Consider the following 115,343-nt stretch of genomic DNA (forward strand, 5'->3'; position numbering starts at 1 on the left):
AAACCCGCCATAATCGCCGTATCGGGCGGCAGCGTTTCGCCTGCCTCTGCGGACAACAGCTCCGCGATCTGATAACGGTTCTTATGGATGGCAGGAATGATGATATGAGATGGCGTTTCATCCGCAAGCTGAATAATATACTCACCGAGATCCGTTTCGACGGCCTCCACCCCGATCGAGTCGAGCGCCTTGTTCAGATGCAGTTCCTCGGACACCATCGATTTTGATTTTACGACGGACTTGGCCGCCTTATGCTCCGCAATCTGCAAGGAGATCGTGACCGCTTCTTCCGCCGTCTCCGCAAAATGTACATGGGCTCCGTTCGCCCTGGCCTGTTCAGCAAACTCATTCAAATAGTAATCCAAGTGCGCAATGGTATGGAGCCGAATTTGGCGTCCCCGTTCCCTCCACGCATCCCAGTTGCCATGTTCCTCCGACGCAAGCTTTTTGCCAAGCCGCAGCCGTTCTGTCGTAAACTTCACCGCATTGCGCAGAAAATCATTATTTAGGGCGTAGCCTGCACGCTCCTTAACTGTCTGTGCTTTCGATTCAGCTGTGCTCATGTACACTCACCCCCTCATACAGAAGCTCGGCCAAATGTTTGACCTGAACCTTCTCGCCCCGGTGACGCAGATTGCCGGCAATATTCATCAGGCAGGCCATATCGAGACCGACAAGCACGGACGCCTCGGTCTCCAGCACATGATCGCTTTTCTCTGTCACCATGGCCCCCGAAATGTCCGCCATTTTCACGGCAAACGTTCCACCGAACCCGCAGCAATCCTCGGCAAAAGGCAAGGGAACAAGCTCCAGCCCCTTGACGTGGCTGAGAAGTTTCATCGGCTGCTCCTTAACGCCGAGCAGACGGCTTCCGTGACAGGAAGGATGATAGGTTACCTTTTGCGGATAAACGGCGCCTACATCGGTCACGCCCAGCACGTCAACAAGGAATTGCGTAAACTCATAGCATTTGGATTGAAGCGCTTTCGCTTTATCCAGGTATATGGGATCGTCCTTGAACAAATCCGGATAATGATGAATCATATACGTGCAGGAGCCGGAAGGGGACACAACAAAGTCGCTATCGTCAAATGCGTCCAGAATCGTCTTGGCACTTATGCGCGCATCATCCCAATAACCACTGTTGTAGGCCGGTTGGCCGCAGCAAGTCTGAATTTCCGGGAATTCCAGCTGCACGCCGTACCTTGCCAGCAATCTTGCCATCGATTCAGCTACCCGCGGGAACAAGGCATCGCTGAGACAAGTGACAAATAATGAAATCTTCAACCTCTTCACCCCGCTAATCATCAGGATATGGACCGAAGAATCGGCCTCTAGCAAGAACCCCCCGGAACGGGGGGATTCCATGTGATATGTTATAACAACTTGCTCTATACAGATTCGATCTTGATGCCCAATGCTCGATAAGGTGCCGCTTCTTCTTCCTTCAAGCTGTGATCGGTGATGATCAGATTCACTTGGGAGAGATCGGCAACCTGCGCAAAAGCCTGCGTGCCGAATTTGCTGGCATCGGCGAGCAGAATGGTCTCATCCGTCATTCCGATCATTTTATGCTTGATTCTCGCTTGAAGCTCATTGGATTCGCTAAGGCCCCGCTCGATGTGCACACCCTTGCATGACAGAAAGGCTTTATCCACGTAGTATGCATCCAGCGAGCGTTCTGCGAGCGGACCGACAAAGGACAGGGAGCGATGAGCCAGAATGCCGCCTGTGGAGATCACCTGAACCCTCTCCTTGGTGCTCAGCTCAGCAGCCACCTTTATCGAATTCGTCAGCACGGTAATCGGAATATCCGGTATGATTTTCGCCATGTACCAAGCCGTAGAGCTTGCATCCAGCAGGATGCGATCATTCGGATGGATTCGCTTGACCGCTTCCTCCGCGATTCGCTGCTTCTCCAGCGCATGCATGATTTCCCGCTCAGCATACGGTATTTCCGGCTGCGACCGCTGAATTTCCGGTTGATCCTTCACGCTAACCGCTCCGCCATGGGAACGGCGCAGGCGCCCTGCCTGTTCCAGCCTGTCAAGATCGCGGCGAATCGTTTCTTCCGTTACACCGCAGAGCTGACTCAGCTCGGAGACCCGGATGCTCCCTCTTTCGTTGACCAACTGTACTATTTTCTCATATCGTTCTGCAACCAGCATCATACCGCCCATCCTTACTGTTCATATATTCTATCGCTTCCCTGTCCGCTGACCGAACACTCCGTAAGCTTCCTCCCACAAGGGAGTTTCCTTCGGCTCATAAGTCTTGACCGGGAAGGACTCTCTAATGACTGCGCGTGCTTCCCATATATCGGATAGCTCGCCTTGCGCGATCCACTGCACGGCCATATTGCCGATAGCACTGCCCTCTGCGGGACCTGCCCAAACGGGCCTCCCTATCGCATTCGCAGTCCACTGACATAATGTTTCATTATGAATGCCACCACCTACCATATGCAAGCCCTGAAATTTTTGCCCGGATAATTTCTCGGTCAACTCCAGCACGTAACGGTATTGCATGGCCAGACTCTCCATAATGCAGCGCACAAGAGCACCTACTCCCTGCGGAATGCTCTGGTTCGTGCGGGCCGCATATTCCACTACCCGCTTCGGCATATCACCTGCAGGGAGGAATACAGGATCATCGGGATCAATGAAACAAGCAAATGCTGGCGCCGCATCCGCCATATTAACCAATTCGGGGTAGGAGTACGTTAACCCTTCCCGTCCCCAGGTCCGCTGGCATTCCTGCAGAATCCAAAGTCCCATGATGTTCTTGAGCAGCCGGTACGTACCGTACGCTCCTCCCTCATTCGTGAAGTTCAGCTCTCTGGCCCGTTCATGTATGACAGGCTGGTCGACTTCGGTTCCCATCAGCGACCAGGTACCGCAGCTTAAGTAAGCGAATGATCGTTCCAATGCCGGAACCGCGACCACGGCGGAAGCCGTATCATGCTCTGCAACCGTATAGAGCGGAATGGATGGAATCCCCAGCTCCTCTGTTACGGATGACCTCAAAGCTCCAACAAGCGTACCGGGTTGAACAACAGGATGAAATAACTTAGGAGGGATATTTAATGATTTCAAGAGATGATCATCCCAGCTGGCCGAAAGCGGGTTAAACAGCTGCGTTGTGGTAGCATTCGTAAATTCATTCGCCAGTTCGCCGGTCAAGAAGTATCGCAGCAAATCGGGAATCATAAGAAAACGCTCGGCCTCTTGAAGCAGGTAGGGCTTCTGCCGTTGCAATGAAGCCAGCTGATAGATTGTGTTAAACGAGAGGAACTGAATCCCCGTCCGATCAAAGATCTCGGCAGGCGGCACATCCCGGAAGACCTGTTCCATCACGCCATCCGTACGTGTGTCCCGATAATGATACGGATTCAGGAGCAGTTCCCCGCTCCGATCCAGGAGTCCATAATCCACCGCCCAGGTATCAATGCCGATGCTCGACGGCAAGTTATGCTGTCCCTTCAACCGGAGCAAGCCCTGCTTCATCTCGTGGTAGATCCGTAATATATCCCATTGGAAACGGTCGCCGATTCGAACTGGATCGTTCGGGAACCGGTGGATTTCCGTTACGTCGATGGTTCGGCCATTCCATTGACCCAGCATAGCCCTGCCACTGCTTGCGCCCAAATCAAATGCAAGAATGCTCAACGCTCCCCAGCCTCCTTGTCAGATCAAAATCAACGATTCGGGCACCAACCCGAGGGTACTTCGTCTTCTCATCCTTACGAACGCTTCAGCAATACATCCTGCTCATACTGTTTCACTTCGGACAGCCACTCTTCTCTGACAGGTACACCCATGCGTTCGCAGTAATAATCCCACACCGCTCCAAACGGATAGGACTTAAACTCTTCCGATATCGCCAGGCGGGTCGTGTAATCGCCTTCGAGTTCAGCCTGCTTCAGCCTATCGATGGGTTCCAGCTTGGCACGCAGCAGTGCCTTAATCGTATTGCGTGTGCCAATAACCCACGCAGCGATGCGGTTAATGCTGGCATCAAAAAAGTCCAGTCCGATATGCGTTACATCCAGCAGATTATTGCGAACCAGCTCGCGTCCAATCTCGATCAGTTCATCATCCATGATGACGACATGGTCGCTGTCCCAGCGCATTGGCCGGCTGACATGGAGAAGAAGTCCATCGGTGAAAAGAGCAAGCGACGACAGTTTGCCGGCAATGCTTTCGGTTGGGTGGAAGTGGCCCGCATCCAGGCAGATCAGCTTGTTGTTTCGAATGCCGTACCCCATATAAAACTCGTGGGAACCCACAACATAAGCCTCAGAGCCTAGTCCGAACAGTTTGCTCTCGACGGCATCAAGGTTCCATTGCGGATTCATTTCTTCAGCAAAAATCTCATCCAGCGCATCCTTCAGCCGCTGCCTCGGCGCCATTCGGTCTACCGGCATATCCTTGTATCCATCCGGAACCCAGATATTCGTTACACAGGTTTGACCCAACTGTTCCCCGAAGTAAGCCCCGATTCTTCGCGACGCCTTGCAATGCTCAATCCAAAAATGACGGATCGCCGGATCGGCATGACTCAGCGTAAACCCATCCTTCGATTTGTCGTGGGAGAAGCAGGTCGGATTAAAATCGAGGCCAATGCCTTGCTCCTTGGCCCAATCCACCCAAGACTGGAAGTGCCTCGGCTCGAGCTGATCCAAATCAACGGACTCGTCGGTATCCGCGTAGATTGCATGAAGGTTCACTTTGTGGGATCCCGGAATGAGCGACATCGCTTTTTCCAGATCGGCCCGCAGCTGATCCGGCGTACCTGCAGCCCCGGGATATTCCCCGGTCACGGAGATGCCCCCGGATAGCTCCTGATCGCGGAACAGAAATCCTCGGACGTCATCTCCTTGCCAGCAGTGGATGGAGATTTTGATGCGCTCAAGTTCCGTCAAGATTTCGTCCACGTTGATGCCATGCTGCCCATAGAGCTTTTTAGCTTCTTCAAAGTTCCTTGCAACATCCTGCCTCATCACATATCCTCCCGTATGATGGATAGCCGGGTCATATTAGACCCAGCGCCCCATCTTAATAAGAAATCTTGATTCCTTGCGGTAGATGTGTCATACCTTCATTCGATTAACGAGTAAATGCAGCAGGTACCCCGCCGTCAATCGTCAGCATGCAGCCGGTCGTCTTCGAAGATCTTGATGATGCAAAGTAAGCGATGCCTTCGGCAATATCCTGCGGATAGATGTTGACAAGAAGCGTTGTGCGCTTACGATAATGCTCTTCCAGCTGATCGGGTTCAATCCCGTAAGCTGCTGCCCGCTCGTTCCTCCAGTTCGAATTCCAGATCGCGGAACCTTGCAGAATGGCGTCCGGCAGAATGGTGTTGACTCGAATGCCGTATTCTCCGCCTTCAGCAGCAATGCAGCGCGCCAGATGAGCCTCCAGTGCTTTTACAGAGCTGTATGCGGTCACGTTCTTGCCGGCATAGACGGAATTCTTCGATCCGACAAACACCATGCTTCCGCCAACGCCCTGTGTCTTCATCAACGAGAAGGCTTCCCGCGCAACCAGGAAATAACCTGTGCCCAGCACGTTCATGTTCAGGTTCCATTCCTTCAACGATGTCTCGTCAAACGGGCTGGATGTTGCAAGGCCCGCATTGTTGACGATAATATCAACACCGCCATAAGTGATGGATGTTTCTCGATAGGCGCGCTTCACCGCCTCTTCGTCGGTTACATCCATCTTAACAGCAAATGCCCGATTCTCCCCGTGTTTTGCGTTGATCTCCTCGGCAACCTGCTGCGCCCCTTCCAGGTTCAAATCCGCCAAAACGACATGCGCGCCTTCTGCTACTAGCCTGCGGGCTGTGGCACTTCCGATACCGCCTGCTCCCCCGGTAATAAAAGCGATCTGGCGGGAAAACTCCGCCTCAGCCGGTGCAAGACTCAATTTATACAACTCAAGCGGCCAATACTCCACGTTGTAGGATTCATTTTCACTCAGGGATACAAAATTGCCCAGGGCCGTCGCACCGCGCATGACCGCAATCGCCCGATGATACAGGGCGCCGCTGACTTGCGACATCGCCCAGCTCTTGCCCGTGTTGATCATTCCGATGCCTGGAATAAGAATGACGCGCGGAGCCGCCTCGAACATGACGTCCCCTTCATGATGGTTGCGTTCAAAATAAGCTTTATACTGCTCTTTGTAAGCAGCAATCCCATCGATAAGCTTTGCCTTAAGACCTTCCACATCTTCGGCGTCAGGTGTCCAGTCGATGAAGAGAGGAACTACCTTGGTATGAACCAGATGATCAGGGCAAGCTGCGCCTACCTGGGACAGCTTCGGCGAATCGGCACCGCCGACAAAGTCCAGTACATCATCTTGATCGTCGAAGGAGAGGATCATTTTCTTCACGTCGCTGACGGCGCCGCGAACGGCAGGCATCACTTTAGCAGCGATGCTGCGACGCACTTCCGATGCAAGCGGTGTATGCTTCCGGCCGCCGAACAGCTTGTCGTTATCTACTCGAGCTTCGATGAAAGCTTCCGCTTCACTAATGATACGAATCGTTTGCGCGTAACAGGCTTCTGATGTATCGCCCCATGTGACAAGCCCATGCTTCTCCATCAGTACCAGCTCGGCCTTCGGATTAGCCAACACCCCTTCGGCAATCATCTTCGACAAGGTAAATCCGGGACGAACGTAAGGAACCCACACAAATCGGTCGCCAAAGATCTCCCGTGCTAATTCTTTGCCGTTATGGGCGCAGCATAAGCTGATAATGGCATCCGGGTGGGTATGGTCCACATGCTGAAACGGCAAGAACGCATGCAGCAGCGTTTCAATGGATGCGCGCGGGTGCTTCGCATCGACCATGCAATGCCCCAGATAAGCCACCATTTCCTCATCCGACATCGAATCCCTTTCGAATAACGGCCGAATATCCTCCATGCGCAAGCCTGTGAAATTGCCCGATTTCATGGTAGCCAGATCGGAACCGCTGCCTTTCACGTACATAACCTCAATGTCTTTGCCGCGAAAATCCTGAATCGTTGTTTTGCTGGATGTGTTGCCGCCGCCCCAGTTGCATACGCGCCGGTCGGAACCGATCAAATTCGAACGGTAGACGAGCTCATCCAATGTATGTTGTGCCTTCTGTGCCTTTGACTGTTCCCATAAGCTTTGAACCATGAAGCTTCCCCTCCGATTGACCCTATGAATTTGCTTTCATTTGTTTCCCATAATATCACGCCCGTTTATCTTTGAATAGTGTATTTTCAAAAATAAACAAAGATTTATATGCGTTTATTCAGAATTCCATCTTATAAATCTGTTGCAAACAAAAAAACAGCCCTGCCAGAGTTACCTCAAGACAAAAGCTGCTAAATTACAATCTATGATGGGTTTGAGCCTGCGGCTGCCATTTGATCCGCCTTCGCAATTCCTTCCATTAAGGCATCACGAAAGGCGATTTCATCCTCATTGACATAACCCATAAATACAATTTCCGAAATGTCCTTATGGTTGAAAAAGATATTGGAATCCGCGGTCAGATTAACACTTGCTTCATCCCCGGCTTTAGTCCAGCCCTGAAATCATTCCGGGGTACAGGGTTCTGTTACATCCCCAGCCCGTTAAAGTCACCCCCATTCTCCTGTAAATTATAAACAATTCATCATTACGGAGAGGGTGTCATTCATATGAATCAACTTGCACGTGAAACGACGAGCTGGGCGTTCAAGCTGTATAAGCAGGAGACTTGGCTTTTGCTGACAGGGCTGCTCGGGTTTTTGTTAGCTGGAATATGCGGGATATGGGTATTGCTGAATGGGGGGTCTGTCTCGCCGGATGGAGATATCTCCAAAGCGTTTTCCTTCAACGCCGCTCTGGGGATCTTCATCGTATCAACCGCAATCATTTTGCCGGTTTCCGGTATGAGGCCACGAAGCAAATCGTTCTACCGCTGGTGCTATATTCCGCTCGTTCTGTTCTCCTACTTCGCCGAAACCGTTCAAAATTTCCGCGGTGTCGATCCGCGATTCGTTCAGAACGGCTCGACCTTTGATTATGTCATCTCGACTATTTTCCCTGCCGTTGCGATGCTGCTTGTCGTGTTCTACCTGACCCTTGGCGCCCAATACTTCCGCAAGCGTGTAATGGAAGCCCATCCGGAACTCGGGCTCGGCATTCGTTATGCCATGATCGCGGTGCTGGTATCTTTTGCAGCCGGTATATGGATCTCCATCAATGCGGGACGTTTTACCGGGATCGGCGGCAATATCATCTGGCTGCACGGACTAGGGTTTCATGCGCTGCAAGCGATCCCTTTTGTGGCGTGGCTGTCCATGAGGAAATCCGTCAATCCTGCAGTTAAACCGATCCTCATCCATATTAGCGGTCTGGCATATTTGCTCGGATTAATCGCCATCGGATGGCAGACGGTTCTTGGATACTCCATCGCTGAATGGTCCTTGCTTCCAATTCTGGCGAGCAGCTGTTTTCTCGTCGCATTCACGCCAGTTATATGGCTGCTCAGTCAGACCAATGCAACCGCTGAACCTGTCCACCATGCCCAATCCACACGTAATGTATAAGACTTGCATAAGAAAAACGGCTATCGACGAACTTTCTCAGAAGACAGACCGCGTTTATAGGATGTTTTTCTTGCGATATCAGGAAGGCCCATGCTTCGAAGTTTATACTTTCTGATATCTAAAGAAAAACGACTATCGACGAACTTTCTCAGAAGACACACCGCGTTTATAAGATGTTTTTCTTGGAGATATCGGGAAGGTCCATGCTTCGAAGTTTATACTTTCTGATATCTAAAGAAAAACGGCTATCGACGAACTTTCTCAGAAGACAGACCGCGTTTATAGGATGTTTTTCTTGCGATATCAGGAAGGTCCATGCTTCGAAGATTATACTTTCTGATATCTAAAAAAAAGAGACAGTACTGGGATATTCCCACCTGTCTCTTCTATAAAAACACTGCGCCCGTGAACTAAATTCCTTGACGTTTAGATAAACAAGAACGGAATGAGGAACAACAGCGCTATGGCTTCCCAAGCAAACACATTGCCTCCCCAGCCGTAGCCACCGTAGCCACCGCCGTAGCCGTAAGGTCCAAATGCGGACGTTTGCGCACCGCTTTTAGCTGACTTCGAAGACTTTTTGCCCTTTTTACCTTTTGTGGACAATGTATATACGGATGGGTTCCCAAATTCGAGTTCAAGGCCTCGATCATGTACACCGCGAATAGTCCCCACGACTTCTGTTCCATCACGCATGACAGCGCAAACGGTTTTGCCGACGTAACCTCTGCATCCTTCTGCCGAAATTGGTATTGGTTGCACTTATTTTCCCCCTCCCCAGCGTTTGTGTATTATATTCCGCCTGGGGAGAAGACGGCAGAGATAGGTGTCCACATCTCCAAAAATCCGCCATTTAACCTCACTTAATCGCGCTAGCTTTTCGGTAGGCTCTAACCATTAAATCTTCGTCAACCGCGCCTTGAAACCGCTCAGATATCAGACCGTCCGGCGAGATGACGTAGGTGGTCGGATAGGCCACCACCTCGTACCGTCTGGTGCTTGCTCCGTTCGGGTCGTATAGGACAGGAAAGGTTAAACCGTTCTGCTCGACAAAAGACTGTACCTCACTCATGCTATTTTCCAGATGCGTCATATTTACAGCTAGTATTATCACGTTCTCATCCTGATGTTTATCGTAAAAATCCTGCATATAAGGCATTTCTACCTTGCAAGGCGGACACCAAGATGCCCAAAAGTTCAGAAGAACCGTTTGCCCACGATAATCGGACAGTTTGATCTCCTGCCCTTCCCGATTCATCAGCGTAAAATCCGGTGCGCGAAGCCCGGGCTTCAACCCTTCAGCAACGGCTTCCGGTTTGCCTTCTACATTCGGAGATACGATCGCTTCTCGTTCGCTGACCGAGGTGGAAGCGAAGTCATAGATTGCCCACACGAAAAGAGACCCGATGATGAGTTGCACCGCTCCATTTCTCCCTAATCCCAGGGTAAGAAAACGGGACAGAGGGGAATGGAATTGAAGCCAGCTAACCGTCAGCAATGCACAGAATAATAAAATAAAGAATAATGAAGAGTTTATACCGGCCCCGTCCGCCCACAACCACTGAAATACATACCCGGCCAATCCGCTCGCGAATGCCGACAACAGAGCGGACTTCAGCAGTAAACCTGAATCTTTTCTATTCTTGTTCCAGCGCAAAGCTATGTAAATCAGGGATAGAACGACCCCAAGCCATATCCCCTTCGTTCCGCCCGTCATGTAAATAAGCGAGGTCGGATGCTGCAAGGTGCGGATCGGATCGAACACCAGCATCCCGAATTTCCATGAAATAAAACCGATGATAAGTACAGATAAATAGGTGTCCAGGATCCATTCCCGCTCCGGCATCTGACGCAAACGAATTCGAAGCGCAGCGAAACCGGCCGCCGCGCAGATCAGAAAAATCACAATGTCGGCCCTAATCATAAAAGGACCAATCGGAATTATACTCAAATGCGAACCTCCTAAAGTCGGCAAAGCAATTGTAAGCATCGCAATTACCCACCGGGGTATATTCCCATCATAGTAGATTCCCTCACCAATGTAAACTTAAGCGGAGCGCTTTTTAGGAGAAGGGCCGAATCCGATCAATGGAACTCCACAACAAAGCCATTTCAGTATGTGTTTTTCCGCCGATGACAATCTCTTTTCGTTTCAGTTCCTGGCCGCCCATATATTTATAAAAATGCTCAGCCTTATTGCCTTCCAACACCCAGACCAATAATGAACGATATCCTCTAACTTGCAGAAATTCCTTCAGCCTCGCAAACAGCTGCTTCCCCCAGCCCTTCCCCTGAAGCTCTTCCAAAAGATAGATCGCGTAAAGTTCTCCTTCATGAGAAATCTTCTGCTCTCGCTCCGTGCCGTAAGACATGAACCCGTATACCTCGCCATCTTCATCTGCAATGACCAGAAGTTGTTCGTCCTCCGGCATATTGGCAAGCTTCCAGCGCCAGCCTTCTATCCGATCCGCTGCAGACAAATTTTCTAAGAAGCTATCATCCACGATTCCTTTATACGTCGTTTTCCAGCTATTCACGTGGACGTTAGCGATGCCTGCAACATCATGTTCATTTGCGTGTCTAATATGCATAAACTTCCTCTTCCTCCTGCTCATATCTTAATCTCTATGTATTCGCGGACACGATCTGCGATCCTCTTTTTTATGAACGCTTCATCCCTGATGACGCAATGCCCATTCCCGGCATACATATATCGAGATCGGTACTCCGAGCAGCTACCCATGGAAGGAGCGCATCTTGATGAATAAAGCATTGATACGGCTTGAAGATATCGGACCAGGTGGCTGGTATGAGACAGGGGAACAACAGGCGAAGCTGCTGGTCATCGCACAGTTCCTGCATCATCAACAGATCCCCTTTCACCTGGCCGTCATTCCGCGATATGTCGATCCGGTGCACCATGTGGATCGATCGATAGATGATCTGCATGATGAAGTTTCCCTTCGGTTTGCAAGGCTGCTACGAAGGATGGTAGCCCTTGGAGCCTCGCTAGGTATTCATGGATATACGCATCAGTACGGGGAATCGGTAAGCGGCGACGGATTCGAATTTGCTTATCCCGAATGTTGCGCCAATTGTCCTCCGGATGATCCGCCCGAGGCGCTCCATTCGCTCCGGCAGCTGCAGCAATCCTATGCTTATCAGCGGGTACAACGGGCTCATAAGATGTTTCAAGCGGCTGGTCTTACAGCGGTCTGGTATGAAACTCCCCACTATACCGCTTCATCTGTCCAGCGGCATATTATTGAGATTGGTAACGGCATCCTCTATGAATCTCCGCCTTCGAGCCCGGATGCAAGGAGAGCCGCACTCCAGCACACCCCGGACGATCCGATGACAAACGGAACGATCTACGTTCCCACTCCGCTTTATTATGTGGCAGGTGACAAGATCGAGGAAGAAGTCACTCGTATGGAACGGACATTACAGGATTTCACAGGCGATCGTGAACTGGCCTCGTTCTTCTACCACCCCTATCTCGAATTCCCCTATATCCGTTTCCTTGCTGACGGCACTGTACATTATGAAGAGCATTCGCCTCTTAGAAGAATCATTCAGTCCTTTAATAGGGAGCGTAAATCGTTTGTGACCATAACCTCAATCTTGCCTTTCATACCGGATTTCAGGGAAACCCGATGGCAGGACAGGATGACCATGAAACTCCCTAAGTTTCTGCACGCCACGAGAAAAGAGCAGCCGGATCGATGGATCGTCCGGAACGAGGCCAACAACTTATGGTACGACGCTACTTTTGGGGTCTTGTCCCCCATTAAAATCCATAATGGCATACAGTATATACGCCCGCTGTTGGCAGGCTGGCCGCTTTACCCCGGTGGGACTGCGATGGCAGGCGATTATGATGGAGATGGCAGCGTCGATGCGGCTGTATGGCATGCGGAGCTGGGGATTTGTGAGGTTGCCTTGGGTTCAGGCAGCCGTTTAGTACCATCGGGTCATTGGCTCTGTGAATTTGGAGCCGTGGACTGGAAAGCTCTTACGGGGGATTTGGACGGGGACGGCAGACATGATTTATTTCTATGGGACCCTGTCACAGGAAAAGCCGCCATTGCTTATAGCTCCGGGTGTCATTTTTATTCTCCCCTAATTCAGCATGAGGTTTCCGTAAAGGGTGAAGGCGTGATTCCCTCCATAGGAGATGTGAATGGCGATGGACTGGATGACCTGGTTGTGTGGAACTCCGACTCAGGCACATGCCAGGTCTGGTTAAGCAGCGGAAAACAGCTCGTGGACGCCGGAAATTGGTATTCTGACAAAGATTCCATCGGTTCGCCCATATCTGTGATGCTAGGTGACGTGGATGGGGATGGGCTGAAAGATTTGATTCTCGTTGAACATACCGCAGGGAACTGGCTCGTTCTCTATAGCTCGGGAACCTCCTTCTGGCGGCAGGAAGAACGGTTTGGGCCTTGGGTTGCCGGTGAATCAATGACACCTCTCATTGGCGATCTAACGGGCAATGGCCGTGTCAGTCTGCTGGCATGGTCTCCGAATCGGCTCGGCGGAACCTTGGACGCCGCCATCAATTCCAGGGACCGGACAATCGGATAAGGACATGATATACTTCTATACAACATAATCAGGTTTATTCAGAACTCGTGTAATATGCGGTCTGTCTTCTGAGAAAGTACGTCGATGGAAATGATTCTTATAAGTTCTCATCTCTATACTTATTTCTATGTTCGGAGGAGAAGTCATGTCATCCAAAAGCGAAAACCATACCAACAGCAATACAGCCAGTCCATCCCCCTCAGTCAAAATTGTGAAACCCAAGCTCCCCAAACAGCTTGAGCCTATGATTCTATCCGATGCCGGCGTTGACGATGAATCCTCGTTCATTCAATCCACTTGTCAGGACGAGACCCTGTCTTATATTTCAGCCGACAAGGTTCAATTCGATCAAATGATATTCCATAACGTTACGTTCCAGCACGTCACGCTCCACCATGCCGAACTAACGGATCTGGTATTTAACCATTGCGACTTGTCCAACGTAGATCTCAGTGAGGCCATTATGTACCGCGTACAATTCAATCATTGCAAAATTCTGGGGCTCGACTTGACGGCAGCCACCATCCGTAATGTCGTGTTCGATCATTGCACGGGCGACTACGCTACGTTCCGTTTTGCTAACATGAAGCAGGTATCATTCCAATCCACCTCCCTCGTAAAGTCGGACTTTTATCATTCCGAATTAAGTAAGGTGGAATTTGTGGATTGTCAGATCGACCAATCGCAGTTCTCAGGCACGAAGCTTGCAGGAATCGACTTAAGCCGAACCGATTTCCATAATATTGGCGTGACCCTGGAGGATCTTCAAGGATGCATCATTTCGCCGCATCAAGCTATCCCGTTAACCAAAATATTCGGTCTTGTCGTCAAAGAATGACCGTAAGTTATACGTGCTCTCAATAATCATCTTCGTTTATATGATGGACGTATCCGTGCATAGCATAAAGCGGCTTACACCGAGGTCCGCTTGGACCTTTCGGGTTAAGCCGCTTTTTTAGATCATTCTATTATTGATCAAGAGTATACTTCTGCAAATCAAGCGGCAGCGGTGCCGGGATGTCACAGGTGCTGACCATCTCATAGCGCTTGCCTTCATCGGAAGCATCATGGAATCCCCACATGGCTTCAAGCACATGGTAGGCAAGCTCGCCGCTCGCACGGTGAGCTCTCCCGCTGCGGATAGCATAGGCCATATCCGCTGGGCCGATCCCTCTTGTATTCTCGTTATACCCCGGAAGCAATGGTTCTTCCGTCCACTCGATTTCTCCGGTCAACCGATATTGAACCGAGCCGCCAAAGCCGTTGGGATCTGGGACGAGCATTGTACCCTTGGTGCCGTAGATTTCAATATTAGGAAGCGTGCTCCCTCCAAATACATCAAAACTCGTAATCAGTGTGCCAATCGCACCGTTATGAAACTCCATAAGTCCAGCCACGTGAGTAGGAATGTCCACCTGAATCTTCTGACCCTGTTTCTTCTCACTGGTAATCATCCGCTCCGTAAGGGCTGTTCCGGTCATGCCGCTAATACGGCGGATGGGTCCCAGCAGCTGAACCAGCGCTGTCAGGTAGTAAGGCCCCATGTCAAACATCGGACCACCGCCAGCGGCATAATAAAATTCCGGATCAGGATGCCAATGCTCGTGTCCGCGGCTCATCATAAATGCGGTCGCTGCAATCGGCTTGCCGATGCGTCCGTCTTCAATGAGTTTCAGTGCCGTTTGGATACCGGCTCCAAGGAATGTCTCAGGAGCGCATCCGACAAGCAGCCCTTTGGACGCAGCCATATCCAGCACCGCCTTACCCTCTTCTCGGGTCACGCCAAGCGGCTTTTCCACGTACACATGCTTGCCGGCTTGCAGTGCGTCCAGCATAATTTGCGCGTGAAGTGCAGGTATCGTCAGATTAATGACCAGCTCAATCTCCGGATCTGCAAGCAGTTCCTCGGTAGTGTATACATTCGGGATATTATACTTGGCAGCCTGTTCCTCGGCACGCGCACGATCGATATCCGCACAAGCCGTCAGCTCCAGGATATCGAACTTATGGCAGTTTTCCATATATATGCCGCTGATTTTTCCGCAGCCGATGATGCCAACCTTTACTTTCTTCATGATCCAAGTCTCCTTCTGCCTTATTGGCTGTCTCCCATGCCTGTGTAGCTTTGACCTTCCGTAAACACACTCATGTCCGAGCCCGAATACAACGCTTTGCCTTCAGCAGCCCAGAGCAATCCCCTGCGCATCATTTCCTTCACCTGCGGCATATCGACGATATCGGCATGATGGCCGAGGGAATTGTAATAGACCCGTCCATATCCCCAGCGCTTCGTCCACGCCACCGGCATGTCGACCGCTTTGTTAAGCAGGTGCGGTCCGGCCGCAACCGGAAAACGAGTGGTTGCCAGCACTTCAACGGCCGGATCCACATGCAGATAATACTGCTCGGAGGCCACCGTGAAATCCTGCATTCCTGCTACCAGCGGACTGGAGCTCGATTTAATCTCAACCCGGTATTTCACGCCGTCGTTGCCTGGATGCGCAACCCAGTTTCCTCCTGTCATGAACTGCCAATCCACATTGTTGCGGAACGAATCACACATACCGCCGTGGCAGCCCGCCAAACCGGTTCCCTTCTGTACGGCAAGCGATACGTTCTCCACCTGCTCCTTCGATATTTCGCCCATCGTCCATACCGGCACGATCAGATCCAAGGCTTGAAGCTTCTCTGCATCATTAAAAGCATCCAGCGTGCAGGATACTTCTACCTCATATTGCTCATCCCGAAGCAATTCCGCGAAAATGCCGGCAACCTGCTCGGGTTCATGTCCGTCCCAGCCGCCCCATACAATTAAAGCCTTTTTCATGATGATAGCACTCCTTTTTTTATGTGTCCGGCCAAGATTGGCCGAATGACTTGATTACATTTCCGACAGCTGCACCCAGCGGCGCTCTGCAATGGATTTATCCACGGCTTCCAGCACTGCTTGGCATTTCACGCCATCCTCGAAATTGGGCATAGGCTGCCTTCCCTCGGATATAGCGGTCGACAGCTCCAGAATTTCATGCGTAAAGGTGTGCTCGAAACCGATCGTATGTCCCGGAGGCCACCATGCTTCCATATAATCGTGAACGGGATCGGTTGCGAGTACGCGGCGGAAGCCCTGAACATCCTCAGCGTCGGATGTAAAGTAAACCTCCAGTTCATTCATCCGTTCAAAATCGAATTTAACACTGCCCAAGCTGCCGTTGATCTCGAAGGAGTTGGTGCTGCGGTGACCCGCAGCAAAGCGGGTCGCCTCAAAACTGCCCAGCGCCCCGTTCTCAAAGCGGGTCATGAACAGCGTAGCGTCATCTACCGTCACTTTCCCCATGGGACCGCCTGTGCTTCCTTTTGCGCTTAACCCGGTCATCTCGCTGGCAATAGGACGCTCCTTGATAAAGGTTTCGCTCATTCCAATCACTTCCTGCATATCGCCGACCAGATAATGGGCGAGATCGATCAGGTGAGCACCAAGATCCCCGTGCGATCCGGATCCAGCCACTTCCTTCTGCAACCTCCATACCAGCGGAAACTGCGGGTCCATGATCCAATCCTGCAAAAACCAGGCGCGAAAATGATAGATCTGACCCAATCTTCCACCTTCAATCAGCTTCTTGGCCAGTCTTACGGCTGGTGAAAATCTATAGTTAAATCCGACCATATGGGTGACTCCCGCTTCTTGCGCTGCCTGCAGCATCTCTCTGGCGTCCGCCAGGGTCAAAGCAAGCGGCTTCTCGCAAAATATATGCTTGCCCGCCTTGGCCGCGGCAATGGAAATCTCCTTATGGGCATCGCTTGGAGCATTGATATCGATCAGATCGATATCTTCCCGATGGACAAGCTCCTTCCAATCGGTAACGCTTTCACTCCAGCCCAGCTGAACCGCCGCTGCTTGAACGGCCGACACATTACGGCCGCAGATTGCTACCATTTCTGGCTTCAGCGCCTCTGGAAAAAACATCGGGAGGCTCCGGTACGCATTGCTGTGGGCTTTACCCATAAATTTATAACCAATCATGCCGATACGTAATTGTTTCATCCTTCATTCCTCCTTAAATAAGGGTTCATTGATTTCGATGAAGCGAAGATGCACGGATTACCAGGCGAGTTGGAAGTTGGCGATGGAGAACTGCGTTCGTTACGTTACCTGCTGGCAAATCGGAGGCTTCCAGCATCCGAAGCACATGCTCCGCTGCAAGGCATCCCAGCTCATAGAACGGAACTCTCACGCTGGTAAGCGGCGGGGTGCACAGCTCGGCGGCTTCCGAATCGTCATACCCGACAAAGGCAGGCATTCGCTCTTCCGAAATGCCTAACGCACGCAGGCCCTGCTGAAGTCCAATCGCCATGCGGTCATTGGCGGCAAATACGGCTTCAATCCGGTCCAACTTCCCGGCGATTAACTCGGCTGCGGCATAACCGCTTTTACGGCTGAAGTTGCCTTCGAACAGCAAGGATTCATCCAGCACGATTCCCGCTTCATTCAGTGCCCGGGCGTACCCCTTCAACCGGTCGCGACTGTTGGAATACTGAGGCGGCCCATTCAGAAAAGCAATCTTCCGGAATCCCTGCTGCGTCAAGTGATGAACCGCTTGATAGCTTCCATCCACATGATCGGCATCCATAACGTGAAACGCCTCACCGTCAAAGTATTGATTAATCAGGCAATAGGGTTGATCCGCTTCACTCAGCTGTTTGATGGCCGCACGTTCCCCTTCATCATCCCGGGCGCCCAGAATAATGCAGGCATCAACTTTCCGGGTTCGGAACAGGTTCAAGTAGTCCATCGAACCGCCGGGCTCGCGGAATAGCATCAACAGGTCATATTGACTCTCCAACGCCTTACTGCCAATACCGCTCAATATTTCGGAAAAATAGTAAGCGGAGAATATTCGAGCCTTCGGCAGATAGGGCATGACGACGCCCAGGTTACCGCTTCTTCGACGGGCAAAACTTCGGGCAAGCGCACTCGGGGTATACCCGAGCTGATCCGCCGCTTCCAGCACCCGCTGCTTGGTCTCCTCCTTGATTGGTCCGACCCCGTTCAGTACACGGGATACCGTTGCTTCCGAAACGCTGGCAAGCTGTGCAACTTCTTTACGACTAGCGATATTCATCAAGCCTCCTGCAATTTATGTACGCGCGTACATTTTCTCATGGAGCCTTTCTGTTGTCAACCGCCTTGATCTAATTTCATGTATAATAGGGCGCCAAGAAACGCTGCTGCGGTTCTCCATGATCCTGATGCCGATCAATCCTCGGCGGGACCATCATGCTTCTGCGATAATCTCAAACTACTTCTAGAATTAGAGCGTCCGCATCCCTTATCCTTTGTTGCGAACGTTCTTTTTCTGTCCTCCTGATATCCTCCGATTTCATGCAGCAAAATTGTTCTTGCACCATCATTTGAGATATGCAATAATCATCTCCAGACACTTATTAAACTCGTTTAAAAAGAGGGGGAGTGGTGATGACAACGCGCAAAGAAGCTTTACCCACACCGCAATCCATGAAATACGCCGTGCGGCGCGCGCTCCGATCTTCCCTGCTGGAGCTCGGCAGTGGAACCAAAGCGGAGCTAAGTGATCGGCTCGGCATCAGCTTTCCTACGGTGAGCAAAGTTCTGGAACAGATGGCGCAGGAAGGCGAGGTCACCCTGCTCGGACTGGATGAGTCCAGTGGCGGCAGGCGTGCAAACCGCTACGCTTTTAACCCGGACTATATGCTGGGTCTCGCCGTTTATTATGAGAAGGAGCAGAGCGTATATACCATTTTTAATTGGAACGGCGATCTGATCGAACGGAAAGCTGAAGACGGCATACTCCAGCTTGGACCGGAAGCGCTGGCTTCCCAGCTAGGAAGCTGGATCCACCGTTATCCTAAGGTCCGCTCGATTGCGGTCGGCATGCCGGCTGCGGTGAGAGATGGCGTCATTTTTCACGTCCCATTGTACGGGACATTTCAGGATTACGACCTTAAATCTTACCTGGAGAACCTGTTCTCCATTCCTGTCATCGTGGAGAATGACATGAATGCGGCCGTGCTTGGCTATCAGAATCTGAGCCGCTCGGAGGAGGCTTCCCTGGTATACGTGTATCTGGGACATAATGGTCCGGGGGCGGGACTGCTGATCAACGGAAACGTCGTTCGGGGCAGGTCGTTCTTCACGGGTGAGATCGGCTATGTACCGATGAGCAAGGACAACAATTTTCATGATGTATTGGACCGTAAAAGTTCCGTCATGAGCAGTCTCATCGAGCCGGATGAGGAGCAAATCGATGCGTTAAGCCGATTAAGCGCCGCCTTCACCGCGATTCTCAATCCGGATGCCATTCTGTGGTGTGAGCATAACCTTCTGCCCTCCACCCTGCTCTCCGTTAAAGACCGGGCTTCCGCCTACGTACCGGAGCGGCATCTGCCCGAAATGCTGCTTCGCGAATGGGAACATGACTATATAGCCGGCCTGCAACGGCTTGCTCTGGATATGATGATATCCGATACAAGTGCAATGTAAAATTCAACGATGACGATTGGGGAATAACCGTGAATACAGACCTTCAAACGAAAGCAAAACCTAAATTCAGCAAAGACTACACCCTTCATTTGGCAACCATCTTTCTCGGCTTTATCATTTTCGGAATATCGGAAAATATAAAGGGACCCGCCATTCCAAGAATTCAATTCGACTTCAACCTGGATGAAATGCAGATCGGTACCTTGCTATCGCTGAACGCGCTCGGGTACTTGATTGCCTGCTCTTTCACCGCGCTGTTAACCCGGAAGATCGGGATCAAGTGGGTCAGCATGGCTGCCTTCGGTTCGATGGCTCTCTCGGGTGTGTTCATCTTCCTGTCGCACAGCTACCCAATGTTTACCGCGTCCTACTTCTTCATGTACATTGGAAACGGTATGCTGGAGATCGGCCTCGCCATATTGGCTGCCCGGATCTTTGTGCGAAACACAGGCACGATGATGAACCTGTCCCATTTCTTCTACGGAATTAGCTCAACCGTGGCACCAATGATTGCATCCGGCCTCATGACCGTAAGCGTGTTTAATTACACGCTGGACTGGCGGGGTATGTATCTGGCCATGCTGATGTTATCCGTACTACCGATGATCCCGGCACTCATGAGTAAGTTTCCCGGGGACGATCTATCCGAAACGGAACGAACTCCGCTCAAGTTATTAGTTAAAGATCCTGCGCTGTGGCTGGTCGTCATGATTCTTTCCTTCGGTGTTGTATCGGAGATGGCCGTTGGCGGTTGGCTCGTAAACTTTCTTGAAAAATCGTACAAATGGGAACCTACGGCTGCAGCCGGGATGCTGTCCGCCTTCTTCCTCTGCTTCTCGGCAGCACGCCTGCTGCTTGGCCCGATAACGGATCGGATCGGCTTCACGCTGTCCATCATCATCCTGTCCGCGCTGACCGGAGTATGTACATTTGTCGCAATCTTTGGCGGGGAATCCTATGCCTTCCTGTTTGCGGCTGCCGGCATTGGAATTGCTCCCATTTATCCGACGGTCATGGCTCTAATTGCCAAAAGATATCCGAACGAGAGCGACACTGCGATTACGTTCATCGTCACGATGATGGGAATCGGCAGCGTTATCGGCAATTACGCAATCGGAGCGATCACGAACGGATTCAAGCAAATGTACGGCAGCGGAACAGAGCTCGGTTTGCTGCGCGGGCTGCAGGCCGGCTATGGCTTCATCGGATTGTGTGCCATCCTATGCTCACTCTTCGGCATCATTCTGTACCGTTATTTAAAAGTTCGTAAGCAATTGGTTTAATCCTATGAACACTAAAGGGAGCCCTCTCATGAGTACAAGAGGGCTCCCTTTTATTCATTAATATCGTTTGTCTACCCACACCCTAATTAGCCCAAGTCGGGTTGATCAACAAGATCGATGCTTGCTGTTTCAGCATGATGCAGCTCAAACACCAAGATCTCATTGCGCCCCTGCTTCAGCAGCGGTCCAGGCAGATAAAGTGCTGCTTGCGGTCCTTGTTCCCAGTAACGCCCCAGGTTAAATCCATTAACCCAGACGACCCCTTTTCCCCATCCGTCCAAGCGGATAAACGTATCGCCAATGTCATCCACCGAGAATTCACCCCGATAGAAGGTAGGGCGATCCCGCTGTTCAAGCGGACCCGCAAGCGGTTGAAACCGTGCCGCATTCGGATTCTCAAGCGGCAAAGGATAGATGCTCCAGTCATACAGGAACTGGTTGTTCATCCGGACTCCCTCAGTGATCCCTTTATAGTCCTTCAGCTTCGGGCCGTAATTGATACGCCCCATATTCTCGACAACGATCTCAAGCCGAGCCCCGGCTGCCGGAACATCGATCTGCAGGGCTTGGGGATTCCAGCGTTCAACCGTTCCCTGATACTTACCGTCCAGGAATACCTGTGCCCGGTCATGCACCTCTTGCAGATACAGCGATTCTCCTTGACGAGGTCCGGAGATATCCGTTGCGTAAACGATGAAGCCATAACTTTGACCCAGCAGTTCCATCGGAACAGGTGTCGTACGTTTCACCGGATCGGATAGAACTGACAGATGCTCCAGCAAGTCGGCATAATGCGTCATGCGAACCGAACCATAGCTCTTTTTCTTGACGGACTGAGGCAGACTTGGGAAATCCGAGAGCTCTTTCCCCTGATGCTTCGCAATCGCGCTGCGAATGGCCTCGTATTTAGCTGTTACATCCCCACACTCCGAAATAGGGGCATCATAATCGTAGCTAGTTATCGTGGGCTCATACTTCTCGTGAAAATTCGCCCCATTATAAAATCCGAAATTCGTTCCGCCATGAAACATGTAGAAGTTCACGGATGCATTCAAGTCCAGCATCTCCTTGAACACGGAGGCGGCATCTTCCGCGTCCCGGGTATGATGGGGTTTCAACCAATGATCAAACCATCCATTCCAGTATTCCATGCACATCAGAGGGTCTTCTGCGCGATATTCCCGCAGTTTGGTAAAAGCTTCCTCGGTTCTTGAACCAAAATTGACGGTGGCAAGCACGCCTGGAACGGTTCCCCCTTGCAGCATCCCGTCGGTGGGACCATCCGAAGTGAACAGCAATACATCTACGCCCCGCTTGATCAAGCCATCCTTCAGATACTCCAGATAAGCCGTATCATTTCCGTAGCTCCCGTACTCGTTCTCGATTTGCATGGCAATTACCGGACCTCCATTGGAGGTTAATAACGGAACCAGACGCGGAATCAGTTCATCATAATAACGGTCAACCTTCTCCAGATACACCGGGTCCATGCACCGCAGGTGGATATCCGGATACTGCAGCAGCCAGGACGGAAGCCCGCCAAATTCCCATTCTGCGCATATGTAAGGGCTTGGTCGAAGGATCACATGCAGCCCGAGACCACCGGCGATTTGGACGAATCTCTCCAAGTCGGCGATGCCATCAAACGTAAATTGTCCTTCCTTAGGTTCATGCAAATTCCACGGAATATAGCTTTCCACGGTGTTCAACCCACAGCTTTTCAGCTTCATCAGCCTGTCTTCCCAATATTCCGGTACGATCCGAAAATAATGTACGGCACCCGACAGAATCTGGATCGGCTCATCCCCGAGCACGAACTGTTGATTAACCGCTTTCAATTGAGCTTTCATATCCTGTTTCCTCCCTGCTCGTATCATTTCGCTTTCTATTATCATCATCTATCAAAAGCTCGTGCTGCTCAATCTCCAAATGGATCATCCTTTATACCTTTTGTGCCGAATATTCAGAATCGCAAGCTCCTATTATGATAATATATATGGCATAATCACTGGAATTTTCGATGCCAAAGGAGCCGACCCATATGGATATCGCTTTTCGCTTTCCTAATATGATTCACACCCTTCAAGTAACAGGATGCCTTTTTGATTCCCATCCACCCGGATGGAGTTATCCGAGGCATCATCATCATCTGTTCGAGCTGCTGTACTGTCTGGAAGGCGAGGTCCTGCAGGAAATTCATCGGGAGTCCTTTACGCTGCGGCAAGGGGAATGGCTTCTGATCAAATCCGGAGTGCCACATCAAACCTCCAATCTGGCGAGCGGGCCGTATGGATACTTCAACGTTCATTTTGATCTCGATGATCAGGAAATTCGGAGTTTATTGTCCGCCGCCCCTTACCGTCACATTCGCCAGCAGGAAAGCGAGCACAGCAATCTGAATGCATACGTTCAAGAGCTGGAGGGAATCGTTCGGCGCAGTCAGCCGGCAGCCCATTCGCTTCACCCGGAGAACCCGAGAGCTGAATACAATCTTACCTTTGAAGACAGGCTGCTGCTCCAGTCCTATACATTGCTCATCATCCACGATGTACTTTCACTTCTGAAGGTACAGGATGAAATCAAGCTGCCTTCGTCGACACAGGCTGCAGCAGGCTCGCATAAACCGTCTTCCTTGCATGCTGCCGATGCGGCGCATGCCATTGAAGAGAAATTATCATCAGGACTCACAGAGGAGATCTCTGTCGCAGCGGTATCCAAAGAGCTTAATTTAAGCCGCAGCCAATGCAGCAAGCTGTTTCGCCAGGTTTACGGAATATCGCCAAGGCAATATATCAGCCGTCAAAAGCTCACCCTAGCCAAGGAACTGCTGGTCACGACCCATCTGCCAATGACGGCGATCGCAGACAAACTCGGTTTTCGCTCAGCAAGCCATTTTTCAAGACAATTCCGCCGCTGGACTGGGCAGTCGCCAACCGAATACCGTCCCAGACACTAAATAGTAAAATTTGATTAATTTTAGTAAGTTACTTGACAATTAACAGCATTATTGAGTATGATACAATCTATAGTTTCAGCTATACAAAAGTTAGTTGATAACAATTAAAAACAAAAACAAGGAGCTGTTACCATTCATGCGTAGTTATTCTTCTACGGGTACATTTATTATTCGGGTTATCCTGGGGGTCATCTTTTTGGCTCACGGTTTGGATAAATTCCAGAGCGGCATCGGAAATATCGAGGGCTTTTTCGCAAGTTTGGGTATCCCCGCATTCATGGCAACCGTTGTGGCCATTATCGAAATTGTAGGTGGTATTGCACTGATTATCGGTTTGGGAACAAGGATTGCCTCCCTTGTTCTTGGCGTCGTGCTTGTCGTTGCTATTTTTCAGGCCAAGCTGGACATGGGCTTCCTAAATGGCTATGAATTGGATATAGCGCTGCTCGCAATGGCTGTCCACCTTGCCCTTAGCGGCAGCAGCCTGCTGTCAGTTGATTCATTGTTTAGCAAGAAGAACAAAGCCTAAAGCAAACGCAAAGGCTCGCCGTTAATCCGAGGCGCGACGACCTCATTTAAGAAAAACGTCTATCGACGTACTCTCAAAGAGGACAGACCGCGTTTAGCGGTAGTTTTTCTTGCGATATCAGGCAGCAGACCCTTCGAAGTTTCTATATCTTAAAAAAAGCCGTACCTGACGATCAGTCTCCCATGATCCTGATCCAGGTACGGCTCTTTTTATAACATGTTATGAAAAGTTGCTGCCGCCCGTTTCTGCCTCTAAAGCCGAATTCCTTTGCAATCTCAGGAGCGTAAACGACAACCCTGCGGATATCGCAATACAGATTGAACCTACAATGTACACCATGCGAATGCCGAGTGTATCCGCAATTAGACCAATTATGGCAATCGATAAACTCGTTACCGTGGATAGCAAGATATCACGCGAAGCGTAAATTTTCGGCAGCATCTCTTGATTTACACTGGATTGGAGCGCGGTTTGCTGAGCCACATCCCGCAGTTGGTAGGCCGGTCCCATTGCTATACACAGGATCAAAGCCACGATCGGGATACTGTTCAGGCCATACCACAGGGTAAGCAAACTGAACACCGCGGAACCTACGGCCATGCATGGAATCAGATTCTTCTGGATAAAGGAAGACAACAGCAGCATCAGTAACCCACCCACAATGGCGCCTACATAATAACTGGCGTTAATGAATCCCCACCAAGCTTCGCCTTGATGCAGCACTTCCTTGACATACACCAGCGTGATCGCTCCTACCCAGATGGTTCCGGCAATCCCTTCAATCATATCCATCATCGTGACGATTCTTAATGTAGGATTTCTCCACAGGTAGAACCAGCCTTCACGAATCACTTCCCAGCTTGGTTTCGCTCGTCCAGCTGCAGCCGGTTCCTTTGCCTTCATGGAGCGTGCTGCGATCCAAAGGGTAAAGACGGATACCCAGATGAGTACACAGCTCATGATTAAAGTCGGCATATGTCCAAACCGTACAACTAGAAAGCCCGTAAAGGTATATCCTGCAATCTGCAAGGACTGGCTGGTCACGGATAGTGAGCTGTTGGCCTTAACCAATCGGTCAGGTGCAACTAATCTCGGAACCATGGACTGGATGAGCGGGTTTCCCCATCCTTCGGTAAAAGCAATGAACAAGATAAACATACATAGTATGGAAACCTGAGATGATATGTATGGGAATGCAATGACCAATCCGGTTAACAACAGAGCTTTCATGACTTGAAGCCTCACCAGAAGCTTGGAGAAGCCGAATTTCTCCATGACAAGCGGAGCCGTAAGCCCGGCAACAAACCGTGCGACTGCATTAAACAGTGGGAACAACGCGGCAATAAAGGCCGAGCCGGATTCTTGATACATAAAGGTTGTCAGTACCATGATGTAGACAACGCCTGCCAGCGAAATGCTCGAATGCGCGGTCCAGTAGTATAAAAAGCCTCCTCTTTTCATGTTCACACCCTATCCTGATGATCTTTTTTCTAATAGTCATAACATAGGTTGAAAGTTTCTGTAAAGATAATGGAAGTTCTCCCATACTAATAAAAGCCTGCTCCCACGATCCATCCATGAGAGCAGGCCTGACTATGATTTGCTATGAAGCGCTACTGGCAACTGGCCAACGGTCTTGCCCCGGATAAGGGCATCGCTTGTCTTTCAGCTTTGCAGTGATCTGTACGATGCAGCCGCACAGCGTGCACGTCGTGTTCCCTTGCAGCTTTGGACAAGAGAAGCACGCACGCAGTCGGGCGTCATACTCACCATCCGACACGCACCGGTCAGACGCAAACATGGGAGATGATAGGACGCGTGTAATTTGTTCATCGTTAACCTGGTAATCGTCATGACAACCTTTACACCGATTATCCGCCATCACCTTCGTTTATCCTGCCGTGATCTCGAGAACGGTAACGGACATCGGTGCGAGCTTCGCACGCAGAACGTCGCGTTCCTGTTCAAATGCATGGAATGTTGTTGGCCTCAGGGTCTCCGGCGATTCAAAGGTGTTATGAGCGTCCAGCGAATCGGAGGCAAGCTGCTGGCCTACGATCTTAGACACCTCACCGTTTAATCCCCGAAGCTGAATCGTCACGTCACTTTGATCCGTGTGGCTCACATTACACAGGCTCACATGGATTTTGCCAGCTTGATCCTTCGAGGCCGTTACGGATACTTGCGGAATCTTCTCGCCGTCCATCTCGTAATCGACGCCGCTGTAATTGGTTGCCAAACGTTCTGCATCCTGATGCAATTTATACATATCAAACACATGATAGGTCGGAGTCAGGATCATCTTCTCGCCTTCGGTCAAAACGACGGACTGAAGGACATTGACAACCTGAGCGATGTTCGCCATGACCACCCGATCATTATGCTCGTGGAAGATATTCAGCGTTAACCCCGCCACCAAGGCATCACGGATCGTATTCTGCTGATACAGGAAGCCCGGGTTGGTGCCAGGCTCTACATCAAACCAGGTCCCCCACTCGTCTACAATGAGGCCGATCCGCTTGTTAGGATCATACTGGTCCATGATCGCCGAGTGTCTGGTAATCAATTCATCCATATGAAGCGCCTTCTTCATCGTGGTGAACCATTCCTGTTCGCTGAAACCGGTAGCAGGTCCTTTACCGGTCCAGAATTCGCCCGGAATCGTGTAATAGTGAAGACTGATGGCATCCATAAACGGGTGAGCTTCTCTCATCACGGTTTCCATCCAGCGGTAATCATCGACGTTCGGGCCGCAGGCAATCTTGTAAATCTTGTTATCGCCATAGTTGCGAACATAAGTCTGATAGCGTCTGTACAGGTCCGCATAATATTCTGGCCGCATATTGCCTCCGCAGCCCCAGTTTTCATTCCCAACGCCAAAATATTTCACGTTCCAAGGCTTCACGCGGCCATTCTCCTGACGCCACGCAGCCATCGGCGACACGCCATCGAAAGTCATGTATTCAACCCATTCCGACATCTCCTGCACGGTACCGCTGCCAACATTGCCGGATATGTAAGGTTCGCAACCCAGGAGCTCGCAAAGACGCAGGAATTCGTGCGTGCCAAAATGGTTGTTCTCTACAACGCCGCCCCAGTGCGTATTGACCATTTGCTTCCGATTCTCACGCGGACCGACGCCGTCCTTCCAGTGGTACTCGTCAGCAAAACAACCGCCGGGCCAGCGCAGCACCGGTATGTTAAGCTGTTTCAACGCCTCCAGCACATCATTGCGGATCCCCTCCGTATTCGGAATCGGTGAATCCTCACCCACCCATATGCCCTCATAAATGCAGCGGCCCAGATGCTCGGAGAAATGACCATAAACGTTGCGATTGATTTTACCTTTGGATACATCCGAATGAATGGTAATAACATGACTCATGACTTATTCCGCTCCTCGCTCTTTTTTGTAGATGTTTATATGAAATAGTTTAACATTCTTTAAAACAATGATATCGGCCAAACTGGATTCCGTCAACCCGCAATTTAAACGCTTTCACGAAATAGCCCTATTTTTCGCCAAAAAAAAGACCGGCTCAAAGTCGATCTTGCGATCGGGCTCTGAGCCAGTCACTGTTCAACGCGTCGCCCGAATTAAAAATTCCCGGGTCCGCTCTGCCTTCGGTTGGTTAAATATTTGATCCGGCGTGCCGGATTCGACGACCTGTCCGTTATCCATAAAGATAATTCGGTCTGCCACTTCTTTGGCAAAACTCATCTCATGCGTTACGATCACCATCGTCATATGCTCCTCGGCCAGCTGCTTGATGACCGCCAGCACCTCGCCTGTCAGCTCGGGATCCAGCGCCGATGTCGGTTCATCAAACAGCATGATGTCCGGATTCATCATCAGCGCTCTCGCAATGGCCACGCGCTGCTTCTGCCCGCCCGACAAATTTCCAGGATATACATCCGCTTTATCAGATAAACCGACCTTCTGCAGAAGCGCTGCGCTGTTTAACCTAACTTCTTCCTTCGATTGTTTCTTCACATGTTTAGGTGCCAGCCCCAGATTCTCCTGTACCGTGAGATGAGGAAACAGGTTGAAATGCTGGAATACCATACCCATTCGGGCTGTGATCGCTTTGATCTGGGGCGGGCTGACATACACGCCATCCTTTACGAGATATTGATCCTGCAGCTTGATCGATCCGCCATTGATCTCTTCCAGATGCACTAGGCTCCGGAGCATGGTGCTTTTACCCGAGCCGGAAGGTCCGATGACGGCAATCACTTCATTCTTCTGTATCTCAAAGCTGACGTCCTTCAGCACGTCCAGCTGGCCGAAGGATTTTTTTACATGGGTTACTTCGATAATTGCCATTACACGACAGTCCTTCTATTCATATTTAAATCGGCGTTCCAGAAACTTAAATAACATGGTTAACACTAGCGTCATCAGTAGATAAATAACACCCGCGATGAAAAACGGCATAATCGTGACATCGCGATTGACCGCCGTATAGGCGAAGTGCAGCAGCTCCGGAACCGCCACGGCATACAGCAGCGCCGTATCTTTCACCAGCGTAATGGATTCGTTGGATACCGCCGGTAGGGCTACGCGAAACATTTGGGGCAGAATCACTTTCGTGGTCGTTTGCCAGCGGTTTAGGCCCAGCACCTTGGACGCTTCATATTGACCCTTATCAATCGCCAAAAGGCCTCCCCGGAAGATTTCCGCAAAATAAGCAGCATAGTTTAGCACAAAAGCCAAGCTTGCGGCTACAAAACGGTCTAAAACGAGATACTCGCCGATTACGGGCAGCACCGGCAGCCCGAAGCAAAAGAACAGCAGCTGCAGCAGCAGCGGCGTACCCCGAAAAACATAAATATAGGCATTGGCCAACCAAGCCAGCGGCTTGATTGCGCTTCGAACCATTAACGTGAACACAAACCCGAGCGGGATGGAGACCAGGATGGCAATTAAAAACAACAGGATCGTTGTCTGTGCGCCCTCCAGCATAGGTTTGCCGATTTGAATGATGTAATCCATACTCATATACTCTTAACTCCTAATGGAAAAACTTCTTGAGATGCTTGAAGTTCTTCAAAGATATCGTAGACCCATAGCAAGGAACACAAAACCGGAGCCTTTGGTCAAAGTCCGGTTTCTTGGAATACCTATGGAAGGATGAATAACCATCCTTGTGGAACATCCTACTTCAACACTTTGTTTTCGCCAAACCATTTCTCGGAAATCTTGGCTGCCGTACCATCGGCATTCATATCGTCCAGTGCTTTTTGCAGACTTTGAAGCAGCTCCTCGTTGCCTTTCTTAACTCCAATGCCGTACTGCTCCGGTGCCAGGGATTCCTCGAGAATCTTGTACGTTCCCTCTTCCTTGGACATGAAGTATTTCATCACGACTTCGTCTATGATCACAGCCTCTACGCGTCCATTCTTCAGATCGCTCAGAGCCAGCATATTGTCAGGAAATTCGTTGATCTTCACCTGCGTGTGAATCTCGTGGGCACTTAACGCATCAGCAGCTGAGGATAGCGACTGCAAACCGACCTGTTTGCCTGCCAAATCGCTGATCGAAGTTATATCCGAATCTGCCAGCACGGCGACGACCTGGCTATTCTCCAGATAAGGCTTAGTGAACAACACCTTCTCCTTGCGCTCATCAGTAATGGTATAGCCGTTCCATATCAAATCAATACGGCCGCTGCTAAGCTCGGACTCCTTCGATTTCCAGTCGATGGGTTGAAACTTGATTTCCTTGCCCATCTTCTCGGCGGCTGCACGAGCATAATCGATATCAAAGCCGACAATTTCATTGCTCTCGTCACGAAAACCCATGGGCGCGAACTTGTCGTCAATCCCGACAACCAGCTCATTGCCATCGCTTGCTGAGCTTGAACAGCCGACTACGGTTAATAAAAGCATGAAGCCTGCTAATACGGATGCTATCTTTTTCACCAAAAAATCCCCCTCGTAGACATTAAACGCAGCCATATTCAGGATGTATAGGAATCCGTTTCATATGCAAACTGCTTTTTCACTTTAATACGTTATCAAGACTCCATGATACCATATTAGCAGAGAAGAGTCGATAGTTTCATAGAATGGCCAATTTTCCATTTGACAAGAAATTTATGTATTTTCATCCTATTTTAAGGTTACTTTAAGGATGATTTCAGTTTAGCGGGAAAGAATGATGGACTGTAAGACCAACATCAAGAAAGGCGGTAAACAACAATGACAACCCACTTGAAATCAGTGAAGCGGCTGGTGCTTGTCGCCATCGCTGTAGTCATGGGCCTCGCTTATCTTCCCGTCTCGGTCTCAGCGGAACCGATTGGACAGCAAACAGAATCACCGGCTGTTCCTTCGACCAAAGACGAACGCGGGCAACATAAACCCGGTCATATGTTCAAGGCAATCTCCCTATTTCTGAAGCTGGAACCGCAAGTTCTTCAGGATAAACTCAAAACCTCGACACTCGCGGAAATAGCCAAGGAACAAGGTGTATCTAGAGATGCCATGAAAGCCAAGATCGTTGAGCTGTTGAAGGATAAAATCGCCTCGCATCCGAAGCAGCTGGGTAAATCCATCGATTACTCCGCTGCCGCAGACAAGCTGCTTGACGCCAAAGGCGGATGGCATAAGCAGCGGATGCATCATCGTCATGGCCGATTAATCTCGGATAGCGCCGAGCTGGCCAAGCTTCTGAAGATGACGCCGGAAGCACTCAAGCAGTCGCTCCAATCCGGAAAATCATTGGCTCAGATCGCGAAGGAGAAAGGCGTGCCCGTCCAGTCCGTCATTGATCAACAAGTCCAAGCACTTACCAAGCGCTTGGATCAGAAGTTGACCGAAGGCAAACTGACGAAGGAAGAATACGAGGAGCGCAAATCCAAAATTGCTCCGTTCGTCAGCGATGTGGTGAATGGTAAACTCAAGCCGATGAAACACAGTCAGTAAAGTGCCCGCTTGCGCTTGACCCTGTTGTCATTGGACAGCACAAAAGCCGCTCCAGCGGTTAGGAATAACCAATGGAGCGGCTCTTTATTTTCATCCGTTTATTCTATTTATCATCCATTTAAGGCACGTATTGTTGGATCATCTTCACAACGACGCCATCTTCGACGGTGATATGAAATGGAAACCACTTCATATCTACGATATCATCCTTTTTGTAGATGTCCGTGAATTTGTCCAGACTTACCAACTGGTTCCAGGAAATCTGGGCATCCTCATACCGTCCGGTATGATCGTACAACTGAAGCAGCACTTCTGCATCTTCTGCCACAGGAAGTTCAATCTGTTCTTCCGTATCATTTACGATATAATAGCCGTCCAGAGCTTCCGTCATCTCAGGGTCCTGTTCCCGTTCGCGGAATACCTGATTCGCTTCCTCTCCCTCATACCATTCAATCGGATCTACTTGCAGATAGACCTTGCCGTCTCTAATCTCAAGCCCGTTGATGTAGACAGCTTCCTGATTCGAAGCTTTCGGAACCGGCTCATAATTGTTGCCTGAGGCTACGCCAACGGTTGTCATCATGATCAGTACAAGCAGCATCATTGCTCCCAATTTCCAAGCCGACTTCTTCATCTTCTCATCGCTCCCTCTTCATCCTTCTATTAAATAGATTCAGCTCGTGAACCCGACTTAGCGTACATTAAACATCATTAACCCAATTCCTGGATATTTGAAACGTATATGTATTTTATCATTCATATCTTTATTATACGGACCCATTTGGTAAAATGGATGTCAATTCGATGTAAATTCATTACAATATTTCAATCTTCGTAAGCGCTTAAAGACGGCGATATTGAATTATATTGTAATTATGGATGAATAGGGGAAAATCAACAATAAAAAACAAGCCCTCCCCACTGATTCCTCAGTCGATGGTCAGGCTTGTTGATACTCATCCAGATATTATTGATTGAATGCTTCGGTCAGAACAGGAACGATCTGCGATTTGCGTGAAACCACGCCTTTAAGCAGAGCCTTGTTCTCTGACAGAGACACATTGTATGCTTTCTCAACGGCTTTGGACTCTTTACCGAGTGCAAGAGCGATTGAATCGTTGTTCAGAATATCTGTCACGACGAAGACGAACAGATCAAGATTTTTGTCAGCGATAATCCCTTGAATCGCATCTTCGAGTTCGGCTTGACGGGACAATACATCATTGGTATCAACCGCGTTAACCTGTGCGATTTCCACTTTAGCTCCGCCCATTTGGAATTCCTTGGCATCCAGGGAGATCAATTGCGCGATGGTTTTGTCGCTCAGATCGGCGCCTGCCTTGAGCATCTCGAGCCCATAGCTGTCTGCATCCACGCCAGCGATCTCAGCCAGCTCGCGAGCTGCTGCGATATCTTCGTCCGTGCAGGTTGGGGATTTGAACAACAGGGAGTCCGAGATGATGGCGGACAGCATCAGGCCAGCAATTTCTTTACGAACGGCTACACCTTTTTCCTTGTAAATCTTGTTCAGAATGGTGGCTGTGCAGCCAACAGGCTCAGCACGGTAATATAACGGGTGACTTGTCTCAAAATTCGCGATACGGTGATGATCGATAACCTCAATTACGCGAACCTGATCAATGTCGCTTGCACTTTGCTGACGCTCGTTATGATCCACGAGAATAACGTCTTGGGCTTCATTCGCAACCGTCTCAACGAACCGCGGCGCTTCTACCTTAAAGTAATCGAGCGCATATTGCGTTTCACCGTTAACGTCACCAAGACGTACGGGCTCAGCGGAAAGGCCGAGCTGGTTCTTCAAATCAGCATAAGCAATAGCAGAGCAGATCGTGTCCGTATCCGGATTTTTGTGTCCAAAAATTAATGTTTTTGCCATATATAATGCCCCTCTCGCAACATAAATTTCATCGTTTATATCGATAAACAGATGATCACCTATCTGATTATATCGTTAAATTCTACTTATTCCAATTCCTTTACAGAGATTATTTTTAGGTCGTATTTATACCAATACAATTTCCGGTTCCGGAACGAATCCAAAATGGTTGTTAATCGACTCCGAGATCAGATTCATCAAGTACAGAATGTCGGTTGCCTTGGCATGCTTCTGGTTCAGAATCATGTTACCGTGATGCGGAGAAATGATCGCGCCGCCATATTCGGTTCCTTTCATATTCAGCTGATCCACGAGCGAGCCGACGGCTACCCCATAATCATAATTATTTTTGAATACGGAACCGCAGGACGGGTAATCGAAATGGCGTTTACTCGTCCGGTACTTGATGATGTCAAGCATTGACTGCGGCGTCTCGATTCCTCTTCCTGCCAATGCGTGCACCTCGCCCAGGAAGAATGAGAAGAAGGACGGCAAGGATGATGGATGGCTGCCGCGGGTCTTCCATTCTGTAAGCAGTTCGGACGTCATGCTGATCTGCTCCTCCGAGCTGACCGGAATATTGAGATCGGCGCCTACTATGATCCAAGGGTGCTGCTGGAAGATGGATTGCTTGTATGCAAATAAACAGTCCGCCACGGAAATGGACTGTACCTTTAAGCTCAAATCCATTGTATCGATATAATAAACCGTGTCCAGAATATCGCAGATTTGGCGCGCATTATATTTGGCGTTCATATAGATGCCGGCCCCTACGCAGCCTGGCAGCAAAAAAGTAAAGTCGAGCAAATCCGTCCCCCCCATTAAACCCATCAAGGACAGTAGCGACATGGGCGCGCCGGATGAAACGTACCATTTATCTCCTGACACCCGAAGATCCACCAGGTTTTTGAGCGATATAAACACCAGATCATGTTTCGGTTCATCCGGGAACAGGATATTGGAGCCCATCCCGAAGATGTACCATGGCATCCCGCGTTTCCTGCAGTCCTGCAGCAGATCCGCCAGGTCATTTGCCGTTTTAGGCATGGCCAGATAATTGGCTGAACCGCCGATCCCATACGTAGAAAAAGCAGACAGCTCCACATTGCGCTTGCACAATCGGTCGATAGCAGATGTATGTAAAGTCATCGTAGACATGTCACTCCCTATTCTTCACATTAGGCACAACATTCCTTACTAAATGTGGGGATGTTACATCATTATGATCCAACTACTTGGGTGGTGTCAAACTGGAGTGGAATCCTGGCTAAATAGCAAAAAATCCCTGGATTACAGCCATTAGACCGTAACCAAGGGATTCATTCATGATCTCTTTATGCGTCCCAGGATTTATTCAAGGAAATCCTTGAGACGTTTGCTGCGGCTCGGATGACGCAATTTACGAAGCGCCTTCGCCTCAATCTGCCTGATGCGTTCACGGGTAACGCCGAACACCTGCCCTACTTCCTCCAGAGTGCGGGTCCGACCATCCTCAAGTCCAAAGCGCAGCCGGAGCACATTCTCTTCACGCTCGGTGAGCGTATCCAGCACTTCCTCCAGCTGTTCCTTCAGCAGCTCAAACGCCGCGGCATCTGCCGGAGCCAATGCGTCCTGATCCTCAATGAAATCACCCAGGTTGGAGTCGCTCTCCTCGCCGACCGGCGTTTCCAGGGACACAGGTTCTTGGGATACCTTCTGGATCTCACGTACTTTTTCCGGCGTGATATCCATCTCTTTACCGATTTCTTCTGGTGTCGGTTCGCGCCCCAGCTCCTGAAGGAGCTGCCTGGAGACACGGACGAGCTTATTAATCGTCTCTACCATATGCACCGGAATCCGGATCGTTCTTGCTTGGTCAGCAATCGAGCGGGTTATCGCCTGGCGTATCCACCAGGTGGCATACGTACTAAACTTAAAGCCCTTGGAGTAATCGAACTTCTCCACCGCTTTGATCAGGCCCATATTGCCTTCTTGTATCAGATCAAGGAACTGCATTCCCCGACCAGCATAGCGTCTTGCTATACTTACAACGAGACGAAGATTCGCTTCGGCCAAACGGCGTTTCGCTTCTTCGTCTCCCTCCTCTATTCGTTTGGACAGTTCCACTTCTTCATCGGCTGTAAGGAGGGGAACCCGACCGATTTCTTTCAGGTACATGCGAACCGGATCGCTAATCTTGATGCCTGGTGGAAGTGAGAGATCGTCATGAACCGAAAAATCCTCTGTCGGAGAATTAGCCGCTTTCTCTGTATCCGTAACCTCTCGTTCCAATGCAAAATCCGCACTTTGACGGTTCTCCATTCTATGCCCCCCTGTTGACAATCCCATATTTTCATGCTAATCTAGCATTAGGTTATTATGACATTAAGCCAATAGTTATTTATCCTTCATTCTAGCATATTTTTTACACTATATCAACTTCTAATATATTCTAGTTCATTTCACCCGACCTCACCCTGAGATCGGGTTTTTTATGCTCCAAATCTGCCTTATGGAACTAGTCATTGCCTCTTCGAACAAGTACAAGTTCATCCTCTTACACTACATATGCTACGTTTATTTAAGCTGATCTAGTACAGCTTTCGTTTGCTGATTCAACGATTTCACATCGGGAGCCTTCGCGGGCTCATCGCTCAGCTGATATTTGTGCTTTAGTTCAAGCGTTGCCCTCACCCGGTCGTTCAGCATCTCCTCCGGGATTACGCCGCTATCAACAGCCTTGGTCAATGCTTGAATGACCGCTTCTTCTAATGCATATTCATGTCCGATCAGAATCATGTTGCTCCCTGCGACGACGGACTTCACGGAAGCCTCCCCTACGTCCGTGCTGCCGGAAATAGCCCCCATTGTCATATCATCCGTTATAACGACACCCTTAAACCCCATTTCTTCCCTTAACAAATCGTGAATGACGGGTTTCGAATAGGAAGATGGCGTATCCGGATCAATGCCCTTCATCAGCAGATGCGCAACCATGACCACATCGGCCCCTTCATCAATCGCTTGTTGAAAAGGTACCAGCTCCACTTCATGCAGACGCTTTAGATCATGGTCAACAACAGGCAGACCGAGATGGGAATCGACCGAAGTATCGCCATGCCCTGGAAAATGCTTCACTACAGGTACGACGCCATGCTCCTGTATCCCCTTCATGGAGGCAATCCCCTGCGTGCTTACGGTTTCTGCTGTATTGCCAAAGGATCGATCGCCGATGACCGGATTGTTCGGGTTGCTATTAATGTCCAGCACCGGGGCGAATACCATGTTGAGCCCGAGCCCCGCTACCTTCTGCGCGATAAGACCGCCAACACGCTTCGTCAGTGCAAGATCCCCGTTGCTTCCGATTTTGCCGCTTGACGGCAGCTTCACATATTCATCGGGAAAACGGGTAACCCGTCCACCCTCCTCATCAATACTCAGCCATAGCGGCACAGGATTCACAGCATTTGCCTTCTTCAGCTCATTCAATAGGTCTACTGACTGCTGTACGCTATCGATATTATCCTTAAAAAGGATAAATCCGCCTACATGGTAATCCTCCAGCAATCTGCGCGAAGTATCATCCAAGGTAGTCCCTTCAATTCCAACCAGCACCAGCTGGCCGATCTTCTCCTTGACGGTCATGCTATTCAGAAGTTCAGCTACCGCATCTTCAGGCTCGTTCTCGGGCAATTTCCCGTCCTCGCCTTCGTTGTCCGTGCTGCCTGATGAAGACGTTGACCCGTCTTCATTATCTGGAGAAGAAGTCTGCGGCTCCTGCACTTGCTCCGAAGGCGAAGCTCCTGGTCCGTTGTCCCCAGGGTTGCTTGGTTCGGCTTCGCCCCGACAACCTGCCACAGCCAATAGCAAGATGACAACCAGCATCGTTAAGCACATCCATTTTGTCCTACGCTTCAACTTGTCACCTTCCTTCAAATTCACACTATTATATTCGTCCTCTGTTCCACAGAGTCCTTCCATCATAACATGATTTCCTTACAGCCCAAACCAAGCCTAAGCTGCCCGCCTAAGAAAGAAAAAAGAGCCGCATCGACAACGGCCCTTCTTCGCCTATTTAAGCAGTCCAAGCTTACGGGCTTGCTCCTCGGTTAATATAAACTGCTCCGTGTCCCATACTTCATCCTCATCCGTTCTTCCGAACATCAGCATGATATCATCCCATATATTCTTTTGCATCGCCTCAGCTTGCGTGATAATCACTTTCATGTGAACGTCATTCCTTTCCTTGGAATCATCTCCTACTACATATACAACCATCACAGGTCGTATAGAATCGAAAAACAAACAAAAGCCTGCAGATAGTATCTGCAGGCAGGATCTGTACTATAACTAGGAATAAGCAGGATGATATTTAATCCACGACATCGCAATGGTGCCCTCGCCGGCATGGATGCCCGCAACGGGAATAAAGGTCATAATTTCGGTTTTCAACGCCGGATGGGCCCCGCTGATTTCCTTCTGGATTTCTTCGGCCTCTTCTACGTTGTTTGCGTGCATGATGCAGACCTTTTTAATTTTCTGTAAATCCAGTTTCATAAGTTCCAGCATTCTCTGCTTGGCCTTCTTGAACGTTCGGATCTTCTCTTCCACAATGACTTTGCCTTCATCAAAACGCAGCAGCAGATGAATGCGGAGCAGATTGCTGAGAAGAAGCTGGGTGCCGGATACCCGACCGCTGCTGTGAAGCCGGTGCAGGCTTGCCGGAATAAGGTAGAACGACATGTTTTGCACCATGGACTGGATTTTATCTTTTATCATCTGCACGGTATCCCCTTGGCTATGCCAGTGAATCCCGGACATGATCATTTCGCGTACCGGAAACGCTCCCGCTTGAGAATCGATGCCAACCACGGGTACCTCGGCAATCTCTGCTGCCTGCATAGATGAATTCAATGTTCCGCTGAGCTCGGATGAACAGTGAATGGCGATAATATCATCATACTTCACTTTCAGGGATTCATATAATTCGATGAATTCACCGATTGGAGGCTGTGAACTGCTGACTTTCGGTTCATCTTTCATTCTTTCATAAAAGGTCTCTGCCGAGATGTCAATTCCTTCTCTGTACGCCTCCTGTCCAAGTATCAACCTCAAAGGTACAATATAAATATGATTTTCCTTGGCGAATTCAGGATCGATTGTACTCGTGCTGTCGGTTACCCAAGCTATGGATCTCATTATCGTGTTCACGTCTCGCTTTCGTGTAGTAAGAAGTAGAAAAGGAAGCGATTTAAGCCTCTAAATTCATCATATCTTACCCTTACAGCGCATTGCAAACGAAAGGAATGTGATTTCATATCCTACACATAGGTTCGCCACACAAAAGCCTTATTTTCGCTCTGCGTTATACCCCTTTTCTCCAAAAGGTTCCAGCTGTTCAATCCAATATGCCTCCCGTTTGCTGACCGCGTCCTTCAGATCATAGAACGGATCTTGCTTCGGCTCAATCGTCTCCAGAATCTCGAAGACAAAAGCATCCTCACCATACTCATTCCATTCCCGCTGAAGCGTCTTATTGTAGCTTGTTCCCATCTGCAGCTCGAATCGTTTGCCGTTCATAGTCTTCAAGTTATTCGTTCCGGCAACAAATACCTTGCCGTTCTTTGTGTTTCGAATTTGATACACGCCAGCTTCAATCTTGATTTCCTTATACATTTGATTTAGTTCCTGTCTGCGATTCATGGCGTTAAAACCTCCTATCTTAGCGTTTATGTCGTTAACCAGTACTGGCTTCCATCATCCGTGCGATTCAAAAAACCATATTCGATCAAATATCGGCGAATGGTCACATAATCGGGATTGTCTCTTCCGATCGTATCGTTGATTTCCTGTTCGGAATACAAGACATCCGGTTTAAAACGGGCAGCGATTTCTCGTAAAACGACGTACTTTTGTTTCTCTTTGAGCTTAAATGTCTTTAGAGGGCCATCGGTCCCTTCGGGAAACACCTTGGCCAGGATCGCTTGCCTCTCTTCCTCCGTAACATTGTAGCGCTCATCCACCATTTTGGCCTGCTTTGGAATTTCCACGAATGCCGGTGCATGGTCATCCTTTTCCTTCAGCAGCTCCATTAAAGTCAGCAACACCTTGGACTGTCTTTCCTTCTCCTTCAGGGCAAACCGGTGATTGCGAATCGTCGATGCACTGCCTATGCCGAGCTCCTGTTGTACCTCTTTATCGTTCTTGCCTTGGTAGAAGAGCTGCAGCAATCGATTCTGATGCTCGGTCAGTCCAGTCAGCTTCTTATCGAGGCCAGACAGATACTGAAACACGGAGCCATGCTCCCGGCGGATATGAACGGTCATGTATCGTTCTGACTCATATAACACATCTTGGTCCGGGTAGATGATCCCTTTCTCAATCGTCTTGCCGCACAGGAGGCATACCCATACAGGCCCTTCGTCAATATAGCCTTGTTTAAGTTCATCTATAGAAGCATTCCAGAAACGATCGTTCGGATCCAATGCAAACACCACTTTTCAATTAGTTATTTATATAGACATTTTATATTTTTGTCTATAACATGTCAATCGCACTCCACTCACTTATAATATTTCTTCCTCCCTTATGTGGAACCTGCTAGAATAGAGGTTGCTGCTGTAAAATTTAGGGGGTATCATCATGGGTTTCATTCAACAGTCGGCAAAAGAAATGCATTCTTGGCCGCGCAACATCAAGCTGTTTTTTCTAGCTAACGTGCTGTATCAGATCGGTACCGGCATGTTTAGCGTGCTCTACAATTTGTACATACAAGGCCTTGGATATAATGACTCCATGAATGGAACAGTGGTCAGTATTCAATCCCTAGCCACGGCACTGATGTTCATTCCGATTGGCCTGATCGGAGACCGTGGCAGCCGCAAACGAATCCTCGTCCTTGGGGCGTTGTTAAGCGGTGCAGGACTGATCGCGCGCTCTTTTCTTGAAAGCGAGTTCAGCTTGCTTGGTCTTGCAATATATACCGGTTTATTCGCATCCTTTTTTCAGGTGCTGGCCATCCCCTTTCTAGCGGAAAACACGGCGAAAGCGGCTCGCATGCGGATCTTTAGCATCCACGCCTCGCTTGTTCTTGCTTCTCAAGTGCTCGGAAGCATGGGAGGCGGATTCTTGGCGGATGCCCTGCAGGCCGTTGGTATGAACAAGGTCGGCAGCTTGAAAACCGCGCTTTTCATAGGCGGCCTGGCAACCTTTGCGGCGTTTATCCCGCTCTTGTTCACAACCGATCAGAAGGCCGAGGAGATACAGGCACTGGATGCACCGCTTACTGATCATCAACCAGCTCAGGCAGGAGGAGCTGTGAACACCTCCGGTTTGGGGGATTACAAAGTCATCGGGCAGTTCGCGCTTGCCCAATTGTTAATCGGCCTGGGCTCAGGGCTTGTCGTGCCTTATTTGAATTTATATTTTACCAACCGCTTCTCAGTATCGTTATCGGCTGTCGGCATTCTGATATCACTCGGACAAGTCATGACTATCGTATCGATGCTGATTGGACCTACACTGGTGAATCGGGTGGGAGCCGTCAGGGCCGTGGTGCTCTTTCAAGTCCTATCCTTGCCCTTCCTGCTGTTAACCGGGTTCACGAACGTACTCCTCATCGCATCGGTCGGCTTCCTGTTCCGCCAAGCCCTAATGAATGCCGCCAATCCGATACAGTCCTCTATTCTGATCGACCGCGTACCGGATCACCGAAGAGGAATCGCCAATTCGGTCACGCAAACAGCCTTCATGCTGGGCTGGGCTACCATGGGACCCGTACAATCTAAACTCGTCACCACTTACGGCAGCTATTGGGGATATGCGATCACATTTTGTATTACCGGAACGCTATATGTTGTATCTTCGTTTCTATACTACCGAATGTTCCGTGAGCGAAAGAGCAGCAGCCTCTCCTCCTCTGATACTACCGCTACTCTCTAACCTCAACCCGCAGAGGGTTCACATGTAGCGGAACAGCTCCATTGGCTACAGCCATGATCCGGGCCTGAAAGCTTCCCTTATTCCGGAAGACAGGCCCCATATCGGATTGTCCACCTCAACGGATATCCGGTATTGTTGATTCCCGTCATCATACCATTCGTTTACATCGGCTGTTCCGGTGAACCACCGGGGAAATCGAAACTGCAAAAGCCCCTCATAAAACCTCCGCTCCCCCATTGAATGCGAATTTCGCTGTTAGTCCCCGCGGCTATCCGGAGATCGACCGCCAAGTACTGTTTATTCCCTAAATAATCCACGACACGGCTGCGCTGTGCATTATAGATCATCGTGGCATCAAACCACCTCTAAATACCCGGAAAATCAAAGCGGCGACACCACGTCATCCGTTTCTCTTCCCCATTCATCCCGATAAGCATAGTTCTCAATCACAAACGGGATCCTTTTCCCCGATTCGGAAACACAGCTTATCCATATCCGTCTTGATATCAAGTTCAACATAGATCGGATTTCTCTTTATGCGCTTTAGCTCCCCTTGGAAAGTCCTTTAAGTCTTCAGCCGGACACCTCTGCTCTCTATGCGAAAACATTCAGTTTACATTCAGCCGCGTTTAAGAAAGATATCAGGAACGATTGATAGGATAGATTTCGTAAGCAAACAAGCAAACGAATGATCGAGAGAAACGAGGTGGAATCATGACGACCCCATTGAAATACCGGAACGAGCTGAAATTTTTTGTGAATATTCACCAGTATCAAATCATCCGTCAACGATTGAGAAATCTGGTGAACTACGATCAGCATGCAGGACCTGGCGGGGAATATCACATTCGAAGTTTGTACTTTGATGATATCAACAACAAAGCGTTATACGAGAAGCTGGCTGGGGTTCGGGACCGGGTGAAATACCGCATCCGCATCTACAACGTAACCGACGACACCATCCATTTTGAGAAAAAAATCAAATTCCGGGATTACATCGCCAAGCTGAAGGAGCCGCTCACAAGGGAGATGGTTGATCAGATCATGGCCGGTCAATACGAATGCCTCTATCAACCAGACAAGCCATTGATGATGGAGCTGTATTATGAGATGAAGCATAAGCTGATGCGGCCCAAGGTCATTGTCGATTATGTCCGGGAGCCGTATGTCTGTCCTAACGGAAATGTCCGGATTACGTTTGATAAGGAGCTTCGAACCGGCCTGCACTCCACGGATCTGTTCAATCGGAATCTGCTGCCCATCCGGGCGATCGATGAGAATCTGATCATACTGGAAGTCAAATATGACGAGTATATCCCGGATCACATCAAAATCGCGCTGCAGCTGGAAGGACTGGGCCGTCAATCGGCCTCCAAGTACGTGATGTGCCGCAAATTTCTGAAATATAACACATGGGAGGATCAATAATTCATGAACACCACATCTACATCAAGCAGTACAAGCACCACCAATTTTTCGGATATCATCAAAAACTCCGTCATGGAAAACTTCGTATCCGATATCAGCATCGCCAAAATCCTGATTACGCTGTCCGTTTCTTTCGTTATCGGGCTATTTATTTATCTGCTCTATAAAAGAGTCTTCAGCGGCGTGCTGTATTCCAAAAGCTTTAACGTGTCTCTGATCGGGATGACCATGATCACGGCCGTTGTCATCATTGCCATTAACTCAAATCTCGTGCTCTCGCTCGGTATGGTCGGCGCACTCTCCATTGTCCGTTTCCGTACGCCCATCAAGGATCCAACCGATCTGATCTTCCTGTTCTGGGCCGCGGTTGCCGGGATCGTAACCGGAGCCGGGTTCTACACGCTGGCAGCCATCGGCTCCATCGCAGTCGGTCTTATCCTGTTCTTCTTCATTAAAAAAGCAACAGTGGATACGCCTTATCTGCTCGTGATTCATTGCGATAATGAGCAGAGCGAGCAATCCGTAAAAGAACAAATCGGTCAAGCCGTGAAGCGTTATAATCTGAAGCAAAAAACCGTGACGCCAGGCAGCATTGAACTGACACTGGAAGTAAGGCTGCGTGACGCCGAAGGCCAGTTCGTAAACAAGCTGTCCCAGCTCCCGGGTGTCCATAACGCGATTCTGATCAGTTACAGTGGCGACTATGTATCCTAAGTCAGGCGGTGGGCAGAGATGAAAAAGAAAAGAATGACGGTCCTGCTGTCCCTTGTGCTGACCATATTCCTCCTGATCTCAGGCTGCCAATGGACACCCACAGCTGCCGAAACGGTAAGCAGCACGGAGAGTGATGCCCAGCAGGAGCAAATCGATTCAACGGTTTTTCCGAAGGATAAAGTCATAGATGTTAAAATCACGATGGACGAAGCGGATTTTCAGAATATGCTGCACAACGCCAGCGCCGAAGAATATAAAGAAGCATCCGTCAATTACAACGGCATACAATTTGATCATGTCGGCATTCGCACCAAAGGCAATTTAAGCCTGCGCAGCGTGGTCAATTCGGACTCCGACCGTTACAGCTTCAAAATATCCTTTGACGAATACCTCAATCAAACCTTGAATGATATCAGTAAAATCAATCTGAACAACAACTACAGCGACGCCTCGTATATGCGGGAATTCCTCACCTACGAGCTGGCGGATTCCGTCGGACTGCCGACTCCCGGCTTCTCTTACGTCAATGTATACGTTAACGATGAATTATGGGGATTCTACCTCGCAATTGAACAGATTGGCGACTCCTATCTGGAGCGTCATTTCGATCATTCGTACGGCGCGTTGTACAAGGCTGAGATGACCGGCGCTGGCAGCGATCTGACTTGGCTTGGCAATGACCCTGATTCCTATACCGGACTTGTCATGAAATCCAAATCATCCAACGATGATGTATTGATCGATATGCTGGATGAGCTCAATAACGGCTCCGATTATGAGAAGGTCCTGGATGTGGATAATGTGCTCAAGTATGTTGCCTTGAATGTGGTCGCCTCCAATATGGACAGTTATATAGGTACCACTAAACAGAACTATTACTTACATGAGAACAATGGCGTCTTCTCTATCCTGCCTTGGGATTACAACATGTCATTCGGGACCTTCAGCAGCTCCAGCGTCCTCATTGACGAGCCAACCCAGGGAGCCTTGGCGGAACGGCCGCTGATTGCCAAGCTGCTGGAGGTTGATGAATATATGGATCGCTATCACGCCATCCTCTCGGAGATGCTGGAAGGTTACATGCAGCAGGAAATATTCAATGAACGGGTGACGCAATTGCAAGAATTGATTTCCGAGCACGTCAAGCAGGACCCAAGACCTTTCTTCTCTTACGAGGAATATGAGCAATCTCTCCCGACACTAACCGCATACGTCCAAAAATGGACAGATAATATCCAGCAGCAGCTGGATGGAACGATCCCTTCCGCAGGCGATGGAAGCGGCAGCGGCGGCATGGGCCCCGGGGGTAGTGGTGGCGGCATGCGACCTGGTGGTGGCGGCGGACTGGTACCTGGCGGGAATAACAGTACGCTACAGCCTAATTCGAATGGAGGCACCCAGGGAAACACTACTGATACTGATATTGGCACGAGCACGACACCGGGTGGAGATGGCGGCAGCGGGACGAATGGAAATGGGATGCTTCCCCCTAACGACACCCCGGCCGGAGGCACCTCTGCCGGGAAAACGCCCGCCAACAGCGATGGTGCTACGCCTGATCCTTCTGGCGACGCGTCCGGAAGTAGCGCAGATGCTACCTCAGGCAAAGCTGGAGGGCCTGATCCTGACACCGACACCGTTCCTACAGGAGATGAACCTTCCTTGTCAGTCGTATCAGCTGTCGGATCGAGCGCAAGCCCCCTTTCCGATGGAAATCAATCAACCATGCCTCAGGACCCCGGCCAGAATAGTCAAGGCCAGATGCCGGATTTCCCTCAGGGGCAGATGGGGAACGGATTCGGCGGCGAGTTTGGCGGTCAAATGCAGGGAGGCCGGGGAATGGGCCGGCCGGGCGATTGGTCAAACGGGGCTGCCGAGGAACAAGGCAGTGCCAAGGAGGCCTTGTACGCCGGAGTATCCATCGTGCTGCTTCTTCTCTCTTGTCTCTTGGTAACGCTGTATAAACGTAAAAGACTGTAATCATCCAACAAGGGGCAGTTCCAAAGGTCGATACCTTTGGAACTGCCCCTTTAAATCCCATCGTTCGAGCTTATGATCGATGAATTACACCAATTATACTATGAACCACGTGATCATGATGGGCGCACCGATAAAGATCATGCCCAGTGCCATGACGATCCTCGTCGTATTTCTAGACAGCTTGTGCTGGGTCGCGGTTGAACGATACCAACCCCTGAACTGCAGGCGATTCCGGTAAAACACAAGAAACAACAGTACATTCCCCACGAACAGGAACAGGAAATATAGTCCGTTCCAAGGTATCCAGGCCTTCAGTATTTCATGTTCAATGTTGCCCAGAACCGTTACAAAGATCATCATTATGATCATCATACGTATCATTTCGAGAATGGATGAGGCCAATTTGGTCATAACACTTACTCCCTTTTCAATCATGCTGGTTTTGTCATTACTATTTTTCCATTATACAGCAAAAGGCGAGATCGAGATATGCCAAAGGACGATATGGTCATGAAGAACCATACCGTCCGTTTTTTTCCTCAGCCATGATGCTATTCAATGGGACTCGAGCTCTGCTTGTTGATCGTGTACCGATTGTTTTCTTATAAAGTATGAATCCAGCTTCCGACTGACCAACAAGGACAGCACGATAAAGGCAAGGACACCGAACAATTTAAAAGGTTCCGCAATAAAATCGGACAGGTTGGCACCGATGTAAGAGACACAGAACACCATAATGCCCTTGCCCAAGGTTACAGCCATCAGATAGGACATCAGGTTCATTCTAGCTAGCCCGGCGGCTACGTTGACCGCTACAAACGGCCCTACGGGGAGTATGCCAAGCAGGAAGACGTAACTGAAACCGTTGCGCTGAATCCAGCGCATACCACGCTGAACTTTAGGTTTATTCGCCCAGCGTTCGATCAGTGCTGTACCGGATATTTTGCGCACGATGAGAAAGGTCGTTAAGCATCCTGCCACCATGCCGATCCAAGAGTAAAGAAACCCGGCCCACAGCCCATACACCGCCGCATTCACACCTACAATCACGATCGTGGGCATCGGTGGAATGAAGGATTTCAGAAAAGTCAGAAGGATGCCCGGCAGAGGGCCTAATGCTCTAAATTGTTCTAATAACCATTCCAGATTGCTCTCTGTAAAGTAAGACATGATGTCCAAGTAGCCAATCAATGACTTCACCCATTTCTGCTAAGTATTGCCGACTAGCTGACCTGAAGCACCTGATTCAGCTGAGCCAGATGGTGGTTGTCGTGCCAGATGAAATCCCGCATAAATTGCGCTACCTCAAAGGGATGTCCGTCCGCGTCCGTGTACCGCAGCTCATATGACGTTTCAGGCAGGGCTTCGATCGCCCGAATCAGCTTCTCCCTTGCGATTATCGTCTGATCCACCAGCGCTTCTGTTGATAACGTCTTTGCATATTGCCTCGACTGTTCATTGAAAGTATCATAATCCATATGCCGGACGGTCAATGCATCCCCTGTAGAAATTTTGGCAATGGCTTCATTGTAAAAATACTCATCCCAGCGCATAATATGGCACACCACATCACGTACGGCCCATTTCCCCTCTGCAATCGGGGTGCTCCAGTATCCCTCTTCCTGTTCCGCGAATTCTTTCACTTTGCCGATCCATGCGGAATACTCATTCAGCAGTTGCTGTTTGTCACTCATATCCATTCTCCTTGTCCATATAAGATTTAATATAGGCGTCCAGTCGATCCTCCGGCCAGTGATACATCTTGAGCAGCTCCTCATAAGGATCGCCTGTGATATGTAACAGCTTCGCAAAGGCAGGCTCCGTCTTGTAACCCGACCTCTTCAGCTCGATAATTCCTTGTCTTGCAGTTTCACCGAGTCGCTTCAAAAGCTTGTATTCCACAATCATATGACGGTAACCATTCTGCTTCGTCGAAGGTATTGGCTGTGCAAAAATCTCGAATTCCCACCCCTTATACTGAAAACGCGCTACCGTTCGATCCACGTTGTTGACCGTACGGGATGAGCATGTGAAATTCGAAACAAGTTCACTATAATGCGTCGTGAGCTCTCGCTCAAAACGGGCAAAATCCGTCACATGGCATATGATATCGAGATCGCTTGAAGCGATGTCAATCCCAATAGGGATCGTACCCACCAATATCGGGTTGCAGGGTTTCAAATGATCCCATAGTCTAAGCTCGTCTATAACCATGGCTGCTTGCTTCTGTTTAGCAGAGCCTAGTTGTAAGTACTCCAAATTAAGAAAATCCATATGTTCTTGCATGTCTGCCACCACCTGCATTACTGCTCTGAACTTTCAGGCTAGCGCTCGGTCCACGTCGTCCGAACATAACCCAGCTTCATGCCAATCGATTCCATATTACGATGGCTCTGCGATAAGAAGGCACATTGGGAGGCAATCAGATCGCATCCTGCAAGCTTCGCATCCTGTATTCTCCTACGAAGCAGCTCCTGCTGCAAGCCCTGTCTACGATGCTCCGGGAGAGTTGCCGCAAATGTTAGTGACGCTGTCGATTGATTTACATACATGACGCCAGCTGCAGCCGGTTCATCTTTGACATAAGCGATATAGAAGCTCCATCCCGGGCGTGAATACAATACACGATTATTCGCGGCTACAGATGGAATTCCTTGATCAGGCAATCCTGTTCCACGGCAATGAACTTTAGCATAATCCTCAAATTCATCTTTGTCTATTGTTCTGATCACAATTCCATTACCTTGCACCCCCTTCATCTCTTGCGGGTTCATATACATGGAATTATGAAAAGCAGATTGATAGAATCCGCGATCGGCAAGCGCAGTCAGGACTTCCTGATTCACCAGGCCGGGTACGATCTCAAACTGGAATTTGCGGTCCCTCGATCGATAAAAGTCGATGATATCGTCCAAGTTATTCAGATCCTCTGAACGCAGTCCTTTCACCGTGTTAAAAGAAAGCCAAGGCATCGTCTTGCTGTACAAGCACAGTACATGGCCGAAGCGCTTCATTTCGACCCCTTCGGGATTTCCGGTCCGACCTTCGATTGCTTTCATTCGATCCAACATATAATCCGTTTCCGAATCCTGAATTCGATGGATAAGTTCCTCAGATGGAAGATGCCGCATATGGCCTCCTATGTATTATGATTAGTAATTAATTAGAGCCCGAAGATCGCTTACTGATACTTCGGGCTCTTACTTGCTGTGTATGTTTTATTTCGCGCTGCCCGGCAAATCGCAAGATCCGTCGGCACACATGCCGTCGCTGCTGTCGGAGTCATTCACCATCACTAGCGGATTCGCTTCACGATAAGCCTTATCTAGAGCGTCCGTGAACACTTCCAGCGGCTGCGCACCGGACACGGCGTATTTGCCTCCCAACACGAAGAATGGCACTCCCCGAATCCCCAAATTTGTTGCAGCGGATTCATCTGCCCTTACTTCCGATTGGAAATCGTCACTCTCGAGCGCGGCCACTGCCTGATCCCGCTCCAGGCCGACTTCAGCCGCCAGATCAGCCAACCGATTCTTATCACCAAGATTCTCGCCGTCTGTAAAGTGTGCACGGAACAACCGCTCCGTCATTTCTTTCATTTTACCATGCCCGGATGCAAAATGAACCAGGCGGTGAGCATCAAATGAATTGGCCGGGATGACGCGATCCATATGATAAGTTAGCCCGACGCTTGCCGCTTGCTGGGTCACGTTGCCGTTCGCAGCCTTAGCCTGTTCGATACTCATGCCGTATTTGGATGCCAATATCTCATCCATGGAAACCCCGGTCTTATACGATGCACTGGGATCCAGCTCAAAGCTGCGGTATACCACCTCAACCTGATCTTTATTAGGGAATTGCTCCAAAGCCGATTCGAAACGGCGTTTACCAATATAACAGAACGGACACATAAAATCCGACCATATTTCAACTTTCATTCTTTACGCCTCCTAGCGAGTATGAATACTGACTTACTTATTGTAACCCGCTTTCAGCATGACATCAACACCTCACATGAATACGGAGAGGTCTTACATGGATGTTCCAAGATACCGAGTACCAGCACGCCTGTTATCTAAGCGGGTTCCTGTTCTCCAGTAATCTGGTTAGAATCCAATCACTCACAACCTCAAAGCCTTGATTTACCTTCAGGGAACTATTCATTACCAGATCCGCATGCCAGCGGGTAGGCTCAATATATTCATCGTGTCTGTATCTCACAAGCTGTAAATATTCCTGAAGCACACGTTCCTCGTTATGCCCCTTATCTATAAACCAGCGGTTTCTGCGAAGCATTCTTTCATCTGTTGGTGATTCATTTCTTTTTTAGGCTCTGTTATCCTTGATTGTTGATTTCTGGCCAAAAGAAAAACCGCCCTATCAATCATACGGCGGTAAATTCTGAACTAACGTTTTCCGTTATCAATGACTCGTGGTACGGTCTTCCCCCAGTCTGTAACGGCAAAGTGCACTTTATCCCTCATACGCTTGCATCAAAGTTTTTATGTCAATTTTACTCTTCGTTTGGAGCAATGCTTTCATAACTCTTTCTGATTTTTCTGGATCTGGGTCGCTTACCATCTCGGTTAGAGCGGAAGGAATAATTTGCCACGACACGCCATACTTATCTTTTAGCCAACCGCAGTTTTGAGCCTTTTCATCTCCGCCTTCGGAGAGTTTTTCCCAAAAATAGTCCAATTCATCTTGATCTTCACAGTTCACGATAAATGATATTGCCTCTGTGAATTTGAAATACGGACCGCCATTTAAGGCTACGAATTCTTGCCCGTCCAGTTGAAATTCCACAGTCATTACGGTTCCTTCTGGTATCCCGTGATTATCTTTGCCATGGTGAGTGATTCTTCCTATCTTCGAATTTTGAAAAATAGAAGTGTATAACTCTGCCGCCTGTTCGGCTTGTGTATCGAACCACAAGTTTGGCGTGATTTTTTGGATTTTGTTATTCATTATTTTTACCTCCTTAATCTTCAAGCGTTTTAGTAGGTTTATACACAATACAAATTAGCATAAAAAATGAGCCATGGTTTCTTTCAAATTGCTATGTTTAAAAAGTTACAGATGTAAAAATTAAGCATATCATAAATAAACTAATCTACCCGTTAACGGAACGAGGCCACCGATCGTATTCCTGCGGCAGTTGAGAGTATTTGATGCTAACTCCGCACATTCGCAAAATATACACCATGCTCATTATCATCCGATTCGATACCGAGAAGCGACATGATCCAGGGAACCGTCCCTTGGTTTAAACCAAAATTCCATCCACAAGGGAGTCTTTTTTTGGAAGCCTTCGACTTCGGATATACATCGTTTAGAAAAGACACTCCAGATAGTCGACTTTTAGCCCTTCGATTTTCTTCATCATTTCAATGAGCGGCAACATTACTTTAACGTCCGCGGTGTCGTTAGGCAGAATAATGGAGAACAAGACAATCGGCCCTTTGGGACTTGGACAAACCCGGCGTACTCTCACACAAGGCAGACCGCGATAACAAAAAAAACAGACAGCAAACCGCCGCCTGTCACTTATATTTTTTCCAATCCATCTCGCTGTGTTCCAGTAAATACTCAAAATCATTATCGCGCCGCTTCTGTTCAGCCTTGCGCACAGCTTCCCGTTCCTGCCTTTCCTGCTCAAGCCGCTCAGCTTCATTGGCTTTCAAGGATTCGGTCGTTGCCTTCAACTTCGCCAGCACTTGAGGGTCCAGCATATCCTTTAACGTTGCGGGTTTATCGGCAGCTTCAGTTCGCGGCAATGGGGATGTTTTTTTCTTTTTTGCCATGATGTTCACCTCGATTTCCACATCATTATATCATCTTATGTACGGTCTGGCATCTATATATGTTGGGAATAACCACGAAAAAAAAAGAGAGCCTATCGGCTCTCCTTCCCATTATGCATACTTTACTTTGAGGGCGATCGATGGGACTTGAACCCACGAATGCCGGAGCCACAATCCGGTGCGTTAACCCCTTCGCCACGACCGCCAAGATAATGAGTATTTCATATTCTCGAGAATACATTTTAGCAGACATCAATCCACTTAGCAAATTGTAATTTTTTACAGTTCATTCTTGATTTCAACGGAAAGAACGTACTATACTTACTTGAACTCCAACATCTGAGAATAGAGCCCCTTTTCGATACAATATGATTAAGCATAGGAGGTAGGACATCGATGATCTATCATATTGATTATGTCTCAGAGGGATTACATGTCAAGGGGTATCTGGGTCTGCCGCCGCAATTGCCCCGTTCAAGCACCCATGAGATGTCCGAAGCGGTCGATGCCATACCCGGCGTAACGGTAGTCGGCACGCTTGCATGCTCATTGAATAAGGACACTGTCCCGGAAGGATCCTTCGGGTCAACTGAACCTAAGCTGCCACTGGTCCTGTATTGCCGCGGCGGCATTGGACGGGTTGGGGCGGTAAGGTTAAAATGGGTCGAAGAATTCGCAGCGCAAGGATATGCGGTGTTTGCTCCAGCCTATCGTGGGAATGAAGGCAGCGAGGGCAGGGATGAATTCGGCGGTGCCGATACGATGGACGTGATCTCCGCAATCGAATGGCTATCGCGCATTTCATGGATAGATAACAAACGTATTCATCTGTTAGGCTTTTCCCGCGGGGCGATCAATGCTGCCGTGGCAGCCGCCCTGTCGCCGCATGTATCCAAAATGATTCTCTGGAGCGGCGTCTCCGACTTGGCCCAAACCTACGAGGAACGAATCGATCTGCGCAGAATGATGAAACGCATCATTGGCGGTACGCCAACCAAGTTTCCGGAACGATACCTTCTCCGGTCTCCGATCCATTATGCGGACCGAATCCGATGTCCGGTCCTGATTGTCCATGGGACGCGGGACGAGCAGGTCCTGGTGGAACATAGTTACCGGATGCTGGACAAGCTTCAAGAGCAGGGACATCAGCCGGAAGCCCATCTGTACGAAGGTCTTGGGCATCATTTCCCGCCGCAGCAGCATGCAGCGGCGATCAACCGGATGTTCGACTGGTTGAAGAAATAAGTAGAAGTTGAGGAGCGCTCCTCACTTCTACTTATCTCTCTCCAAGCGCGTGTTGATTGGCATTGCTTCCAACTAGTTGTGCCCGGCAGCCGTCTCAATCCAGTATTTACACGTTCCGTTCGTAATGGAACTTAATTCACCGTGATTCCATTCAATGATGCAACGGGAAGCCAGGTTGGATTCATCACAGGTCAGAAGGACCCTGCTTATGTTTTTGTCATAGGCTTTCTTGACCAACTCCGCCAGCAGTCGCTTGCCATATCCTTTTCCACGCTCCGACGGCCTGATGACATACCCGATATGTCCCCCTAGCTCTAGCAGATTCTCATTCAGTCGGTGTCTCAGCTTACCGTATCCTACAGGCTTGTCGTTATCGTATAACCAATATATCGTCTGAGGAACATACTCATCCGGAAGATCGATGCCTCTCGCCATTTCGTAATTGCGCTGCACCTTAGAGGCGAACTCCTCCATGCCTCCGCTATTCAGACCATTAACGAAGCCATTCCCGCCCTGGCCGATTTCCTGGACCATAAGCAGCAGGCTTTCATCCTCCTTCACCTGCAGCTCCCTTAACACTAATGCCATGCCTATTCCTCCACTTGAAAGATTGAATCTACAATAACAGGTAGCTGATCCCGTAAGGATACGGCTCCGAATACGGATCTGGCGTGAATCCCTTGATCCCCGAATACATCAAGCATCAAGTCCGAGAATCCATTCAATACCTTATGATGCTCCTCATAGTCGGTTGTCGCGTTAACGAAGCCTTGAACCTTGACCACGCGCTTCACTTTATCAAGTGATCCCAGGCCTTCTCTCAATACGGCCAGGACTTCAATTCCGGTCAGGCGAGCATATTCATAGCCCTGTTCTGTTGTGTAATGTTCGCCCAATTTGCCCCTTGGCTGTCCTGAGGGTCCTTTCCCTGAAACATACATCAATCCGTTAACAACGACATAGTTGGCATACTTCGCTGCTGGCGAGCCTGCTTTAGGTAGGCTGATGCCCAGGCGCTTCAGACGTTCCTCCACACGAACGGTCATGTGATCACTCCTACAGGAAAAATATTCTATATAAATTTTAACTATTGTATCACGGAATGACCTTTTTACAAGTAAAAAAAGACCAACCTCACTCATCGAGGCTGGTCTTGAATTCAACATATCTGATGTTTAGATCCGGAACGAATAATAAGCATACCGTTCCGCATTATGAATGGCCTGCCATACGTCCGTCGTCTCGGCGCCCGGATACCAGTAGGCATAACCGGCAATCTGATATTTGGCGGCCATAAGATGTTTCATGGATAAAGAACGGGACTCCTCGGTCCATATGCGATGCGGAATGCCGCCGCTGCTATAAGCTGCTTCATACTGTGCCACGCTGGCATTCCATGTTAATGAAGCCTTGTTCAGGCGAATGCGATGTCCTTGCTCGGCCAAACTAATGTCCTCCGAGGATACCGACGAAGCGGTCTTCCAATCCCTCGTGTACAGCGGATACGCGATGATGCTCTTCTTAGCCGGAACTTGAGTCAGCAGCTTGCGCAGCGCGGATTCACTCCAAGGGACCGAGGAAACCGAGCCTGCTATTGGCGAACCACCCCAGTGCTGGTCATAACTCATGAGCACCATATAGTCCACCTGAGTGCCAAGCGCTGCGTAATCGAATGCAGCCGTCCAATCCGTATTCAGATCAGGTGAAACATCGATGGATAATTTAGCTCCTAGCCGCCTCATCTCTATGGATAATTGCGTAATAAAGGCCGTCAGATTCTGACGATCCTGTGGCATGACGTTCTCAAAATCAATATTGATCCCATCCAATCGATACCGGGAGACATTCGCTGTAATACTGTCAACGACAGACTTCCGGGACTGTGCGCTGCTTAAAACTTGATGAGTTCCTTCCGCATTTCCGCGGTTCCCCACCATTGCCCACACCTGCCGGCTGTTGTTATGAGCCCAATTCAACAGCTCCTTGTCGGTATGGTCCGTCAGCTTGCCGTTAGCTTCCATGTAGTACCAGCGCGGTACCAGAACATTCAATCCGGCCCGTTTGGCATAGGAGATGTATTGATTCGTTGTACCGTTATACAACCAGCCCATATGAACATTTGCAGGAGTCTGGAGGTTAATCTGGGTCAGCACATTCCCCGACTGCAGGACCCGATCCAGCAGCATAGCCGTTTCCTCTCGGGAGATCGCGTCCTGCGGCCTGAACTGTCCCTTACTCCCTTGCAGCCAGCCTGTATCAGTCGCTTTGCCAACGGCATTCCAAGCCCATTCCGCGATGGAAGCAGAATCCGTGTATCGGCCGGCTGTATTTCCGTTCATATATCCATTTTCTTTCATGGCACGAATCACCATCACAGTGGCCTCTTGCCTTGTTATGGATGCATTGGGGTAGAACCGGTAACCGTTCCCCTCAACAATGGACAAATTAAGTCCCGCGTGAACCCAGCCATAATACCATGCTGATTGGGAAACATCCCGAAACGCGGACAAATCATTCTGAACAGGCTCCATCTTGAGCATTCTGGCAACCATGGCCATGAATTCGGCCCGGGTCACCGGATTTCGTGGCAAAAAAGCTCCTGTGCCATCCCCGCTTACGATACCTTTCTTGGCCAGACGCTGGATCGCGTCTTTGGCAAAGCTTGCCGAGATATCGTGAAAATCGGTCGGGCTAGGAGCTTGAGCCGCTGCTGCCTGAAAAAGTCCAAAAAACGATGTAAAGGACAGCAGCAAACAAAGTGACAGGAAATACTTCTTCAAAGGGACGCCTCGATTCTATCATCTGATACCATCAGCATATCAGATGATCATAGAATCAGGCATTATTCATTTCTTGGTAATATTCGCTTCCGGTATCGTATTAACAGGATAAAATGACCGCACCGATCCCTTCTACGACAAGGGAATCCCGGGTTAGACGCCTAATATGCTCTTCGCCTAGCAGAATCTTCCATTCGCCCAGCTCAGGTAAAGCCAGAGAGGACTCTTTCCGTGCTGCATAATAGAGCACATAAATATGTTTCTCTGGATCACCGCCCGCATGATCGCGAAGCGAGAAAGCAACGGCATGCCCAGGGCACGGTTCAAACCGAAGATGCTTACGAATCGACGCCGCATCCCTCATTCTGAATGCCGGGTGATTCTTGCGGAGCTGAACGAGCCGTTGAATGTATTTCACTCCATCCTGATGCTCCGATGCCATACCCCAGTCCAGCCGATTCACTTCATCACTAGCATTATAGCTGTTCTCCACTCCGTTCTTGGAGCGATAATACTCTTGACCAGCATGCAGAAAAGGGATGCCTTGACTGGTCAGAATCATCGCCGATGACAGCCGGTGCATATCGCGACGTATGGCATCATTCTCCCCTTCTGTCGACAGCATAATTTTGTCCCATAGGGTATGGTTATCATGACACTCTACGTAATTTACGCACTGATCCGGCTCGGAAGCAAACGCCTTAATATCTTTGGAATACGGAATGCCGCCCACGATGCCTTGCCTCACCTTGTCTTCATATCCATCTCCGCCGCTCACAAAGCCTCTATAATCAAACTGAAAGATGTCTCCTTTGACCGTATCTCGAAAACCGTCGTTAAAATGTGCGATTCGCGGCATCACAGCTGCTTGCTGCTGATTCGCTCTCTTCTTCTCGTCCAGCTCGGTATTCATTACCCAACCTTCGCCGATCGTGATGATGGACGGATCAATCTGGTCCAGGCGCGCCCGGATTTCATTCATCGTCTCCACATCCAGCAAACCCATGAGATCAAAGCGAAAACCGTCGATCCGGTACTCCTTCACCCAATGCAGGACGGATTCCACAATGAATTTCCGCATCATCGGACGCTCGGATGCCGTGTCGTTTCCACACCCGGATCCGTTGGAGAATTTGCCGTCCTTCGTATAACGCAGATAATATCCGGGGACCAGCTTCGTGAAATTGATCAGATACCCGTCATATACATGGTTATACACCACATCCATGATGACCCGAAGGCCATGATCGTGGAATGTCTGAATCAACTGCTTCAATTCACGAATCCGAACCTCAGGCACATACGGATCCGTAGCATACGAGCCTTCGGGAGCATTGTAGTTCTTCGGGTCGTATCCCCAATTGTACTGCGGCTCATGAAGCCTGGTTTCGTCCACGCTTTCCGTTGCAAAATCATAGATCGGGAGCAGCTCCACATGCGTGGCCCCAAGCTCGACAATATGATCAAGCCCTGTGCGAATCCCTCCCGGACCTCGGGTACCTGTCTCCGCCAGGCCTGCAAACTTGCCTTTATGCTTCACTCCGCTGCCTTGATGAATGGTGTAATCACGAACATGCAGTTCATAGATTACGGCATCCAGAGGACTATGAAATGGCGGTTTGTCTTCTGTCCAGTGTTCTGGATCAGTCGAGGCCATGTCCAAGATATAAGCACGATCCCCATTAACGCCTACAGCGGCAGCGTAGGGGTCGACAGCTTCGTTCCATTGATCCCCGATAAGGACCTGGTAGGTGTAGAACATCCCTCGAAGATTTTCTCCTACTTTCAGCAGCCAAGTTCCCTTCACATCACGCGTCATCGCGATTCGCCGGGCTTCTACTGCCTGCCAATCCGGATAGAGCAGAACGTAGGCCTCACTCGCCGTCGGTGCCCACAGGCGAAACGCGGACTCTTGCGGTTGGTAGGTTAAACCCAGATCCGTTCCATCGTAATAAAAAAGCTTGTCAAATTCCTTATCAAAGACGGAGACTCCCCCGGTGACCGCGGGATCTCCGTAGTGAATAACAGCATTGCTTTCTTTTTGTACCGACAAGATGTCCACTCCTCATGTATGCTTCCTATTCAATTGCAGCCGTTCAACTTCTTCTTCCGTAATGGTACGTGTACCATATCGGGCTTCCTCGTAAAGCTCGATCAAGGATTGTGGAATACGATCCTTCCTTCCGTCCCATTCCTTAAGATCGCTTTCGGTTTCCCGCGGTGTTAGCGATGCTTTCCAATGATAGCCTTCCCTGATACTTCGGGAAAGTATCATCCGATACATTTGGCGAATTTTCTCATTCAGATGCTCTGATCCTTCTCCTGCTCGAAACTTTCCGCCGATACGCATACCGGACAACAGCCGTTTTAGTCGTTTGGATGCCGGGTCATGTTCAATATTCTCCACTTCATCCTCATAACCTAGTGAGGGCTGAACGTTCTGTCTGTTCATCATCCTGTTCATCCATGCAGAGAATCTTCGGTACAGCTTAGGCAGTACTTTGCCAAACCTGAACAGAACATACAAAATCCCGATCCCGATAGCGGTGAACACGCCATAGATCAGCACTTGCTCCAATACCTTCATCCATGGGCTCGGCGGCTTGGTTTCTTCATCGAGGAATGGCATTTCGGGCGGAGGCTCCGACATCGAAGGCGGCTCCGGGGCCTGCTCCGCTCCGGAGCCGAACCATCCGGAGATCCATGCAGCGATCCCCCGCGCCATATCAGAGACCCATTGCTGCAGCTGCGGAAGAAAAGCGACCACCGCAACCAGAAGCAACAATACGATGATAAACCAGCGATTGTAGCGCAGAACTCGCCGTTCCAATATGGGTTGATCATTGCCTGGCAGTGTCTCATCCAACACCAACTGTCGATTGACAATCAACAGGGTCAGTCCTAAAGCCGCTGCCCCCATCCAGGTCAGAGATGATATGCCACCCTGGAATGAATCCATGAAACTTAGCATAAAACTGCTGACCCCGTACAGAATCAAACCTATTAAGAAATAAGTCCCCGGAAACATCAAATTCCAGCTTCCCTGCTCCATTCGGCTTCCGCGATAACTGGCAATAAATATCAGAGGGATGAAATAAATAAGAGTCAAATCAACGCCTATGAAAGCGATGGATACCGTAATGGAAACCAGGCTAGCCCATAAGGTTGCCTTAAACTGACGATCCAGATTAAACCATCGCGCACCTGTATAGCCAAGTAAGTACCCGCCTAATACTAGGACTGGCCATACCCAGTGGTACGATTCAGGCAGCAGATAGAACGCCGGAATAAAGAGAACCGGAAAATAGAGCACACATTCCACGAATCCCTGCAAGAAAGCCTTTATAAACCCAGTGCCTCGAGAGGTCATGCAGACACCTCCTTTGCAGGAGACGGCACATCATCGAGAGGAAATACCTGAATCGTGTGCCCATGGTCCCGAAATCGCTGAAACATCTCTTCCAGCCTCGGGCTGACATAAGTGCTCAGAATGAGGATATCTCTCGCCTCTTCATGCCGGGACAGTTCATGGACCAAATAATCATGAAAAGAAGCCTTTCGCGTCAGCTCCAGTCTCGCCAGCATTTCGAAGATCAGTTGCTGCTGCGTCATGCCGCCTGCAACGGGGACGAATGCTTCATCGGTTGAATCCTCGCCAAGCGTTCCGTTCGTCCCCATTCCGATCTCCATTCCCTGTGACAATAGATGAGCTGTAATGCCAGCCGCCAGGCGGATGCCATACTCGATCGGCTCCGGCCGCGTCGCTTTGCTCCACATCTGCTCATGATCCTCTATATTCAGATAAATCAAGAGTCGGCTGTCAGCTGTGGTATCCCGCCTGTGGACCTGTAGGGTGCCTGTCCGAGCGGTCGCTTTCCATTGAATATCCTTCAGCGGATCGCCGTCGCGATATTCGCGCACGCCCGATATCAGGAAAGGATCCTCCAAGATCCATCTTCGGACCAGCATTTCGCCCATCCAAGTCTGGACCGGGAGGGCCATGTCCGACACATCCATCGGCATCGGATACACGATAATGCCACCGGACAACGTCTTACTCTCCACAATCGACTCCATTCCGACCAGATCCCCCGTCGTCATTGATACTGTGCCCAGCTTATACAGGCCTCTGCGCTTAGCGGTAATCCGATGTCTGCGAAGGATCTTGGTCCAAGGCAGAAGACTGAAGAAGCTCTTGTGATTCTGATTGAATTGCCCCTCACTGATATCCAGGTTCAATTGATTATCAAATGCCAGACCCGAGCGGAATTGGGATTCCACCCTTAACCAGGGTACAGGCAACGCTTTGCGGTTCTCAATGATTTCGATCAATTCCACGGAATCTCCCTCATAGCAAGTCGACACCTTGAAGGAGCGGCTGTAGTTCAACCTTTTCAAGGCCATCCGTTTGAAAAGCTTGCCCTGCACGACGACGACCACAGCGGCGATGAACAATATCCAGTAGGCTCCCATAGCTATTCGCCCCCTACGACGATATGCCTTCTTCAGTCGGTACGGAAACCTGCTGCAGCAACCGTTCGATCACTTCTTCCGCCGCTGCAGCACCGCCGCGGCTGTGGAGCGTCCCGCGAAGCTTCAACCGATGCGCCCATGTCGGGACAGCCAAATCCTTCACATCATCAGGGGTAACAAACTCCCTGCCCTTCAGGATTGCTTGTACCTGCACAGCCTTCAATAAGGCTTGGCAGCCCCTTGGGCTTACCCCGGAGGCAACCGCTTCATCCCGTCTCGATTGCTCGGAAAGCGCAACGATATAAGATAACATCTCGTCACTGACATGTACTTTGCTGACGATATGTCTGGCTTGTACAATCCGCTCAGATGTTGCAATTGCCATTAGTGACTCCAAGGGTTGATCCTCTTTAAATCGCTTCAGAATATTCACGCTCTCCTCCGAAGTAGGGTATCCCATATTCAGTTTGAACAGAAAGCGGTCCAGCTGTGCCTCCGGCAGCGGAAACGTTCCTTGCTGTTCTAGCGGATTCTGCGTCGCGATGACCAGAAACGGTTCTTCCAACTGATGGGTTACCCCGTCAATGCTGATCTGGCGTTCCTCCATGCACTCCAATAGACTGGACTGCGTACGGGGTGTCGCCCGGTTAATTTCATCGGCTAGAAGGATATTCGTGAACAAAGGACCCGGACGAAATTCAAACGTCGTGGATTGTTGATTATAGAAGTAAATGCCGCTCAGATCCGACGGCAGCAAATCCGGCGTAAACTGCACCCTCTTAAACGTGCAATCTATCGATTTCGAGATGGATTTAGCCAGCAATGTCTTACCTGTACCTGGCACATCTTCCAGCAGAACATGACCTGAAGTAACCATGGCAATAAACAGTCTGTCAATCAGCTGCTCTTTACCTACCATAACTTTGGAAACGTTTGCTCGAATGTCATCGGCAAGACGGCGAACGCCATGATAATCTATAGTAATTGTAACCACTCCTTATGTAGTTTAACTTTACAACAAAGTTCGTCATGACATCCCATAATTCCTGTTATTCGGGACAAAATAAGACCGATTGCATAATAGACCGGCTTCTCCTTCTGTTACCATGAAAATATATCCCGATCCCCTGTGCTTCCGATACGCCAAGAAGCTGTCCAAGGACAGCTTCCGAGAATGCACCCTATTGACGTATGAAGTGATATTTTTAAGATCTGATTATTCTGCCGTCCTTTCTTCATGGGAAGCTGAATCCGTCCCGCTCTCAGGGATCAATAGTTTAGTCAGCTCCGCCTCAGCCTGCTCGCGGCTATCGATCCGGATATCGATATAATGCTTAACCTCAGGCGGTCGGGTATAATACGGCTCCAGAGAGGCATTCCATAGCTTATAGTCCGGATGCCCACGGAAGCCGATCAGGTGATCCTTAATGCCGCTCCAGCGAACGAGGAATATATATTCATCCCGGTTCTCCACGCACTTGTTAAGCTCATGGCTTACATATCCCTTTTTCGATAACAGAACGCCGGAAGCTTCACGAAAAGCACTTTCAAACTCGCTTGCCAGCCCTGGCTTGATATAAAGTATCGCTGATTCCAGTATCATATCGCATCCCCCTCTTCGATATCCTTCCGTTCAACGGTAAACCGTAACGCTTGTATATGGCAGCGTCATACTAGGAAAACAAGTAGGTGCAGTCAAGTATATGCTGATATAATGAGAAGCATGAATATACTTATAAGGATGAGACAAACATGGCATTCGGCATCTCGAGACAGGAACTGCTGCAATGGAAGCAGAAGGTCGCACAAGGAGACATCGCTTTTTTGACCCATTATTGGTATGACAAGCGGTTTCCGGAGTTCCATACCGTAACCAAAGTAGGCTGCTCGAACATCCAGCGCCTTGAGGACTGGTGTGTATCCAACGGACTTAATCCGGAATATATCCATTATCGCCTACCTTACCCGCACTTTGATCTGATCGGTCCCAAGCAAACCGAATTACTGCAAAAGTATAGGCTCGAAGAGCATATCACCCGATTCGGTCTGTAAATGCCGATCGGCGTACTATTTAACAAAACCCGCCTTGATCCACCGGCCGTTCTCGCTCATGCCGTGCCTGATCAGGCGGGTTTTTTAGAATGCTTATCTACGGAATCATATCGTCGTTTTCTAATGATTCGGGTCTATTTCTATAACATCAAGTAACAGCCCCGCTAGTCATCTTCTTTAGCGTCTTGTTGATCCAGATCGCGGCAGTCGCACCCTCACCCATCGCCACGGTGGTTAATTCGGAATGGACGCCCAGATCACCAGCGGTCCAGAGCAACTCGACACTCGTCATTTTGGACCTTGGATCGGTCTTGACATGACGATTGTGCTCCAGCTCTGCCCCCAACTGCTCGGCCAATTCGGAATAGATCATATTCCCGCCAAAAGATATGAACCCCCGCTCTGCGGACACAATGCTCCCATCCTCCAACACGACGGCCGATAGAATGCCGCCCTCCTCATGAATTTCCGACACCTTTTTCTCTATATATGGAATCCCGAGCTCAGCCAATTGGGACATATGCTCGGAAGAAGCTGGCTCCCCCTCATGATTGATGTAGATGATATCCTTGGTCCGCTCCGATAGCAGCACGGCCATACTGGCACCGGGATCCCCCGATCCCATCACGACGGTCTTTCGATCCTGAATTTCATAACCATCGCAATCGGGGCATACAAAAACGGATGTGCCCAGCGTGGGCATCAGGCCTGGCAGCTTGGGAAAGCGGTCCATCACGCCTGTTGCGAGCAGCAAGGTCTTGGCCCTGTACTGAACTCCATCTTTACCGGTTAACACAAAATATTGAGCTTCATCACGCCCCGCCTTCCGGATATCATCGGCAGCAAACTTTACACCGACAGATTCCGCCTGCTGACGTCCGCGCCGCCTGAGCTCTTCACCAGGGACCCCATCCGGCCATCCGAGGATGTTGCGGTAGCTCTTACATATGGTGGACCGCCCCGTTCCCCGGTCGATCACCAGGACATCGTAGGCAGAATACCGCCCCAGCTGTATAGCCGCCTGCAGACCTGCAATTCCGCCGCCAATGATTATGCAATCTTTCACTTCGCTATCCAACATGTAGGTTTATCCACTCATTTCTATATCGAATTAAGAGCAAGAACTCTTTGCTTCAAGATATACTTCAAGAAGAGAGGTACACCCTAAATAATTAACCAATCTGCCGTGATTTACTCCCTGAAAAATCAAATAGACCCCGGCACAAAGCGCCGAGGTCCAAACCAATGAATCACAGGAGGAGCTGTCCGGCTAATGCACCGGCAATCACAACGAGCCACGGAGGACTCTTCCAGAACATCAGCATCCCGAACAGACCCGCTCCGATCACAAATTCAAGCGGACTATGAATGGAGGATGTCCATATCGGGTGATACAAAGCGGCCAGCAGAATCCCGACCACTGCCGCATTCATGCCTGTCAGCATGCCTTGCAGTTTAGGGTTTCTACGGATGCTGTTCCAGAACGGCATTGCCCCTACGATGAGCAGAAATCCAGGCAAAAAGATAGCGAGTGTAGCAACGATACCTCCAGGAATCCCCTGGATCAAGACCCCGAGGTAAGCGGCAAAAGTAAACAACGGACCGGGTACAGCCTGTGTCGCTCCGTAACCCGTTAGGAAATCCTCTTTAGACATCCATCCGTTCAGCACCGTCTCACTCTCCAGCAGCGGGAGAACGACGTGCCCTCCGCCGAATACAAGCGATCCAGCTCGGTAGAAGCCGTCCACAATGGCTACCCAACCATTATCGGTCAGCCCTTTAAGGATCGGCAGACCCACTAATAATACTACAAACATGCCCAAACAAAAGAGTCCGGCTCTCCGTCCGATCGGCATCTTGATCTCGGGTGCAGCCTCCTCGTTTGCTTGACGCTTGAACAACCACAGTCCCGATATGCCGGCCAGCGCGATGACCGTCACTTGAGAAACGGGACTCTGCCACAGCAGAACGACTGCCATGGCTATTAACGCTATGGCCGACCGTATGGGACCTGAGGCCAGCTTTCCTGCCATCCCAAGTACCGCTTGCGCTACGATGGCCACTGCGACAATTTTCAGCCCTTGAATCCAGCCTGCCGAGCCGGGATCGAAAGTTTGCATCAAATAGGCGAAGATCATGAGCATGAGCACGGATGGTAACGTGAAGCCGAGCCAGGCGACGATACCGCCCCATAATCCCGCTCGCATCATCCCAACACCAATACCTACTTGGCTGCTAGCCGGTCCGGGAAGAAATTGGGCGAGGGCCACCAGATCCGCATAGCTTTTTTCGTCAAGCCATTGTTTGCGCCGCACATAAGTCTGGTGGAAGTATCCAAGATGTGCGATCGGTCCGCCAAATGAAGTGAGTCCCAACTGTAGAGCGGTCCACCAGGTTTCGCCGAGGGCACGCCACCTGCCAGAGGGCTGCCTATTGCCGACTTGAGCTTGTACTTGTTTTTTCTCTGTCTCCGGTTTCAAAATCCATCGCTCCCCATATGCTTGATTGAAATGAAACGGTTAATTCGTGCATCCCAAGGTATAAAGAACATCATCAAATTTCAGATTATAACAAATACTCATTATCAATCTACCCATTTATGTAAACGCTATGTAAAATCTATATAGGATCTTGAATGCTACGATCTGAAGAATGTCTCGTTCGAAATTAACGAATGAGCCAAAGTTCGGTCATCAACCGAGCTTTGGCTCATTTTTGTTCGATGCTTCGTTACAATCCAAAAAAGCATCCTTTTTGATATTTTGTTTCGTAATGTTTTGGTTTTGCAGAAAAGTGGATATAGACTCGACCATGGACTTCGGACCTGCAACAAAGTATTTGCCTTGGTCCTTTTGTCGAGTGATAAACTTAATCATCTCCCGCTCTAGCTGAGGTGGAAAGATCGAGCTTTACACCCGGCATTCTGCCAATGAAATGGATTCGGCTTGGAGGGTGTCTCAAAAGATCTTAGATCTTGCGAGATGCCCTTCTTGCTGTTTGATCCATTATTGAGAGCACCATGTTGTGACCTCTGATATCACTCATTATGATTTTTGTTAGTTATTGGAGACTAGTCTATACAGCAGGGATGTTTGATGAATATGCTCTTTATACCTGGGATTCAACAAGAGGGGTGGATTTCAATGACAATTGGAAAAATGAAGGATCAGTGGGGAATGTTACAGAATCATATCTTGCGTCCACATTTGCCTGAAACTCGATGGATGACAGGTTCAAGGATCTTACGGATGCTGAAAACATATTCATCCGTCTTCATAAAACCCAATCTCGGAAGTGGCGGCAACGGAATCATCCGTGTCAATGAATTGAGTAGGGGATATGAAGTTCGCTGCGGCCCAAGTCGGAAGATTGTTGGAGTTCACTCTGTCTTAAAAGTAATTGATTCATATCGGAATTCAAAGCGTCGGTATTTGGTGCAGAAAGGCCTGCGAATGGCGGAGTACCGTGGGGAAATCTTTGATATCCGTGTATACCTGCAGAAGCCAGAGGACAAATGGATCATTTCGGGTATGGTCGCCCGTGTAGCTGCACCTCATAAATTTGTGACCAACTATCATCAAGGAGGGCATGCAGAACCATTGCAAGAGGTTCTCTTAAAGCTCTTTCAGAATAACCAAACCAAAGTGGACGCCTGTTCTCGTAAAATAAAACAACTATCCATTACCATTGCCGAGACGGTTAATAAATGGAAATTGACTCGTGAATTGGGGGTTGATCTTGCCATAGACAAGAATGGCTACATTTGGATCCTTGAAGCTAATCCATATCCCGGCCATAGGTTGTTTACTCAACTCTCCGATAACACAATGTACAGAACCATTATAGAAAACAAACGGCGCATGGCAAAAAAAATACCATGATTGCAGAAGCTTTTATTACAGATGGAGAATATTGGAAGGAATCCCCAACCTCCCAGGAATTGAAGAGCTTCCTGAACGACAGCAGTGGTGGATTCCGCGCTTCCGCTTTCAGCAAGCCCTATTTACTCACAGGTATTCATCGTTGTCATGATGACCTCTATCGGTATTAAGCCTCAGGCTTCGCCTCGTTCGGTACGGAGAGATAACCTGGCTTCGCTGCACCAAAGCCGAAGATGAACAACACCACAACAATGGCAGACAAAACCGCCAGGGGCACCTTCCACCCTCCTGTCGTATCATGCAGGAACCCGATCAGCATCGGACCGACGGCAGCCAATAAATAACCCAGTGACTGAGCCATTCCAGATAACGCGGCAGCTTCTTGAGCCGTTTTGGTACGCAGGGTGAAGAACATCAGGGATAAACTGAAATTGGCCCCGCCTGAAATACCTACCAGCATCACCCATAGCAGATTCAATGAAGACATGCCGGAAAATAAGCCTGCATATCCGGTCAGCATGGATAATGCAGAGATCGTCACCAGCAAACGCTGATTGGGATTCCGGCCAGCCAGAACAGGAATAATGAAAGAAAATGGCAAGCTGACAAATTGGAGAATCGAGAGCATCCATCCCGCCGCACTATAATCCATGCCTTGGCTTCTCAGAATCTCGGGCAGCCATGAGACGTTCACGTAGAACGTAAACGATTGAAGTCCCATAAATAAAGTAATGTACCAAGCAAGCGGTGACCTCAGCACACTCTGTTGTTTGGTAGAAGTCGAACTGACCTCAGCTGTTTTTCCGGAACTGCGGCGCTGGATGATCCACACGATCAGAGCTAAGACGGACAATGAACCCCAAATGAGCAGGGACCCTTGCCAACCAAGCCCTGCTTGGGTAGCCAGCGGAATGCTAATCCCGGATGCGATCGCGGCGAGCAGGTTCATCGAGGCAGAGTACGTGCCCGTCATCAATCCGATATGCCGCGGGAAATCCCGCTTGACCAGACTTGGAAGCAGCACGTTCCCTACGGCTATGGCCATTCCAAGAAATGCGGTACCTATTAACAGTGTATACGGTGATGATATCGAGCGTATGCCGATTCCGAATGTCAGCACCACCATACTCAGCAAAAGGGTATTCTCCAGTCCCCATTTTTTGGCCATGGCCGGTGCCATCGGCGATAATAGAGCAAAAGCCAACAGCGGCAGCGTCGTCAGCATACCCGCCAATGTACTCGAAATTCCTATATCCTCTCGAATGATCCCGATCAGCGGACCCACCGAAGTAATCGCCGCTCTCAAGTTAATAGCAATAAGGATGATACCTGCAAAAATCATCCATGTGCGCCCTGCGGAATTTGTGTTTTGATCTATTAATGTTCTTGATGTCATGACATGGACTCCTTACTTTCATGCGATATGTAAAAATAAACTTATCCGAGTTTATCACAAACCCGGGCATTAGGCCATAGCCTCGGGAGGCTATCATGGCAGCTTTTAGGGCTGTTGTGTCGCCTATTCAGCGTTGTACATTAGCCTGTAGACGCACAGATAGAGCCCTGCACAAGCGGGCTCCAAGCATACACGGATAATTTTTGGACATCACGAATGAATTCATTATACCGTTTCTGTATTTCCTCGGATGCGTATTGACGGAACTGCTCGAAGATTCCCATGCACCGCAGCATCCCGTTATCACTTTTGATTCTGATCGAGTACTCGAGACTATCCAAGATATAGGATAACCCGCGATTATACTGTTTAGCATTCAAATAGTATATCCCTAGTTCGGCGAGGAGGCGAGTGTATTGGTTTAATGTGACGTGCACATTAATGTTGCTGATTTGGTTTTTCTGAGGTTTGTAGGTGAGATATATTTTAAAACGTTCAAGTATATAATCCACATTGAGCCGATGTCGATTTGCTGCGAGCACAATATGACACAGTGCCACAAAAATTTCATCTTCTCTTGATTCGATGTATTTCACATAATCAAGCAAAACGTTATAGTCTCCCGCCAGTATGGAATGCAAGTATCGGTTGGCTTCAGCCCATTCACTAAACTGCTTTATGACTCTACATTCATCTTCGGTAGGGTCAATAATCCAATCAGGACTTTCGTAAAAGCCCGTATAGGACAAAGCTTGTTCATAATCTCCACGTTCACTATAACTATTTTCTCGAGCTAAATATGAATACAAGATATAAAAAACTAATGGATGATTACCTGAGTACTCAATTTTTTGATTCTGATATCTAGTCATGGCTTTAGATTCCATTTTTACAGCTAAATAATCCACTTTATCCCACTGACCCAATGAACCGCTGACATTTATTAACTCTACATATGCTGCAAGTTGATATTCTTCATCCAACCGTTCAATGTACGGCTCAAATAACACAACGGCCTGCCAATTAGATTCTTGATTCTCACTTAATCTTTGTAAAAAAAGTCGGTAGTGACAAAGGGCGAGCCTTTCAGAGTGTTGGAACTTTTCACTTTCAGCAACACATTCATACAAAGCTGCCGCTGCATTGTATTTTTTTTCGTTATAAAACGATTCTGCCAATTCAAATAACATCGGTGCGTAAGTAATGTTTTCCATTGCCATTCGTGCAGCTAAATGTAAACAATCCAATTTATCCAACTCTGCACAGCGTTCAAGAAAAGCACCTATCCGCCTCCAGTCAGGGGTAGCATGAAATATACATTCAAAAATATATTTATCGTAAAAGTGACCTTCCTTAAATCCAATACAGGAGGTGATCTGATCCAGTTGATTCATTGACATTGGACGGTTTCCATTAAGTATGCCGCTTAAAGTTCCACTGTTTATTTTTGATATTTTCGCAAACTGATTTATTGTCAAGCCATGTTCTTGCAAATATCTAGCTATTTCTCCGCGAATCGTGGCTGTCGTCTCCAAGTAACAACCCCCCAGAAAAATCTATTAACTAGCATTTCTCTTTACACTTGAGGGCTCCAAGCGTACACAGATAATTTCTGAACATCACCAATCAAATCATTATACCGTTTCTTTGTTTCCTCTGATGCGTATTGGCGGAACTGCTCGAAGATCCCCATGCACCGCAACATCCCTCTGTCGCTTTTGATTCTTATCGAATACTCCAAACTATCTATAATAAATGTTAAACCACGATCAAATTTTTTGGAGTTCAAATAGTATATCCCTAGCTCGGTAAGGAGACGAGCATATCGGTTCATCGTAACTTGTTCACTTATCTTGCCGAGACGGCTTCGTTGTGGTTTATATGCCTGATACTCTTTAAACTTCTCCAGAATATGATCTATGTTAAAGCGATGTCGATTTGCTGCTACGACAATATTACATAAGGCAGTAAAAATCTCATCTGTTCTGGCTTCAACATAGTTTACATATTCAGATAGAACGTCAGAGTCTCCAGACATTAACCTGTATAAGTATCGATTCGCTCTTGCCCATTCTTTAAACTGATTGATTATTTTTTTTTCCTGATCAGAAGGTGCCTTTATCCAATCCGGGTCTTCATACATAGACAGATAACTTAATGCTTCCTCAAAATTTCCTGCTTCACGACGGACATTCGCTTGTATTAGAAATGAATAGAGTATGTAAAAGATTATGGGCTTTTCCTGTCCATCACTCATAATCGCGATTTTACAATTGTTCTTATATTGTAATCTAGCTTTATGACCCATTTTTCTAGCCAGCACTTCAATTGTGTCCCACCGCTGAAAAGAAATATTCACATTAATAAGTTTTCTATAAGCGTCTAATTGATATTCATCATCTAATCTATCAATATAATGCTCAAAAGATACTGCCAGCTTTAGATTAGCTTCCACATTGTCACTTAACTCCATTACAAAGAGCCGATATTGGCATAATGCAAGCCTTTCTGAATGCTGGAACTTTTCACTTTCAGCCACGCATTCATACAATAATGCCGCTGCTTTATACTTTTCCCTATTGAATAATTCCTCCGCCATTTCAAAAAGCATCGGCGCGTAATTGAGGTTCTCCATCGTCATTCGTGCTGCTCTATGCAAGCAATCCAGTTTACCTAGCTCCGCACATCGCCCCAGAAAAGGTCCGAGCCTACGCCAGTCGGGAGTCGTATGGAAAATGCTCTCCGTTATATAAAGTTCATAGAATTGTCCATCTTCCAGCCCCATACCTTCGGTAATCCGGTCTAGCTGGTGCATAGACATGGGACGATTGCCATTTATGATATTACTGAGTGTTCCGCTATTGACACCCGATATCTTTGCAAATTGGTTAATCGTCATACGATGATCCTGCAAATATCTAACTATTTCTCCGCGAATCGTGGCTGTCGTCTCCAAGTAACAACACCCCCAGATGAAAACCCAAATATTAGTATAATAAATATTTAATTACATGCTATTATTTTGTAGAACTGAGGTCAATAGTGAACGCAGAAATGCATTCAAATTATTTATATGAAAAAGGTGGACCATGAATAATCACTGGTGCCACCTTTTTCATATAAATTCTTCTAGTTGTAAATTACGTTTCTTGTCCTGTGCCATGTCCACTAAATATCCTAACTTGTGTATCTTGATGTAAACTTGTGTCAGCTTCATGTGTGGTATCTGAATTGTTAAATATCCATATAAAGCTACAGATAACCAACAGATAAGCCAATTTTCTTTTCATTTCTTTTATGCACCTCACTGACTAATTTTTTATATTTTTGCTGTTGTTCATATGACGAGAAATGTCGAAACTCCTCAAATAAGCCCATACATCTCAACATACCTTTAACACTATTAATTCTAATCGAATATGTTAAACTTTCCAATAAATAATCTATTCCTCTATCAAATTGTTCTCTTGAAAAATTGTATATGGCTAATTCAGTCTGTAGACGTGTAAAGCGATCAAGCGTGACTTGTTCACTTATTTTTCCAAGATGACTCTTTTGTTCTTTAAGAATAAGATAATTCTGAAAACGTTCTAAAATATCATCGATATCTAAATTATATCGGTTAGCAGCAATCAGAATATTACATAGTGCTAGAAAAATCTCATCTTCTCTCTTGGCTACATATTCAACATAATCAATTAATACATCAGCTTGTCCTGCCATAAGTTGATATATGTAACGATTTGCCTCAGCCCATTCCTTAAATTGAGTCATAATTTTTCTTTCTTGAGGATCAGGTTCATTTATCCAATCGGGATCTGAATATAAAGATATATAATATAAACCTTTTTCATAGTCTTCTTGTTCACGAGAAACATCCGCTTGGATTAGATATGCGTACAAAATATAAAAAATAATTGGCTGCTTTGGGAACTCTTGATTTTTAAAGTCGTTTTTCAGTTGCTTATACTGAGCTATTCCCTTATTCTCCAATCTCTCTGCCAAATATTCCATTTTATCCCATCTATCTAGAGACAAATTCACGTTGATTAATTTTACAAGCGCATCCAACTGATACATCTCATCCAATCGATCCACGTATGGCTCAAAATAAACGGCTGCCTGCAAATTTGCATCCTGATCATCCGTTAGTTCTAATACAAACAACCGATACTGACAAAGGGCCAACCGCTCCGAATGCTGAAATCGTTCACTCTCCGCCACGCTTTTATACAGCAGTACAGCCGCCTCATGTTTTCCCTCTTTGAAAAAAAGCTCTGCCGTTTCAAAGAGTAAGGGTGAATAAGAGATATTATCCATCGTCATCCGGACAGCCTTGTCCAGACAATTCAGCTTCCCCAGTTCCGCGCATCGGTGAAGAAACGGACCTAGCCGACGCCAATCCGGCGTAGCATGAAATATGCATTCATCGATATACAGCTCGTAAAAACAACCCTCTTCCAGACCCATACCTAACGTAATCCGGTCCAATTGCTGCATGGAAATCGGGCGGTTGCCATTCAGGATGTTGCTGAGTGTGCCGCTATTGACCCCCGATATCTCAGCAAACCGATTAATCGTCATTTCGTTCTTATGTAAAAACTCTTCCATTTGTTCGCGAATCGTGGCTGTCATTTCCAAGCTAACACCACCCTTTAGGATCAGAACCCAAATATTAGTATATTTCTCTATACAGTAATCATATTGATTAATATTCCAGCGGTCAATACTTATTTACGTCATTTTTTTACAAAAAATAACCAATACAATTTAAAAATGCCAAATTCAACACTTTTCTTTATGATTTATATATCGTCAGTTTGATCACTACGATGAGAAAAAGCGCTCCGAAATTTTCGGAAGCGCTTTGTTGGACAACAATAAGGGCCCTGACTTCAACCAAGTCAGGGCCCTTACTTACTATATCCTCTCCTAGCTCCTTCTTGCCTGAATTAATGTGAACCAATTCGAATCCCCATTAAATACACCGTATACTGTGTATACAGGCTGATAGAAGTTTTTCGTGTCATATATGAACGATAGCTCAATTCCTGTTATATCCAGTTGGTCACCCTTTTTAATAACGAGTTGATCATCCGTTAATATTGCATTTCTTTTGATTTGTGGAAATTCACCATTTTTGATACGATCATACACCTCTGCAGGAGACAATATATCTACTTCCTTAATAAATTGATTCTCTTGGAGCCCATTATTTATCGAATAGATACTGCCATCTTGTTTAAGACCGAGTAACAGCTCGCCAGTCCAATAACTCTCGTGTAGACCCGCTTTATCCGGGAGGGACCATTGAAATTCCCCGTCCTCCAATGCTGTAAAATCAGCGTCTTGAGGGAGTAGGCCAAGATCGGCCATTATGGTTTTGGCCTTTGCAAGACTCGGTTCTTGGTCAGCGAATGATATATTACGCTCTGGTATATCATTGTCCTCAGTTAACGACCAGTTTCCATCTTTGGATTGATAGAATGTAAATGGTGTTCCTGATTTGTCTTCCAATAGAACCTCACGATCGCCATCCCAATCCTTAACCTTCAACTCAGATAATCCTAACTTCTGCTGCAGCAGGGCTTCTACTCCATCCCGCTGAGTGATTTTCTTGTAGACGGGGGCCACTGCGGGTGCCGAGCTTAACTGAAGGGATGTTGTTACATGAACACCTTTCATATTCCATTTGGTAAACGAGTTTATGGCCAGGTTACCGAACTCCTGCTGGAAGTAGACGATATTCATGCCGACAAATAACAAACCCATCAATAAAGGGATCGCCAGGTTTCCCAGCAGGCTTTTCATTCTTACTCTTTTGTTATAAACAATGGAAGCAGACAGTCTGTATAACTGGTATCCAAAAATACCACCAAGCGTGTTGTTTATGATATCAGCAAGCTCAAACAGTCCTGCGCCTGAAAGCGTCTGATAGGTTTCAATAAAGAGCGTAGAACTTACAACGACAAGAAGAAGCCACTTGAATGCTTTAAATTTTCGGCTGATGAAAGGCAGCAATATTCCCATCGGGATAAACATGATGATATTAAATATACCGTTCTGAAGATCACGTAAGGAATATTTGTTCCATGCTTCAACATAATCGCTGAATGGATGGAGATTCATCTGCAAGAAATGAGAATTGCCGCGGCCCAACATCGTTAGCTCAAGTACAAATACAACATATCCGATGAACAAGGCGCCAAGAAAAAGCTTGTTCATTTGAATCCGTGGCTTTCCCTCTGATTGTTGTTTTCTATAATAAAGATAATAATATAACCCGATTAGAACGAATTCGATCCCGATAATTACGATGATCGGCAGCATTAAAAAACGTAGATTCGTATAGATTGCATCGATCCCCAAAACGAGGCCCCCCTTGTGACTTTATTATAATGATGGTTGACACTGTCTTTCCTTGCAGCTTCAAGTCAGAGCCGGTCACTTTTATATACTCTCCTGCTTTAACGCGTCGATAATGTCTTCCTTTTTTACTTTCGCGCTGGAATATAGCATGGCAGAACCGACAATGACAAATACGGCGGCAATGACAGACAGAATACTCATCCAGGGAAGGACGAATCCGTAGCTAAATTTGTTCGCAAAGGCCATATAGATCAAATACATCACGACGAAGCTGATAGGAAGCCCGAACAGCAGTGATTTGGCTCCATAAAAAACACTTTCGTAGTTCATCATTTTCGCAAAGCCTTTTGGCGTCATTCCAACGGATTTCAGCATCGCAAATTCCCGCTTTCGAAGAGCGATGCTCGTTGAGATCGTATTAAAAATATTCGCAATCGAAATCACTGAAATTAATACGATAAAGCCATAAGTAAAGACGGACATCAATAGTATCATCTGTTCTTCCTGTTTTCTGGATTGGTACACATTGTACACATACAGATTAGGCTCTTTCATTTCTTCGATTTCCTGCTGCGTTTTCAGCGGGTCCGCACTTTTCAGATAGAGAAAGGTTTGAACGAACTCCCCGCTCTTATCGTCTGCCAGTTGATTTAGGACTCGTTCCGAGACGACGATATTTAACCCGCCTGTTCCGATTGAGTTCATCCCCATCGGAGATCGATCCGTCAACGCCGCAATGTACACTTCACTTACATCCGTCACTTTTTCCGTTTCCTCATCGAACGTAGTCAAATCGAGACTTTGCCCAACATTCGCATGAATAGCCTTCGTTTGGACGTATTTTCCCGTGTCCATATCTTTATAATCGATGGTATCGATCACGATGGCGGAGAGATGTTCCGGATCCGTCAGTAACTCGTAATCTGCTCCGACTGCTTTGGCATAAGCCCGCAGGTTCGAATCGTTTAATGCATTGATTTTAATATCGTAAGGATATTTTCCGTCCTTCAGGATACTCTTATCCTTCTTGACCGCCTCCTGCAATTCATCGGCGATGGACGCTTCTTCGATCCAAGCGTTCCTGTACAACTCATGAATCACGCTGTATTCCGATACATCCGAAAGGGATGCAATGGACTGAACCAACCGATCGTCTATTCTTTTTTCATTGCCGTAAGATAGTTCTATATCATAGTTGACGCCTTCCTGCGACATGGCCAAGGATTGTTTCAGATTACCGGTAAAAAATGATACCGTTAAAAACAAAACGATGCTGATCACGAGCGAAAATACGGTGGCATGGTATCTCCGCTTGTTCCTTTTTAAGTTCTTCAATCCGATCTCCGCTTCGATTCCGAAGAGCTTTCGAATCCATTTCGGCGTTTCCACGCTTTTGCCCGAAAGCTTCACATCGGTAGTTTGACGAATCGCATCCATGGCTGAAATCCGGGATGCTTTGACGGCCGGGAGATACGTCGATATGAAGATCGTCAACATGGAGACAGCGCAGGCAATCAAAATCGATAACGGCGTGACGATCACCGTTAGCTTTTCAGTAATTCCTAAAGCCCCTTGAATGATAGCGTTAATGAACTGAAAGGTAATACCGATCCCGGCAAGACCGCATAGGATTCCAACCGGAATGCTGATCAAGCCAATAATGACACCCTCAAAAAACACCGAATTTCTCTTCTGCCTTTTCGTAGCCCCCACGCTTGCAAGCATCCCTAAATGGCGGGAACGTTCCGAGACGGAAATTGCAAAAGCATTATAGATCAGCGAAACTGAGCCGATCATAATGACCGCCATCAGGATCACCGATAAGGAGACCATCGTGCTGTACGAGGCTTCGCTTTTGAAAACGCCATAATAATGAAGCAAATCGTGATGATATTGGACCGTTTCGATCTGGTTGTTCTCTGCCAGGTTTTCTGCATGTGCGAACAAGGACTGATTGACTTTTTGCAAGACTACCGCCGCATTGACTCGATCGTTTGCCCCGATGATGTTTTCATCGACATAGCTAATGGTCGTATACCCCGGGGCCCACGCCGGTTCCCATACGGGAGGTTTGATGAAGCCTACGATCGTGTAATCCCTAGTCATCGTATTATGCAGCGTTTCGTTCTTTTTGTTATCTACGATGCGCAGCGATTCGGTTTGGCCCAGCGGTTGATCATTCCCTTCCTCGAATCGTTCGCCGACGCGCAGAGTGAGACGATCCCCGATTTCATATTTCACCTTGGCGTTTGTCGCAGCGGCTTCAGAAATCACAACTTCCTTGTCGGTTTGCGGCAGACGCCCCTTGCTCACTTCAATCGGAAATTGCGCTAAACCTTGTGCATCATAAGCCTTGATGAACCAATATGGCTTATTTGGATTTTGTCCCCCTTCTAATGGGGCATAACCAAGATCGTTTGTGATCGCAAGGGTCTTGGTTGCGTCATCGTTTTTTATCGCTGCAAGCTGTTCCTTGTTTACATCTTGATATAGGACATGCCATTCCCCTTCATCTGCGATGGTTTGCCTTTTCATTAAATCCAAGTAAGAAAAACCAAGCGTTGCAACAGCCGTCACCATGGCAACTGACATGATGACACCTATGATGGTTACAAGCGTTCTTCTCTTGTTTTGCCGCAAATGTCTGACGGTGAGTTTATTGACAATATTCAAGGGCGAATCACCTCGTCTTTGGCAATCCTTCCGTCTTCAATCGAAATGACTCTGTCAGCTTGCAAAGCGATTCGTTCGTCATGCGTGATCACGATCAATGTCTGGTGATAGGTTTTATTCAACATTTGCAATAAGTCGATGATCTCGCTGCTATTCTTGCTGTCCAGATTCCCGGTCGGCTCGTCCGCCAGCATAATGGCAGGATTACTAATGAGTGCTCTGCCGATCGATACCCTTTGCTGCTGTCCGCCTGATAATTGATTAGGCAGATGGTTTAAGCGATGTTGCAGATTCAAAGTCTTCACGAGACCATCCAACTGCTTCTTATCTACCTTTTGGTTATCAAGCAAGAGCGGGAGCGTAATATTCTCTTCCACCGTCAAGACGGGAATCAGATTGAAAAACTGGTAGATCAGCCCGATTTGTCTGCGCCTGAAGATAGCCAGCTGCGTTTCGTCCAAGTTATACATATCCGTATCCTCTACGAGGACCTTGCCGCTCGTCGGCAAATCCACACCGCCCAGCATATGCAGCAGCGTCGATTTCCCCGATCCGGACGGGCCAATGATGGCGACAAATTCACCTTTTCGAACCGAAAAGGAAACATCGTCAAGCGCCTTTACCGCCGATTCGCCTTTACCGTATATTTTAGACAGATGATCTATCTTTAAAATTTCCATTGTCATATCTCCCTCCCTTCATGCTCAATTCCAGCTATATACCATCTCTTTATATCCAACATCCCACAGGGTTACATTTCCCTCAATGGTTATCGTAAGCTCATTGGCCTGTGGGAGGAAAATGGAGGTCATATCCGGCTCATGGCGTCCGGCTTCTACAGATACAGTCAGTAACTCATGTCCATCGGCGGTAACCCTAATGCTGCCTTGGGAATCCTCCTGATCGGGAATTCCATAATTCAAAAAGAGGTACACCTCCTTCTTATTGCCTAACGTGTACCTGTACGTTTCCTTGTTTTTGCCTTCAATGCTGTACATATTATATTGGGGTTCCACGTCTTGACCGCCTATCTTAAGACGGTTCGGTTTCGTTCCCGTTGATGGATTGCCGTTACTGTCCTTCCATTCGTTTATCGCCACAAAGGGGCCCATCTCTTTGGTGAACACTTGATCAACCACCCCGAAGATGCCCCACACCCCGAGCATCAAAACAACGCTGGAAATACCCGCAGCAGCAATATTTCTCCAGATGTTTTTCGCGCGAAAGCCAAGTTTGTACGCCCCGAATCCGATCGCTGCGCCCGTTGAGTTCTGTATGACGTCGTTCATGTCGAAGCTGCCGAGGAAAGTTAGTGCCTGAATCGTCTCCAGCAGAAGGATGGATAGGATGAACAATGTCATGAAGCGAACAAAGCTAGTCCGAAATAACAACGGAATCATTATGCCAAAAGGAATGAAAGCGGCGATGTTCCCAAAACCCACAAAATCCATCAGCGTAGGATGTAGAAGATCTGATAGACTTGGCACCCTGAAAAAACTGTCAGGTAAAAACATAAAGGTGTACTCGGAGATTTGATCTACCTTACCTACCCTGCCGAAAGCGAAAAACAAAAAATAAAGAATAAACAGGGTGTAGAATATCGTGATAGCAAAAATAATCTTACGTTGTTGCTTCAAATGCATGGTCGTACCTCCATCGTTCATCTGTCGAATATCATTGTATCTGTCTAAAATGACTTTTCAGTGACGATGAAGGTGACAATTCAGTCACTTACGGAGTGCCGCTAAATCACGTGCTTATAAAATTTAATCCGAAACTGCGTACCCTTGTCGCTGCTGCTCGTCACATCGATCACGCCGTTCTGACTTGCAATAATGCTGTAAGCCATCGCAAGACCAATGCCGATGCTCCCCTCGCTCGCATTTTTCCCTTTATAAAAACGTTTGAAAATATAAGGTAAATCTTCTTTTGGAATTCCTTTTCCGTTATCAACTATGATAATTTCCGTAAATAGCGCATTTTCGGAAAAAGAAATGGCTATGAGTCCGCCTTCATGCGTGTGCTCAACGCCATTTTTCAAAATATTGATAATCGCTTCGGCCGTCCATTTGAAATCACCGACAAAAGAGACGCTGTCATCGCCCTTGATGGAAACCGTTTGGTCCTTGATCTCCATCGGAATCAACACCGGTTCTAATGCCTTTTGTATAAGCTTATGAACGAATACTTGATCTCTTTTGAACTGGATTGTCTTTTCCTCGATTCTCGATAGCTTTAACAAAGAAGAAACAAGCCAATCGATTCGTTCAAGCTGAATACGGATATTGCGGGTGAACTCCGTTCTTTTCGCTGGAGGCAGGTCGGGTTTGCTTAGCAAATCTGCCATCACCGTCATGGAGGTAAGCGGCGTTTTAAGCTGATGCGAGATATCGGAAATGGCATCCGTCAGCCCCGTTTTGTCTCGCTGAAGAAGCGATCGCTGCTCCGATAGCATGAGTGTCACTTTATAAATATCATTTTTTAAAATGCTAAGCTCGCCTTCTTGATTATCACGAGCGTCAAGTGAATAATTGCCTCTGCTTATTTCACGCAAATAGACGGACAGCTGTTCAAGTTCGCGGTATCTCCATTTCGTGAATAACAGACTGCTTCCAATAAGTAATATAGACATGATGAAAACGAGCGTCGCAGCTACAGACGAAATGAAAGCAGCGGCAACGCCCCCCACTAAACTGATGGAACCCATGATCAACAATAATATCTGAATCTCTCGATTTCGCAGCATCTAATCACCGACCTTATATCCTAAACCGCGTACCGTTTTGATCATCGTGGGATGCTGCGGATCATCCTCCAGCTTTTCCCTTAGTCTTTTGATGTATACCGTTAGCGTATTGTCGTTCACGAAGTCGCCTGCCACGTCCCAAATCTGCTCCAAAAGCTGGTTTCTTGACAGAACTTGTCCAATATGGTTACCAAAAATCAACAATAAGCGATACTCCAGAGCGGTCAATGAAATTTCCGCGCCGTTTTTATACACTTTTCCTTCCAGCGTATTCAAACGAACCTGGTCAATGTTAATGATCCCTTGGGTCTGAGACGACTTATGGTATCTCCGCAAGACGGACTTGATCCGCGAGAGAAGCTCGCGAATACGAAATGGTTTTGTAATATAATCATCCGCTCCCATGTCAAGCCCCATCACGACATTGACCTCATCGTCGATCGCCGTTAAGAAAATGACCGGAATATCTCGTTGCTCTTTCACCATTTTGCATAATTCATAACCGCTTCCATCCGGGAGCGATAAATCAAATAAGCATAAAGCGAATTGATCTATATCTTCAGCGAGCACTTTTTTTGCAGAAACGACATCATGGCATAGAACGGTAGAAAAGCGATCTTGCTGCAGCGAATACTCCAGCCCGGACGCAATCGTTTTATCATCTTCCACTAACAATATTTTCATCTGTAGATCTTCTTTACGAACGACCATGGAAGAATAAGCCTCCTACATTCAAATGTCCGCTAGTTTAAGACTAGCGGTCGTCAGGCATTTTTAAAGCACACTCTTGATCTTTTTCCGGATTAAAGATGTGGCTCACCCAACATTAACACGTTATCAGGAATCCATGCAAAAAGCGATGGAATTGAAAACAGTCCTATCATTAAGCGACCTCAGTAGTTAACTGGCCAGGAAGAAATTAGCGTATAGAAAAACGCTAAGCCTGTCAAGATTGAAGGCTTAGCGTTATATTCATTATCATGTTTCCCGTCTCAACGCAAGATGCTTACCCAAGAACCAAACGATCGTCCGACAACTTATGACCGCTAATCTGCTCAAATTCCCCGAGCAGCTGCGCCACCGTCAGGGATTTCTTGCGCTCTTGGTCTACATCCAGAATGATGCGTCCCTTATCCATCATAATGAGGCGATTGCCAAGACGGATGGCTTGCTCCATGTTATGCGTGACCATGAGCGTGGTAAGCTTCATGTCGCGCACGATGTCATCGGTTATCCGGGTGATCAGCTCCGCACGCGCCGGATCGAGCGCTGCCGTATGCTCATCCAGCAGCAGGATTTGCGGCTGCGTAAAGGTCGCCATCAGCAAGCTTAGTGCTTGACGCTCCCCTCCCGACAGCATCCCGACTTTGGCTCGGAGCCGATCCTCGAGTCCAATGCCAAGCCGCTCTAAGTGCTTGCGGAAGCCCGCCCGCTTGGAGGCTGTAACGCCTATGCTGAGCCTGCGGGACTGGCCCCTACGATATGCCATCGCGAGATTCTCTTCGATGGTCATATGCGGCGCAGTGCCCGCCATCGGATCCTGGAATACCCGGCCGATCCAGCGACTGCGACGAAATTCCGGCAGATGGCCGATCGAAGTGCCGTCAATGCGCACTTCGCCTGCATCCGGTCTCATTACCCCGGAAATGATATTCATCAGCGTGGATTTGCCTGCACCATTACTTCCGATAACCGTTACGAAATCCCCCGGATTCAAGTGAAGATTGACATCCATCAAGGCAATCTTCTCATCCACCGTTCCCGGATTAAACAGCTTGGACACATGGTTCATTTCCAGCATCAGAGCGCACCTCCTTTGGTCTTCCCTTGCGCAGCTAACAGTTCGGTTGAGCGCCTCCGTGCCTGTGAACGCTGCTTCATCGCCCGGTTGATGGTCGGAACCACGAGAGCGATAATGACGATGATGGCGGTGATCAGTTTTAAATCTGAAGCTTCAAGCCATGGAATCTCATAGGCAGCGGCAACAACAATCCGATAAATAATCGAACCGCAGACTACAGCCAGCGTCGTCCGGAATACCGAACCGGTCCCAAGCACGGCCTCGCCAATGATAACGGATGCCAATCCGATCACAATCATACCGATACCTGAGCTAATGTCGGCAAAACTGGATTGCTGGGCAACCACGGCGCCGGATAAGGCCACCAGACCGTTTGAAATGCTGAGCCCCAGAATGGTTGTAGTGTCCGTGTTCGCACCAAAGCTGCGGATCATCCGCTTGTTATCCCCTGTCGCGCGCAGCGCTAGACCAAGATCCGTGCGGAAGAATGCATCGAGCAGCAGCTTGCCGATGATCACAATCACTAACATAATATAAATCGGATCGATCGATCCGAAGATATTCGCTTCCTGGCTCAACGAAATATTAGGCTTACCCATAATCCTCATATTGATCGAATACAGGGCAATCATCATAATAATACCCGAGAGCAAACCGTTGATTTTACCCTTGGTATGCAGCAGGCCTGTACAGATACCGGCTAACATACCTCCGGCAAACGCAGCCAGCGTAGCAAGCCATGGATTCACACCGTTGGTAATCAGAATCGCTGCAATCGCTGCGCCTGTCGTAAAACTTCCATCCACTGTTAAATCCGGAAAATCCAAAATTCGGAACGTGATATATACCCCGAGTGCCATCAGCGCATACAGCAGCCCCAATTCAATCGGACCATCCAGCCTCATCACGAAATCCAGCATGTCATTGACCTCCTTAAGGATTAAGAAGTAAGGCGCGGGCTGTTATCTCCGCGCCTTACAGTTACTCGATGATGTTGTTATCCGGGTCTTTGACTTCCTGTTTCATGGCGTCGGTCACTTCAATACCATAGTCAGCCGCAACCTTCGTGTTCAAAATCAGATCCAGCTTATCCGGCTTCGTCACTTCCATGTCCGCCGGATTTTTGCCGTTTTTCAGGATCTCTACAGCCATCTGTCCAACCTGATAGCCGTGGTCGTAATACTTAAATCCGACGGTTGCAAAAGCCCCCTTCTCCACCGTATCGCGGTCGCTGGAGAAGAACGGAATTTTATTCTTTTGTGCCGTTTGGATAATCGCGTCAACGCCGCTGACCACAACGTTATCCAACGTGATATAGTAAGCATCTACCTTGCCGACTAACGATTCCGCGGCCTGTTTCACTTCGGATGTGTTCGTTACAGCCGCCTTAACCAGCTCGATGCCATGCTCGGCGAGCGCCTCTTCAGCCGTCTTTGCCATAACCACTGCATTGGCTTCCCCTTCATTAATGACAAGGCCGATCTTCTTCACATTCGGGAAGTTGGTGCTGATGAAATCCATCAGCTGTTTAGCTGCCTCCGGGTTGGTATCCGATGCACCGGTGACGTTGCCACCCGGCTTCTGCAAGTCGCTTACCAGCTTTGCGTCAACCGGATCGGTCACCGCTGCGAACAGTACCGGCTTTTCCTTTACGTTCTCAGCCACTGCCTGCGCGGACGGGGTGGCGATAGCGACCACCAGATCCGATTTCGTATCCTTCAGCTTCTGGCCGATCGACAGGTTGTTCGCTTGATCGCCTTGCGCATTGTTGTAATCGATTTTAAGCGTGTTGTCTTCCTCGGAAATTCCGGCTTCCTTTAAAGCCGCCAGAATGCCTTCCCGCGTTGCATCCAAGGATGGATGCTCTACGATCTGCGAAATAGCGATGCTATAGGATTTCTTCTCCGCTTCTCCGCCGCTGCCCGTTTGAGTCGTACCGCCGCCTTCCGGCTTGTCCCCGCATCCTACCGCTGTAACCAGCAGTGCGGAGAGTGTAAGTGATAACCACATTTTTCTCTTCATCATGATTCCCCTCTCATTTGTTAACCGCTTCAATAATTTTCTACATAAAGCGACAACGCTTCCCCGCTTTCATAGACAAAAGCATTAAAGTCAAAAAATAAGTCGTTCCTATTGAACAACGATCTATTATGAATATTTTATATGTACCCAATTGTTTTCGTCAATCAAGATTTTATAAAGCATGTAATGGTTTACATAAAGAACATCCCCGGACGTTACAAGCTTCCGGGGATTGTCAACTAAACGAAATATTATTTATATAGTAGAAAAAATCCGGAGCGTCTACAAAATGGACCGGCCCTGCATCGTCGCTAGCCACGCTTCTGCCATGAGCGCATGACCTGCGGGGGAAGGATGAACACCGTCAGATGCCCAATAACTCATCTCTATCTTGGAGCTGGCTGCAGCAAAAATGCCGTCGAGCGGAACGTACAGCGTCTCAAATTCTCGCGATAATTCGCGAACGGCCTGAATTTTGGGATCCAGATCCTCCCGCCATTCCTTCTTCGCTTCCGTAACAGGCAGCAAGAACGGCTCCATGAGAATAAAATTCGCGCCGGTTAACTCGCGGGTTTGGATAAGCAGCTCACGATACCCCTCATAGTAGGCTTCCACGGACGTTGCTTCACCACGATTATACTTCCTGCCGGTCTCATTAATACCGACCAGAATGGATACCCATGTCGGATCCAGGTCAATACAGTCTTCCTCCCAGCGCCCCCGCAGATCGACGACCCGGTTACCACTGATTCCGCGGTTTACAAAACGCAGCCTTTTCAAAGGCAGCTCCATACCAAGCCGGGCAGCAGCCATCAGCGCATATCCATGCCCCAAACTGTCCGACTCCTCGTAATTTCGCCCGCAATCGGTAATACTGTCGCCTTGAAACAATACGAGTGCATTTTGCTCGATATGTACCATGCTGTTCAACGCCTCCAATAATTGAAAGTGTTCTCAAGCTCACCCCTTCATCATAACCGCTTTCCTGCAATCGTGAAACCCCTTAAATTCACATATCATGGCAAACTTTCTATACATTTAAGTTGACTATGTGGAGTGAATTCACTACAATTCTATAGGTACACGTATGGCTGAATATATAAAAGAACAGGTGATTAAATCATGTCAGAGCAACAGAAGTATCAGATCCTTCTCTATTATAAATTTGTTCAAATCCCGGACCCTGAAGCGTTCAAAGACGAGCATCTGCAATACTGCAAAGATCTTGGACTCAAAGGACGTATCCTGGTTGCCTCCGAAGGCATCAATGGTACGGTATCCGGTACGATTGAACAGACTGAGCAATATATGCAGGATATGCACGCCAACCCGCTATTTGCGGACATGGTGTTTAAGATTGACCCATCCGAAGGGCACGCATTCAAGAAGATGTTTGTCCGTCACCGCGAAGAACTCGTTACCTTCCGGGTGGAGGATGAGCTCGACCCTAACGAGATCAGCGGAACCCGCTTAGCGCCTCAAGAATTCTATGAATACTTGCAGCGTGATGATGTAATCGTCATCGACGGACGGAATGACTACGAATACGATATTGGTCATTTCCGCAATGCGATACGTCCAGAGGTTCAATCCTTCCGTGAGTTTCCGGATTGGATTCGCGAGAACCTGAGCGAGCATAAGGACAAAACCATCCTGACTTACTGCACAGGGGGCATTCGATGCGAGAAGCTGACCGGCTTCATGCTGAAGGAAGGCTTTAAGGACGTTGCCCAGCTGGAGGGCGGCATTGTCACCTACGGGAAAGACCCTGAAGTAAAAGGCCGTCTGTTCGACGGGAAATGTTATGTATTTGATGAGCGTATTGCTGTACCGATCAATCAAACGGACGAGGATGTCATCGTTGGTAAATGCCACCATTGCGGAAAGCCCGAAGATCGGTACATCAACTGCGATAATGACGCTTGCCACCTGCAGCATGTATGCTGCGAAGAGTGTGAGGAACTTCATCATGGCTGCTGTTCCGCGGAGTGTGAAGAGATTGTTGCTGCAAGCCATAATGCTTCCTGAGCCAACCCAGCCATAAATAGTTATAACTAAAGGAAAGGGCAAGGTTGCGATTCACTCGCACCTTGCCCTTTTACTATACGATCTCGTCTGCATTCAGACGTATTAAATATCATGGAAAACAGCCAGTTCAGCTTCGATAGCAGCTTTGATCTTCTCGACGCATTCTTCCGTCGTTGCCGCGAATACACGTTTACCATTCACCAGTGCATATGGCCGCAGCTTGCACAGACCGCAAAGATTCATGCAATCGGCCCGCAGGACAGCGATTTCGGGATACAATTCCTCAAGATGCTCAAGCTCCAAAGCACTCATCAAGTTGCTGTCGCATATTTCCACAACGACAATCCCCATCCCCATCTTCATCACCACTATTCCATTTGACAATACGTTCATTCATTATGAGGAAAACGCCCGGTTTTGTCAAATCGGTCTTTGTTGAAGGTTAGTGAATGAGGGATTCCGCTCCGTCGATATAAATTTCAGTGCCGGTGATATGGGAAGCGTCATCCGATGCAAGAAATGCTACAAGTTGGGCAACCTGTGAAGGCTGTCCCGGTCCGTCCGCCAATGGCTGATCACCTTCCGGATATTCAATCGGGATCGTCACCTCGTCGAGCTCTGGCTTCTCGATGGTGCTCTCATCAATGTTGGTTGAAATCGCGCCGGGACAAATGGCATTGACCCGAATTTTATAACGTGCGAGCTCCAGAGCCGCCATCTTCATGAAAGCAACCTGTCCGGCCTTCGTGGTGCTGTATGCTGAGAAACCAAAGCCGGTAAACACCCGGTTACCGTTAATGGAGCTCGTAATGATGATGCTGCCACCATGCTCTTTCAAATAAGGAATCGCGTATTTTACCGTGGCAAACGTTCCTCTTAAATTGGTATTGATCGTAGCATCCCATTCATCAAGCTCCATCATCTCGATCGGAGCCTTGGTCCCATTGATCCCGGCATTGGCAAACACGATGTCCATCTTTCCCCACTTCTCGGCAGCTTGGCTGAAGCAATCCTTCAGCGATTCCGCTTTGGAAATATCACAGTTGCCGGTCAGCGCTTCGCCTCCGCCTTGCTCAATCGCTTGCTTCACCTTCTCCACGCGTTCACGATCAATATCGATCAACAGCAGTTTCGCTCCTTGCTCCGCCAAAAGAAGGGCTGCGGCCTGGCCGATTCCGGAACCAGCACCGGTAACGATGGCTACTTTACCATCCAAACGTTGATTTGTTGACATTGCCACAACCTCCTCGTTTAAGTTTTCCTGATTATAGATAACCCAACGAGTCGGTATCTGAATCTTGGCTGTCTAAAGCTGGAATACCGCCGGTTTTACACATACCGGTTTGGATTGCGAGACGGTATATCCCGTAAAGGCAAGCTTGCCGTCTTCCGGATTCACATCAAACAATACAAGATTATTCCCGTCTCTATTGGCGACAATCAGAAACTTACCCCCAGGCATCAGCGTAAAATGACGCGGGTGTCCGCCTTCTGTCGAAATATATTGAACCGGACTTAAGCGACCGGTATCTTCATGCACGGAAAATACGACAATGCTGTCATGTCCGCGGTTAGACCCGTATACCGTTTTGCCATCCGCCGACACGGCAATCTCGGCGCAGTAACTCTCCCCGTCAAAATCCGCAGGCAGTGTCGATATCGTTTCCAGTATTTCTAAACGCCCCTCGTTCGGGATGTAGCGAAGCACCGTGACGCTGGAATTCAACTCGTTGATGACATAAGCGTAAGCACCGCTTGGGTGGAACGCTAAATGACGGGGGCCTACGCCTGCTTCCAACTGGGTTTCGCCATGAAAGCTCAATTCTTGGGTATTCTCATTTACCGTGTAAGCGAGAATTTTGTCCAGTCCCAAGTCCTGTACGAACACGAATCTACCATCTGGACTGTAAAACGCCGAATGCGCTCTGGATTGCTGATCTTCCCGTACAGAAACGAGATCCGCGTGTTTCTTCTCATCCAGAAGTTCACCGGCTTGTCCATCCGTACCGATTGCATGAAGGCCTACCAAACCTCCATGATAACTCGAAACAATCAGATGCTTGCTCGCTTCATCTCGCTGGATATGGCAAGTAGAGCTGCTCACACTGCGAATACGGTTCCGTTCGGTCAGCTTGCCGGCCATAGGGTCAATCTCAAAGCTGATGACCTCGCCAGTCTTTCCGCCTTCCTCTGTAATTTCGCCAATGGCATATAAACGTCTGGCTTCCGGGTCTACGTTCAGAAAGGTCGGATTCTTAATGCCGGATACCTCATCAAGCAGCTTCAGTTCGCCGCTATCCCCGTTAAATTCATATACGCATACTCCGCTTTGGTTGTCTTCCGCATACGCACCTGTAAACAGCAGCGTACGTTGTGATGGATTCGCCATAATGTCTATCTCTCCTCTCATTTATCTATACTTATCATGTTTTATGTAGTGTACTTTCAGTTACCATGTTAACTTCAACCCTAATGAAAATCAAATGACTTGACGTCTGATGTCTGTTTGTCTTTTGTCATACCGGGTATGTATGTATTATATCGACTGAAGGAGGTATTCCCATGAAACAACCGAACAGCGAGGAAGTACGCAATCAGCAGAATACGGAGAATGACTCTCAGGAACAAAGGGACAAGGTGAAGAAACACCAGGATGTGGAGCCTCAGGCTGAGAATTGGAACCCTCGGGATCTTCCGGATCCAAACGATAAAAAATCTCAATCATAATGAAATAGTTAAGAAGGCCGCATGGACATTCCATGCGGCCTTCAGGCTGTTGAGACCCCCCTGTTTTTTGCAGGTGGTAAGTTTTTTCTTAATAGTCTCAAAACTAGGGGCCTAATTATATAGGATTAGCTAGCTGTGGCAAGAAAATAGATAATAATAAACAAAGCAACAACTCCTAAGATAATCCACAAAGCTTTATTGTTCTTCATTTCACCCATCAACTCCCTCCACGCAAAATATTAAAATGTTTGAATTTACCAAATCATAGGTAATATATCCCATAAAGGCGCCAGCATATAACATATATACCCATAGGAGGACAGATTTATGGGGTTCGGGTTCGCTATTGCCGATTGCGCGGGCTGCAAAACGTCAAGGAACAAGCCTTGATGACAGCAGACGCGCAGAACATGGAGAAGATGGCGATTCACCTGGATCACCAGGAAAAATGGGGGACTCCCCTTCCTCTCATCGATTGATTTCTACCTGAATGCAAAAAGAAACCCATGGTCGTAAAATGACCTGGGTTTCTGGATACTTTGAAGGCCGCATGGTTATATCCATGCGGCCTTCTTATTTATGCACATCTCTGGGCGGATACTAACCTTCCAATAGCAGCGACTCTGGATCTTCAAGGAGCTCTTTAACCGTAACCAGGAAGCGAACCGCTTCGGAACCATCAACGATCCGATGATCATAAGACAGTGCGATGTACATCATAGGGCGATTCTCCATACGCTCTGCATCAATGGCTACCGGACGAAGCTGGATTTTGTGCATGCCGAGGATACCCACCTGCGGCGTATTCAGGATCGGCGTAGACAACAGCGAGCCGAAGACGCCGCCATTCGTGATCGTAAATGTACCGCCTTGCAGCTCAGACAAGGACAGGGCATTATTACGAGCTTTCGCAGCAAGATTGCCGATTTCCTTCTCAATCTCGGCAAAGCCAAGACGATCAGCATCGCGAACGACCGGAACGACAAGTCCTTCTTTCGCAGATACCGCGATACCGATATCATAGAATTTCTTTACGACGATGTCGTCGCCATCGATCTCGGCATTGAGATGCGGGAATCTCTTCAACGCACCCACAACCGCTTTGGTGAAGAAGGACATGAAGCCGAGGCCTACGTCATGCTTCTCTTGGAAAGCTTGTTTACGACGCTTACGTACATCCAGGATCGCTGTCATATCTACTTCATTGAAGGTAGTCAGCATCGCAGCCGTATGCTGCGCTTCGACCAAACGATTCGCAATCGTTTGACGACGGCGAGACATACGAGTGCGTTCTACTGGCTTTCCATACTCAGCAGCCGGAGCCTGTGCTGCCGGAGCAGCTGTGGCAGCAGCAGACTTGCTTGGTGCTGCAGGCTGCTTGGCTTCATTATGATTCTTCACATCATCATGGTAAATCCGACCTATCGGGTCGCGGCCCTGTACCTGGTCCAGATCAATCCCGCGTTCACGAGCCAGTTTGCGTGCGGATGGCGATGCAGTCAGACCCGCTCCTTCCTCGTTCTGAGCCGGTACAGGAGCTTGCGGCTTCGGTGCTTCTGCCGCGGGTGCCGGAGCAGTCTCCGTTTGCGCGGATGCAGGAGCTTCAGCAGCCTTCGGTGCCGGTGCGCTTGCAACGCCTTCCTGTGGAGAAATTTGACCGAGCACTTCACCGATCGTTACATTCTCCCCTTCTTGACGAAGGATTTTTTCCACAACGCCTTCAGACTCTGCGCTAATTTCAAGATTAACCTTATCCGTTTCTAACTCGAGCAGCACATCACCGATGTTAACGCTATCCCCTTCTTTAACATGCCATTTGAATATCGTTCCTTCGGTGATGGATTCGCCCATAGCTGGTACAGTAATTTCGCTCACAGCCGCTACCTCCCCAATGAGATCTGTTGATTTATAGTTTTACGATTAAGGGCAAAAGAAATGATGGTCTGTTGCTCATAAGCATGAACATCCTGATAGCCGCTAGCAGGGCTCGAACGCTCAGGACGCCCGCTGTAACGGACCTCTGTGCCTTTAGGTGCAATTTCACGAATTCTTGGTTCCATGAAGCTCCAGCTGCCCATGTTCTGAGGTTCTTCCTGAACCCACAGAATTTCTTTCAGGTTCGGATACTTCTGCATCACACGGGAAATTTCTTCTTTCGGGAATGGATACAGCTGTTCCACACGAAGAATATGAAGCCAGGACTGATCCTGATCCTTCTGTTTATCCAGTGCGTCCTCCAAATCGATTGCAACTTTCCCCGAGCAAAGAACAAGGCGTTCCACCTTCTTCGGTGATTGGCCAAGACCCGGCTGCTCCATCACTTTCTGGAAACCGCCCTCACTGAACGCATTCACAGGCGATGCCACGCGTGGATTACGAATCAAGCTCTTCGGAGCCATGATCACCAGCGGTCTGGCATCTTCGGTTTCGGTCAAGGAAGCTTGTTTGCGCAGCAGATGGAAATACTGGGCAGCGGAAGTCAGATTCGCAACCGTCCAGTTATCTTCACCACTCAGCTGGAGGAAACGTTCCAGTCTTGCACTGGAGTGCTCAGGACCATTCCCTTCATAACCGTGAGGTAACAGCATAACCAAACTGGACTTCTGTCTCCACTTCGAGCGGCCGGCTGTGATGAACTGGTCAATGATAACCTGGGCACAGTTAACGAAATCGCCATACTGCGCTTCCCAGATAACCAAAGTCTCAGGAGAGTACACATTGTAGCCATATTCAAATCCAACAACGGCTGCTTCAGTCAACGGGCTGTTATGGATCGCGAACGAAGCCTTGGCTTGCGGCAACCGGTGCAGCGGACAGAAGGTCTCTCCATTAACCGCATCGTGAAGCACAAGGTTACGATGGGCAAATGTTGCACGTTCGGCATCCTGTCCCGTAATCCGGATCGGCTTGCCGTCTGCGAGAATTGTAGCGAAAGCCAGCGTTTCGGCATGGCCCCAGTCCACCTTCTCGCCTTCGTCGAGCGAATTGCTGCGGCGCTCGAGAATACGCTGAAGCTTCGGATATACCGTAAAGCCTTCCGGCCACTGCAGGAGCTCGCGATTAATCCCGCGCAGCACTTGTGCAGATACATTCGTAGCTACTTCCGTCTTGGATTTACCGTCGGTCGCGTTCAGTCCAAGCAGGATCTGATCAACAGGATCCTTCGACTTCACGCTCTCGTAAGAATTCTTCAAGACCTCCAGAACGCTATTCTTCAGACTGTCCACTTGTTCTTGGGTCAGAATGTTTCCATCCACCAGTTTCTTCATATAAATCGTGCTGACGGTTGGATGGTTCTTCACCTTCTGATAAATAAGCGGCTGGGTAGTTTCCGGATCATCGGTTTCGTTATGGCCATATTTCCGGTAGCCAACAAGGTCAATCAGAATGCTCTTCTTGAACTTATTGCGATAATCACTCGCAAGACGAGCAACCGCGATACATGCCTCCGGATCATCGGCGTTCACGTGGATAATCGGAATCTCATATCCTTTCGCCAAATCACTCGCATAATGAGTCGATCTGGAATCCTTGCCTTCTGTTGTAAATCCGATACGGTTGTTCACGATAATGTGAATCGATCCGCCCGTACGGAACGCTGGCAGTTTATTAAAGTTCAGGGTTTCCGGCACGATCCCTTCGCCAGGGAACGCGGAATCACCATGAATCTGAATGCTCAGCGCTTTGTTTACATCCTGCTTCGGATATCCCGCTTCACTGCGATCCTCCTGAGCAGCACGAGCAAAGCCCTCTACCACCGGATTGACATATTCAAGGTGACTCGGATTGTTCGCAAGGGTAATCCGAACCTGTCGTGCTTCATCCTTCTTCAAATAACGGTCCGCACCCAAATGATACTTCACGTCACCTGTCCAGCCGTAGTTAATGCCCATGGAGCCTTCGGATGGAACGAGATGTTTATTCGGAGAGTGCATGAACTCCGAGAAAATCTTACTGTAATCCTTGCCCAGTACATGAGCCAGGACGTTCAAGCGCCCACGGTGTGCCATCCCTACGAGGATGGAGTTGACATCCACCTCGGCCATTTGGCGAACGATTTCGTCAAGCAGTGGTACGAGTGCTTCGTTGCCCTCAACCGAGAAGCGCTTCGCACCTACGAATGTGCGGTGCAGGAACTCCTCGAATTGCTCGGCCTCAAACAGCTTCTTCAAAAGCCCCCTGCGCTCTTCTACGCTCATGGCGGACAAATAACGTCCCGATTCGGCCTGCTCGTTGAGCCATTTGCGTTCTTCTTCATCGTGAACATGGCTAAATTCATAGGCAATGGAGCCTGTATATAATTGTAACAGCCGCTGGATTGCCTCTAAGCCATTCTTGATATCGCTAGGAGCCTCCTCCCAGACGATCTCTGCAGGCAGGGCTGCCAAATCCGCTTGGCTGAGTTGGTAGCTTTCTGGTTGAAGCAGACGTGTGTCAGCTTCGTTTCCAATTCCAATTGGATCAATGTCGGCGGCCAGATGACCATAGGTTCTAATGTTCCATACCAGTTTGCCGGCAGCTACCCCTTTTTTCAGTAATTGCGGGTCATAGCTAACACCTTGTCCCTGCGAATCCGCTTTCTTTTCATTGTTTTCCAAAGATGGAGGCGGTCCCCAGCTGGCGAACAGCTCACGGTATCCTGGCTCCACAGATTGCGGGTCTTGCAAAAACTTCTCATACTGATCTTGAATGTACCCCAAGTTCGGACCATGATATTTCTGCCAAGGTCCCTCTGTCATTCTGTCAAGGGTCTTCATCGCTGACTCCCTCCGTCAGATTATTTTGATTGCTCAAGGACGGAATTTCTAATTTTACATTCTGCATACTACATTTTACATTAAATAAACGTTTTCTTACGATTACATTATAATACACTTGGCCTCAATACCGAAAATACCCTTTATATATAATAATGATCTCAGAAACAGATGAATTTGCGTCAATTTTTTGACGATTTGTCCGTAAAGCCACCAATTCTCTGTATAGGTTTCCAATTAAAGTCATTTATCCGAAAAAACATCCACTTCCAGCCAGTCCATCTGCCGCAGCGGTTCAGGTCCGGTATCCATCCCCAGCAGTTGAAGAAGCTGTTTGGCATTGTCGGAAGCATCTCCTCCCGAATTGTTATTGAATATAATCCAGCATTGTTTCGACTTCTCCAGCAATTGCTCTATCCATACCTTCCACTGCTCCAATTCCTCTAAGCTGTAACGGTATAAATACCGCACCTCGCGCCAGTTGGGCTGACCGCTGGAGTGCCACCCTTCGGCGTTACGGCCATGCATCCGGATCATCACAGCCTCTGTACACGAAGTCTCAAGCACGACCGGGACGGATCCAATGCCCGCTTGCGGCTCGTCGGCGATGCTGTGAATCCAGCCCTCATTTCGCATAAACTCAAGAGTCTTCTCCCGAAACTCTGGCGCATACCAGCTCTGATGCCGAAATTCCAGAGCTACGGGTACATCCTTCATCCACTCCCGCGTACGCTTCAGAATGTCCACATGTTTGCGTTCGCACCCGAACCAGGGCGGGTATTGAAACAGAACGGTCCTTAATTTGTCCGCAGCCCGCAATTCCTCAACTGACGTGAGCAAATGATCAAACATCGCTTTGACGCTTGGGTATCTGTCCTTGCCCTGGCCGCGTGCATGGCCTGTCATGCCTTGATAAGCCTTTACAATAAAACCGAAATGTTCCGGAACAGCAGCTGCCCACTTATTCATTTGTTCCGGTGACGGTATGGCATAGAATGAATTGTCCATCTCCACGATGGGAAAATGTCGGCTGTACATTTCCAGCCTGTCGGCGGCCCTCGCCCCTTCATCATACAACTTGTTATGATCTCCCCATCCGGACAGACCTACCTGAATCACATGCTCATGCTTTTCTTCCGTTAACATAACAATCCTCTCATCCACATGATTTACCATATCGGGGACTTCTATTAATTAACCCCATACGGGAAATTTCAAAAGCAGGCAACCCCTTACTGTTTTTACCAACTGCTATCATCACATTCACTTCTGATCGTAAAAAATATGATGCGCCTCCAGCATTCCGTTCACGATGTGTAGCCTTCCATAGGAGTACCGGGGCTGCCGTCTTTTGTCCGTGGCGGAACCGGGATTGAACAACAGCACCCCTTGCACATGTTCTTTAAACGGTATATGGGAGTGGCCAAACAAGATGCAATCCACCTCCGTGTCCGCAAAAGCTTTTCTTGCCCGGGAGGGGGTTGTTCCTCCCTGTCCGTGCCCATGCACAATACCGATGCGTTTGCCTTCGATTTCGACCAGCTTCTTGTAACCTAACCGTTCTATGATCCGCTCGTCATCAACATTTCCGGCTACTCCTTCCACCGGAGCATATTGACTAAGCTGTTCATAGAGCTCCCAATTAGACCAGTCACCAGCATGAAGAATAAGATCCGAATGCCTCACATCTTCAAGCAGTGCGGCTGGCAGCTCTTTCGCTTTTCTTGGCATATGGGTGTCTGACAATACCGTAATCCGAAATGGAAAACTCATCTTGATCGACCCCTTCTTCATCATATTAAATGCTGAGATACCTGCTGTCTGACACTAACCTATATCCTACCAAATAAACGAATTCAAATAAAACCGCGCAGGTGAGTTGCGCGGTTTGTTGGTCTGTTTAAGACAGAAAAAATTTCCAATCATAAGTTTTAGTTTGTTTGAGTGCTGAATAGAATGTACGAGCATGAAGGTACAAGCTTTCTTATCCATGTTCATGACGAGAGGTGGAAGTCAATGAGTATTTTTATTAGCTACATGATTCTGGGACTTTCTCTATCAGCCCCCGTAGGCCCGGTCAATGCAGCACAGCTCGATAAGGGGATTAAGAAAGGGTTTTGGCATGCATGGTTGTTCGGAATCGGTGCGGTCCTGGCAGATATCCTTTATATGATCCTGGTCTACCTGGGCGTTGTTCACTTCCTGAATACGCCGTTCATGCAGACCTTTCTGTGGCTGTTCGGTGCCTTTGTTCTTATCTATTCGGGGCTTGAAAGCATCCTGAATGCCAATAAAGTGACGATCAGTCAAGAAAACAATGAAGATTCGTTATGGAAAAGCATGCTCTCCGGGTTTCTCTTGTCCGTATCCAATCCGATGACAATCCTGTTCTGGCTCGGAATCTACGGCTCTATTCTCGTTAAAACCGCAACGGACGACGGCTCCGCCAATCTGTTTCTCTACAGCGTGGCCGTCATCGCCGGGGTTGTACTATGGGATTTGTTCATGGCTGCGCTCGGCAGTGTATTCCGCCGATATTTGAGCAATAGAGCGCTCTCCCTGATCTCCATAATTTCCGGCATCTCGTTAATCGTCTTTGGCGTTTATTTTGGAATTCGGGCTCTTGCGCTGCTATATCCGCTCATATTCTAACGAGCCGGCTTCGGACGAAACTTGGGTTTATCCGCCTCCCTGGCGTGGCCTTGACCGGATTTCTTCCACACGGAGCGCATGCATAGGACAACCAGACCGATTACCACGATAAACCCAATACTGATCCAGAGCCCCGGGCGGCTCATAGGGTGGAGTGCGGTTCCACTGACGGCAGCCGCAATCAACAGCATCCCGATGTATCTTTTGATCTTGCCCCACACCGTAAGCTCTATGAGTCGGCCTGCCGATATGAGGATGAAGAACCAGTTATACAGCAGCATAAGTCCTGCACCCGTGGTCAAATACTCATAAATCTTGCCTGGCATGAGCAGAGACAACACAATAGATACAATCAATCCGATAGCTGTAAGGGAAAGTGCATATATGGGCGTATCCCGCTTAAACTTTTTCCTAGAAAACAGCTTGGGAGCGTCCTTATCTTCGGATAACGTAACCAGCATCGTGGTCACTGCATACAGCGAGGCAACCATGGTCGAGAAACCGGCTATAATCAATACAGCATTAAATATATGCGGGATAAAAGGAAGGTGGTAGGAGCTTAGTGCCACAACAAAGGGGCTTTTCGTCGTGGAGAATTGATTCCAGGCCACCATGATCACGGCCATGCCAATCGAAAGAACGTATACGATGGATAGCAGCAGAATCATCACTCTACCCGCTTTGGGCGCTTCCTTCGGATTCTTCAAGCGAATCGCCATGACCCCCATGACTTCAATTCCCCCGAAGGCATAGAACGCAAAAATCAGGGACGACCACATGCCCATGCCACCTGCCGGGAAAAATGCGTTTATGCTGCCCGGAACGTGCAACTTCGACCCTCCTTTTAACCACCCCATCAAGGCGGCAGCAGCAATGATGAGAAACATGACAATCGCGGCGACCTTAATGATAGCCAATACATTCTCCAGCCGGTCGAAGCCTTTGTTGCCGATCCAGATGACAAACAGTCCCAATACGGCATAACCTGACGCAAATATCCACATTGGAACGCCAGGGAACCAGAAGCGAGAGAAAATCGCCAGCGCCGTCATCTGGCTCCCCATGATCAACACTTCGGAGCACCAGTACATCCACCCCGTAGAGAAGCCTGCCCATCGGCCATAGGCTTTTTTGGCATAGGTTCGGAACGAGCCCTTCTGCGGGTCCTCGGCCGTCATCCGTGACAGCACATCAAACACAAAGAAGGTGGCTGTCGCCGCCAATATAATGGAAAGAAGAAAAGCCGGTCCTCCAAGCCGAATGCCTAAAGCGGATCCGAGAAAATACCCTGTGCCGATCGTTGATGCAACCCCCAGCAGCGATAGCTGCCACCATCTCAAGTTCCCTGACTCCGCCTTCGCCCCTTTGTTCACGGTTCTGTCCTCCAGATTATTGTTATGGGTTCGTTCAAAACTTTCCTTATTATGAAGGGAACCTCCGTGATTTATGTACCGCGTATCTCAACCTAAAAATGCCTTTTGGCAAAGAGAAGCCATGGAATTATGCTCATGTCCAGTCTATGGCTGGGTTCTCTCGCATATTTTGGGTGTTCCCCGAGAACTCTAAACGGAAGAAAGCTGTATTGGGGGATCAAACATGTCAGGAACTCGCGGTATTCCAACGAATCAGGCGTTTATGATTATGATGCTTACGGCCGGCTTGACCAATCATGTCATGATCATACCTGTGCTTCTGGAGAAATCCGGACGGGATGCCTGGATCACCATTATCGTGTCGGCCGTATTATTCCTGCCCTGGGTTCTGCTTATTTACGGGATCATCCAAAAAATCGGCAATCGTTCCATCACGCAGGCACTTGACGAAAGCAGCGGCAAAGGGGCACGAATATTGGTGATGAGTTTGTCCGCTTTATATTTTTTTACTTTTGCCTTTTATACCTTAAAAGAGGTCATCGATTGGACAAAATCGACCTATATGATCCAAACCCCTATCATTGCCACCGCATTGGTACTCTTAGTATTATGTCTTGTCAGCGCAAATCACGGCATAAAGACCATTGGCGTTTCTGCCGGAATATTGCTTCCTTTTGTCGTTTTGCTGGGGATATTCGTATCTTTGGCCAATCTGAAAGTAAAGAACTACAATTATTTGCTGCCGGTCCTTGAAGATGGCTTCCAGCCGGTTCTAAGCGGAATCCCCGTCATGTTCGGAGGACTGTCCCAATTTATATTGATTTTATTCTTACGCCCCCACCTTCAGAAAAAACCCGGTTTTCTTACAATCCTGCTCATCCATCTGGTTCTGATCTTCCTGACGTTTGGACCCACCGTTGGCGGCATTGCCGAATTTGGACCTGAAGAAATGGGTCTCCAGCGATACCCGGCTTATGAACAGTGGCGTCTCGTAAAGCTGGGCAAATTCGTAGAGCATGTCGACTTTTTGTCGATTTTCCAATGGCTCAGCGGAGCTTATATCTCCATATCCATCTCGATTTTTTTGCTCTGTGAAACCCTTCTTCCCAAGTCCAAGCAAAGCGTAGGCATATTAGCCGTGTCAACGCTGCTTATTATTCTGTGCGCTTCACCGATCAGCAATCCCAAAATGTATTATGCAATGGCAGACTATTTTTTGCCCATATCCGCCGTTTATATTACCATCTTAAGCCTCCTGTTGTTCTTCTTGATCCATAAACCATCCCAACAACAGAACTCACATTCGTCGAAAGGAGAATCCCCGCAATGAATATGACGGAACAGCAGCTCCGAGATCGTTATGCCGATTCCGATGACATCTATATTACGTCTTATCCTGGTGCAGAAGGTGATATGCTGCCATGGGCCATTATGGTTTACAACCCGATGATGTGCGATTCTCAATTGATGTCCAAAACCTTTTTGCCTGTTATTAGCAAGGAATGGAATATATCCATTTCTCAGAAGCATCCGTTTGATCCCGACCATCTGGAATATTATCTTACCCTTGACACATCCGAGGCTAATGTGGAATCGGTTGATGATATTGTATATTCAGGTTATGTTGCGTTGTATTTTCCTAAAGACAATAAGCTGTATTCTTATAGCGCATCCAAAAGCATTGGGCGTACCCCGGAGGAAAGTTCCGCAGAGACCTCGATCAAAGGTCCTCGTGACGGGTTCGTCGAGGAATTGGATATCAATGTATCGCTCATTCGCAAACGGCTGAAATCACCCGGACTCGTCTATTCCTCCTTTAAGCTGGGTGACAAGAGCAAAACTACTGTCGGCATCATGTACTTAAAAGACAAGGTGATCCCAGAGACCGTCACTGCCATCGTGAATAAGCTAAATGATTTCTCCGGCGACTCACCCGTAGGCATGGGCGAGCTCGCTGAGCATCTAACGCCGTATCGATTTACGGTGCTTCCCATGTTCGATTATACGGGAAGGACCGATCTTGCTTATGACTCTTTAACTCGCGGTCGATTGGTCATTATTATGCAGGGAAGTCCCGTAGTATTGATTGCACCTGCCAGTTTTATGCAGCTCCTGTTTGCCGCAGAGGATCCGCAGATGCCGTTTTATTTCGTTATCCCATGGAGAATTCTCAGACTGGTTGGCTTCCTGATTTCCGTTTTCCTTCCGGGATTTTATATTACCTTGCTATCCTTTCATCAGGATCAAATCCCTTTCCCGCTGCTGGCCACGGTCGCGAACACGCGGCTTGGGCTTCCTATTCCGACCGGGTTTGAAATGCTGATCATCTTGTTTCTACTTACCCTACTGCGGGAAGCCGGTATGCAGATGCCTTCCCCAATCGCGTCAACCATTACGGTCGTTTCCGGTATCATCATCGGTGACGCCGCGATTCGGGGTGGTTTTTTCTCCCCAACGATGACGGTGATCGGCGCACTGGCTTTTGTTGCGGGATCAACCCACTCCAATCAGGATTTTGTTGTTACCCAGACGATTTTCCGGTTTTTAGTCCTTACTCTTTCCTCGGTATTCGGGTTATTCGGTTTTTTCATATCGGTATTCTTGATCGTTCAGTATGCAGCCCATCATAATCCATTTGGACAGCCGTATCTTGCCCCCTTCTCGCCTTTTTCCTTATCCAAAATCATTGGCAATCTCATGCGATTTCCGGGCAAACGAAAAAAGGGTGGAGCCCTATGAAGCGTGTATGGATACTCGCATGTATAGGATCTTTGCTGATTTCAGGCTGCTGGGATAACAAAGAAGTGCAGGATATCAACTACATCACGGCTTTGGGCGTCGATTATAAGAACGACAAGTATATCATCTATGTGCAGATGCTGGACTTCGCAACGATTGCCAAACAAGAAAGCAGCAAGCCAACTGAGAAAGCGCCGATTTGGGTCGGCCGAGGAACCGGCACCACTTTGGCTGAAGCCCTAATCGATTTGTATACATCGAATCAGCAGCGGGTCTCTTGGGGCCATGTCACGGCTTTGGTGCTTACGGAAGCGGTGTTAAAACCTAAGCAGTTGTCCCAAGTGTTCGACCTGACCAACCGTTCGCAGGAAATCCGTTATACGAAATGGATCTATGGCACCAAGGACAATATGGAGGACCTCTTTACGGTATCGCCGTTCTTTCAGCTCTCACCTCTGCACTCACTGCTTCATGAACCCAGAGAAAGCTATGTCCAATTCTCGTTTATACGTCCGATTCAATTCGTGAACTTTATTCGTCTCTACCGGGAGAAAGCCGCTACCGTCGTATTGCCCTCGCTCCATATTTCAAATCAGAACTGGTCGGAAAATCTGAAGCAGCACCCGATTTTAGAAGTGAACGGCGGTTTTCTGATCAAGAACAAGGAATTGATGGGTTGGCTCAAACGATCCGATCTGTTGGGTACACGCTGGCTAGCCTCGCCTCAAACCCATGCTGCCGTCATTGTTCAGGCGGACGGCGAAGCCGTCGGGAGCATACGGCTGGAGAAGCCCCAATCATCCATTGAAGTCATCCGTAAACCAAAGGATGCGTCATATCGAATCAAGCTTAACGTCATCGGGACGGTGCAGAATATGTATAAGAAGGTGGGAATTAAGGAGATGAAGCGCTTAACGGAAGATACCCTGCGAAAAGAAATGCATAATACCTTCCATAAAGCTGCATTGATCCACGCGGATCCCTACCAGCTATGTCTCCAATTGTACCGAACCGATCCGAAGCTCTGGAAGAAATTAGTGGAACAGAAAAAGGAAATCTACGATGAAACGTCGCTTGAACTTGAGGTTGACGTCAACCTGCGATACTGGGGACAGCGCAGAAGTTTGAACCGATAAACGTACGTCATAAACAAGCTGTATTTTGCCCGAAAATTGTGAAAACAGCAAAAGAAGCAGACCTTTATCGGCCTGCTTCTTTTTGTTGTTCCTTTATTTTTTCATAATATCCTTGATCTCGTCTTTAATGGATTCCGCCTGCGGTCCGAATACAACCTGAACCGCACCTTGACCCAGACGCATGACACCGGATGCGCCTAATTTTTTCAACTCCGAATCCTTAACAGCCTTATCGTCCTTAACTATGAGGCGCAGGCGTGTGATACAAGCATCGACGCTGACAATGTTATCTTCTCCGCCGATGTTTTGCAGAACCTTAGCTGCCTTGGAATTACTGGATGTTGCGCCGGACGAAGCAGGGGCATCTGTACCACTATCGTCAGAAACCGTATCCACGTCGTCATCCTCGCGTCCAGGCGTTTTCAAGTTCAGTTTGACAATGATAATTCTGAACAGCAGATAGTAAACGACACCGAAAGCCAGGCCAACTGGCAGGAGCAGCCAAGCATTGGTAGAAAGCTTCAGATTCACCAGGTAGTCGATCAGACCCGCCGAGAACGCGAAGCCCAAATGTACATCCAGGACATACATGATCAATCCGGAAAGACCTGTCAAAATCGCATGCACCACATACAATACCGGAGCAATGAACATAAACGCGAATTCAAGCGGTTCGGTGATCCCTGTCAGGAACGATGCCACTGCAGAACCGATAAAGATGGAGCCGACGAGCGCTCGTTTGGACGGCTTGGCGGTATGCATAAAGGCAAGCGCCGCAGCCGGCATCGCAAACATCATGATCGGGAAGAAACCTGACATGAACATACCGGCCGTCGGATCTCCTGCAAAGAAACGCGTCAGGTCGCCGTGAACGACTTCGCCTGCAGCATTCGTGTAATCGCCGATCTGGAACCATGCGATGGAGTTTAATACATGGTGCAGACCTAGCGGAATAAGCAAGCGGTTGGCTGTACCGAAAATGAACGATCCGATGCCTCCAAGACCGACAACCCAGTTGCCGAAAGCGGAAATAGCATCCTGGATCGGGCTCCAAATCATACCGAGCAGCACCGCGAGGACCATCGTGGAGGCTGCGGTGATAATCGGAACGAAGCGTTTACCCGCGAAGAAGCCCAACCAATCCGGCATTTTAATCTTATGAAATTTGTTATACAGATAGGAGGACCACAGACCGACAAAGAAACCTCCCAGAACTCCCATATTCAGCTTCACGTCATCCGGTATAAATGGCATTTGCAGAGGCACTTGCTCCAGTACTCTTGTTAACACCATGTACCCGATAAGGGCGGAAAGACCTGCAACGGCGTCCCCGGCAAATCCGATCGCAACACCGATTGCAAAGATAATCGGCAGATTATCCAGAATGGCAAGTGCACCGGAGGTCATGAACGGAGTTACATATTGATTCAGAAATGCTCCCAGAGCTCCCAAAGGTATATCTTTTTGATAGTCGATCAGTCCAAGCCCCTGCAAGATACCTGCCGCAGGCAAGGTAGCCACCGGCAGCATAAGGGACTTACCCAGCTTTTGCAATTTAGCCAGCATGTCAATCATCCTTTCAACTTCAATAATTTAGCTTTTTTCTGAAACCGTTTACATAATGCGTCGAATGAATAACCATTTATTCCCTTCCACTCAAGGAACAACAAGACTCAGAAAATCCTCCTCCTTGGTAGTACATGTATTCATCATTTTAAGGCGGCATGGATCCGGCTATCATGGGTACCAGGGGCCATAAGCAAACCTCTATCTATCAAGGTTCTCAGAGAGCGACCGTGTCTTAGAGGTAAGTTTTCTTGTGATATAGAATTCCGTCAGCCCCGCTGAACCGTGACCCTATACCAACAAAAAAAGCCAAGAAGAACGGTGACTATAAAAAATATAGTCCGTTTCTTCTTGGCTCATGCCCAAATTCATGGTAACACGCCTTAAAACGTATTCATTTATGCTGTTATCTTAATTCACGTTTTCCTGTTTTGTCAATGACCAATATTTCAATCAATCGCCTATAGAATTGAATTATTTCAATTCAATGGTCAGGACAGGATCCTGGCCGGACACGACATTACCGGTCTGACCGTCAACCTTGGAAGCCACCTCATCGGCATTGGTCACAATAACCGGGGTAATCGTCGGATAACCTGCGGCTTGGATTGCAGCCATGTCGAATTCGATGAGCGTCTGACCCGACTTCACCTGATCACCCGCTTGAACATGGCTTGTGAAACCTTCGCCTTTCAAGCCGACTGTATTAATCCCGATGTGGAATAAATATTGCAGACCGGTCGCCGGATCCTCCAGCATCACGGCATGTTTGGACTTGATGACATGCGCAACCGTCCCGTCAAATGGCGCAATTAATTTGCCCTCGGTAGGCTCGATGGCTATCCCTTTGCCCATATGACCAGCAGCAAATGCCTCATCCGGCACTTGCGATAAAGGCACAGCTGTACCTGACAATGGTGCTGTGAGTTGAATAGCAGTAGCTGTTTTTTTCTTTTTCCAACGATCAAACATGTTAAGATTCCTCCCTGGGTTGATTCTTTTGTTGTAGTCGCCCTGTAAAAAGCCGATATAGATGCATCGCTAGAAAGCAAACCTCCGCTTCAGGTACTTTCTTGCCGAGTTCTTTCTCCATCATGCCTGCAAGGCGCGTAGCCAGACCATATTCATTCGTGAACTTGGAGCGGATCTGGTCCGCAAATGGATTATCCACATGGATTTCTTGATTCAACATACGGTCTACCGAGAACCTCAAATGCATCAGAAGACGGACGTAATCCATGCTTCCCCGGTCAAAAGCGACCTGCCGTTCCTCTTCAATATACCTTACCAGGTTTCCCACCACATTCGATGCCTTGACCAGATGGCCTACGGGCACATGGCTGACGGCCGAATACACATGGTAGGTTAAGAAGCCGATCTCATCCTCCGGAACTTCGATATCGAAGGCCTGGCCGATCAATTCCGCTGCCTTGGCTGCGATATCATATTCTTTTGGGAAGCTGATCCGGGTTTCTTCAAGGAAAGGATTAATAATATCCATGCCTTTACGGATTCTGTATATCGTAAACTGGATATGGCTTGGAAGTGCTAGGTACACCTTGTCATTTAGTGTGCCCGGAAATTCCTGTCCAATGAGATTGAGTATCTGATCTGTAATCTCCATCACCAGTGGATCAAATTCTTCCAGCAGATGGTGAGCTTGACTCCACTGCTCCCGATCCTCCAGCCTGAAGAGTTTCTCAATCCGCTTGTCGTCCGAAGCGATCGTTCCGCCTGCTTTGGCGCCGAAGCCAATCCCTTTACCCAGGATGACGTATTCCGATTCTTTCTTACCGCCGGTAACCATAACGACATTGTTACCAATAACACGTACGACTGTAAACAACTCGATCCCGCTCATAAACTTCCCCCTTTCCTTTAAGTTTAATCAGAGAAACGGCGAAGGATTCATATCCGAAGAAATGCTCGTATCGATCCCCAAAACATTAAAAAAGCCAAGAAAAGACCCCATGTGAAAGCTGTCTCTTCTTGGCTCATGCCCTCTTAAGGTAACACGCCGTCTTATGTTCCTGCTATGAATCCATCATAAAACAATTGGCTCGCATTCGTCAACATACGACATTATGACAATATTCGAAGCTGCCGCCACAGGTAAATATACGATCGCTTCCTTAATTCCCAATCCATTTCTGAAGCGTATGGATCACTTCTTGGATATGAAGGGGTTTGTGCAGATATCCATTCGCGCCGTCTGCAAGAAACTGATCCGTATCCCTCATTGTGTTGGAGCTCATCACGATAATAGGAAGCTCCGCCCATTCCGGGTTCTCGCGAATCCGCTTCATCGTTTCGACTCCGTCCATTTCCGGCATGACCATATCCAGCAGCACCGCATCGATGGTTTGATGTTTGTATAACATCTCCAAGCATTCGAATCCGTTCTGGGCTGTATGCACGGTCATTTGGAGTTTCTCCAGCACATTGGTCAAACCGTACACATTCCGAATATCATCATCTACAATCAATACGGTTTTGTGCTCCAAGCGGCTAGATACTTCCATGTCGAACGCCTCCATTCGGAGATCACTCCAACTGGCGTTGCTCGAAGTGGCAGCCGCTTCAGGCAGCATAAACAGACTTTCGCTGGTCCCATATTCCGTAACAAGCGGTAAATATAAAACAAACGTGCTCCCGATTCCTTCCTCGCTCTCCACGGTAATATACCCACCAAGCAATTTCGCCAAATGCAGCGATATGGATAAGCCGAGACCTGTCCCCCCAAACTTTCTGGCCGTAGCCTCTTCGCCTTGCTGGAACGCTTCGAAGATCGGTTGAAGATGCTCTGCTGCAATCCCGATACCGGTATCTTCAACGAAAAAAGCAATGACGTCGCCACTGATCACAAAATCCGAGGTCACAATCGAATTCATCTTCTTCACCCGTAGTTTAACACTGCCGCTCTCCGTAAACTTAATTGCATTCGAGAGCAGATTACGCAGAATTTGATGGAGCCGCATCCCATCACTGTACATCAGGTCAGGCAAGTCGTCGGCCATCTCAATATCAAATTCCAGATCTTTGGATTCTGCGCTTTTGGAGAAATAACCTTCCATCAGTTCTGGCAGCTCCGTCAAATTTACCAAGTCCATTTCGATTTGCATCTTTCCTGCCTCGACCTTGGACAGATCCAGAATATCATTGATTAAATTAAGCAATTCACTGCCTGAATTATGGATGACAGAAGCGTAATGCTGTTCTTCCTCCGTCAGGTTCCCCTGCTTGTTCTCAGCCAAAATCTGGGAAAGAATTAACATGCTGTTCAGTGGAGTCCGCAGCTCATGGGACATATTGGCCAGAAATTGAGACTTGTACTTCGAACTCTTCTCCAGCTCTTTCGCGTATTTTTCCAATTCGCTGGCTGCGATTAATGCGGCCTCCTTCTGAGCCCCCAATCGCTCGTTCAGCATATGCATTTCCACAGAATGGGTTTGCAGCTCCTCGGTCTGCGCCTGTAGTTCTTCGGTTTGACTCTGAAGCTCCTCATTCAGCGTTTGGGATTCATGATACAATTGCTGGATTTCCATTTTACTCTGGATCGAGTTCAATGTTACCCCAAGCTGAAAATTCAGTTGTTCGATCAGCTGAACTTCAAGGTCATCGAAAGGCTTGAACTTGGCCAATTCAATGACACCAAGAACTTGTCCTTCAAACATAACGGGCGCTAGCATCAGCGTGGTTGGCTCAGCATCACCCAGCCCCGATTCAATCCGAACATAGTTAGGTGGAATATCGTCCAGAATAATCATTCGCTGCTCCAGCATACATTGTCCCACCAAACCTTCGCCTGGCAGGAAACGATCTCTGACCTTGTTCCAAGGCTCACCATCCGGATCGGCAAAAGCAGCTGCCTTTACCAGTTCCGATCCACCCCGGTTAATAAAAACGGCACCGTACGGCAGTTTCATGATCAAAGCCAGCTTATGAATGAAAAACTGTACGGCCGTTTCCACACGATCTGACGATTGAAGAAGCGTCGACATAACCGAAATGTGATCCTTAGCCCAGTTCTGTCTGCCGACCTGTGCAAGGAGTTCGTTGGTTGTGTCCGCCAACTGGCGGACCTCATCATTGGATCGCACATGAATCCGTTGGGAGAGGTTACCACCTCTGACAATATCGGAGATGATATGAGTTACCTGCGTGATCGGCTTTACAATGCTCTTCGATATCACCCAAGCTCCACATATGGTAATCAGCGCTGCCCCAGCCCAAAGGAGATACATCGTATACAATAAATGGGTGTTGCTTTCTTTCATCTCTTCAATCCTGCTGGTTGTCAGCTCGCGTTCCTTGCTTCTAAACGAGAGGAACAGCTCATGAATGGAGTTCATGGCTTGCTGGCCGGGATCATTAATAAAGAAATGAAGGGCCTCCTCATCCTGCCCTAGCTGCTTCAATTGAACGGCAGGCTGACCGGCGTTGGTAATCCACTCCTTGATATTCTCCTTAATATTCTCCAGATGATTGGCTTGCTCCGAATTATCGCTAACAAGCTTATACAGCTTGTTATAGTTAATCTGCCAAGACGACAGCGCTTGGTTGAAAGGTTCCAGGTAGGTATCATCCCCCGTTATCACAAAACCCCTCTGACCCGTTTCCATTTCAAGTAAATTCTTCTCGATTTCGTGCGTGAGATTATGTACTTCGATATCATGCTTCTCTATAAAATCCGCCTCTTCCTGCAGAGAAGAGATGCGGTCTGATACAATCCAGAGAAAAGCTCCAAGACATAATAATATCATTAAATATCCAACTACAATCTTGCTGCGGATGTTGAATTTCAGGTTGTTAGACAAATGGCTAACCTCCCTTGTCATCTATCAGTCTAAGTCTGCTCCTATTCTCATAGTAATTGTTATGAAAATGGTTTACAAGCAAAACCAGTTTTGATGACATCAATGATTCTTTAGTCGTAGGCAGTCAGATTTATAAACGTATGAGCATATATTATAGAGGAACACGCTTGTACAACATAATAGGATCTCAATCTCAAAAAGGAGGAGTAACTCGTATGATAACCTTTAAAGCGCTTGCGGGGATCCTGCATTGACGAGGCATGTTTATCATTCCAGGCAACAGGCTGAGCGTAGAACCGGCCTCGGAGTTGCGAATGTGTCGTCACTGGAGCTGCCCCTTCTGCAAGGTATGATGATGTCAGAAATTCACCTTAAACGAGGTAAGGGCCTCTCTCCCCATAGCCACCCGGACACGGACGAATTGTGCTATGTCATTCAGGGAGAAATCAGCTATTCCCTGATTGATCCGGATACTCATCAGAAACTCGTATATCAGATCGTACCCGGTCAGGTGGTACACGCCCCTATTGATTGGTGTCACTGGATAACAGCGCTAACCCCTGGAACGATCTTGCTATTGGTCTATAACACTGAGCGTCCACACCAAATGGACATTGCACAGGTCTGGGCTTATACGCTCATGGGAGCAGAAGCGTTGCCATGTGATGATACGAACAAGAAACCTCTCTCGGAGGCGCTCATTACACCCGTCCCGCTAAATAAAAAGATGGAGAGTGACGCCTCGGATAAGCCTCTGCCTGCGCCACCCTTACTCATAACCGGGCACCCAAACAACAAAACCACACGCAGCCGGTGATCGGCCAAGTGTGGTTATTGTTATTGGGACGCTTCTTATGTAATAATTTCGCTCGCAACGATATTGCATCAATCAATATAAAATCTTTGTTCAGGGCGAATCTGCTTCTTAAGGGTATGCAAGTCGGCCTCCAGCTTCGCCACCGTCTCTTCAATCTCTTCCGGGTTCAGTGCCGGGCGTTCTGCCTCTGGCTTAACGCCAGCCCTGAGATCGCGAATGGTGATTTGCTGCTCCTGCCATTTATCCATAAGATCGGAGATGGTGGCATAAAACCGCTCATAATCTTGAATCACTTCGTCCAGAAAGGAATCCACTTCCTCCTGATCATAACCCCGTAGTTTATTCGAAAAATTCTTTTCATGGATAGACAAAGCGTCCAGTTGAATGCCTAGTTGCTTAAATAGCTTTTTCTGTTTATCCAATCGGCGTTTCATGTGTTCATCCATAATGATTTACCTCCAAATATTGGCGCAGCCCTACTTTTTTAGCCTTCTCTCTCTATCTTTGTTTATATCACATTAAGCACTGGGATTAAAACACTCCAGGGCTTTTTTGGAGAATGTTCCAAAAACGATGGGCTGCCATTCCCACAATTCATGTGATTGTTACCAATCCATTTCGGGTATTGATTTTACATAAGAAGCTTTATTGTGTACTTAGCGAAAGAGAGGAGCGACTTATCTATGACAACGATGACAAAACAACAATACAGTGAACTTAAACGACGGTTGCTCAGTGATAAAGAACGATTGGAAGAGCAATTGGAGTCCCGCGATGAAACCAATAGGGATCATTCCCTTCGGGACTCTACGGGAGAACTGAGCTCAGCCGATAATCATCCCGCAGACATAGGGACCGAGGTTTTCGAACGCGGACGGGACCTGGCCATTCAGGAAACGCTTGATCATGAATTGGAGCAGATTATGTCTGCCTTGCAGCGAATGGACCAGGGCGAATATGGGACCTGTGCCGAGTGCGGCCTAGAAATTCCATACGAGCGGCTTGAAGCTTTGCCTTATACGGCCTATTGTCTCGAACATACGCCGCGGAAAGATATCAACGACAACCGGCCGGTTGAAGAGGATGTCATGACCCCGCCCCCTTCCGGAGCTGGCGTCAACCGCCAAGCGGCCGACGGTAAATTTGATGACGCCGGCGCGTGGGACGCCGTGGAAGATTACGGAACGTCCACCTCTCCCGGCATGTCCATTAAACCTGGACAAGACGATTATAAGAAGAAGGTATGAACCGATCCAGTTAAATAGAAGGGAAAGCTGGTACCTGTACGTAAGGTACCAGCTTGTTTTCCGTGATCAAGTTTCTTTATGAGTCCGAACATTCGAAGCAAAAAACTCATATTCGTCGTAACCTTCACCGCGTTTCTTTTTATAGGGGGTCAACATTTTATCCAGTTCAACAAAAAATTCACGCGCTTCTTCCTCGCTCATATACAAGGTTGTATTGGTCAACATGGACGTCGTTTCGCCCTCTTGACTCATATTTTTGAAGAAACGGTCTCTATTCTGGTCAAACAACTCCGATAATAGTTTGTTCGTCTCGGTTCGAATTAATTCCTTGATCACCGGCTCCTCGGAATTTGCTCCGCGTTTGATCTTTACCGTCCCGACAAAAGGTTCATAATACTTAGCAATGATGCCGTTGATCTCTTTCGTGGAAACGATCTTGACCATTCCGATTCGCTCCAGCTTCTTCATATGATAATGAACTTTAGCAGGCACATCCCCGATATTGTCCGCGACTTCCTTTACTGTTGCCGGACGGTCCATCTTATTCAATACATTCAAAATCTGGAGCCGATATGGATCTGAATATATTTTGATCTCTTCCAGTGTAGTCAGTTCCTTCGTTTCCACACCGTACACCTCAGCTTCATGTTATTTTTCACTTCTTTTCATTATAGGCCGAGAGTATCGAAATTACAAAATGCGAAGGATTTAAATGGCACGGAAACTCTTCTTCCGAATGAGAAATATGACGGGCAGTATCATGACAATTCCCATGATCGAATACAGAATGGGAGGAGAGTAATACTCCGCTACAACTCCGGTAATCAAGCTTCCCACAGGAATGGCAGCCGTGCACGCCACCGCCATAAGGGCACCTATTCTGCCGAGCATATGCCGAGGCGTTACTTCCATCAGATATGTCGAGATAGGGGCACTAAGTAAAGAGACGGCAAATCCGGCAACAAACATGCAGACCGCCGCAGACTCCACGCGCCATGCCGGCAGATGCCCTGGAATCCCTAACGCAAAATAACCGATTCCGAGCATGATAGACCCTGACATGATCAACGTGCTCTTTTTGAAGCTCTTCCCATAACGTCCAATCCATAACCCGCTGCAAATCATACCGATCAGGAGGCCCGTTCCTAAAACGCTCAGACCTCCGGGTCCTGCACCCAAGGTCTCTTTGACGTAGACCGGCTGCAGTACGTTCAGGGGGGCCAAACAGAAATTATTGATCATGGCAAGCACGGTTGTTATAAGGAGCAGCGTATGCTGCTTCACAAAAAGAAGAGCCTCTTTAATATCGCCGAACACCGTTTTATTCATCTCTGTCTCTGGCCGTGCGGAGGTTTCCTTGGCTTCAGCCTGTTCGGCTGCCTCCGGATTCGGCATAAAAGCGATAATAGCTGCTGCAATTAGAAACGTTATAGCATCAATCAAGATCGTCCCCGAAATTCCGATCAGAGCAATAAGGGCACCGGCGATGGATAAACCGATTAATTCAGCGCTCCGACTTACGGAAGTTGAGAAAGAATTGCCTGCCAGCAGTTTATCCTTGGGAAGCAGCCGGGGGACTATGGAGGTCTCGGCGGGTCTGGAGAAGCACTCCAGAGTTGAATTTAGAAACGTGAACAGGAACAAATGCCAGACTTCAAGAGAACCTACAGCGTACAGAAAGGCCGTTAGCGAAACCACAATACCGCGACTGAGATAGGTTAGTGCCAGGACGAGTTTCTTCGGCCAGCGATCGACATAGGTGCCGGTAAACAAACTGAAAAGCAACCCGGGCAGAAAATTAAAGGCGAACAATGTACCCATTAACAGTTCGGAACCTGTGAGCATATAGACCATCCAGCTGTAAGCGATGGAATCCAGGGAATCTCCGAATCGGGTAATAGCCTGGGCAGATAAATAAATCAAGTACGGGCGAATTTTCAAGAGCTGACCAAAGCCTTGCTTTTCCAGAACAGCGGCATTTTGCATGGTTTCTTTCTCCTCTTCGTTAAATGGATAATTACATTAAACTTTTTCAGTCCATTAAAATAATATTTACGTTAAAATTATTTTATCGTTAAGTTTATTTTAATGATTTTGAAGAGGAATGCAATAGGTAAAAAAAATAAATCGCCATCACGGCGATTTATTGAGTCTAACGATTATTTTGACAGTGTTGCTTCTTTATTTAATAACCACTCGCGATGAGGATCTGGCTGCTTGAAGACACGCTTCAATGGCTCTGATATTGCTGATGGCATCTTCCGGACCATAAGGGAGCGGCGTTCCGTCCATCACGGCCGCTGCCATCGCATCCGCTTGCAATGCAAAGTGGTTGTAAATCCCTACCTTCTCCTCACGGGATCCCTTGGCCGTATGAACGCAGATCTGGGCCATGTCCTCCATGCGCTCCCATCCAAAGGCAGAAGGAAGCTCAATCCTGCCCTCCGTTCCTGCGATCTCTAAAGAGCATCTGGAATATGTCCACATCCCGCACTCAAATGTAAGTCCCAGTCCATCGTCAAATTCCACCATCCCGTGGACCATCATGTCCACACCGTCATGCTCCTCAGAGAAAAAAGCATGGGCCGTTACAGCCTTTGGTTCCTGACCATAAATCATGCGCGCCGCTGAGATGGGATAGCATCCCACGTCATAGATTGAACCTCCGCCCATATCCTTGCTGTAACGAACATTGCTTTTATCCTCCGCATTGTTGAAGGTAAACGATCCGTGAATTCCGCGCAGTTGGCCGATTTCGCCGCTTTCGATGATTTCGCGAACACGCGCGTGTTTCGGATGATATCGGTACATAAAGGCTTCCGCGAACAGCACGTTGTGTGCTTTAGCAGCCTCAGCCATCTCACGGACATCCGCTTCGGTCAGGGCTGCCGGTTTCTCGCATAAGATGTGCTTGCCGGCCTGCGCCGCTTTGATGGTCCAAGGTTTATGAAGGTGATTCGGTAAAGGAATATATACCGCATCAATGTCGGGGTCTTCCAGGAGCTCGTCATAAGATCCGTAGTATTTCCCGATATGATATCGATCCGCGAGCTCACTTGCTTTGTCTGCATTGCGGCTAGCGACCGCCCCGACTTCACAGCGTTCCGATTTCAATATGCCTGGTATCATTGAATTTCTTGCGATCCGAGCAGTGCTCATAATTCCAAAGCGCAATTTCTTGCTCACGAGGTCATTCCTCCTTTGGCTGCATTCCGTTCAGATGTTTTTTTAAAAATTATCGTTGACCGCTTTATGAAGAATCCCCAAACACCGATCCAAATCTGTTTTAACCTGTTTTTTGTAGAGTTTAGCTTTCTCGGCACCGTCATCAGTAAAATGATAAAGAACGATTTCTTGAAAATCGACCCGCGGATCATTCCCTTTCAGCTGCTTGGTACGGTATAATACACCTTCTTGCACCAACTCATGCAGAGCCCGGTAAATTTCGCTTTGCGGCGGTGAATATCCATGGCTCTTGAATTCTTGCCGCAGTTCTTCCAGCATCTGATATCCATATCCGCGCTGCTGCTCCACCATGGTAATGAGATATACTTTGATAAAAGCACGCTGGGCGATCATAAATGCCATCTGGACGCCTCCTCCTTCACGAGCTACTTGTCCCATAATATACCTAATTATAACCCACAGTTTCCCAGTTTGCACAATAGGAAGCATCCCCCTCTTTTTAAACCAAGAAGGCATAGATTGAAACGTGGTTGGGTCTTGGATGAAGAAGAATGATGCAAGAGCGTCAGTGTTTATACTATTGTGAATTTTTCATATAATGAAATTATATAGTGCGTGGTTTTTCATCTGCTGTTTTTTGGGTGGTTGGTGGATCAAGGATTGGTTTCATGAAAAAACCCACCCTCGGAGGGTGGGTTTAATTCTTCACATCCCGGTGGATGTGCCGGTGTTTGGACGCGATTTGCCGTATGGGCGAACCCCGCGATTTCTTCTTGCTCCGGCGATTCCGACAAGCCACTTCCCGAACGGCAGCTTGGCTAGCAGGCGAGTGGCACCATAAGCCACGCCCACGCTGATGATCCATGAAGAGAGTATACGAACCAGAGGGTGCATGCTGATCAGCATAGATTCGTCGACTGCATAGCTCATACGTAGTGTCAATAGATGGATCAGGTAAGCACCATACGAATAGAGCCCAATGGAGGTCAGAAGCGCATTCGCTCCCGCTCCGGCATGACGACATATCCAACCAGCCACATCGTACATGACCAATATAGAGCTAATCAGAAAAAGTGCCATCATCGGGCGAAGCAGCGATAAGGAATAGAATGTGATCGCGCCATTCGCGGCGGAACGGATTTCATTAACGGCCTGGATGAGCATCCATCCGAACAAAAATGCGAAGGCGAGCCATATCGCCGGCCGTGCCTTTTGCAGCCATTTTTTCCAAGCGTCATGGTATAATCCGGCCGCCACCCCCAGCGCAAAATAGAAGAAATAATAGAGTGCATTTCGATCTGCGTAGGTTGTGAACAGCTCACTCCATACCGGGATATTCAGGCTTCCCATCCATTGGCCAATATCATTGATAATTCCTGTTAAACCCACGTACAATAACCCGGATACAATCAATATCGTAAGCTGCGTCTGCCAGCCCCATCGCTTCTTTATTCCTAATATAGCGGAGCGGAACAGCGGGTACAGCAAATAGAACTGAAACAGCATAATGATGTACCAAAAATGCGAGCTCGATTTCCCGGTTAACCATACTTCGCCAAGATACTTCCAATCCTCAATTACAGTGGGATTAAACTTATGATTGATCAATAAAGTAATCAAGGTCCATACCGCAAACGGAACGTAGATATCACCAAAACGCCTCTTGATGAACTTTCCGTAATACAGTTGACCTTTATCGTTATAAAACAGCACCATGCCAGTAATAAAAATAAAGACGGGCACAGCAAATTTCGTCACCATCAGAAGAACTGCCATCATCAAACCATCGCCTGTCGTCATTCCCGGCGCGACAGAATAGTGCGCGATGGAGTGCTGTAAGACTACAGCCAGGAAAGCAATTCCCCGCAAGCGCTCAATTTCCGGTATTCTTTCTTTGGGCATACTGCTCCCCCTTCGTCTGACTTCGTGTGAACACTCCTCATTGTAAGGGACACTGCCCTGAATCGGGTAATCCAATTATTTACTGATCCTGAGGTTAAGGACCCTCGAAGAAGGTCCCCTTGTTATTTACTTCTGCAACTCAGCCAGTTGGACTTCTAGATGAACAAGTTTAGCTTTGGCGTACTCCAGGCTTTTCTTTGCTTCATCAATCTCTATCTTGACTGTCGTGAGGAGTATGCCTGAATTTGTTCGCATGTGATAATCCGTCATGAGTTTATGTATTATAAAAAGGTTTTCAGATATCAAAAAGAAATACGTCTGTCGATGAACCTTCATAGAAGACAGACCGCGATTGATATCAATATAAAACCCGGTTCCAATGAGAACCGGGTTTGTTTCCTTACAGCAGCGTAGTGCCTCGCGGCGGAAGCATATCGTCCCGATCCAGATCAACCGCACCGGCACGACCCTCGTTTCTATAATCATAATCGCGGAATATATCGTAGACGCCTGTATTTTCTTGATCAGCGTCAACCAGTACCAGAATCCGTCCTTGCTCTATATAGGACTCGTACTCTTTCGCCTCATCTTCCGGGATGCCAAGGCCGATAAAACCACCGACCAGCCCCCCGGCTCCCGCACCCACTGCTGCGCCGGTAAGCGTCGCTGCAATAGGTCCTGCGGCAAGAATCGGACCGATGCCGGGAATAGCCAAAGCCCCAAGTCCTGCCAGCAAACCTGCCGTACCCCCAAGTATGCCGCCTGTTGCTGCGCCTGCAGCTACTCCTTCTGGCGCCATCGTTCCCGTCTGTTCAGCAATCATGTCTGCTTCGCGTTTATCCTTCGCTATAATCGAAATGGCATCATTCGGAATCCCATGCTGCTGAAGCTGCTCGATGGCTTGAGCCGCTTCCTGTTCCGAACGGAATACTCCAACAATTTTCTTCTCCATGATAAACCCTCCTCATCGGTGGTCGTTCATATTTAACATTACCCGACGGAAGGTGAAATTAAACGTGACGCTGCTCTGTTAAGCCTTGGGCCGGATCCGATGGGTTGCAGTCGCCTCCATGGGATCATCAGGCCAATAATGTTTAGGATATCTTCCCTTTAAGTCTTTTTTCACATCGAAATAGCCGCTGCGCCAGAAACTGGATAAATCCGAGGTTACCTGAACGGGCCTTTGTGCAGGTGACAACAAATGCAAGGTCAACGCAACCCGTCCATTGGCAATTCGCGGAGTATCCTGAAGTCCGAATATTTCCTGCAGGCGAACAGCCAGGAACGGTTGTTCAGGGTCACTGTAGTTAATTGGGATTAAGGACCCGCTCGGTACCCTGATATGAGTTGGCGCTTCCTTCTGAAGCTGCTGCTTTTGCTCCCAGCTAAGCATATGCTCCAAGAGCGTTCCCGGAGCAAGACGTCTCATATCATTTCGATTCCGCAGCCCGTCCAAATAAGGGAGCAGCCACTCCTCCGCCTGATTCATCAGGCCTTCGTCCGAAACATCAGGCCAATTCCCCTCGGGATCATGTCGGAACATAAAAGCCAGCCGCTCTCTCAGCTGCAATGCTGCCTTGCTCCACTGTAACAATCCAAGGCCCTCTTGCCTGATCCCTTGCAGCAAGGCTAGCGCTATTTCCTCTCCAGTTGGATTCGAATAGGATTGCTCCTTGATCACGATCGCTCCAAGCATCTGCTTTTGTCTCGCCCTGATGCTGCCGGTAGCAGCATCCCATACGACCTCTTTATACTGTTCCATCTCGCCATGATAATACTTATCGAGCCATAATTCATCCATTTCAGAGGCAAGCTGAATATTGCCGTCC

At 48.3% G+C, this 115,343-nt stretch carries 106 protein-coding genes and 1 tRNA gene (2 of these 107 running past the window's edge); 23 read left to right on the plus strand and 84 right to left on the minus strand.

Annotation, left to right across the window (positions count from 1 at the left end; all coding sequences use genetic code 11):
• From MKY48_RS20585 to MKY48_RS20615, 7 genes are all read right to left on the minus strand, one after another.
• A protein-coding gene (locus tag MKY48_RS20585) for a LutB/LldF family L-lactate oxidation iron-sulfur protein (RefSeq protein WP_076322016.1) crosses the window boundary here: on the minus strand, positions 1-563 show its beginning. It extends 958 nt beyond the left edge of the window; only the first 563 of its 1,521 coding nucleotides appear in the window; it begins with the start codon at positions 561-563; the stop codon falls past the left edge of the window.
• A complete protein-coding gene (locus tag MKY48_RS20590) occupies positions 550-1,287 on the minus strand; it encodes a (Fe-S)-binding protein (protein ID WP_339290641.1) in 738 nt (245 codons plus the stop codon). Before MKY48_RS20590 ends, MKY48_RS20585 begins: the two co-directional genes overlap by 14 nt.
• A 104-nt stretch (positions 1,288-1,391) precedes the next feature.
• Positions 1,392-2,168: a DeoR/GlpR family DNA-binding transcription regulator gene (locus MKY48_RS20595; protein ID WP_339293537.1), complete on the minus strand. Its 777-nt coding sequence runs from the start codon at positions 2,166-2,168 to the stop codon at positions 1,392-1,394.
• 30 nt (positions 2,169-2,198) lie between these two features.
• The gene (locus tag MKY48_RS20600) at positions 2,199-3,668 is read right to left on the minus strand and encodes a rhamnulokinase family protein (protein WP_339290643.1); all 1,470 of its coding nucleotides are present in this window, start codon (positions 3,666-3,668) and stop codon (positions 2,199-2,201) included.
• Positions 3,669-3,742: 74 nt separating this feature from the next.
• A complete protein-coding gene (gene rhaA / locus MKY48_RS20605; protein ID WP_339290645.1) occupies positions 3,743-5,002 on the minus strand; it encodes an L-rhamnose isomerase in 1,260 nt (419 codons plus the stop codon).
• Positions 5,003-5,108: 106 nt separating this feature from the next.
• Positions 5,109-7,178, minus strand: coding sequence for a bifunctional aldolase/short-chain dehydrogenase (locus MKY48_RS20610; protein WP_339290647.1), 2,070 nt, complete (start codon positions 7,176-7,178; stop codon positions 5,109-5,111).
• Between the two features lie 203 nt (positions 7,179-7,381).
• Positions 7,382-7,540, minus strand: a complete 159-nt coding sequence (locus MKY48_RS20615; RefSeq protein ID WP_339293538.1) for a DUF4176 domain-containing protein — start codon at positions 7,538-7,540, stop codon at positions 7,382-7,384.
• Between the two features lie 147 nt (positions 7,541-7,687).
• Here MKY48_RS20615 and MKY48_RS20620 point away from each other — a divergent pair, with 147 nt between their 5' ends.
• The gene (locus MKY48_RS20620; protein ID WP_339290649.1) at positions 7,688-8,581 is read left to right on the plus strand and encodes a hypothetical protein; all 894 of its coding nucleotides are present in this window, start codon (positions 7,688-7,690) and stop codon (positions 8,579-8,581) included.
• Between the two features lie 426 nt (positions 8,582-9,007).
• Here the strand turns inward: MKY48_RS20620 and MKY48_RS20625 are convergent, their stop codons facing one another.
• The 3 genes from MKY48_RS20625 to MKY48_RS20635 form a co-directional block, all read right to left on the minus strand.
• The gene (locus tag MKY48_RS20625) at positions 9,008-9,343 is read right to left on the minus strand and encodes a hypothetical protein (protein ID WP_339290651.1); all 336 of its coding nucleotides are present in this window, start codon (positions 9,341-9,343) and stop codon (positions 9,008-9,010) included.
• Positions 9,344-9,440: 97 nt separating this feature from the next.
• On the minus strand, positions 9,441-10,532 hold the full coding sequence (locus tag MKY48_RS20630) for a TlpA disulfide reductase family protein (RefSeq protein ID WP_339290653.1): 1,092 nt from the start codon (positions 10,530-10,532) through the stop codon (positions 9,441-9,443).
• 112 nt (positions 10,533-10,644) lie between these two features.
• Entirely contained in the window at positions 10,645-11,172 is a 528-nt protein-coding gene (locus MKY48_RS20635) for a GNAT family N-acetyltransferase (protein ID WP_339290655.1), read from the minus strand.
• 169 nt (positions 11,173-11,341) lie between these two features.
• Between MKY48_RS20635 and MKY48_RS20640 the strand changes: the two genes are divergently transcribed.
• Both MKY48_RS20640 and MKY48_RS20645 read left to right on the plus strand, forming a co-directional pair.
• Positions 11,342-13,171 carry a DUF2334 domain-containing protein gene (locus MKY48_RS20640; protein ID WP_339290657.1) on the plus strand — a complete coding sequence of 610 codons (1,830 nt, stop codon included), beginning with the start codon at positions 11,342-11,344 and terminating at the stop codon, positions 13,169-13,171.
• 145 nt (positions 13,172-13,316) lie between these two features.
• The gene (locus MKY48_RS20645) at positions 13,317-14,009 is read left to right on the plus strand and encodes a pentapeptide repeat-containing protein (RefSeq protein WP_339265967.1); all 693 of its coding nucleotides are present in this window, start codon (positions 13,317-13,319) and stop codon (positions 14,007-14,009) included.
• Positions 14,010-14,139: 130 nt separating this feature from the next.
• On the opposite strand, the gene MKY48_RS20650 is transcribed toward MKY48_RS20645, so the two are convergent.
• Genes MKY48_RS20650 through MKY48_RS20665 form a run of 4 tightly spaced genes read right to left on the minus strand, consistent with a single transcriptional unit; the run spans position 14,140 to position 18,291 of the window.
• Positions 14,140-15,246 (minus strand): Gfo/Idh/MocA family oxidoreductase, encoded by a 1,107-nt coding sequence (locus MKY48_RS20650; RefSeq protein WP_339290658.1) that lies wholly within the window; start codon positions 15,244-15,246, stop codon positions 14,140-14,142.
• A gap of 20 nt (positions 15,247-15,266) precedes the next feature.
• Positions 15,267-15,998, minus strand: a complete 732-nt coding sequence (locus MKY48_RS20655; RefSeq protein ID WP_339290660.1) for a ThuA domain-containing protein — start codon at positions 15,996-15,998, stop codon at positions 15,267-15,269.
• A gap of 54 nt (positions 15,999-16,052) precedes the next feature.
• Positions 16,053-17,213, minus strand: coding sequence for a Gfo/Idh/MocA family oxidoreductase (locus tag MKY48_RS20660; protein WP_339290662.1), 1,161 nt, complete (start codon positions 17,211-17,213; stop codon positions 16,053-16,055).
• Between the two features lie 25 nt (positions 17,214-17,238).
• A complete protein-coding gene (locus MKY48_RS20665; protein ID WP_339290664.1) occupies positions 17,239-18,291 on the minus strand; it encodes a LacI family DNA-binding transcriptional regulator in 1,053 nt (350 codons plus the stop codon).
• Positions 18,292-18,644: 353 nt separating this feature from the next.
• On the opposite strand from MKY48_RS20665, the gene MKY48_RS20670 reads away from it, so the two are divergent.
• A complete protein-coding gene (locus MKY48_RS20670) occupies positions 18,645-19,688 on the plus strand; it encodes an ROK family protein (RefSeq protein WP_339290665.1) in 1,044 nt (347 codons plus the stop codon).
• Between the two features lie 29 nt (positions 19,689-19,717).
• Complete coding sequence (locus tag MKY48_RS20675) at positions 19,718-20,971, plus strand: MFS transporter (protein ID WP_076322031.1); 1,254 nt, start codon at positions 19,718-19,720, stop codon at positions 20,969-20,971.
• Between the two features lie 86 nt (positions 20,972-21,057).
• Here the strand turns inward: MKY48_RS20675 and MKY48_RS20680 are convergent, their stop codons facing one another.
• Positions 21,058-22,821, minus strand: a complete 1,764-nt coding sequence (locus tag MKY48_RS20680) for a beta-galactosidase family protein (RefSeq protein ID WP_339290666.1) — start codon at positions 22,819-22,821, stop codon at positions 21,058-21,060.
• A gap of 191 nt (positions 22,822-23,012) precedes the next feature.
• Here MKY48_RS20680 and MKY48_RS20685 point away from each other — a divergent pair, with 191 nt between their 5' ends.
• Positions 23,013-23,927, plus strand: coding sequence for an AraC family transcriptional regulator (locus MKY48_RS20685; protein WP_339290667.1), 915 nt, complete (start codon positions 23,013-23,015; stop codon positions 23,925-23,927).
• 136 nt (positions 23,928-24,063) lie between these two features.
• Entirely contained in the window at positions 24,064-24,456 is a 393-nt protein-coding gene (locus MKY48_RS20690) for a DoxX family protein (RefSeq protein ID WP_339290668.1), read from the plus strand.
• A gap of 219 nt (positions 24,457-24,675) precedes the next feature.
• Here MKY48_RS20690 and MKY48_RS20695 read toward each other — a convergent pair whose 3' ends face one another.
• The 5 genes from MKY48_RS20695 to MKY48_RS20715 all read right to left on the minus strand — a co-directional run bounded on the left by MKY48_RS20695 (position 24,676) and on the right by MKY48_RS20715 (position 30,381).
• Positions 24,676-25,917, minus strand: coding sequence for an MFS transporter (locus MKY48_RS20695; RefSeq protein WP_339290670.1), 1,242 nt, complete (start codon positions 25,915-25,917; stop codon positions 24,676-24,678).
• A gap of 430 nt (positions 25,918-26,347) precedes the next feature.
• Positions 26,348-27,841 (minus strand): alpha-N-arabinofuranosidase, encoded by a 1,494-nt coding sequence (locus MKY48_RS20700; RefSeq protein ID WP_339290671.1) that lies wholly within the window; start codon positions 27,839-27,841, stop codon positions 26,348-26,350.
• A 195-nt stretch (positions 27,842-28,036) separates the two neighbouring features.
• Positions 28,037-28,783: an amino acid ABC transporter ATP-binding protein gene (locus MKY48_RS20705; RefSeq protein ID WP_339290673.1), complete on the minus strand. Its 747-nt coding sequence runs from the start codon at positions 28,781-28,783 to the stop codon at positions 28,037-28,039.
• A 15-nt stretch (positions 28,784-28,798) separates the two neighbouring features.
• Positions 28,799-29,458, minus strand: a complete 660-nt coding sequence (locus MKY48_RS20710) for an amino acid ABC transporter permease (RefSeq protein ID WP_339290675.1) — start codon at positions 29,456-29,458, stop codon at positions 28,799-28,801.
• A gap of 158 nt (positions 29,459-29,616) precedes the next feature.
• A complete protein-coding gene (locus tag MKY48_RS20715) occupies positions 29,617-30,381 on the minus strand; it encodes an amino acid ABC transporter substrate-binding protein (protein WP_339265990.1) in 765 nt (254 codons plus the stop codon).
• Between the two features lie 279 nt (positions 30,382-30,660).
• Between MKY48_RS20715 and MKY48_RS20720 the strand changes: the two genes are divergently transcribed.
• On the plus strand, positions 30,661-31,386 hold the full coding sequence (locus MKY48_RS20720) for a hypothetical protein (protein ID WP_339290677.1): 726 nt from the start codon (positions 30,661-30,663) through the stop codon (positions 31,384-31,386).
• A 118-nt stretch (positions 31,387-31,504) separates the two neighbouring features.
• Here MKY48_RS20720 and MKY48_RS20725 read toward each other — a convergent pair whose 3' ends face one another.
• The 9 genes from MKY48_RS20725 to MKY48_RS20765 form a co-directional block, all read right to left on the minus strand.
• Entirely contained in the window at positions 31,505-32,020 is a 516-nt protein-coding gene (locus tag MKY48_RS20725) for a hypothetical protein (protein ID WP_076322042.1), read from the minus strand.
• Between the two features lie 333 nt (positions 32,021-32,353).
• Entirely contained in the window at positions 32,354-33,283 is a 930-nt protein-coding gene (locus MKY48_RS20730; RefSeq protein ID WP_339265995.1) for a manganese-dependent inorganic pyrophosphatase, read from the minus strand.
• 126 nt (positions 33,284-33,409) lie between these two features.
• A complete protein-coding gene (locus tag MKY48_RS20735) occupies positions 33,410-34,432 on the minus strand; it encodes an FAD-binding protein (protein WP_339290678.1) in 1,023 nt (340 codons plus the stop codon).
• A gap of 201 nt (positions 34,433-34,633) precedes the next feature.
• The gene (rpoD, locus tag MKY48_RS20740) at positions 34,634-35,584 is read right to left on the minus strand and encodes an RNA polymerase sigma factor RpoD (protein ID WP_076322045.1); all 951 of its coding nucleotides are present in this window, start codon (positions 35,582-35,584) and stop codon (positions 34,634-34,636) included.
• A 255-nt stretch (positions 35,585-35,839) separates the two neighbouring features.
• Entirely contained in the window at positions 35,840-37,180 is a 1,341-nt protein-coding gene (nagZ, locus tag MKY48_RS20745) for a beta-N-acetylhexosaminidase (RefSeq protein ID WP_339290680.1), read from the minus strand.
• A gap of 153 nt (positions 37,181-37,333) precedes the next feature.
• A complete protein-coding gene (locus MKY48_RS20750) occupies positions 37,334-37,489 on the minus strand; it encodes a hypothetical protein (RefSeq protein ID WP_165593394.1) in 156 nt (51 codons plus the stop codon).
• Between the two features lie 123 nt (positions 37,490-37,612).
• Positions 37,613-38,461 (minus strand): DegV family protein, encoded by an 849-nt coding sequence (locus MKY48_RS20755; RefSeq protein WP_213644287.1) that lies wholly within the window; start codon positions 38,459-38,461, stop codon positions 37,613-37,615.
• A 150-nt stretch (positions 38,462-38,611) separates the two neighbouring features.
• The gene (locus tag MKY48_RS20760) at positions 38,612-38,965 is read right to left on the minus strand and encodes a GIY-YIG nuclease family protein (protein ID WP_076322047.1); all 354 of its coding nucleotides are present in this window, start codon (positions 38,963-38,965) and stop codon (positions 38,612-38,614) included.
• A 26-nt stretch (positions 38,966-38,991) separates the two neighbouring features.
• The gene (locus tag MKY48_RS20765; protein WP_339290683.1) at positions 38,992-39,747 is read right to left on the minus strand and encodes a DUF2087 domain-containing protein; all 756 of its coding nucleotides are present in this window, start codon (positions 39,745-39,747) and stop codon (positions 38,992-38,994) included.
• Positions 39,748-39,904: 157 nt separating this feature from the next.
• On the opposite strand from MKY48_RS20765, the gene MKY48_RS20770 reads away from it, so the two are divergent.
• Positions 39,905-41,203: an MFS transporter gene (locus MKY48_RS20770; protein WP_339266007.1), complete on the plus strand. Its 1,299-nt coding sequence runs from the start codon at positions 39,905-39,907 to the stop codon at positions 41,201-41,203.
• A 45-nt stretch (positions 41,204-41,248) separates the two neighbouring features.
• Here MKY48_RS20770 and MKY48_RS20775 read toward each other — a convergent pair whose 3' ends face one another.
• Together MKY48_RS20775 and MKY48_RS20780 are read right to left on the minus strand one after the other, a co-directional pair.
• Positions 41,249-41,440, minus strand: a complete 192-nt coding sequence (locus MKY48_RS20775; protein ID WP_339290684.1) for a DUF4166 domain-containing protein — start codon at positions 41,438-41,440, stop codon at positions 41,249-41,251.
• Positions 41,365-41,550, minus strand: coding sequence for a hypothetical protein (locus MKY48_RS20780; RefSeq protein ID WP_339290686.1), 186 nt, complete (start codon positions 41,548-41,550; stop codon positions 41,365-41,367). The genes MKY48_RS20775 and MKY48_RS20780 overlap by 76 nt, the downstream gene beginning before the upstream one ends.
• Positions 41,551-41,917: 367 nt before the next feature.
• On the opposite strand from MKY48_RS20780, the gene MKY48_RS20785 reads away from it, so the two are divergent.
• The 3 genes from MKY48_RS20785 to MKY48_RS20795 are packed head-to-tail and all read left to right on the plus strand — an operon-like array spanning position 41,918 to position 45,325.
• Positions 41,918-42,631 carry a polyphosphate polymerase domain-containing protein gene (locus tag MKY48_RS20785; protein WP_339290688.1) on the plus strand — a complete coding sequence of 238 codons (714 nt, stop codon included), beginning with the start codon at positions 41,918-41,920 and terminating at the stop codon, positions 42,629-42,631.
• 3 nt (positions 42,632-42,634) lie between these two features.
• On the plus strand, positions 42,635-43,345 hold the full coding sequence (locus tag MKY48_RS20790; RefSeq protein WP_339290690.1) for a DUF4956 domain-containing protein: 711 nt from the start codon (positions 42,635-42,637) through the stop codon (positions 43,343-43,345).
• Between the two features lie 18 nt (positions 43,346-43,363).
• On the plus strand, positions 43,364-45,325 hold the full coding sequence (locus tag MKY48_RS20795; RefSeq protein WP_339290692.1) for a CotH kinase family protein: 1,962 nt from the start codon (positions 43,364-43,366) through the stop codon (positions 45,323-45,325).
• Positions 45,326-45,418: 93 nt separating this feature from the next.
• On the opposite strand, the gene MKY48_RS20800 is transcribed toward MKY48_RS20795, so the two are convergent.
• The 9 genes from MKY48_RS20800 to MKY48_RS20840 form a co-directional block, all read right to left on the minus strand.
• On the minus strand, positions 45,419-45,736 hold the full coding sequence (locus tag MKY48_RS20800; protein ID WP_339290694.1) for a hypothetical protein: 318 nt from the start codon (positions 45,734-45,736) through the stop codon (positions 45,419-45,421).
• A gap of 144 nt (positions 45,737-45,880) precedes the next feature.
• Entirely contained in the window at positions 45,881-46,525 is a 645-nt protein-coding gene (locus tag MKY48_RS20805; RefSeq protein ID WP_339266016.1) for a TVP38/TMEM64 family protein, read from the minus strand.
• A 23-nt stretch (positions 46,526-46,548) separates the two neighbouring features.
• Positions 46,549-47,019, minus strand: a complete 471-nt coding sequence (locus tag MKY48_RS20810; protein WP_339290695.1) for a DinB family protein — start codon at positions 47,017-47,019, stop codon at positions 46,549-46,551.
• Positions 47,012-47,611, minus strand: a complete 600-nt coding sequence (locus MKY48_RS20815; protein ID WP_339290696.1) for a DUF4269 domain-containing protein — start codon at positions 47,609-47,611, stop codon at positions 47,012-47,014. Before MKY48_RS20815 ends, MKY48_RS20810 begins: the two co-directional genes overlap by 8 nt.
• A 38-nt stretch (positions 47,612-47,649) precedes the next feature.
• Entirely contained in the window at positions 47,650-48,456 is an 807-nt protein-coding gene (locus tag MKY48_RS20820) for a GNAT family N-acetyltransferase (protein WP_339290698.1), read from the minus strand.
• A gap of 87 nt (positions 48,457-48,543) precedes the next feature.
• On the minus strand, positions 48,544-49,263 hold the full coding sequence (locus MKY48_RS20825; protein ID WP_339290700.1) for a DsbA family oxidoreductase: 720 nt from the start codon (positions 49,261-49,263) through the stop codon (positions 48,544-48,546).
• A 535-nt stretch (positions 49,264-49,798) separates the two neighbouring features.
• Positions 49,799-50,293: a VOC family protein gene (locus MKY48_RS20830; RefSeq protein WP_339290702.1), complete on the minus strand. Its 495-nt coding sequence runs from the start codon at positions 50,291-50,293 to the stop codon at positions 49,799-49,801.
• A 575-nt stretch (positions 50,294-50,868) separates the two neighbouring features.
• Complete coding sequence (locus MKY48_RS20835) at positions 50,869-51,129, minus strand: YqkE family protein (RefSeq protein ID WP_339266027.1); 261 nt, start codon at positions 51,127-51,129, stop codon at positions 50,869-50,871.
• Between the two features lie 132 nt (positions 51,130-51,261).
• Positions 51,262-51,334: transfer RNA gene (locus MKY48_RS20840), tRNA-His, on the minus strand.
• Positions 51,335-51,525: 191 nt separating this feature from the next.
• Between MKY48_RS20840 and MKY48_RS20845 the strand changes: the two genes are divergently transcribed.
• Positions 51,526-52,374, plus strand: a complete 849-nt coding sequence (locus MKY48_RS20845) for an alpha/beta fold hydrolase (RefSeq protein WP_339290704.1) — start codon at positions 51,526-51,528, stop codon at positions 52,372-52,374.
• Positions 52,375-52,446: 72 nt separating this feature from the next.
• On the opposite strand, the gene MKY48_RS20850 is transcribed toward MKY48_RS20845, so the two are convergent.
• The 8 genes from MKY48_RS20850 to MKY48_RS20885 all read right to left on the minus strand — a co-directional run bounded on the left by MKY48_RS20850 (position 52,447) and on the right by MKY48_RS20885 (position 61,230).
• A complete protein-coding gene (locus MKY48_RS20850) occupies positions 52,447-52,962 on the minus strand; it encodes a GNAT family N-acetyltransferase (RefSeq protein WP_339290705.1) in 516 nt (171 codons plus the stop codon).
• A gap of 2 nt (positions 52,963-52,964) precedes the next feature.
• Entirely contained in the window at positions 52,965-53,420 is a 456-nt protein-coding gene (locus tag MKY48_RS20855) for a RidA family protein (RefSeq protein WP_339290707.1), read from the minus strand.
• Between the two features lie 129 nt (positions 53,421-53,549).
• On the minus strand, positions 53,550-55,154 hold the full coding sequence (locus MKY48_RS20860; RefSeq protein ID WP_339290709.1) for an S-layer homology domain-containing protein: 1,605 nt from the start codon (positions 55,152-55,154) through the stop codon (positions 53,550-53,552).
• Positions 55,155-55,254: 100 nt separating this feature from the next.
• On the minus strand, positions 55,255-57,207 hold the full coding sequence (pulA, locus tag MKY48_RS20865) for a type I pullulanase (RefSeq protein ID WP_339290711.1): 1,953 nt from the start codon (positions 57,205-57,207) through the stop codon (positions 55,255-55,257).
• A 12-nt stretch (positions 57,208-57,219) separates the two neighbouring features.
• A complete protein-coding gene (locus MKY48_RS20870) occupies positions 57,220-58,524 on the minus strand; it encodes a DUF4129 domain-containing protein (protein ID WP_339290713.1) in 1,305 nt (434 codons plus the stop codon).
• Entirely contained in the window at positions 58,521-59,627 is a 1,107-nt protein-coding gene (locus tag MKY48_RS20875) for a DUF58 domain-containing protein (RefSeq protein WP_076322068.1), read from the minus strand. The genes MKY48_RS20870 and MKY48_RS20875 overlap by 4 nt, the downstream gene beginning before the upstream one ends.
• A gap of 13 nt (positions 59,628-59,640) precedes the next feature.
• The gene (locus MKY48_RS20880) at positions 59,641-60,621 is read right to left on the minus strand and encodes a MoxR family ATPase (protein ID WP_339290715.1); all 981 of its coding nucleotides are present in this window, start codon (positions 60,619-60,621) and stop codon (positions 59,641-59,643) included.
• Positions 60,622-60,843: 222 nt separating this feature from the next.
• Entirely contained in the window at positions 60,844-61,230 is a 387-nt protein-coding gene (locus MKY48_RS20885) for an antibiotic biosynthesis monooxygenase (protein WP_339290716.1), read from the minus strand.
• 149 nt (positions 61,231-61,379) lie between these two features.
• On the opposite strand from MKY48_RS20885, the gene MKY48_RS20890 reads away from it, so the two are divergent.
• The gene (locus tag MKY48_RS20890; RefSeq protein WP_339290718.1) at positions 61,380-61,679 is read left to right on the plus strand and encodes a hypothetical protein; all 300 of its coding nucleotides are present in this window, start codon (positions 61,380-61,382) and stop codon (positions 61,677-61,679) included.
• Between the two features lie 148 nt (positions 61,680-61,827).
• Here MKY48_RS20890 and MKY48_RS20895 read toward each other — a convergent pair whose 3' ends face one another.
• Both MKY48_RS20895 and MKY48_RS20900 read right to left on the minus strand, forming a co-directional pair.
• Positions 61,828-62,760, minus strand: a complete 933-nt coding sequence (locus MKY48_RS20895; protein WP_339290719.1) for an NAD(P)/FAD-dependent oxidoreductase — start codon at positions 62,758-62,760, stop codon at positions 61,828-61,830.
• Between the two features lie 169 nt (positions 62,761-62,929).
• Positions 62,930-64,159, minus strand: coding sequence for a chromate transporter (locus MKY48_RS20900; RefSeq protein ID WP_339290720.1), 1,230 nt, complete (start codon positions 64,157-64,159; stop codon positions 62,930-62,932).
• 663 nt (positions 64,160-64,822) lie between these two features.
• Here MKY48_RS20900 and MKY48_RS20905 point away from each other — a divergent pair.
• Positions 64,823-65,560, plus strand: a complete 738-nt coding sequence (locus tag MKY48_RS20905; RefSeq protein ID WP_339290722.1) for a YheC/YheD family protein — start codon at positions 64,823-64,825, stop codon at positions 65,558-65,560.
• Positions 65,561-65,726: 166 nt separating this feature from the next.
• On the opposite strand, the gene MKY48_RS20910 is transcribed toward MKY48_RS20905, so the two are convergent.
• The 14 genes from MKY48_RS20910 to MKY48_RS20975 all read right to left on the minus strand — a co-directional run bounded on the left by MKY48_RS20910 (position 65,727) and on the right by MKY48_RS20975 (position 83,488).
• Positions 65,727-66,956, minus strand: coding sequence for an MFS transporter (locus tag MKY48_RS20910; protein ID WP_339290724.1), 1,230 nt, complete (start codon positions 66,954-66,956; stop codon positions 65,727-65,729).
• 140 nt (positions 66,957-67,096) lie between these two features.
• The gene (locus MKY48_RS20915; RefSeq protein WP_339290726.1) at positions 67,097-68,491 is read right to left on the minus strand and encodes a helix-turn-helix transcriptional regulator; all 1,395 of its coding nucleotides are present in this window, start codon (positions 68,489-68,491) and stop codon (positions 67,097-67,099) included.
• Between the two features lie 41 nt (positions 68,492-68,532).
• Complete coding sequence (locus tag MKY48_RS20920) at positions 68,533-69,912, minus strand: helix-turn-helix transcriptional regulator (protein ID WP_339290727.1); 1,380 nt, start codon at positions 69,910-69,912, stop codon at positions 68,533-68,535.
• Positions 69,913-70,208: 296 nt separating this feature from the next.
• A complete protein-coding gene (locus MKY48_RS20925; RefSeq protein WP_339290728.1) occupies positions 70,209-71,597 on the minus strand; it encodes a helix-turn-helix transcriptional regulator in 1,389 nt (462 codons plus the stop codon).
• A gap of 291 nt (positions 71,598-71,888) precedes the next feature.
• Positions 71,889-73,181, minus strand: coding sequence for a VanZ family protein (locus MKY48_RS20930; protein WP_339290729.1), 1,293 nt, complete (start codon positions 73,179-73,181; stop codon positions 71,889-71,891).
• Positions 73,182-73,406: 225 nt separating this feature from the next.
• Positions 73,407-75,998, minus strand: a complete 2,592-nt coding sequence (locus MKY48_RS20935; RefSeq protein ID WP_339290730.1) for an FtsX-like permease family protein — start codon at positions 75,996-75,998, stop codon at positions 73,407-73,409.
• Positions 75,995-76,678, minus strand: a complete 684-nt coding sequence (locus tag MKY48_RS20940; RefSeq protein WP_326094861.1) for an ABC transporter ATP-binding protein — start codon at positions 76,676-76,678, stop codon at positions 75,995-75,997. The genes MKY48_RS20935 and MKY48_RS20940 overlap by 4 nt, the downstream gene beginning before the upstream one ends.
• A gap of 24 nt (positions 76,679-76,702) precedes the next feature.
• A complete protein-coding gene (locus MKY48_RS20945; RefSeq protein WP_339290733.1) occupies positions 76,703-77,641 on the minus strand; it encodes a VanZ family protein in 939 nt (312 codons plus the stop codon).
• A 101-nt stretch (positions 77,642-77,742) separates the two neighbouring features.
• Positions 77,743-78,744 (minus strand): HAMP domain-containing sensor histidine kinase, encoded by a 1,002-nt coding sequence (locus MKY48_RS20950; RefSeq protein WP_339290735.1) that lies wholly within the window; start codon positions 78,742-78,744, stop codon positions 77,743-77,745.
• The gene (locus MKY48_RS20955) at positions 78,745-79,428 is read right to left on the minus strand and encodes a response regulator transcription factor (RefSeq protein ID WP_339293539.1); all 684 of its coding nucleotides are present in this window, start codon (positions 79,426-79,428) and stop codon (positions 78,745-78,747) included. It abuts the gene before it with no gap.
• Between the two features lie 322 nt (positions 79,429-79,750).
• Positions 79,751-80,545, minus strand: coding sequence for an ABC transporter ATP-binding protein (locus MKY48_RS20960; protein ID WP_076322082.1), 795 nt, complete (start codon positions 80,543-80,545; stop codon positions 79,751-79,753).
• Positions 80,545-81,465 (minus strand): ABC transporter permease, encoded by a 921-nt coding sequence (locus MKY48_RS20965; RefSeq protein ID WP_194543472.1) that lies wholly within the window; start codon positions 81,463-81,465, stop codon positions 80,545-80,547. Before MKY48_RS20965 ends, MKY48_RS20960 begins: the two co-directional genes overlap by 1 nt.
• A 61-nt stretch (positions 81,466-81,526) precedes the next feature.
• The gene (locus tag MKY48_RS20970; RefSeq protein ID WP_339290737.1) at positions 81,527-82,567 is read right to left on the minus strand and encodes an ABC transporter substrate-binding protein; all 1,041 of its coding nucleotides are present in this window, start codon (positions 82,565-82,567) and stop codon (positions 81,527-81,529) included.
• A 282-nt stretch (positions 82,568-82,849) separates the two neighbouring features.
• On the minus strand, positions 82,850-83,488 hold the full coding sequence (locus MKY48_RS20975) for an SGNH/GDSL hydrolase family protein (protein WP_076322084.1): 639 nt from the start codon (positions 83,486-83,488) through the stop codon (positions 82,850-82,852).
• A 201-nt stretch (positions 83,489-83,689) separates the two neighbouring features.
• Between MKY48_RS20975 and MKY48_RS20980 the strand changes: the two genes are divergently transcribed.
• On the plus strand, positions 83,690-84,595 hold the full coding sequence (locus tag MKY48_RS20980) for a rhodanese-related sulfurtransferase (RefSeq protein ID WP_339266069.1): 906 nt from the start codon (positions 83,690-83,692) through the stop codon (positions 84,593-84,595).
• 102 nt (positions 84,596-84,697) lie between these two features.
• On the opposite strand, the gene MKY48_RS20985 is transcribed toward MKY48_RS20980, so the two are convergent.
• The 3 genes from MKY48_RS20985 to MKY48_RS20995 form a co-directional block, all read right to left on the minus strand.
• Positions 84,698-84,946, minus strand: a complete 249-nt coding sequence (locus MKY48_RS20985; RefSeq protein WP_015736210.1) for a DUF1450 domain-containing protein — start codon at positions 84,944-84,946, stop codon at positions 84,698-84,700.
• A 91-nt stretch (positions 84,947-85,037) separates the two neighbouring features.
• Positions 85,038-85,829 carry an SDR family NAD(P)-dependent oxidoreductase gene (locus MKY48_RS20990; RefSeq protein WP_339290739.1) on the minus strand — a complete coding sequence of 264 codons (792 nt, stop codon included), beginning with the start codon at positions 85,827-85,829 and terminating at the stop codon, positions 85,038-85,040.
• Between the two features lie 72 nt (positions 85,830-85,901).
• Complete coding sequence (locus MKY48_RS20995) at positions 85,902-86,984, minus strand: lactonase family protein (protein WP_339290741.1); 1,083 nt, start codon at positions 86,982-86,984, stop codon at positions 85,902-85,904.
• Between the two features lie 173 nt (positions 86,985-87,157).
• On the opposite strand from MKY48_RS20995, the gene MKY48_RS21000 reads away from it, so the two are divergent.
• The gene (locus MKY48_RS21000; protein WP_202618974.1) at positions 87,158-87,322 is read left to right on the plus strand and encodes a hypothetical protein; all 165 of its coding nucleotides are present in this window, start codon (positions 87,158-87,160) and stop codon (positions 87,320-87,322) included.
• A 600-nt stretch (positions 87,323-87,922) separates the two neighbouring features.
• Here MKY48_RS21000 and odhB read toward each other — a convergent pair.
• From odhB to MKY48_RS21020, 4 genes are all read right to left on the minus strand, one after another.
• The gene (odhB, locus tag MKY48_RS21005) at positions 87,923-89,197 is read right to left on the minus strand and encodes a 2-oxoglutarate dehydrogenase complex dihydrolipoyllysine-residue succinyltransferase (RefSeq protein WP_339290743.1); all 1,275 of its coding nucleotides are present in this window, start codon (positions 89,195-89,197) and stop codon (positions 87,923-87,925) included.
• A 5-nt stretch (positions 89,198-89,202) separates the two neighbouring features.
• Positions 89,203-92,079, minus strand: coding sequence for a 2-oxoglutarate dehydrogenase E1 component (locus tag MKY48_RS21010; RefSeq protein WP_339290744.1), 2,877 nt, complete (start codon positions 92,077-92,079; stop codon positions 89,203-89,205).
• Positions 92,080-92,322: 243 nt separating this feature from the next.
• Positions 92,323-93,225 (minus strand): DUF72 domain-containing protein, encoded by a 903-nt coding sequence (locus MKY48_RS21015; RefSeq protein WP_339290746.1) that lies wholly within the window; start codon positions 93,223-93,225, stop codon positions 92,323-92,325.
• 117 nt (positions 93,226-93,342) lie between these two features.
• On the minus strand, positions 93,343-93,852 hold the full coding sequence (locus MKY48_RS21020) for a metallophosphoesterase family protein (RefSeq protein ID WP_339266080.1): 510 nt from the start codon (positions 93,850-93,852) through the stop codon (positions 93,343-93,345).
• A 243-nt stretch (positions 93,853-94,095) separates the two neighbouring features.
• On the opposite strand from MKY48_RS21020, the gene MKY48_RS21025 reads away from it, so the two are divergent.
• Entirely contained in the window at positions 94,096-94,731 is a 636-nt protein-coding gene (locus tag MKY48_RS21025; protein WP_339290747.1) for a LysE family transporter, read from the plus strand.
• Here MKY48_RS21025 and MKY48_RS21030 read toward each other — a convergent pair.
• A complete protein-coding gene (locus tag MKY48_RS21030) occupies positions 94,728-96,104 on the minus strand; it encodes an amino acid permease (RefSeq protein WP_339266084.1) in 1,377 nt (458 codons plus the stop codon). The two genes, MKY48_RS21025 and MKY48_RS21030, sit on opposite strands and share 4 nt — an antisense overlap.
• A 223-nt stretch (positions 96,105-96,327) precedes the next feature.
• On the opposite strand from MKY48_RS21030, the gene MKY48_RS21035 reads away from it, so the two are divergent.
• The 3 genes from MKY48_RS21035 to MKY48_RS21045 are packed head-to-tail and all read left to right on the plus strand — an operon-like array spanning position 96,328 to position 99,979.
• Positions 96,328-97,434, plus strand: a complete 1,107-nt coding sequence (locus MKY48_RS21035) for an endospore germination permease (RefSeq protein ID WP_339266086.1) — start codon at positions 96,328-96,330, stop codon at positions 97,432-97,434.
• Entirely contained in the window at positions 97,431-98,843 is a 1,413-nt protein-coding gene (locus MKY48_RS21040; protein ID WP_339290749.1) for a spore germination protein, read from the plus strand. The genes MKY48_RS21035 and MKY48_RS21040 overlap by 4 nt, the downstream gene beginning before the upstream one ends.
• Positions 98,840-99,979 (plus strand): Ger(x)C family spore germination protein, encoded by a 1,140-nt coding sequence (locus MKY48_RS21045; protein ID WP_076322095.1) that lies wholly within the window; start codon positions 98,840-98,842, stop codon positions 99,977-99,979. Before MKY48_RS21040 ends, MKY48_RS21045 begins: the two co-directional genes overlap by 4 nt.
• Positions 99,980-100,072: 93 nt before the next feature.
• Here the strand turns inward: MKY48_RS21045 and nagE are convergent, their stop codons facing one another.
• From nagE to MKY48_RS21065, 4 genes are all read right to left on the minus strand, one after another.
• Positions 100,073-101,545 carry an N-acetylglucosamine-specific PTS transporter subunit IIBC gene (gene nagE / locus MKY48_RS21050; RefSeq protein WP_339290751.1) on the minus strand — a complete coding sequence of 491 codons (1,473 nt, stop codon included), beginning with the start codon at positions 101,543-101,545 and terminating at the stop codon, positions 100,073-100,075.
• 474 nt (positions 101,546-102,019) lie between these two features.
• Positions 102,020-102,517, minus strand: a complete 498-nt coding sequence (locus MKY48_RS21055) for a PTS glucose transporter subunit IIA (protein WP_339290752.1) — start codon at positions 102,515-102,517, stop codon at positions 102,020-102,022.
• A gap of 1 nt (position 102,518) precedes the next feature.
• Complete coding sequence (locus tag MKY48_RS21060) at positions 102,519-103,406, minus strand: transcription antiterminator (protein ID WP_098746824.1); 888 nt, start codon at positions 103,404-103,406, stop codon at positions 102,519-102,521.
• Positions 103,407-103,677: 271 nt separating this feature from the next.
• Positions 103,678-106,362 carry a CHASE3 domain-containing protein gene (locus MKY48_RS21065; protein WP_339290755.1) on the minus strand — a complete coding sequence of 895 codons (2,685 nt, stop codon included), beginning with the start codon at positions 106,360-106,362 and terminating at the stop codon, positions 103,678-103,680.
• 250 nt (positions 106,363-106,612) lie between these two features.
• Here MKY48_RS21065 and MKY48_RS21070 point away from each other — a divergent pair, with 250 nt between their 5' ends.
• The gene (locus MKY48_RS21070) at positions 106,613-107,179 is read left to right on the plus strand and encodes a cupin domain-containing protein (RefSeq protein WP_339290757.1); all 567 of its coding nucleotides are present in this window, start codon (positions 106,613-106,615) and stop codon (positions 107,177-107,179) included.
• A gap of 68 nt (positions 107,180-107,247) precedes the next feature.
• Here MKY48_RS21070 and MKY48_RS21075 read toward each other — a convergent pair whose 3' ends face one another.
• Positions 107,248-107,625 carry a DivIVA domain-containing protein gene (locus MKY48_RS21075; RefSeq protein ID WP_098746829.1) on the minus strand — a complete coding sequence of 126 codons (378 nt, stop codon included), beginning with the start codon at positions 107,623-107,625 and terminating at the stop codon, positions 107,248-107,250.
• 237 nt (positions 107,626-107,862) lie between these two features.
• Here MKY48_RS21075 and MKY48_RS21080 point away from each other — a divergent pair, with 237 nt between their 5' ends.
• Positions 107,863-108,426: a TraR/DksA C4-type zinc finger protein gene (locus MKY48_RS21080; protein ID WP_339290758.1), complete on the plus strand. Its 564-nt coding sequence runs from the start codon at positions 107,863-107,865 to the stop codon at positions 108,424-108,426.
• Positions 108,427-108,492: 66 nt separating this feature from the next.
• On the opposite strand, the gene MKY48_RS21085 is transcribed toward MKY48_RS21080, so the two are convergent.
• From MKY48_RS21085 to hrpB, 7 genes are all read right to left on the minus strand, one after another.
• Positions 108,493-109,053, minus strand: coding sequence for a helix-turn-helix domain-containing protein (locus MKY48_RS21085; RefSeq protein ID WP_076322102.1), 561 nt, complete (start codon positions 109,051-109,053; stop codon positions 108,493-108,495).
• 81 nt (positions 109,054-109,134) lie between these two features.
• A complete protein-coding gene (locus MKY48_RS21090; protein ID WP_339290759.1) occupies positions 109,135-110,412 on the minus strand; it encodes an MFS transporter in 1,278 nt (425 codons plus the stop codon).
• A 195-nt stretch (positions 110,413-110,607) separates the two neighbouring features.
• Positions 110,608-111,612: a Gfo/Idh/MocA family oxidoreductase gene (locus MKY48_RS21095; RefSeq protein ID WP_339290761.1), complete on the minus strand. Its 1,005-nt coding sequence runs from the start codon at positions 111,610-111,612 to the stop codon at positions 110,608-110,610.
• A 42-nt stretch (positions 111,613-111,654) separates the two neighbouring features.
• On the minus strand, positions 111,655-112,014 hold the full coding sequence (locus MKY48_RS21100; RefSeq protein ID WP_071220214.1) for a helix-turn-helix transcriptional regulator: 360 nt from the start codon (positions 112,012-112,014) through the stop codon (positions 111,655-111,657).
• 303 nt (positions 112,015-112,317) lie between these two features.
• The gene (locus tag MKY48_RS21105; RefSeq protein WP_339290762.1) at positions 112,318-113,514 is read right to left on the minus strand and encodes an acyltransferase; all 1,197 of its coding nucleotides are present in this window, start codon (positions 113,512-113,514) and stop codon (positions 112,318-112,320) included.
• Positions 113,515-113,914: 400 nt separating this feature from the next.
• On the minus strand, positions 113,915-114,466 hold the full coding sequence (locus MKY48_RS21110; RefSeq protein WP_339290763.1) for a general stress protein: 552 nt from the start codon (positions 114,464-114,466) through the stop codon (positions 113,915-113,917).
• Positions 114,467-114,544: 78 nt separating this feature from the next.
• Positions 114,545-115,343, minus strand: the 3' portion of a protein-coding gene (hrpB, locus tag MKY48_RS21115; RefSeq protein WP_339290764.1) for an ATP-dependent helicase HrpB. It continues 1,712 nt past the right edge of the window; 799 of the gene's 2,511 nt are visible here — the last part of the coding sequence; its start codon lies off the right edge, out of view; it ends in the stop codon at positions 114,545-114,547.

This window comes from Paenibacillus sp. FSL W8-0187, from assembly GCF_037969755.1.
Classification (GTDB): Bacteria; Bacillota; Bacilli; order Paenibacillales; family Paenibacillaceae; genus Paenibacillus_AQ.

What these genes read in the sequence shown, in the direction of transcription:
- MKY48_RS20595 (WP_339293537.1), bottom strand. Translation starts at nt 2,168, where the DNA reads ATGCTGGTTGCAGAACGATATGAGAAAATAGTACAGTTGGTCAACGAA.
- rhaA (WP_339290645.1), bottom strand. Translation starts at nt 5,002, where the DNA reads ATGAGGCAGGATGTTGCAAGGAACTTTGAAGAAGCTAAAAAGCTCTAT.
- MKY48_RS20610 (WP_339290647.1), bottom strand. Translation starts at nt 7,178, where the DNA reads ATGGTTCAAAGCTTATGGGAACAGTCAAAGGCACAGAAGGCACAACAT.
- MKY48_RS20620 (WP_339290649.1), top strand. Translation starts at nt 7,688, where the DNA reads ATGAATCAACTTGCACGTGAAACGACGAGCTGGGCGTTCAAGCTGTAT.
- MKY48_RS20635 (WP_339290655.1), bottom strand. Translation starts at nt 11,172, where the DNA reads ATGCATATTAGACACGCAAATGAACATGATGTTGCAGGCATCGCTAAC.
- MKY48_RS20640 (WP_339290657.1), top strand. Translation starts at nt 11,342, where the DNA reads ATGAATAAAGCATTGATACGGCTTGAAGATATCGGACCAGGTGGCTGG.
- MKY48_RS20645 (WP_339265967.1), top strand. Translation starts at nt 13,317, where the DNA reads ATGTCATCCAAAAGCGAAAACCATACCAACAGCAATACAGCCAGTCCA.
- MKY48_RS20650 (WP_339290658.1), bottom strand. Translation starts at nt 15,246, where the DNA reads ATGAAGAAAGTAAAGGTTGGCATCATCGGCTGCGGAAAAATCAGCGGC.
- MKY48_RS20655 (WP_339290660.1), bottom strand. Translation starts at nt 15,998, where the DNA reads ATGAAAAAGGCTTTAATTGTATGGGGCGGCTGGGACGGACATGAACCC.
- MKY48_RS20660 (WP_339290662.1), bottom strand. Translation starts at nt 17,213, where the DNA reads ATGAAACAATTACGTATCGGCATGATTGGTTATAAATTTATGGGTAAA.
- MKY48_RS20665 (WP_339290664.1), bottom strand. Translation starts at nt 18,291, where the DNA reads ATGAATATCGCTAGTCGTAAAGAAGTTGCACAGCTTGCCAGCGTTTCG.
- MKY48_RS20670 (WP_339290665.1), top strand. Translation starts at nt 18,645, where the DNA reads ATGACAACGCGCAAAGAAGCTTTACCCACACCGCAATCCATGAAATAC.
- MKY48_RS20680 (WP_339290666.1), bottom strand. Translation starts at nt 22,821, where the DNA reads ATGAAAGCTCAATTGAAAGCGGTTAATCAACAGTTCGTGCTCGGGGAT.
- MKY48_RS20685 (WP_339290667.1), top strand. Translation starts at nt 23,013, where the DNA reads ATGGATATCGCTTTTCGCTTTCCTAATATGATTCACACCCTTCAAGTA.
- MKY48_RS20690 (WP_339290668.1), top strand. Translation starts at nt 24,064, where the DNA reads ATGCGTAGTTATTCTTCTACGGGTACATTTATTATTCGGGTTATCCTG.
- MKY48_RS20695 (WP_339290670.1), bottom strand. Translation starts at nt 25,917, where the DNA reads ATGAAAAGAGGAGGCTTTTTATACTACTGGACCGCGCATTCGAGCATT.
- MKY48_RS20700 (WP_339290671.1), bottom strand. Translation starts at nt 27,841, where the DNA reads ATGAGTCATGTTATTACCATTCATTCGGATGTATCCAAAGGTAAAATC.
- MKY48_RS20705 (WP_339290673.1), bottom strand. Translation starts at nt 28,783, where the DNA reads ATGGCAATTATCGAAGTAACCCATGTAAAAAAATCCTTCGGCCAGCTG.
- MKY48_RS20710 (WP_339290675.1), bottom strand. Translation starts at nt 29,458, where the DNA reads ATGAGTATGGATTACATCATTCAAATCGGCAAACCTATGCTGGAGGGC.
- MKY48_RS20720 (WP_339290677.1), top strand. Translation starts at nt 30,661, where the DNA reads ATGACAACCCACTTGAAATCAGTGAAGCGGCTGGTGCTTGTCGCCATC.
- MKY48_RS20725 (WP_076322042.1), bottom strand. Translation starts at nt 32,020, where the DNA reads ATGAAGAAGTCGGCTTGGAAATTGGGAGCAATGATGCTGCTTGTACTG.
- MKY48_RS20730 (WP_339265995.1), bottom strand. Translation starts at nt 33,283, where the DNA reads ATGGCAAAAACATTAATTTTTGGACACAAAAATCCGGATACGGACACG.
- MKY48_RS20735 (WP_339290678.1), bottom strand. Translation starts at nt 34,432, where the DNA reads ATGACTTTACATACATCTGCTATCGACCGATTGTGCAAGCGCAATGTG.
- rpoD (WP_076322045.1), bottom strand. Translation starts at nt 35,584, where the DNA reads ATGGAGAACCGTCAAAGTGCGGATTTTGCATTGGAACGAGAGGTTACG.
- MKY48_RS20750 (WP_165593394.1), bottom strand. Translation starts at nt 37,489, where the DNA reads ATGAAAGTGATTATCACGCAAGCTGAGGCGATGCAAAAGAATATATGG.
- MKY48_RS20755 (WP_213644287.1), bottom strand. Translation starts at nt 38,461, where the DNA reads ATGAGATCCATAGCTTGGGTAACCGACAGCACGAGTACAATCGATCCT.
- MKY48_RS20760 (WP_076322047.1), bottom strand. Translation starts at nt 38,965, where the DNA reads ATGAATCGCAGACAGGAACTAAATCAAATGTATAAGGAAATCAAGATT.
- MKY48_RS20770 (WP_339266007.1), top strand. Translation starts at nt 39,905, where the DNA reads ATGGGTTTCATTCAACAGTCGGCAAAAGAAATGCATTCTTGGCCGCGC.
- MKY48_RS20775 (WP_339290684.1), bottom strand. Translation starts at nt 41,440, where the DNA reads ATGGGGGAGCGGAGGTTTTATGAGGGGCTTTTGCAGTTTCGATTTCCC.
- MKY48_RS20780 (WP_339290686.1), bottom strand. Translation starts at nt 41,550, where the DNA reads ATGATCTATAATGCACAGCGCAGCCGTGTCGTGGATTATTTAGGGAAT.
- MKY48_RS20785 (WP_339290688.1), top strand. Translation starts at nt 41,918, where the DNA reads ATGACGACCCCATTGAAATACCGGAACGAGCTGAAATTTTTTGTGAAT.
- MKY48_RS20790 (WP_339290690.1), top strand. Translation starts at nt 42,635, where the DNA reads ATGAACACCACATCTACATCAAGCAGTACAAGCACCACCAATTTTTCG.
- MKY48_RS20795 (WP_339290692.1), top strand. Translation starts at nt 43,364, where the DNA reads ATGAAAAAGAAAAGAATGACGGTCCTGCTGTCCCTTGTGCTGACCATA.
- MKY48_RS20800 (WP_339290694.1), bottom strand. Translation starts at nt 45,736, where the DNA reads ATGACCAAATTGGCCTCATCCATTCTCGAAATGATACGTATGATGATC.
- MKY48_RS20810 (WP_339290695.1), bottom strand. Translation starts at nt 47,019, where the DNA reads ATGAGTGACAAACAGCAACTGCTGAATGAGTATTCCGCATGGATCGGC.
- MKY48_RS20815 (WP_339290696.1), bottom strand. Translation starts at nt 47,611, where the DNA reads ATGCAAGAACATATGGATTTTCTTAATTTGGAGTACTTACAACTAGGC.
- MKY48_RS20820 (WP_339290698.1), bottom strand. Translation starts at nt 48,456, where the DNA reads ATGCGGCATCTTCCATCTGAGGAACTTATCCATCGAATTCAGGATTCG.
- MKY48_RS20825 (WP_339290700.1), bottom strand. Translation starts at nt 49,263, where the DNA reads ATGAAAGTTGAAATATGGTCGGATTTTATGTGTCCGTTCTGTTATATT.
- MKY48_RS20830 (WP_339290702.1), bottom strand. Translation starts at nt 50,293, where the DNA reads ATGAATAACAAAATCCAAAAAATCACGCCAAACTTGTGGTTCGATACA.
- MKY48_RS20835 (WP_339266027.1), bottom strand. Translation starts at nt 51,129, where the DNA reads ATGGCAAAAAAGAAAAAAACATCCCCATTGCCGCGAACTGAAGCTGCC.
- MKY48_RS20845 (WP_339290704.1), top strand. Translation starts at nt 51,526, where the DNA reads ATGATCTATCATATTGATTATGTCTCAGAGGGATTACATGTCAAGGGG.
- MKY48_RS20850 (WP_339290705.1), bottom strand. Translation starts at nt 52,962, where the DNA reads ATGGCATTAGTGTTAAGGGAGCTGCAGGTGAAGGAGGATGAAAGCCTG.
- MKY48_RS20855 (WP_339290707.1), bottom strand. Translation starts at nt 53,420, where the DNA reads ATGACCGTTCGTGTGGAGGAACGTCTGAAGCGCCTGGGCATCAGCCTA.
- MKY48_RS20870 (WP_339290713.1), bottom strand. Translation starts at nt 58,524, where the DNA reads ATGACCTCTCGAGGCACTGGGTTTATAAAGGCTTTCTTGCAGGGATTC.
- MKY48_RS20875 (WP_076322068.1), bottom strand. Translation starts at nt 59,627, where the DNA reads ATGGGAGCCTACTGGATATTGTTCATCGCCGCTGTGGTCGTCGTCGTG.
- MKY48_RS20885 (WP_339290716.1), bottom strand. Translation starts at nt 61,230, where the DNA reads ATGATACTGGAATCAGCGATACTTTATATCAAGCCAGGGCTGGCAAGC.
- MKY48_RS20890 (WP_339290718.1), top strand. Translation starts at nt 61,380, where the DNA reads ATGGCATTCGGCATCTCGAGACAGGAACTGCTGCAATGGAAGCAGAAG.
- MKY48_RS20895 (WP_339290719.1), bottom strand. Translation starts at nt 62,760, where the DNA reads ATGTTGGATAGCGAAGTGAAAGATTGCATAATCATTGGCGGCGGAATT.
- MKY48_RS20905 (WP_339290722.1), top strand. Translation starts at nt 64,823, where the DNA reads ATGACAATTGGAAAAATGAAGGATCAGTGGGGAATGTTACAGAATCAT.
- MKY48_RS20910 (WP_339290724.1), bottom strand. Translation starts at nt 66,956, where the DNA reads ATGACATCAAGAACATTAATAGATCAAAACACAAATTCCGCAGGGCGC.
- MKY48_RS20930 (WP_339290729.1), bottom strand. Translation starts at nt 73,181, where the DNA reads ATGAACAAGCTTTTTCTTGGCGCCTTGTTCATCGGATATGTTGTATTT.
- MKY48_RS20940 (WP_326094861.1), bottom strand. Translation starts at nt 76,678, where the DNA reads ATGGAAATTTTAAAGATAGATCATCTGTCTAAAATATACGGTAAAGGC.
- MKY48_RS20945 (WP_339290733.1), bottom strand. Translation starts at nt 77,641, where the DNA reads ATGCATTTGAAGCAACAACGTAAGATTATTTTTGCTATCACGATATTC.
- MKY48_RS20950 (WP_339290735.1), bottom strand. Translation starts at nt 78,744, where the DNA reads ATGCTGCGAAATCGAGAGATTCAGATATTATTGTTGATCATGGGTTCC.
- MKY48_RS20955 (WP_339293539.1), bottom strand. Translation starts at nt 79,428, where the DNA reads ATGAAAATATTGTTAGTGGAAGATGATAAAACGATTGCGTCCGGGCTG.
- MKY48_RS20960 (WP_076322082.1), bottom strand. Translation starts at nt 80,545, where the DNA reads ATGCTGGAAATGAACCATGTGTCCAAGCTGTTTAATCCGGGAACGGTG.
- MKY48_RS20965 (WP_194543472.1), bottom strand. Translation starts at nt 81,465, where the DNA reads ATGCTGGATTTCGTGATGAGGCTGGATGGTCCGATTGAATTGGGGCTG.
- MKY48_RS20970 (WP_339290737.1), bottom strand. Translation starts at nt 82,567, where the DNA reads ATGAAGAGAAAAATGTGGTTATCACTTACACTCTCCGCACTGCTGGTT.
- MKY48_RS20975 (WP_076322084.1), bottom strand. Translation starts at nt 83,488, where the DNA reads ATGGTACATATCGAGCAAAATGCACTCGTATTGTTTCAAGGCGACAGT.
- MKY48_RS20980 (WP_339266069.1), top strand. Translation starts at nt 83,690, where the DNA reads ATGTCAGAGCAACAGAAGTATCAGATCCTTCTCTATTATAAATTTGTT.
- MKY48_RS20985 (WP_015736210.1), bottom strand. Translation starts at nt 84,946, where the DNA reads ATGGGGATTGTCGTTGTGGAAATATGCGACAGCAACTTGATGAGTGCT.
- MKY48_RS20990 (WP_339290739.1), bottom strand. Translation starts at nt 85,829, where the DNA reads ATGTCAACAAATCAACGTTTGGATGGTAAAGTAGCCATCGTTACCGGT.
- MKY48_RS20995 (WP_339290741.1), bottom strand. Translation starts at nt 86,984, where the DNA reads ATGGCGAATCCATCACAACGTACGCTGCTGTTTACAGGTGCGTATGCG.
- MKY48_RS21000 (WP_202618974.1), top strand. Translation starts at nt 87,158, where the DNA reads ATGAAACAACCGAACAGCGAGGAAGTACGCAATCAGCAGAATACGGAG.
- MKY48_RS21010 (WP_339290744.1), bottom strand. Translation starts at nt 92,079, where the DNA reads ATGAAGACCCTTGACAGAATGACAGAGGGACCTTGGCAGAAATATCAT.
- MKY48_RS21015 (WP_339290746.1), bottom strand. Translation starts at nt 93,225, where the DNA reads ATGTTAACGGAAGAAAAGCATGAGCATGTGATTCAGGTAGGTCTGTCC.
- MKY48_RS21020 (WP_339266080.1), bottom strand. Translation starts at nt 93,852, where the DNA reads ATGAGTTTTCCATTTCGGATTACGGTATTGTCAGACACCCATATGCCA.
- MKY48_RS21025 (WP_339290747.1), top strand. Translation starts at nt 94,096, where the DNA reads ATGAGTATTTTTATTAGCTACATGATTCTGGGACTTTCTCTATCAGCC.
- MKY48_RS21035 (WP_339266086.1), top strand. Translation starts at nt 96,328, where the DNA reads ATGTCAGGAACTCGCGGTATTCCAACGAATCAGGCGTTTATGATTATG.
- MKY48_RS21040 (WP_339290749.1), top strand. Translation starts at nt 97,431, where the DNA reads ATGAATATGACGGAACAGCAGCTCCGAGATCGTTATGCCGATTCCGAT.
- MKY48_RS21045 (WP_076322095.1), top strand. Translation starts at nt 98,840, where the DNA reads ATGAAGCGTGTATGGATACTCGCATGTATAGGATCTTTGCTGATTTCA.
- nagE (WP_339290751.1), bottom strand. Translation starts at nt 101,545, where the DNA reads ATGCTGGCTAAATTGCAAAAGCTGGGTAAGTCCCTTATGCTGCCGGTG.
- MKY48_RS21055 (WP_339290752.1), bottom strand. Translation starts at nt 102,517, where the DNA reads ATGTTTGATCGTTGGAAAAAGAAAAAAACAGCTACTGCTATTCAACTC.
- MKY48_RS21060 (WP_098746824.1), bottom strand. Translation starts at nt 103,406, where the DNA reads ATGAGCGGGATCGAGTTGTTTACAGTCGTACGTGTTATTGGTAACAAT.
- MKY48_RS21075 (WP_098746829.1), bottom strand. Translation starts at nt 107,625, where the DNA reads ATGGATGAACACATGAAACGCCGATTGGATAAACAGAAAAAGCTATTT.
- MKY48_RS21080 (WP_339290758.1), top strand. Translation starts at nt 107,863, where the DNA reads ATGACAACGATGACAAAACAACAATACAGTGAACTTAAACGACGGTTG.
- MKY48_RS21090 (WP_339290759.1), bottom strand. Translation starts at nt 110,412, where the DNA reads ATGCAAAATGCCGCTGTTCTGGAAAAGCAAGGCTTTGGTCAGCTCTTG.
- MKY48_RS21100 (WP_071220214.1), bottom strand. Translation starts at nt 112,014, where the DNA reads ATGGCATTTATGATCGCCCAGCGTGCTTTTATCAAAGTATATCTCATT.
- MKY48_RS21105 (WP_339290762.1), bottom strand. Translation starts at nt 113,514, where the DNA reads ATGCCCAAAGAAAGAATACCGGAAATTGAGCGCTTGCGGGGAATTGCT.
- MKY48_RS21110 (WP_339290763.1), bottom strand. Translation starts at nt 114,466, where the DNA reads ATGGAGAAGAAAATTGTTGGAGTATTCCGTTCGGAACAGGAAGCGGCT.